This window comes from Bradyrhizobium sp. 155 (genome assembly GCF_023101105.1).
GTDB lineage: Bacteria > Pseudomonadota > Alphaproteobacteria > Rhizobiales > Xanthobacteraceae > Bradyrhizobium > Bradyrhizobium canariense_D.
On sequence record NZ_CP064704.1, the window covers coordinates 5,272,967 to 5,387,451 of the forward strand.

Consider the following 114,485-nt stretch of genomic DNA (forward strand, 5'->3'; position numbering starts at 1 on the left):
CAGCGATGGCGCGTTCCGTTTTGCACGATGCAATCACCCTGACGCAAATGGACCTTCTGGCCGTCGTCCAATTCCAGCGTCATCTCGCCGCGAACCACGACTCCGTAGTCTATTGTATCCGATGTGTGCATCCCTGGAGCGCCGCGCTCAAAATGATCTCCCATGCCGGGGATCTTGTCCGACATTTCTCTAAGCCCACTCTCGAACGTGACGCCAGGCGGCGGCTTCCAACCTTCAGGACGCTTCGGCGGATACGAGATCAATCGAAAGATGGTCCCCGCAGGCCCCGGAAACGCCTTCGTTCCTGCCGACATCGGATCCGGCTCCAGGCCAGTCAGTCCTGGCACTCCCTCAGTCATATACAGTTCATAGAAAGTCAGTCCTGGATTGGCATCGATTTCCACCAGCTTTGGAGTCACCTCAAAAGACTTCAACACCGACTTGCCGGCTTCATCGCGGCCGGTCAGTGCACGTCTTGGAGGTGGCAAATCACTGGAGTCTTTTGCTTCGGCGGGGTTTGACATCTCCCCCAACGCGCTGCCGGCGGCGAAGACGGACAGCGCCTGCAGCAGGTGTCGCCGACCCCCGCCTTCGAACTGTTCGGACGAAGGCTCCACCTTGTCCGAAGGAGGCTCCGCACGATCCAGCGATTTGTTCTTGTGCTTTTGCCACAAGGGCCAAGGGAAGCTGCTCATCTGCGTTCTCCGCGGTTGCGTGCAATCGCACACCGCTCCAGTGGCACTGCCTCGCAATGACATCGATACTGGCGAACATGCGTGGGCGTAGAACGCTGATAAAAACCGTCGGAAAAAAGCAAGTTGATGAGACCGCCGGAGCAACGGCTGCCCGCCCCACTTGCCTTTCCATTCTTTCAATCTAGACGCGCAGATTTCACTCCGCTATTCGGCTTTGGTCGAGCATGGAGATATGTCGGTTTTCCCAAACATCCGACCACCGTCGCGCCGGTGGGCAACGCCTCGCCGACCGCATGGAGAGCCATCGAAGCGTTTCGCCTATTGTGGAAGGGCCGTGCTGCGCGACCTCCTGGTGCGACGGTTCAGCCAACTGGTCCGGGGGTCCAATCGCCACCAGCAAGCGGCCGAACTTTGACATCGGGAATGACCCCGCGCTCCAGGCTCGGATCGAAATGGCGCATCGTCCGCTCATTGAAGTCGATGATGCGGCCGGGCCGTAGCGGTCCCACGTCATTTATCCTGACGATGACCTTCTTGCCGACGGCCTCGACGAGGGCGTATTTCGGCTTCGCGCCAAATTGGACCCCACCGAATTTCTTGCGCAAGCTCGTCTTGATGGCGGCCGACCAGACCGAGGGGTCATAGCGCTCGCCGGAAGCCGTCTTCGGGCCGCCCTCCTCTTTGCCTGGCTTGAACGGATTGTACATGGATGCCGCGCCAACGATCGTTTCCCCGGAAGCGGCGTTGTCGACAGCGCTTGAGTGAACCCCACCAGCTTCACATCGCGCAATAGAAACGGAAACGGCAAGTGCAATCACGGCGCCGCAGATTGCGGCGCTCGATCGGAACCCCATTATATCTCCTGTGATTTTCGATTGTTCGGTTCCGATGCCGCAAATCGTTTTGCGGATCGAGCCAACCCCTGGCTCCGGAACCGTTTGTAGGAACCTCAACAGTTCCAGCACGTGTTTTACTTGTCGCCGTCTAAGACAGACATTGCGTCAACAGCATGACGACGAGGGCGACAGTGAAATCGCGCGACGGCATGACTCTACGGCGCCACCAATCAGGCCAATCGATGCGCTCGCCTGCCTGACCGTGCTTTCATCCTTATCGGCGTTGGTTTTGGCAGAAGCGATCATTGCTGCGGCGGAGGCAGCCACCTAGCGTGAGAAGGCTTGCTTGCGCGATGTCGCAGAGAGAGAGTTTGCGATGTCCTTGCGCAGCGAGGCCCGCTGCTGAACGCGTTCCCGGACAACGAGCCGGCGCACAGAGTCCCGTCAGCTTGTTCACTCCGTCCGTGTCAGCGGACATGGGACAGAAATGCTGAGCTTGTCTTCCTTCACCCTGCCCGGCATCACGCAACTGCTCACAGCATCTAACAAGCCTTAACGAGCTATTGACCAGCTTCCGAGCCATGTTGCAGAGCCAGACGAAGGACTGCCCTGCTCCGCAGGCTCCGATCGCCTGAAGCCAGGAAGGTGTCCTATGCCGATGCCATACAATTCCGAGAACACCATCGACAGAAGCCGGCGCGCGCTTTTGAGCACGGCAGCGGTTGGAATTGCAGCGGTGATTTCCACGAGCGTGTTTCCGCTGCGTGGAGCGGCGGCCGCGGGCGAAAGCACAATTCGCCCCTTCCACATTGCCGTGCCGGAGGAGGACTTGGTGGAGCTTCGGCGGCGCGTGTTGGCGACGCGATGGCCCGATCGCGAGACTGTTTCCGATCACTCCCAAGGTATCCCGCTGGCGAAGCTCCAGTCCCTCCTCAACTATTGGGGGACGGCCTACGACTGGCGAAAGATCGAAGCGAAGATGAATCGACTTCCGCAGTTCATGACCAACATCGACGGCATCGACATCCACTTCATTCATGTCCGCTCCAAACATCCCAATGCCCTGCCTGTCGTCATAACCCATGGCTGGCCGGGATCGGTATTCGAGCAGCTCAAGCTGATCGATCCACTCACCGATCCAACGGCCCATGCGGGCCGGCCCGAGGACGCGTTCGACGTCGTGATCCCCTCGATGCCCGGCTATGGCTTCTCCGGCAAGCCGGTCGATACCGGTTGGGGTCCCGACCACACAGCGCGCATCTGGGCGGAACTGATGAAGCGCCTGGGCTACACCCACTATGTCGCGCAGGGCGGCGACTGGGGCTCGCCGGTCTCGAGTGCGATGGCACGGCTGGCGCCGGCAGGCTTGCTCGGCATCCATATCAACTTGCCGGCGATCGTCCCGCCCGATATCGCCGCGATCCTCGCGGCCGGCGGGCCTGCTCCGGCAGACCTCTCCGCCAAGGAACGCGCGGCGTTCGATGCATTCAGTGCGGCCGGCAAGATGGGCAACCGGTCCTACGCGCTGATGATGGGAACGAGGCCGCAAACGATCGGCTACGGCTTGACGGATTCTCCCGCGGGCCTGGCAGCCTGGATGCTCGGACATCCCGGCTTCTCGCATTGGAAGTTCGACGACACCGACTCCGAAAAATCCCGCGACGAGGTGCTGGACGACATCACGCTGTACTGGTTGACGAACAGCGCCACCTCCTCGGCGCGACTTTACTGGGAATATAGCGGGCGCAGTCCCGCCCTTGCAGGTCCGGAGAAGACTGCGGAGATCTCACTGCCGGTGGCCATCACGGTCTTCCCGGGCGAGAGCTATCAAGCCCCGGAGACGTGGGCCCGGCGCGCCTATCGCAACCTGACCTACTTCCACGAGGTCGACAAAGGCGGTCATTTTGCTGCCTGGGAGCAGCCGGCGCTTTTCTCCGCCGAGCTGCGCGCCGCATTCAGGCCCCTTCGGCCCGCACATCTGGTCCAGTGACGGTGGTCAAGGCGCCGCCGGCAAGGTGTTCATGCCGCCTCGCTTTGCGCGGGAAAGAAGAAATGGGGCCGTCAGTGATGGCGTTTGCTAGCCCATCACCCCGCCACGCTTGATCAGCTCCTTCCCCATCGCGGCCAGATGCACCTGATCCGGTCCGTCGCCGATGCGGATGAAGCGGGCGTAGACGTAAGCACGCGCCAGGAACGTGTCCTGCGAGACGCCGGCAGCGCCGTGGATCTGGATGGCGCGGTCGATAACGCGGGCGGCCATGCTGGGCACCACGATCTTGGCGGCCGCAATCAGGTCGCGCGCGATCTTGTTGCCCTCGCGGTCCATCCTGTCGGCGGCTTGCAGCGTCAAGAGCCGCGCCTGCGCGATCTCGCAGAATGAGTGCGCGATGTCCTCACGCACCGAGCCCTGTTCTGCGAGCGGCTTGCCGAAGGCCGTGCGGGAGACCGCGCGCTGACACATCAATTCGAGCGCGCGCTGGGCGCAGCCGATCAGCCGCATACAATGGTGGATACGGCCGGGGCCGAGCCTGCCTTGCGCGATCTCGAAGCCGCGGCCCTCGCCGAGCAGGATGTTCTCCGCGGGCACGCGAACGTTCTCGTAGACGATCTCGGGATGGCCGACCGGCGCGTCGTCATAGCCGTAGGTCAGCATGTCGCGGACGATGCGCACGCCAGGCGTCGCTCTCGGCACCAGGATCATGGATTGCTGGCGGTGGCGATCGGGATCGTCGGGCGCGGTCTTGCCCATCACGATCAGGATCTCGCAATCCTCGTTCATCGCGCCCGAGGTGAACCATTTGCGGCCGTTGATGACGTAGTCGCCGCCGTCGCGCCTGATCTCGCACTGGATGTTGGTGGCATCGCTGGAGGCAACCTGCGGCTCCGTCATCGAGAAGCCGGAGCGGATGCGCCCTTCCAGCAGTGGCTTCAGCCAGCGCTCCTGCTGCGCCGGCGTACCGTAATTGGCCAGCACCTCCATGTTGCCGACGTCGGGCGCCGAGCAATTGAACACCTCCGGCGCCCAGAGGATGCGGCCCATGATCTCCTTCACCGGCGCGTATTCGAGATTGGTCAAGCCAGTGTTGTTGGGATCCTGGCCGTGCTCGCCGGAGAGGAACAGGTTCCAAAGCCCCTGCTCGCGCGCCAGCCGCTTCAGGTCCTGAAGGATCTGCGGCGTCCTGTAGCGTGTCGCTTCCGGCTTCACCTGCTCGTAGTAGAGCTCCTCGACCGGCTCGACATGCGTCCGCATGAACCGGCGGACCCGCTCCTGCAGCTCCAGCGAACGTTCGGAGTGTTGAAAATCCATGGGGTCCTCCTGTTCCCTTCTCCCCTTGTGGCAGAAGGTGGCGCGAAGCGCCGGATGAGGGGTTGTATCCGCGAGTTCAAATGTAGAGACGACTCGCGGAGAGATACCCCTCACCCGGCTCGCCGCTTCGCGGCGATCCACCCTCTCCCGCAAGGGGAGAGGGTGCACTGTCTATGCTGCCGCTCGCGTGCCCCTCACGTGCCGCGCAGCAGCTCGCTGGCGACGATCCAGTCGTTGCCATTGAACTGGAGCATATAGCCGTCCTTGATCGGGCGGAAATCCTGCGGCGTGGTGTTGAGGGTGATGCCGGGCATCAGTAGCGATAGCGGCACGTTCTTCAAATTGGCCGCCTGCGCCATGATGTTCTCGCGCGTCAGATTGTCCTTGCACTGCTTCAGCAAGACCACCAATGCCTCGGCGACGGTGTAGCCGTAGAGACCCGCGACGTTGTTGACGTCGGCATTGGGCAGGCGCTTCTTCATGAAATCGATATAGGCCGTCATCGCCGGATCGTCCTTCGGCGCCTCGACGAACGGCTTGAGCGAGCCGAGCGAGAGCACGCCCTTGCCGGCATCGAGGCCGGCCGGGACCATCACGGTCGCCTTGTTGGCACAGCCCGAGGCGAGGAAGCGCGTCGCCTGCCAGCCGACCTCATGCGCTTTCCGAATCGCCTGGGCGCAGGCGCGCGGCGTCACCGAATAGATCATGAACACGTCGGCCTTGGTGTTGGCGAGCGTCAGCACCTGGGAATCGACGGTGGGGTCGGCGACCTCGAAGCTCGACGCCATCGCGATCGCCTTGTCGGCGTCGGCACCAAGCGCTTCCTTGACGCCGCGCAGATATTCCTTGCCGGCGTCGTCGTTCTGATAGAGCACCGCGAAGCGCGCATTCGGGTTCTTGGCGCGGGCATAGGCGACGTCGATCGCGGCCTCGCTGGTGTAGTTCGGTGCCCATGGCAGCGCCATCGACCAGGGCATGTTGGCGGGATCGTTCCACTTCGAGGCCGAGCTGATCAGAAACAGCTGCGGCACCTTGTTGCTGTTGAGATATTTCGCGATCGCCGAGCTTGGCGCCGTGCCCATGGTCGCGAAGATGAAGGCGACGCCGTCACCCTCGACCAGCCGCCGCGCCGCTTCCATGGTCTTCGGCGGCGAGAAGGCGTCGTCGAGCGACAGGAGATTGAGCTTGCGGCCGTTGATCCCGCCCTTCTCATTGACCTCGTCGAAATAGGCCGAGATCACCCTGCCGGTGATACCGAGGGGCGAAGCGGGGCCGCTATAGGGCATGGTGTTGCCGATCTTGATCTCGGTGTCGCTGATGCCGGGACCGTAGGATTTCTGCGCGGAGACAGGCGCGGACAGGCAGGCAGCCAAGGCTGCAGCCAGGACCAAAGCGGCTTTCATGGTTTCTCCCCGGTGATGATCGCCGCGCGACTCGGAAGGCGCGCGGCGTGCTGCTTCTTGCCAGCACGTCAGATCAGCGGAGTTCCGCAAGGCGGTCTTGCGTCGAGTTGCTGATCAGCCGGTGCACAGCCGCCCTCGCGGGCAGCACCATTGACGCAAATCGAGACCGGATGCGCGCCTCAGCCGCGTGTCCGCTCCATCTCCAGCTCGGCCTTGAGATTGTCGAGATCCCTATAAATTGAAGCAACCGCAAGAACGCGGTCGCCCTTGCTATACTTCAGCAGGCAGTCCTTGCCGGAAATGCTACCGTCGATCGCGATGTCGTCGAAGCTCTCGGCGTGGCCGACATAGTTGATCGGCACGTCATAGTGCTGCGACCAGAAGAACGGCACGGCCTCGAAGCGCTCGCGCTTGCCGAGCATGTTGCGCGCCGCGGTCTGGCCCTGCCGCTCCGCCACCACCCAATGCTCGACGCGGATGGTTTGCCGCGAATGCGGATCGGGCCAGCGCGCGATGTCGCCGGCCGCGAAAATGCCGGATACGCTGGTCTCCAGATATTCGCTCACGCTGACGCCCCGATCGGCCGCAAGCCCCGCCTGCTCGGCAAGCGCAAGGCGCGGCTTGACGCCGATGCCGACCACGACCAGGTCGGCCTCGATCACGCCGCCGCTCTTCAACGTGGCGCGCGTGCCGTCCAGCTTTTCCACGGTGTCCTCGAGATGGAAGTTGACGCCGTTCTCCTCATGCAGCGCGCGCACGAAGTCGCCCATCTCGGGACCGAGCACCTTCTGCATCGGCCGTTCGTCCGGCGCGACCACGTGCACCTCGATCTTGCGTGCCCGCAAGGAGGCCGCGACTTCGAGGCCGATGAAGCTGGCGCCAATCACCAGCGCCCGCTTGGCGCTGCCCGCCGCCTTGATGATGGCGCGGCTGTCGGCGACCGAGCGCAGGGTGTAGACATGGGGCTGGTCGGCACCCGGAATCTGCAATCGGACCGGCTCGGCGCCGGTCGCGAGTAGCAGCCGGTCGAACGGCAGCCTGTCGCCGTTGCCCAGCGTCACGCTGCGCGTCTTCGCCTCGATCGCGGCAACATTCGTGTTGAGCCTGAGATCGATGCCGGCGTCCTGATAATAGTCCTCGCCTCGCAGCGGCAGCCAATCCTCCGGCGCGTTGCCCGCGAGGTAATCCTTGGAAAGATTGGGCCGGTCGACCGGCATCGCGCTGTCATTGCTGAGCATGGTGATGGCGCCGGCAAAGCCCTCGCGACGGAGCGTCTCCGCCGCCGCGAAACCCGCCGCGCCGCCACCGATGATGACGAATTTTTCCGGCGTTGGCGCCGTCCGGTGACACGCCGGAGGCTTCGGCATCTCGCGCTTGCGCTGGACGACGATCTTGTCCTGATCGCGCGAGACCTCCCACAACGCCAGCGCATTCAGCGCCGGCGGACGGGTCGCCTCGCCTGACCGCAAGGAGAAGCAGGCATGATGCCAGGGGCAGCGGATGGTGTCGCCCACTACCAGTCCTTCCGCGAGCGGACCGTGATAGTGGCTGCAGGTCGGCTCGATCGCGAAGATCTCGCTGCCGGCCTGCACCAGCAGGACGTCTTCCTCGCCGACATGGCCGAGCAATTTGCCGTCCTTGAACGCGGCGAGCGTCACGCCTCGGCTCAGGTCGGGCCCGCTTGGCTTCTTGTCTTCGGTCATGGCGTTGCCTCCTTGAGCCGTCGCGGATCAATCGTCCGAATTGGCCAGCCCCAGCAGTTCCTGGCGTGTCAACGCATTGTCGCGGAACACGCCGAGCATGCGGCTGGTGACGAGATCTGTCCCGGGCTTATGTGCGCCACGCGTGGTCATGCAGTGATGCGTCGCCTTGATGATGACCCCGACGCCTTCGGGCCTCAGCACGTCGTTGATCGTGTTGGCGATCTGCGCGGTCATCTTCTCCTGGATCTGAAGCCGCTTGGCGTAGATGTCGACGAGACGCGCGAGCTTGGAGATGCCGACGACGCGCCCTTGCGGGATATAAGCGACCCAGGCGCGGCCGACGATCGGTGCCATGTGGTGCTCGCAATGGCTTTCGAAGCGAACGCCGCGCAGGACGATCATCTCGTCATAGCCTTCGATCTCCTCAAAGGTCTTTTGCAGGATTTCGGTCGGATCCTGCGCATAGCCGGAGAAATACTCCTCGAAGGCGCGCGCGACCCGGTCCGGCGTATCGCGCAGACCGTCGCGCGCGGGATCGTCGCCGGCCCAGCGGATCATGGTCCGGATCGCCTGCTCGACCTCCGCCCTTTCAGGCCGCTCGCTCGGCGCCTGCGCGACCGCGACACGTTCCAGCCTGCGCGTTTGCGTCTTCATCGAAAACTCCCCTGCAACGAACCGCATACAGAAGGCGGCCCACAGCTTGGACGGCTGCGATCGGAAAAGGTTCCCGGAATCAGGAAAAATTGGAAGCTGTGAGAGCGGCAAGACAGCGGGACGAGAAATCCGGCGCTATGAGGCCGCTTTCCGCACGTCGAGCACGGCCTGGGCCCATTCGGCCGGCCGCTCCTGCGGCAAATTGTGGCCGGCCCCTGCAAAGACGCGCCGCTCGAAAAAGCCCTCGAATTTGCGTGCATGGTGCGCGGTGCCGGAATTGACGCCGTCGCTGTCGCCGTCGATCGCGATGGTCGACACCTGAACCGGCGGCTGGGCGGCGAGCTTCGCCTCGATCGCCGCATAGGCGGGGTCGCCCGCGACCAGCGCGTAACGATGACGGTAGGAGTGGATCACGACATCGACGAAATCAGGATTGTCGAACGAGATGGCGCTGGTCTCGAACGTCGCGTCGTCGAAGGCCCATCTCGGCGACCACATCAACCAGAGCTGGCGCGCAAAACCGCGCCGGTTGCGCTCCAGCGCACGGCGGCCGCGTTCGTTGTGGAAGAGATATTGATACCAGAGCGCCGCCTCCTCCGGTGGCGAAGCCGGCTCCATCGAGCGCGCGATGTTCTGGATGTTGTAGGAATTGCCCGAGACGAGCGCGATCACGCGCTCCGGATGCAGCACCGAGACCACGCAGGCTGCGCGCCCGCCCCAGTCGTAACCGCCGACGACCGCGCGCGCAATTCCAAGCGCATCCATGAAGGCCAGCAGATCGGCGCCCAGCGCCGCCTGCTCGCCGGAGCGCAACGTCGCAGCGGAGCGGAATCGCGTCGGCCCGTAGCCGCGCAGCCAGGGCACCAGCACCCGGGCGCCCGCTTGCGCCATGATCGGCGCGGTCTCGGCATAGGCGTTCACGTCGTAGGGAAAGCCGTGACCCATGATGCAGGGCCAGCCGTCCGGCGCGCCGTATTCGCGATAGGCGATGTCGAGGATCGGTGGTGACCGTTTTTTGTTGCATTAGAAAGCGGAGCTATTTTTGCGGCCCGGATAACGTGATGTCACGCTCGGCGCGGAACACGTTGCTGTAGAGGTTGGCGATCCACTGCCGACCGATCTCGGTCTTGTTGAGGTAACCGATCTCGGTCTGGATGTGCGGCGCGACGCTATTCCAATAGAACTGCGGATAGCGGTTCACGATGTCGGCCGGCGAATCGTAGCCGAGCTGGCGGTTGATGCCGACTTCCTCGAACTCGTAGTAGAGCGCATTGGCCTTGCGCAGATAATTGGGGTCGCCGAGCTGGCCGATGAAGTCGGCCGCGCGCAGGATCGAGGCCTCGTCGTCATAGTCCTGGCCTTCCCGGGCCGGAAACCGGGTGCCCTCGATGGCGCGGGCGATGCGCTCCGGATCGAGCCCCGGAATGTGTCGCAGCCGCCGCGAGACATAAAGCTTGGAACGGTCGACATGATACATCATCAGGCTTGCATCCGAGGCGCCGCGCGGCAGTGACACCTTGGTGCCGGCTGCATCGATGACGAAGCCATCGGTGTCATCCTCCTCGAACAGGCCGCGCACATAGCCGATGTCATGGGCCAGGCAGGCGATCAGGACATGGACATAGTCTTCCGCCGACAGATGGGCGTGAAGATATCGGCCGCTGAGGATGGAGTGACCCGCCAGCGTCACCAGCATCGTATGCTCGATATTGTGATAGAGCGCGTCGCTATTGCCGATGCATTCCATCGCCGTGCGGGTTGCGCTCTCGACGATGCGCGCAGAGGGCTCGTCGAACCGGCGACGCATGAACGAGCCCAGCAATTTTTCAAGGGAGTCCGCCGCCAGTTTCGGTAACGTCATCATGGATGCAGCCCCGTCTGTCGGTGGTTTTCCACGCCAATTCCCGACGTCTCATTCTCGTCCTCGAGCAGGCGCCAGCATAGCCCATCTTGGCCGACTGGCCAAACCCGGGGGCGCAAACTCGGAAATATGTTGCGGTTTGTGCCCCGCGATATCGCGGTTGCGGTGCAGACCCGCCACACCCGGGATGGGTGTCGCGGGCAGGACCCGCAATCATTCCACCAACAGCACGTCGACGGCGACGTCGAGCTTCTGCTTCGGCGAGCCGACGATGATGCCGTCGACCGGCGAAACGTCGGAGAAGTCGCGGCCGACTGCGAGCACGATATGGTCGCCAGCAACCATAAGATCGTTGGTCGGGTCGAAATCGACCCAGCCAAGCTCGTCCCCGCACCACAGCGACACCCAGGCATGGGTGGCGTCGGCGCCCTGCAGGGGCGGCTGGCCCGCCGGCGGAATGGTGCGCAAATATCCGCTGACATAGGCCGCGGGCAGGCCCAGCCCGCGCAAGCCCGCAATCATGACATGGGCAAAATCCTGACAGACGCCATGGCGCTTGACGAAGACCTCGTTGAGCGGCGTCGAGATCACCGTCGCCTTGGGGTCGTAGCGAAATTCGGTGCGGATGCGATGCATCAGATCGACCGCCCCGGCAAGGATGCCCGCGCCGGGCGCAAAGCTTTCCGCCGCATAGGCGCTGACCGGTCCCAGCACCGGCACTAGCGGGCTCGCAAAGACATAGCCGACCGGCGAGGACGGCCCGAGGCTCGTCGCCTCGAAGGCGATGTCGCGAATGTTCTCCCAGGCCGGGCTGACAGCGGCGCGCGCCGGCGGCTGGCGCGACACCTTCACGCGAGAGCGGGAATCGATGCGCAGGGTGCGATGCGCGGCGTCGATCACGACACTCTCGGTCAACGTGCCGAAGAAATCGCGCCGGACGCTACGCTCCGCAGGGCGCGGACGGATCTCGACCTTATGCGAAATCAGCTCCTGGCCATTGCCGCTCCTCGGCTCCAGCCGCAGCGTGCAGCGCGCGAAGCTAACCGGGCTCTCGTATTCGTAGGTGGTGACGTGACGGATATCGTAGATCACGCCAGCCCCGTCAGCTTTTCCGGCCGGCTCGCATTGGGACCGTGCGGGAAGTAGTGCTGCCCGACCGCCTCGGCGAGGCTGAGCAGATCCTGCTCCAGGGCGAACAGCGTCTTGACCTCGAGCTTTTCGGCCTGCGCGGTCGCGAGCATCGCCTGCAGCGCGACCGCAAGCCGCTGCGGCTTCTCGATCAGGCCGTGCTCCTTCAGGCTCGGCAGTGCGGCGATGTGTTCGTTCAGCGTCGTCACCTGGAACGCCACGGAACGCGGATTGTAATTGTCGAGCACGGCGAGGTCTCGCACCGGCGCCAGGATCGGCGCCAGCAGATAGCGCGAGCGGTAGGTGATTTGGCAATCCACCAGCGTCAGCAGGATATCGAGATCCTCGTCGCCGGCCTCGTCATAGGCAAACTGCCGGGCAAAGCGCGTGGTGTTGATGGCCCGCTCGGTGCGCCGACCGATATCGAGGAAGCGCCAGCCGGCGGCGCGGTTCATGTTCTCATGCGCAAGGCCGGCAAAGCTCGCGAGCTCCTGCAAGGTCAACTCGGCCGCGCTCAGCACGCTGTCGTCGTCCTCGACCTCGACGGCCAGCCGCTCGACCATCTCCGTGATGACTTGCCAGGCATCGGGCGACAGCCGCTCGCGCAAGGAGGTCGCCGTGCGCTGGGCCGCGCGGACCAGCGACAGTGCCGAGCCGAAACGCTCCGGGCTCTGCAGCGCTTCGGCAACGATGCGGCCGGGCGCCGCGCGCGAGGTCTGCGAGATCGCGCCCCAAGTCACCAGCAGGCGCTGGATACGTTCCGCCGATTGCAGCGAGGCCGCGGTGCCCTTGTTGGGCCCGCTCGGCGAGCCCAGCGCCCGCACCAGCCGCAGCGTCGCCTCGGCGCGTTCGAGATAGCGGCCGAGCCAGAACAGATTGTCGGCGGCGCGGCTCGGCAGCACGCCGGCGATACGGCGGATGCGCACCTTGTCGATCGCAGGCAGCAGCGTCGCGGTCGAGACCTGCTTGTCCGAGACCACCCAGACGTCGGCGGAGCGCGCGCCGTCGCCCATCGACACCGCGCGCGCATCCGGCTGCTCGGCGATCCGGCAGAAGCCGCCGGGCATGATGGCCCAGCCGTCCGGCGTCGCGGCTGCGAACACGCGCAGCACGAAGGGACGCGGCGTGATTTGCCCCTGTTCCCACACCGGCATGGTCGAGAGCCGCACCACCTCCTGGCCGACATAGTCCATGCCGCGCGCAGCGATGGCGTCGCTCAGGCGCCGGCGCCCGGCGGCGTCGAGTTCGCTCGCGAGCACCGGACCGTTGCTGTCGAAACCGGGAACGCCGCGCCGATACGCGCCTTCGATCGCGACCTCGTCGAGCCGCGACAACACTTCGTCGCGCGCCGAGCGCTGGCCGCACCACCAGGTCGCGATGTGCGGCATCTTCAGCTCTTCGCCGAGCAGCCGGCGGCTGAGCGCCGGCAGGAAGCCGAGCATCGCGCGCGCCTCGAGGACACCCGAGCCCGGCATGTTGGCGACGACGACGCCGTCCTTGCGCAGCACGTCGATCAGGCCGGGGACCCCCAGCCGTGACGAGGCATCGAGCTCGAGCGGATCGAGCGAATTGGAATCGACACGGCGCAGCAGCACGTCGAGGCGCTTGAGGCCTGCAACCGTGCGGATGTGGATATGATTGTCGCTGACGGCGAGATCGTCGCCCTCGACCAGCAGGAAGCCGAGATAGCGCGCCAACGTCGCGTGCTCGAAATAGGTCTCGCTGAAGCTGCCCGGCGTGAGCACGCCAATCCGCGGCTCGTCGCGGTCGGCGCGCGCCCGAAGACTGTCGCGAAACGCCTCGAAGAATGGTGCGACGCGCGGGACGTTCATCGACTTGTAGAGATCCGAGAAGGCGCGCGAAAGCACCAGGCGGTTCTCCAGCGCATAGCCCGCACCCGACGGCGCCTGCGTGCGATCGCCGAGCACCCACCAGCGTCCGTCGGGCCCGCGGCCGACATCGGCGGCATAGAGCGAGAGATAGCGCCCGCCCGGCGGCGGCACGCCGCAGGCGGGACGGAGATATTCGGGGCTCCCCGCGATCGCGGCCGCCGGCAGCGCGCCTTCGGCGACGAGGCGGCCCTCGCCATAGATGTCACGCAGCACGAGCTCGAGCAACTCGGCGCGCTGGGTGATGCCGTCGGACAGCTGCTTCCAGTCGGCCTCGTCAATCAGCAGCGGCAGATGGCTGATCGACCAGGGCCGGTCGGCGCTCTCGCCGGGCGCGCGATAGGTGACGCCGGCCTCGCGGAGATGACGGTCGGCCATGCCAAACCGCCGCTCAACCTCATCGGGCGCGAGCGCACCGAAGGCATCGAAGAAGCGGCTCCAGACCGCGCGGGGCTTGCCGTCCGGGCCGAGAAACTCGTCGGGGATGTCGGGCAGGCGCCTGTAGTCGCGGACCCATTGCGCGAAGCGGCGCTGGCCTTCGCGCTGGCCATCACGTTGACCTTGCGCCTGACCCGCCTTGTCGTCCTCTTCGGCTGCGCCCTCGGCCATGCGCCACTCCCTGCCCCGGCATCATACTCATTGCAGGAGCGGGGTCCGCAAGTCGAGGGTCAGCGGAAACTCATTTGTGCGTTCCTCGGGCGGCGGCTGCATCGGACCCGGCGTATGGCCATGGTCCTGGAAGCGCGCCAGCCGCCGCGCCTCGGCCTCGTAGGTGTTGACCGGCTTGGTGTCGTAGCTGCGGCCGCCGGGATGGGCGACATGATAGACGCAGCCACCGAGCGAGCGGCCGTTCCAGGTGTCGATGAGGTCGAAGGTCAGGGGCGCATGAACGGGAATGGTCGGGTGCAGGCCTGAGGCCGGCTGCCAGGCCTTGAAGCGGACGCCGGCCACGGCTTCACCAGAGCGGCCGGTGGCGGTCATCGGCAGGCGGCGGCCGTTGCAGGCGACGATATGGCGGCCCGCGACGAAGCCTTCCGCCTTGACCTGAAGCCGCTCGACCGACGAGTCGACATAGCGCACGGTGCCGCCGGCCGAGCCCTCCTCGCCGAGGACGTGCCAAGGCTCCAGCGCCTGCCGCAGCTCCAGCGTCACGCCGCCATGATGGATGCGGCCGAACGCGGGGAAGCGGAATTCGAGCTGGGCCAGATACCATTCAGGCTCGAACGGATAGCCGGACTGCTTCAACTCGGTGAGCACTTCGAGGAAATCCTCCCAGATGAAGTGCGGCAGCATGAAGCGGTCGTGCAGCGCGGTGCCCCATCGCACGAACTTGCCTTGTTGCGGCTCGCGCCAGAATTTTGCGATCAGCGCGCGGATCAGCAGCTGCTGCGCCAGCGACATGCGTGGATCCGGCGGCATTTCGAGCGCGCGGAATTCAACGAGACCGAGGCGGCCGGTCGTGCCGTCCGGTGAATAGAGCTTGTCGATGCAGATCTCGGCGCGATGGGTGTTGCCGGTGATGTCGACGAGGAGATGCCGGAACAAGCGATCTACCAGCCACAGCGGCGCCTGAGTGCCCGGCGGCGGCACGTGCGTGAGCGCGACCTCGAGCTCGTAAATGCTGTCGTGGCGGGCTTCGTCGATGCGCGGCGCCTGGCTGGTCGGGCCGATGAACAGGCCGGAGAAGAAATAGGACAGCGACGGATGCCGCTGCCAGTGCAGCACCAGGCTCTTCAACAGATCAGGCCGGCGCAGGAACGGCGAGTCCTGCGGGCTCGAGCCGCCGACCACGACGTGATTGCCGCCGCCGGTGCCGGTGTGGCGACCATCGACCAGGAAGCGATTGGCACCGAGGCGTGTCTTGCCGGCATCCTCATAGAGCCCGACGGTGATGTCGACCGCCTCGCGCCAGTTCTTTGCCGGCTGGACGTTGATCTCGATCACGCCGGGATCGGGCGTCACCTTGATCACGTCGACACGCGGATCGAATGGCGGCGGATAACCCTCGACATGGACCTGGAGCTGCATCTCCTCGGCAGTCGCTTCGAGCGCCGCGATCATCTCGAGATAATCCTCGATCTGCTCGACCGGCGGCATGAAGGCGCAGAGCACGCCGTCGCGGACCTCGACCGACATCGCGGTGCGGACGGGGACCGAGGTGTTGAGCTGTTCGGGCTCGAGCCGCTCCGGCGCGTCCGGACGCGCCGGAAGGCTGAACACCGGCAGCTTGCCGCGGGCCTCCATCGGATCCCGCTCGACGATGTAGGGATATTGATCGGGCGGGACATAGCCGAGCGAGTCCAGCGGCAAGCGCAGGCCGAGCGGCGAATCGCCCGGCATCAGGAACAGATGACTGCGCCGGAGCTGCCAGCGCTCGCTGCGCCAGCGTGGCGCCGCATTCCAGCGCTGCACCGGCAGCACGAAGCCGCGAGGGTTGTTGAGCCCCTGCTCGAACACCCGCGCCATCCGCGCGCGGGCCTCCGGATCGGATAATTTGGAATCGGAGGGATCGACGTTGACGGGAAGCTCAGATTCCTTCTGCAGCCAGTACGCGGTGTCCTCATAGGCTGGCATGATGTAGCCGGGATCGAGCCCGAGCCGCAGCGCCGTGCCCTCCACGAACGCCTGGACGTCCTTGGCCTGCGCCGACCGCGGATTTTCGATGCTGGCGATGAGGTCGGCATTCTTCCAGATCGGCACGCCGTCCTTGCGCCAGTACAGGCCAAACGCCCAACGCGGCAGGCTTTCGCCGGGATACCATTTGCCTTGCCCGAAGTGCAGCAGGCCGCCGGGTCCGAAACGCGCGCGCAGGCGGCGGATCAGATCGTCGGCGAGCCCGCGCTTGGTCGGGCCGACGGCGTCCGTGTTCCACTCGGCGCCTTCGAGATCATCGACGGAGACGAAGGTCGGCTCGCCGCCCATGGTCAGACGCACGTCCTGGGCCGCAAGATCGCCGTCGACCTGCTCGCCGAGATCGTTCAGCCGTATCCAGGATTCGTCGGAGAACGGCTTTGTGATGCGCGGCGCCTCGCGAATGCGCTTGACGCTCATGTCGAAGGCGAATTCGACCTCGGCGAAGCCTGCGCCGCCGGAGATCGGCGCCGCCGAGCGGTAGTGCGGCGTCGCGGCGACCGGGATGTGGCCCTCGCCCGCAAGCATGCCCGAGGTCGCGTCGAAGCCGATCCAGCCCGCGCCCGGCAGGTAGACCTCGGCCCAGGCGTGCAGATCGGTGAAATCGTTCTCGACCTCCGGCGGCCCCTCGATCGGATCGATGTCGGGACGGACCTGGATCAAATAGCCGGAGACGAAACGGGCGGCGAGACCGAGGCGACGGAAGGTCTGGATCAGAAGCCAGGCGGAGTCACGGCATGAGCCGGCCGCGGAGGAGAGCGTCTCCTCCGGCGTCTGCACGCCCGCCTCCATGCGGATGACGTAGCCGATCCTTTTCTGCAACTCCCTGTTGAGATCGACCAGGAAGTTGACGGTGTTCGGGGCTTCGTGCGGGATCGTATCGAGATATTTCGCGAACAGCCGATCGGGCTTGACGGTCTCGAGATAAGGCGCGAGTTCCGTCTTGAGATCTTGCGTATATTCGAACGGAAAGCTGTCGGCATAGGGCTCGACGAAGAAGTCGAACGGATTGACCGTGGTCATCTGCGCCGTGAAATCGACCTCGATCTTGAGCTCGGTCGTCTTCTCCGGAAAGACGTAACGGGCGATCCAATTGCCCAGCGGATCCTGCTGCCAGTTCACGAAATGATTGGCCGGAGTGACCTTGAGCGAATAACTCAGGATCGGCGTGCGGGTATGCGGCGCCGGCCGCAGACGGATGGTCTGCGGGCCGAGATCGATCGGACGGTCGTATTTGTAGTGCGTGACGTGGTGTAGTGCGACATAGATCGACACGGGGTGCGGTACTCCAGCAGCTTTTTTGAGCAGAACACCGCTGGTGACCTCGATCAAGCACTAACAACGGGCAGACCGTGCCTACGGCACGGGCTGCGCCTTTGCTACATCGTCGCGCCCAGTACCCAGGGCGCGAACTCGGCGCCGCCGAAATCAAAACTCTCGCTTTTGGTGGGCTGGCCCGACGCGGTCTTGAGGATGAGATCGAAAATGCGCTGGCCGCATTGCTGGACGCTCTCCTCGCCTTCGAGGATGGTGCCGCAATTGACGTCCATGTCCTCTTCCATGCGCTTGTACATGGGCGTGTTGGTGGCGAGCTTGATCGAGGGCGCCGGCTTGCAGCCGAACACGCTGCCACGGCCCGTGGTGAAGCAGACCAGATTGGCGCCGCCGGCGACCTGCCCGGTCGCGGCGACCGGATCGTAGCCGGGGGTGTCCATGAACACGAAACCCTTCTTGGTGATGGGTTCGGCGTAGCGCAGCACCTCGACGAGGTTGGTTGTGCCGGCCTTCGCCATCGCGCCGAGCGACTTCTCCAGAATGGTGGTGAGGCCGCCGGCCTTGTTGCCCGGGCTGGGATTGGCGTTCATCTCGGCGCCTTCGCGCGTCGTGTATTCGTCCCACCAGCGCATGAGATCGACCAGCTTCTCGCCGACCTCGCGGCTGACGGCGCGGCGCGTGAGCAAATGTTCGGCGCCATAGGTCTCCGGCGTCTCCGACAGGATCACGGTGCCGCCGTGACGTACGATGAGATCGCTGGCCGCACCCAGCGCCGGATTGGCGGAAACACCGGAATAGCCGTCCGAACCGCCGCATTGCAGCGCCACGGTCAATTCGCTCACCGGAACGGACTCGCGCTTGACCTTGTTGGACTCCGCGAGTGCCTCGCGTACGAAGGCAATTCCGGCTTCCACCGTCTTGCGGGTGCCGCCGACCTCCTGGATGTCCATCGCACGCAGACGTCCCGCGAGCTTCTGCTCCTCCATCAGGCCGCCGATCTGGTTCACCTCGCAGCCGAGGCCGAGCACGATCACATGAGAGAAGTTCACGTGCCGTGCATAACCGCCGAGCGTGCGGCGGAGCAGCGCTAAGGGCTCGTTCTGCGTCATGCCGCAGCCGGTCTTGTGGGTCAGCGCGACCACGCCGTCGACATTGGGGAAGTCGGCCAGCGGATTGTCGCCGGTGAACGGATTCTTCTTGAAGACGTCGGCGACGAGGCTTGCGACATGCGCGCTGCAATTCACCGAGGTGAGGATGCCGATGTAGTTGCGCGTGGCGACGCGGCCGTCCGGACGGCGGATGCCTTCGAAACTCGCCGGCAGATCGAAATTCGGCGTCGGCTTGACGTCGACGCAATAGGCATAGTCCTTGGCGAAATCGCCCATGCCGCAGTTCTGCACGTGCACGTGCTGGCCCGGCGCGATCGGCACCGTCGCAAAGCCGATGATCTGGCCGTAGCGTATCACCGGCTCGCCCAATGCGATCGGCTTGATCGCGACCTTGTGGCCGGAAGGAATGCGCTCGACCGTCGTCACGCCGTCGGCCACCAATGTTCCCGGCGGCAAGCTCGCGCGCGCGATCAGCACGCCATCATCGGGATGCAGGCGAATGACGGGGCTGATGGTCATGGGAGGTCTCCTTCAGACGAATAGTGAGTAGCGAGTGGCGAATGGAAAAGGGGAGCAGCTCATTCGCTACTCCCCATCGCCATTCGCGAGTTCTCAGGCCTTGCCGCCGGAATCCTTCCGGGTGGCGTTGACCTGCATCTTGGCGTAGGTCGTCATCAGGCCGACCTCGTTCGAGAGCGTCACCAGCTTGAAGCCCATGTTGATGGCGCGCGCGGCACCTTCGGCGCCGCTGCAATGGATGCCCGGATTGAGGCCGCGCTTGCCGCACTCCTTGATGATCTTCTCGTAGATCGCAAGGATCTCGGGCTCGGTGCGATCGAGCTTCGGTTCGAGGCCGTAGGAGAAGCCGAGGTCGGACGGGCCGATATAGACGCCGTCGATGCCTTCGACGTCGAAGATCGCTTCCATGTTCTCGACGGCGGTTTTGGTCTCCATCATCGGCAGCAGCACGATGTCGTCGTTGGCCGTCTTCTGGTAGGAGCCGGCGGTGCCGTACATGCCGGCGCGGATCGGGCCGTTGGAGCGGACGCCCTTCGGCGGGTACTTGGCATAGGAGACGAGGTTCCTGGCTTCCTGCGGCGTGTTGACCATCGGGCAGATCACGCCATAGGCGCCGCCATCGAGCACCTTGCCGATGATGCCGGGTTCGTTCCAGGGCACGCGGACCATCGGCGTGATCGGGTGCTTGTCCATCGCCTGGAAGCACTGCACCATCGACAGATAATCCTGCACGCCGTGCTGCATGTCGACGGTGACGCTGTCGAAGCCGCATTGCGCGATCATCTCGGCCGAGAAGCCGGAGGGAATCGCGAGCCACGCGTTGACCACGGCCTTGCCCGACTTCCAGATTTCCTTGACCTTGTTCGCCACGTTGCCTTCCTTCTTTGTTTTGGACCTTCGTCACCATGACGAGCGCCGCGACAGCACGATGCCGTTACTAGCGCGAACCCGACCGCCGCGCTACGCTCGCGATGACGCAAGGTTTCACTTGGCAAAGGCGGCGCAATCCGTCCCGGCGCGCCGATTTTTGCGCATCGGCTGCGGGGCACTTTGAGCGAAAAAATGCGGCGATGTCCATGATTGTTGCCGCGCGCTCGCGCATATCTGCTTTCACTCCTCGGCACTTGCCTCCTCGCCCGCGCCGAGCCCTGCGAGACTTTGTTCGAGCTCGCTGAGCATCTCCTGCAATTCGACGAGCTTGCGCGCGCCAAAGCGTCGCGTGATCTCGGCATAAATCGCTTCGGAGGACGGCGCGACGGAAGCCATCAGCTTCACGCCCTTTTCCGAGATCGAGACCATGCTGCGGCGCTGGTCCGCCTTGGCGGTCTTGCGCTCGATCAGATTGCGCGCCTCGAGATCACGCAGGATGCGCGACAGGCTCGGGCCGAGCAGGAACGCGGTGCGCGCGAGTTCCGTGACCTCGACCGTGTCGATCGCCGCGAGCGCGCGCAGGATGCGCCATTGCTGCTCGGTCAGGCCATGCGTGCGCAGCGAGGGACGGAATTGCCGCATCACCGCCTCGCGTGCCCGCAGCAACGACATCGGCAGCGAACGCGAGAAGTCGCGCATCGGCACCTGCCGCACGGCGGGCTCACTTCCGTTCGCAGGATCAGCCGGTCTCTTCGTCATGACGCCCTTTCAAGCCGCGAAACGTTTGCAGTGCAGCAAGCCAATTTGCGATTGACGCATTCACTTAACATGTTAAGTATCTTCCGGCACGACGATTTGTAAGATTACACATGGCGCTTTCAAACGACGATATCCGAGCTTGTGCGAACCGTCTGCACCACGCGGAAAAGACCCGTACGCAGATCCGGCAGCTCTCGCAGGACTTTCCCGACATCAGCATCGCTGACGCCTACGCGATTCAGAAGGCCTGGGTCGACGTCAAGGTCGCCGAGGGGCGCATCGTCCGGGGACACAAGATCGGCCTGACCTCGAAGGCGATGCAGAGCGCGCTTGGCATCAACGAGCCGGATTCCGGCGTATTGCTCGACGACATGTTCTTCGCCGATGGTGGCCTCGTCCCGACGGAGCGCTTCATCGCGACGCGCGTGGAAGCCGAGCTCGCCTTCGTCATGAGCAAGCGCCTCGCGGGCCCCGACTGCACGCTGTTCGACGTGCTCAACGCCACCGACTTCGTCGTGCCGGCGCTGGAGATTCTGGACACGCGGATCGAGCGCGTCGATCCCCAGACCAAGGCGACCCGAAAGATCTTCGACACCATTGCCGACAACGCTGCCAATGCCGGCATCGTGCTCGGCGGACGGCCGATCCGCCCGCTGGACGCGGACCTGCGCTGGATCGGCGCGCTCTGTTTCAAGAACGGCCAGCTGGAAGAGACCGGCCTTGCCGCCGGCGTGCTCAATCATCCCGCGACTGCAGTCGCCTGGCTCGCCAACAAGATCGCACCGCTCGGCCTTGCGCTTGAGCCCGGGCAAATCGTGCTCGCCGGCTCCTTCATCCGTCCGATCGAGACCCGCAAGGGCGACACAATTCAAGCCGATTATGGCGCCTACGGCTCGGTGAGCTGCTACTTCGCTTAGACGACCAAAAAGACAGGGAGTGAAACCGCGATGCCGCATTTCACGATCGAATATTCGGCCAATCTCGACGACCGCCTCGACATCGGCGCGGCGTGCGAGGTGGTGCGCAAGGCCGCGGTCGAGACCGGCATCTTCCCGCTCGGCGGCATCCGCGTCCGCGCCGTCAGATGCGAGCATTATGCGATTGCGGACGCGCGGCAGGATTACGGCTTTCTCGACATGGTGCTGCGCATCGGCGAAGGCCGCGATCTGCCAACCCGCAAGAAAGCCGGCGAACAAATCTTCCAGGCGCTCTCCCGCCATCTTGATCCCGTCTTCGCAAGCTCGAAATTCGCGCTCTCGTTCGACATGCAGATCAACGACAAGGATACGAGCTGGAAGCGCAACAACATCCACGACGCCCTGAAAGCGGAGGCCGCCTATGGATAAGCCCACGCCGAAAACCGACGTATTCCAGGCCAATCGCGACCGCATCGCACCGCTGCTGAAGACGCTGCGTGCCGACGGTATCGGCCACATGATCGACGGCAAGATCGTGCCGTCGATCTCCGGCGAGACGTTCGAGACGAAATCGCCGGTCGACGGCGCGACGCTGGCGAGCGTCGCCCGCGGCAATGCCGAGGATGTCGATCGCGCCGCCACCGCTGCCGCACTCGCCTTCAAATCCTGGCGCGACATGGGGCCGGCGATGCGGAAGAAGCTGCTGCATCGCGTGGCCGACGCCATCGAGGACAATGCCGAGGACATCGCGGTGCTCGAATGCATCGACACCGGCCAGGCCTATCGCTTCATGGCCAAGGCCGCGATCCGCGCCGCCGAGAATTTCCGCTTCTTCGCCGACAGATGCGGCGAGGCGCGCGACGGCCAGAACACACCGAGCGACGAGCATTGGAACGTCTCGACGCGCGTGCCGATCGGCCCGGTCGGCGTGATCACGCCGTGGAATACGCCGTTCATGCTCTCGACCTGGAAGATCGCCCCTGCCCTCGCGGCCGGCTGCACCGTCGTGCACAAGCCGGCGGAGTGGTCGCCGGTCACGGCGGCCATTCTTGCGAAGCTCGTCAAGGAAGCCGGCGTGCCCGACGGCGTGCTCAATACCGTACATGGCTTTGGCGAAGAGGCCGGCAAGGCATTGACCGAGCATCCCGCCATCAAGGCGATCGGCTTCGTCGGCGAAAGTTCGACGGGCTCGGCGATCATGGTTCAGGGCGCGCCGACCTTGAAGCGCGTGCATTTCGAACTCGGCGGCAAGAACCCGGTGATCGTGTTCGACGACGCCGATCTCGACCGCGCGCTCGATGCGGTCGTGTTCATGATCTACTCGCTCAACGGCGAGCGCTGCACGTCGTCGAGCCGCTTGCTGATCCAGGCCGGCATCGCCGAAAAATTCGTCGAAAAGCTGACCGCACGGGTGAAAGCGCTGAAGGTCGGCCATCCCCTCGATCCCGCCACCGAGATCGGGCCGCTGATCCACGAACGTCATCTCGCGAAGGTCTGCTCCTATTTCGACGTCGCACGCCAGGACGGCGCGACGATTGCCGTCGGCGGCAAGGCCTATGATGGCCCGGGCGGCGGATATTATGTCGAGCCGACCCTGGTGACCGGCGCACACGGCAAGATGCGCGTGGCGCAGGAAGAGGTGTTCGGCCCCTTCCTCACCGTGCTGCCCTTCAAGAACGAAGCAGACGCGATCGAGATCGCCAACGACATCCGCTACGGCCTGACCGGCTATGTCTGGACCAACGATGTCGGCCGCGCGTTGCGTGTCGCGGATGCGCTGGAAGCCGGCATGATCTGGCTGAACTCGGAAAACGTCCGCCATCTGCCGACGCCGTTCGGCGGCATGAAGGCCTCCGGCATCGGCCGCGACGGCGGCGATTACTCGTTCGATTTCTACATGGAAACCAAGCACGTCTCGCTGGCGCGGGGCACGCATAAGATTCAGAAGCTGGGAATCTAACGCCCGCGGTTCCTCGGCGCGCGGAGCGCCAACGAGGAATGGCTGGGTCTAGAGAGGGGAAACGCAATGCCCGTACCGCAACATATCTTCGAGCCGCCGTTCAACATCATCCGCTCCAGCCACGCCGTGCTGGACGTCACCGACCTGAAGCTCAGCCGCGAGTTCTATGAAAGCGTTGTCGGCCTGCATGTCGAGGACGCCGACGACAAGGTCGTCTACTTGCGCGCCGCCGAGGAGCATCAGCATCACTCGCTGGTGTTGCGCAAGGCGGCCGCGCCTGCCTGCAACCGCCTCGGCTTCAAGGTCGGCAACGACGGGGATCTCGACAAGGCTGCGAAGTTCCTGTCCGAGAACGGCCTTGGCTACGCCTTCGTCGATCAGCCGTTCCAGGGCCGCACGCTGCAGTTCACCGATCCGTTCGGCTTCCAGATCGAGCTATATGCGTCGATGGACCGGCGGCCGCATCTGCTGCGCCGCTACGACCTCTACAGGGGTTGCCATCCGCAGCGGCTCGACCATTTCAACGTGTTCGCCGCCGAGGTGCAGGACACCGTCGAATTCTATGCCCGGCTCGGCTTTCGCCTCACCGAATACGCCGAGGAGGACGGGCCGAACGGGCGCATAGCCGCGGCCTGGATGCATCGCAAGGGCAATGTCCACGATTTCGCCATCACCAACGGCAAGGGCCCGCGGCTGCACCACTTCGCCTACTGGACGCCGACGGCGATGAACATCATCCACCTCTGCGACGTCATGGCCTCGCAGGGCTTCGTGAAGAACATCGAGCGTGGCCCCGGGCGCCACGGCATCTCGAACGCATTCTTTCTCTACGTCCGCGACCCCGATGGACACCGTCTCGAGCTCTACACCAGCGACTATTTCACCGGCGATCACGACCACGAGCCGCTGCGCTGGTCGCTGCGCGATCCGCGCCGCCAGACATTGTGGGGCGCGCCGGCCCCGCGCTCGTGGTTCGAGCAGGGTTCGCCGTTCGCCGGGCAAGCCGTGCGCGAGCCGAAGTTCGTGGCCGACGTGCTGGTGGCGGATTAAGCAATGACACTCCCTCGCCTCGCCACCTATTCCGTCAAGGGTGCCGTCAGCTACGGCGCCGTCGTTGACGGCGGCATTGTCGATCTCTCCGCGCGCCACGCCAAGGACTATCCGACGCTGCGCGAGGTGATCGCGGCGGGAAAGCTCGCGAGCCTCGCCGAAGAGGCTGCCGGCCGCACGCCCGATCACACACTCGGCGACATCATCTGGCTGCCGCCGGTGCCCGCGCCGGAAAAGATCATCTGCATCGGCGTCAACTATCCCGACCGCAATGCCGAGTACAAGGACGGCCAGGACGCGCCGAAATATCCGAGCATGTTCATGCGCTCGCCGCGCTCCTTCGTCGGCCACGACACGCCGCTGGTGCGCCCGCGCGCCTCCGCGCAGCTCGACTATGAAGGCGAGATCGTGCTGGTGATCGGCAAGCAAGGCCGACACATTCCGGAAAGTTCGGCGCTCGATCACGTCGCCGCGCTGACGCTCTGCAATGAAGGCTCGGTGCGCGACTGGCTGCGCCATGCCAAGTTCAACGTCACGCAGGGCAAGAACTTCGATTCCAGCGGCAGCCTCGGCCCGTGGCTGGTGCCCTACACGCAGGAATCGCAGGTCGCCGACATCCGCCTCACCACGCACGTCAATGGCGAGCTGCGGCAGGACGACCGCACCAGCCGATTGATGTTTCCGTTCCGCTATCTCATCAGCTATATCTCGACCTTCGCGACGCTCGTTCCCGGCGATATCATCGTCACGGGCACGCCGACCGGCGCCGGGGCACGGTTCGATCCGCCGCGCTATTTGAAGCCTGGCGATGTCGTCGAGGTCGAAGCCGAGGGCATCGGAACCTTACGCAACGGCGTCGTCGACGAAGCCTGAACACCGATTGAAATGGAATAGTGCCATGACCACCCTCACCGGCGGCGAAGCAATCGTAAGCGGCCTCGTCGCCCACGGCGTCGACACCGTGTTCGGCCTGCCTGGCGCGCAGGTCTACGGCCTGTTCGACGCCTTCCACCAGGCGCAGCTCAAGGTGATCGGCGCGCGGCACGAGCAGGCCTGCGGCTACATGGCGTTCGGCTATGCGCGCTCCAGCGGCAGGCCCGGCGTGTTCAGCGTGGTGCCCGGCCCCGGCGTGCTCAACGCTAGCGCCGCGCTGCTCACCGCGTTCGGCTGCAACGAGCCGGTGCTATGCGTCACCGGCCAGGTGCCGATGCAGTTTCTGGGCAAGGGCCGCGGCCATCTGCATGAGATGCCGGACCAGCTCGCGACCTTGCGCACCTATGTGAAATGGGCGGATCGGATCGAATATCCCGGCAACGCGCCGACCACCGTCGCGCGCGCCTTCCAGGAGATGACGTCCGGACGGCGTGGCCCCGCTTCGGTCGAGATGCCCTGGGACGTCTTCACCCAGCGCGCCGACACCGCGGCTGCGCAAGTGCTGGAGCCGCTGCCCGCGCCGCAGCCCGACCCTGACATGATCAAGCAAGCGGCCGCGCTGATCAGGAACAGCAAGGCGCCGATGATCTTCGTCGGCAGCGGCGCGATCGAGGCGCGCGAGGAGATTCTCGAACTCGCCGAGATGATCGACGCCCCTGTCGTCGCCTTCCGCAGCGGCCGCGGCATCGTCTCCAACGCGCATGAGCTCGGCCTGACCATGGCGGCAGCTTACAAGCTGTGGCCGACAACCGATTTGATGATCGCAATCGGCACTCGCGCCGAGCTGCCGGCATCGGGTTTCCGCTGGCCGTATCAGCCGAAGGGGCTGAAATCCATTCGTGTCGACATCGATCCAGCCGAGATGCGCCGGCTTGCCTCCGATGTCGCTATCGTCGCCGACGCCAAAGCCGGCACGGCCGATCTCGTCACAGCCGTGACGAAGGCCGGCTATGCCAGGACCAGCGGCCGGCGGGGAGAGATCCGCGAGGCGACTGCGACGGCACAAGCCGAGATCCAGCGCATCCAGCCGCAGATGGCGTATCTCAACATCCTGCGCGAGGTGCTGCCGGCGAACGCGATCGTGACCGATGAATTGTCCCAGTTCGGCTTCGCCTCCTGGTACGGCTTCCCGATCTACGAGCCGCGCACTTTCATCACATCCGGCTATCAGGGCACGCTCGGCTCGGGCTTCCCGACCGCGCTCGGCGCCAAGGTCGCCAATCCCGAAAAGCCGGTGGTGGCGATCACCGGCGACGGCGGCTTCATGTTCGGCGTGCAGGAGCTCGCCACCGCCGTGCAGTTCAACATCGGCGTGGTGACGCTGGTGTTCAACAACAACGCCTATGGCAATGTCCGCCGCGACCAGCGCGAGCGCTTCGACGGCCGCGTGGTGGCCTCGGATCTGGTCAATCCGGATTTCGTCAAGCTTGCAGAGTCCTTTGGCGTCGCATCCGCGCGCGTCACCGCGCCTGACCAGTTCAAGGCGGCGATGGAGAAGGCGCTGGCCCATGGCGGGCCTTATCTGATCTCGGTGGAAGTGACGCGGGATTCGGAAGGCAGCCCGTGGGCGTTCATTCACCCGCCGAAGCCGTAAACGAAGCATCGTCGTTCCGGAACTCTTTCCTTCTCCCCTTGCGGAAGAAGGTGGATCGCTGACGCGCAGCGGCGGCGAGACGGATGAGGGGCTGTCTCCGCGGATGGAGACCCCTCATCCGCCTTCCCTTTCGGGAAGGCACCTTCTCCCACAAGGGGAGAAGGAAGATCAGCGCGTCCTGCGGAACGTCAGATTGACCCGCTTGCGGCCGAGCAACGCATGCTCGCCGTCGGCGAGCGGCGCGACGCCGTGATAGGCCAGCCTGCTAGGGCCGCCCCAGGCCACGACGTCGCCATGCACCAAGCGGAAGCGGCGCGGCTTGTCGCTGCGTGCCAGGCCGCCGAACAGGAAGGTCGCAGGTAGCCCAAGTGAGACCGAGACGATCGGCGCCGAATAATCCAGCTCGTCCTTGTCCTGATGCAGCGACAGCCGCGTGCCAGGCTCATAGCGGTTGACGAGGCAGGCATCGGGCGCAAAGCCATTAAAGCCGCCCTGCTCCGCCGCGCGGCGGGCGAGATCGCGGAGCACGGGTGGCATCGCCGGCCACGGCGCCCCGGTCCGCGGGTCGATGGGATCATAGCGATAGCCGGTATGATCGGTGATCCAGCCGCGCTCGCCGCAATTGGTCATGGCGACCGACATCAGATGCCCGCCGGGCGTGGTCATGCGCCGGAACGGCGACTGCGCCACGATGGCGCGCACCGCATCGATCAACTCGCTTTCGATCGGCTTGACGAAGCCGCGCAGCAGCACGGCGCCGTCGGCGATCTTCTCGCGCGACGGCTGAGCTTCGGCGACATTATCGAACAAATCCCCCATCAGCGGCAGCGTTTATTTCGCATCGTGAAAGATCACACCCAGCGTGTAGCGCTGGCCAGAGCGAATCCGGCTGACGCCATGGCGGAGATTAACGCGGTAGGTGCCGCGTGTCCCCTGCACTGGACGATGATGCACAGCGAAGGCAACGGCGTCGCCCTGCGCGAGCGGAACCACTTCGGCGCGGGACTGCATGCGCGGGCGTTGCTCGGTCAGCACGAACTCGCCGGCGGTGAAATCGCGTCCCGGCTCGGACAAGAGGATCGCGACCTGGAGCGGGAACACGTGCTCGCCATAGAGATCCTGATGCAGGCAGTTGAAATCGCCGGCCTCATATTGCAACAGCAGCGGCGTCGGCCGCGTTTGGCCTGCCTCGTGGCATCGTTTCAGGAACGCGGCGTGAGTGGCGGGTAGCGAATGTCGATCCCCATCGCCTCGTTCCAGCGATTGGCGACGCCCTGGAGATGCGCGTAGAGCGCCGGGCGCAACTGCGCGATCAGATCGGGCAGCGGATAGGAGAAATATTTGTATTCGCCGCGGCCAAAGCCGTGGCGGCCCATGACGATACGGCTGCGGAAGTTGGTGTCGTCGGGATAGAGCGCGGCGACGGCGCGGCACTGCTCCGGCGTGAGCAGGCCCTTCAGGACGGCGGAGCCGTGGGTGTCGAGCTCGCCGGTGATTTGCGGCCAGTCGAGGGCATCGACATGGGCGGCAGTATCCGCTGACGGGGATTGAGGCGATTTGCGTGCTGTTGCTGTCATGGCTCTCTGACCTTCGCAGGACCGCCCCGTCCTCTACCACCCGATTTCCGTCTCTCTCCCCGTCATTGCGAGCGGAGCAAAGCAATCCAGAATTCCTCCGCGGAACCAGTCTGGATTGCTTTGTCGCAAGAGCTCCTCGCAATGACGAAGGAGAGACTTTAGCCCCGCACCGGCAGCGTCACCACGTCATAGCCGTGCTTGATCGTGCGCTTCAGCACGGGGTCCTCCAGCTCGAAATCGAAGCGATCGGCGGGACGGATGCCGCCCTTCGCCGCAAACGTACCGCCGAACATAGCGCAGCCGTCGGGGAATTTCCCACCGTCGAAGCCACGCGCGATGAGGTCGACGACCGGCAGCATCGCGTCGAGCGTGCCCTCCTGGTAGAGCACGCGCTCGCCCTTGATCGTGGCCCAGGAGCGCAGGATCATCCTGTCCCAATGGCCGATGACGTCCTCGAGCTCCCACACGGTGGATGCGATCGGCTTGTCGCACATCTGCTTGGACACCGTGACGTTGTAGGCTTCGACCTTGCGGTCGGTGTGGTCGGAACCGCAGCCGACGAAAATGCGACCCTGCCAGCCGATCAGCACGAACTCGACCTCGCCGGAGGAATCGCCGCCGGTGCATTCGATGCTGTCCTCCTGCGTCAGCCGCCGCGCCGAGGCACGGTAGTAGATCGGCGTCGAGGCCGGCGGCGCGATACCCATCTCCTGCAGCTCGGCAATGTGCTTGTCGCGCGCGACCGGATCGCGGCCGGTCCAGCCGGCGATGACCATCTGGTCGATCGCCAGCGTCAGCGGCGTGGTGGTGTCCTGGGCGTCAACGGTGAAGGTCAGGTCAAACACGAATTACGGCCTCCATGCCGGCAGCAAGCTCGAAGATACGGCGGTCCGATCCGCCCGCGCCCGCCAGCATCAGGCCGACGGGAATTTCGCCCTCGCGATGCGCCGGCAGCGAGATGGCGCAACCGTCGATCATGTTGATCAGGGTGCAATTGCGGAGCGCCCGCAGGTTTTCCCTGGTGAACTCCTTGTCGTCGGCGAGATCGGCGATTTTCGGCGGCGTGTTGGCGGTGGTCGGCAGCACCAGCGCGTCATAGGGCGCGATCCGCGCATTGACGCGGGCGATCAGCGAGCGGCGCTCGTGGAGAAGATCGATGTAGTCCGCCGCGCTCTGCGCCTCGCCGCGCATGATGCGCACGGAGACTCGGGGATCGTAGACGTCACCCTTGGATGTGAGGAGGTAGCGGTGCCAGGCGTAGCTTTCGGAAGCCGCAAAGCCGCCCTTGGCGTTCATCGGTCCGATGTCGTGGAATTCGGCCATCTCCATGCGCTCGATGATCGCGCCGTGATCGGCAAGGCTCTTGAGCGCACGCTCGAATGTCCCGGCCACAGCCGCGTCGAGGTCATCGAGCGCGATCGTGGTCGGCACCGCCAGCCGCATGCCCTTGACAGGTCGCGGCTTCAGCGGGCCGATCAGCTCGTTGGCGAGCACGGCATCGAGAATGGCACAGCAACTGACCGATCGTGCCAGCGGCCCGATGCTGTCGAGCGAGAACGACAGCGGCACAGCCCCGTCGAGCGGCACGCGCCGCTGCGTCGGCTTGTAGCCGACGATGCCGTTATAGGCCGCCGGAATCCGGCAGGAGCCGCCGGTGTCGGTGCCGAGCGCGCCATGCGCCATGCCGTCGAGCACGGAGACCGCGGCACCCGAGGACGAACCGCCGGGCACGTGGCCCTCGGCCCGGTTCCAGGCGCCCTTTGGCGTGCCGTAATGCGGATTGATGCCGATGCCGGAATAGGCGAACTCGGTCATGTTGGTGCGCCCGATCACGACGAAGCCGGCCTTGCGCAGCCGCGCTACCGTGGGGGCATCCTGCTCGGCCGGCGAGGAATCATCAAGCGCGCGGGAGCCGGCGCGCGTCACCTGGCCCTTGATGTCGAAGAGATCCTTGATCGAGACCGGGATACCGGCGTAGCGCGACGGCGCCGCCTTCACCTTGCGCAAACCGTCCATCGCATCCGCCGCCACAAGCGCGGCGTCCCTGTCCACATGGATGAAGGTACGCTGCCCCTCGCCGGCCGGATCGGCGATTTTGGCGATGCAAGCCTCGACCAGCTTGCGGGAGCTGGTGCGGCCGCTTTCGAGGTCTTCGGCGAGCTTCTTCAGTGTCGAAAAATCGGGCATGTCTGTCTCACGGAATATTTGCGCGCAATGTATAGCGCTGCCTCACTTCGACACAAGCATTGTGCGCATGATGGCATGCATGCGCATTGCTGGACCGTTGACGCGCCATGGTCGATTGTCGCATCAAGATCGCAACAGCCGGGCTTCGCTTGGCCTTGGGAGGACCTGCCGAGATGGCCGAACCGCATCGCGCGCGACCGAAACCGACGCCGGAGACCCAGCATTTCTGGGACGGCACCAAGGCGAGCGAGTTGCGCCTGCAGCGCTGCGACGCCTGTGCGCATGTCTATTTCCCGCCGCGCCCGTTCTGCCCGTCCTGCGCCTCGCGCAAGGTCAGCATCTTCAAGGCGAGCGGCAAGGGCTTTCTCTACAGCTACGTGATCAACCACCGTCCCGCCGCGCCCGGCTTCACGCCGCCTTACGCGATTGCGGTAGTCGAGCTCGAAGAGGGACCGCGGATGATGAGCAACATCATCGACTGCCCGCAGACGCCGGAGGCGCTCGAACTCGACATGAAGCTCGAGGTGGCCTTCGAGGCGCTCGACGACAAGATCACCCTTCCCGTATTCCGTCCGGCGAAGGGGTAAGCCCATGCGCAGCAATCAGGTTGCCGTCGTCGGCGCGGCCGAGACCACCGAGCTCGGTGTCATCCCCAACGCCTCGCAGCTCCAGCTTCACGCGGATGCGGCGCTCAATGCAATTGCCGATGCCGGGCTGAAGCTGTCCGACATCGATGGTTTCGCCACCGCCGTCGAAACGCCGCAGCAGGTCTGCCACTATCTCGGCATCAAGCCGACCTGGGTGGACGGCACCTCGGTCGGCGGCTGCTCCTTCATGCTGCACGTCCGCCATGCCGCCGCAGCGATCGAGGCCGGCCTGTGCAAGACGGTGCTGATCACCCATGCCGAGAGCGGCAAGTCGATGATCGGCAAGGCACCGCGCTCGATTCCTGCCGACAGCCTGCAAGGCCAGTTCGAGGCGCCGTTCGGTGTCTACGGCCCGCCCAGCATGTTCCCGATCCCCGTGCTTCGCTTCATGAAGACCTATGGCATCACGCACGAGCAGCTCGCCTCGGTCGCAGTGGTGCAGCGGGAGTGGGCGGCGAAGAATCCGCGCGCGATGATGAAGGATCCCATCACGGTCGCGGACGTCCTCAACTCGCGCATGATCGCCTATCCGTTCCGCCTGCTGCAATGCTGCCTCGTCACCGACGGCGGCGGCGCGCTGATCCTGACCTCGGCGGACCGTGCCAGGGATTTTCCGCGCAAGCCCGTCTACATCATGGGCACCGGCGAGAGCGTGGAGACGCCGATGGTCAGCCAGATGGAGACGTTCAACTCCTCGCGCGCGTTCAAGACCGCGGGGCCCCTCGCCTTCAAGGAGGCCGGCATCGCGCATAAGGACGTCGACCATCTCATGATCTACGACGCCTTTGCGCATCTGCCGCTGTTCGGCCTCGGCGACCTCGGCTTCATGCCGCACGAGGACACCGGAAAGTTCATCGCCGACGGCAACACGCGGCCCGGCGGCAAGCTGCCGCTCAACACCAATGGCGGCGGCCTGAGCTACATGCATTCGGGCATGTACGGCATGTACGCGCTCCAGGAGAGCGTGCGGCAGATGCGCGGTATCGCGCCGGCGCAGGTCGCCAACGCGAAGATTTCGGTGTGTCACGGCGTCGGCGGCATGTTCGCCGCGTCGGGCACGATCGTGTTTACGAACGAGAGGTAATCCACATGACGAAATCACTGCAAGACAAGGTCATCATCGTCACCGGCGCAGGCCGCGGCATCGGGCGCGAAATCGCGCTGCTCTGCGCCGGCGAGGGCGCCAAGGTCGTCGTCAACGATCCCGGCGTCGCCGCGGACGGCGCTGGCACCAGCGCCGCGCCCGCCGAGGAAGTGGTCGAGGAGATCAAGAAGCGCGGCGGCACCGCCGTCGCCAATTTCGAGTCGGTGGCCGAAGCCATCCCCGCCAGCAGGATCGTGAAGACCGCGACCGATCATTTCGGCCGGCTCGACGGCGTGGTCAACAATGCCGGCATCCTGCGCGACATGATCTTCCACAAGATGAGCGTGGAAGCGTTCGAGGCCGTCATCAAGGTGCATTTGATGGGCTCGTTCTACGTCAGCCACGCCGCGGCACGGATTTTCCGCGAGCAGGAGTCCGGCTCGTTCGTGCACTTCACCTCGACCTCCGGCCTGATCGGCAACTTTGGACAAGCCAATTACGCCGCCGCCAAGCTCGGCATCGTCGGCCTGTCGAAGTCTATTGCGCTCGACATGGGCCGCTTCAACGTTCGCTCCAACTGCGTCTCGCCGTTCGCCTGGACCCGCATGATCGGGACCATCCCGACCGAGACCGAAGCCGAGAAGGCGCGCGTCGAGAAGATCAAGCAGATGGGCCCGGAGAAGATCGCGCCGGTCTGCGCCTATCTGCTCTCCGATGCCGCCAAGGACGTGTCCGGGCAGATCTTCGGCGCGCGCATGAACGAGCTGTTCCTGTTCAGCCAGAACCGTCCGCTGCGCTCGGTGCACCGGAGCGAGGGCTGGACGCCGCAATCGATCGCGGAACACGGCATGCCGGCGCTGAAGGGATCATTCTACAAGCTCGACCGCTCCGCCGACATCTTCCCGTGGGATCCCGTGTAAGGATCCCGTCGAGCCGCACTTCCGGCATTCCTGCTCTGCGATCTCCGGCTGCCTTGTCCGGAGATCGCTCCGCTTTACGCCCGATTGCTGGCGGATCATTTCCTCCCAACTTTGGGAGGAAACCATGACAAGAATGCTGACCGACTCCGACGACACGACTGCAGGCAGCGGCCTCGCCCGCCGCACGGTCCTCAAGGGCGCCGCGACCGTTGCCGCATCCGCCCTGCTCGCCTCACGCGCGGACGCCCGCGACTTCGGCGCCAATGCCGAGCCGCAGCGCTATCCGATCCTGACATCATTGCCATCGATCCCAAGCGCTTCAAGGCGAAGGTCGGCAACACCGCAATCAAGCGGCTCTATACCGGCTGCCTGTGGGCGGAAGGGCCAGCGTGGAATGCGCAAGGGCAATATCTGGTCTGGAGTGACATCCCCGCCAACCGGCAGCTGCGCTACCTCGATGACGACGGCCACATCTCCGAGCAGTTCCACAAGCCGTCGAACGAGGCCAACGGCAACTCGTTCGACACCGAGGGGCGCCAGCTCAGTGCCGAGCGCACCCGGCTCGTCCGCTACGAGCACGACGGTTCGGTGACGACCCTGGCCGAGCAGGCCGGCGGCAAGCCGCTCAACGGCCCCAACGACATGGTGGTGCATCCCAACGACAAGGCGATCTGGTTCACCGATCCCGGCTACGGCGCGATCAGTATCTACGAGGGCAAGCTTGCCAATACCGGCTCGCTGCAGCCCCATCAGAAGGAAGCGGTTTATCGCATTGATCCGCAGAGCGGCCAGGTCGCGAAGGTGGCCGACGAGCCGTTCAAGCCGAACGGCATCGCTTTTAGTCAGGACTACAAGAAGCTCTATGTCTGCGACACCGGCATCACGCATTATCCTGAAGCCAAGAACGTGGTGTGGTCGTACGACATCGATGGGGCGAAGCTTTCGAACCCGAAGAAGCTGATCGACATGACGCTCGACGGCAAATCAGGCTTCCCCGACGGCCTGCGCGTCGACACCGAAGGCAACATCTGGGTCGGCGCCGGCTGGGTCGGCCCCGGCTATGACGGCGTGCAGGTGTTCGCGCCAAACGACGGCGCGCGCATCGGGCAGATCCTGTTGCCCGAGACCTGCGCCAACGTCTGCTTCGGCGGCAAGAAGCGCAACCGCCTGTTCATGACCGCGAGCCAGTCGCTCTATGCGGTGTATGTGGAGACGCAGGGCGCGCATTTCTGTTGAGTGCAGCGAATGGTGAGTGGCGAATGGATTCCACTCGCCACTCACCATGTCTCTACCCCGTATTCCTCAATCCCGCCGAAATCCCGTTGATCGTCAGCTGAATCCCGCGCAGGACCTGCTCGTCCGGGTTCTGCGCGCGGTGCTCCTTCAGCAGCTCGACCTGCACGTGGTTCAGCGGGTCGAGATAGGGGAAGCGGTGGCGCACCGAGCGCTCCAGCAGCGGGTTGCCTTGCAGCAGGCGGTCCTGGCCCATGATGTCCAAGAGCGTCTCGATGCAGGAATGCCATTCGCGGCGGATGCGGCCGAATATCTTTTCCCGGAGCGCCTCGTCGGGCACGAGCTCGGCATAGCGCGACGCGATCGCGATCGAGCTTTTCGCCAGCACCATGTCCATGTTCGACAGCAGCATGCGGAAGAACGGCCATTCCTTGTAGAGCTCCTTGAGGAACGGCATGCCCTTGTCGGGATGCTCCGCGATCCATTGCTCGACGGCGCTGCCAAAGCCGTACCAACCGGGCAGCATCAGGCGGCATTGCGCCCAGGAGAACACCCAGGGGATCGCCCGCAAATCCTCGATCGCGCGGGTCTTCTTGCGCGAGGCCGGGCGGCTGCCGATGTTGAGCGTCGCGATCTCGTTGATGACGGTGGACGCCCAGAAATAATCGACGAAGCCGTCGGTCTCGTAGACGAGGCCGCGATAGGCCTTGAAGGCCAGGCTTGAAAGCTCGTCCATCGCGGTCAGATATTCGCGGCGCGGCGCGCTCTGGCGCGGATGCAACAGGCTCGCTTCCAGCGTCGCGGCTGCCAGGATCTCCAGATTGCTGCGGCCGACTTCGGCGTTGGAATATTTCGACGAGATGATCTCGCCCTGCTCGGTGATGCGGATCTGGCCGTTCACCGCGCCGCCGGGCTGGGCGATGATGGCATCGTAGCTCGGGCCGCCGCCGCGGCCGACCGAACCGCCGCGGCCATGGAACAGACGCAGGCGCACGCCGTGGCGCTCGAACACGTCGACGAGGCCGATCTCGGCCTTGTAGAGCTCCCAGCCCGAGGTGACGAAGCCGCCATCCTTGTTCGAGTCGGAATAGCCCAGCATGACCTCCTGCACGCTGCCGCGGCTGTCGACCAGCCGGCGGTAATCATGCAGCGAGAGCATGCGGTCCATGATGCTGGAAGACGCCTGCAGATCCTCGATGGTTTCGAACAGCGGCACGATGTTGATCGCGCTGCGCCCGGAGGGATGGACGAGACCGACCTCCTTCAGGAGCACCGCGACCTCGAGCATGTCGGACATGCCCTTGCACATCGAGATGATGCATTGGGGAATGGCGTCCGAGCCGAACTTCGCATGCGCTTCTGCTGCGGCATGGAAGACGTTGAGCTCGCCCATGGTCTCGTCGCTGTATTTGACGAATGGCGACACCAGCGAGCGCGTCGAGCGCAGCTCGTTGGTGAGCAGGGAGATGCGCGCGTCCTCGCCGAGCGCGAGATAGGACATGCCGGGGTTGGCGGCGTCCATCAGCTCGGCGATGGTGCGCTCGTGCACGGCCGAGTTCTGGCGGATGTCGAGCCGGGCCAGATGGAAGCCGAAGCAGTCCACCGCACGGCGCAGCAGCCGCAGCCGGCCGCGGGCGATGACGCCGGCGTTGTTGGAGATCAGAGAGCGGTGCAGCACGTCGAGATCGGCCTTGAGCTCCCCGACGCTGTCATACGGCGCGCCCTTGCCGACCGGCCGGCGCGTGATCTCGACCTGAAGCATTTCGGCCGTTGCAGTCAGGCGCGCATAGATGCCAGAGACCGCAAGACGATACGGCTCGCCGCTCCGGTGCGGCGAGGTATCGGGCGAGCGCTCCGCCAGCGTGCGCAGCTCCTCGGAGACGTCGGCGAGATGGGCCGCGATCGACAATTCCGAGCCGAGCACGTGCAGCTCATTCAGATAGAACTGCATCACCCGGCTCGACTGCAGCCGCAGCGTGCCGCGCATCACGTCGGCGGTGACGAAGGGATTGCCGTCGCGGTCGCCGCCGATCCAGCTGCCCATGCGCAGGAACGAGGCGAGCTCGCCGGCCGCCTGCTCGCCGCCCTCCTCCAGCCGGTCCTCCAGCGCGTTGACCAGCCGCGGCACCTCGCGGAGAAACGTGTAATCATAGAACGACAGGCCGTTGGCGACCTCGTCGAGCACGGTGAGCTTGGTCCGGCGCAGCAGATTGGTCTGCCACAGCGTCAGCACCTCGCGGCGGAGCTGCTCGTCGCTGGCGGCGGCCTCCTCCGCCGTCAGCGCGACGCGCTCGCGACGATCGAGCAGGCTAGCTACCTCCATCTCGCGGTCCATCGTGCTCTTGCGGCGGACCTCGGTCGGATGCGCCGTCAAAACCGGGCTGACCAGCGCGCTCTTGAAGAAGTTGCGCAGGGCATCGGCACCGATGCCCGCAGCCCTCGCATGGGCGAGCGTCTCGGCCAGCACGCCGGAGCCGCCGCCCTTGTTGGCGCGCATCTGGCGGATGTTGTTCTGGTCCTCGGCGATGTTGGCGAGGTGAGAGAAATAGCTGAAGGCGCGGACGATCCGCACCGTCTCGGAGGTCGACATGCTGTCGAGGATCTGCTCGAGCTCGTGGCGGGCGAGCCGGTCCTCGTCGCGGTGGAATCGGATCGAGGTCTGGCGGATGCGCTCGACCAGATCGAACAATTCCGGCCCCTCCTGGTCGCGCACCGTGTCGCCGAGAATGCGCCCGAGCAGGCGGATGTCGTCCCGCAGCCGCGCGTCCGCCTCCATCGCCTGGACGTCCTCGGGGCGGTTGGGGCGCTGATCGGCGGTGTCGGATGATATGGTCTGGAGGGACATTGGCTCGCTCCGCTGTTCGAGCTCGCTTGGCTGCCCGGCTCAGCCGAGTGTGCAAGTTTTTTGCCGCAGCGCAAGATGAAGTTGGGGGCGGCGCGGCAACATCACCGATCATGGGAGAAATGCGCCTTGCTGAACGGCGCGCGCACACGTCCGCGGTCTCGCGGCGCAGGGGCCCGAGTTTTGCTGTCCGTTTCGCCCTCATCGATAAGAAAGGGCGCAGGGAAGGCCGGGCGCCGGCTGGCACCCAGGGTCCGCACGCGAAAGACGCACGCGGGGGTGACCACAGGTGATGCCGGAACATCCCGGCCTTCCCTGCGCAATGGTTTACGGCTTATGGCGCGCTCTCCCCGGGGAGCGACGCACTATTGCCCCCGTCGCCTTGCAGATGATCGATGCGCGCACCCGGTCGGGCCGCACATCACCGCAAGCCTTGACGCACAGACCCCGGGCGTCAGGACCACACGCTTTTGCCGTCCGCGGACGTCCCTCCCCGGACATCCGGAAGCTCGCGCGTGCTCGCCCCCGAAGTCGAATAGAAACGCTGTGACCGCGCCGGGTCGTTCGCGCGGATCGCGATGGCTCACAGGCGTAGCCCGCCCTGCCACCTCGTCACGCGCCGGCGCTGCCGCGTCCATCGCATTCCGGCTCACGTATCGTGACGATCGCGAAACGCCCTTTTTAGCGGGCCGGAATATCTTGCGGTTTACCCGAAGACGCAAATTCGGTCAATCAGAATATTGGAGAACCGATCGATTGACCTGCATGTGGCGGGTTTTGCCCGTCGGGCAACGCGAGGGATTGTGGGTCGGAAGCATTGAGCGGCCACCCGACTCCAATCTCGGGACAATAGTGACGCTTACCAGTGGTGATGGTGCCGCCAGCCATAGTGATGGCCTCGGCCTCTGCCCCAGCCGTAATGATGACCACGGCCGCCGCGATGACCCCACCCGTGGCCACCGCCATGTCCGTGGCCGCCCTTGACCTCGATGGTGTCAGTCTGAGACGCGCCCAGTGTGTCCGGCTTGGCAACGGGCATCGCCGAAGCAGAAGGTGTGGGTGTCAAAGCAACGGCCCCCGCCACAAAGCCCACCAAGCAAAGCCACTTCATGCAATCGCCTCCCGATAAGAATGAACCAAGGGCCAGCCGCGGCACATTGCGGCCGCGTTCGCTCCCGCTAGTCAACAATGAAGCCGGGAAAAAGTTGCAATGAAATGTGACGCATTGCGGAGGCGTAGGATATCCTACGAGTTTGCCTTAAGCCGGCACGATCACCTTGCCGATCGGCCAGAGCGCGATGCCGGCGAGCTTGAGGTGGGCCCAGGCGAAGGGAATGCCGATGATGGTGATCGCGAGGGCCACGGCGGTGAAGAGGTGGCCGAGCGCCAACCACCAGCCGGCGAGCACGAACCAGATGATGTTGCCGATCACCCCGAGCGGGCCGGTGCCGACATCCTCGACACCGGTGACCTCATAGCGGCTGACCGCCCGCGAGCCGAACGGCATCAGCGTGTAGACGGCGATATTGAACGCCGCCCGCGCCCAGGGCAGGCCGATGATGGTGACCGCCATGATGACCGCGGCGACCAGCCAGCCGAGCGCCATCCAGGCGCCGCCAATGAGAATCCAGAGCAGGTTGAGCAGGATGGAAACGGGAGCCATGGGATGATCCGAAGGTCGATGATCCCGTGAGTATAGCACGATGCGCGAGGTTGCGATCGATAAAGCCGCTCACGTATTCGCGTGCTCGTGTAGCCCGGATGAGCGAAGCGACATCCGTTTCTTACTGGTTGTTATCCCGGGTATCGCTTCGCTCACCCGGGCTACGCACCGCTAGATCTTCCGCCCCGCCTGCTCCCAATAGGGATCGCGCAGGCGCCGCTTGAAGATCTTGCCGGAGTCTTCGCGCGGCAGCCCGGTGCGGATCTCGATGTGCTTTGGGACCTTGTAGTCGGCAAGCGAGGCCTTCAGGCGGGTGCGGATTTCGGCGGCATCCAGCGTAACGCCGGCTTGCGGCTCGACCACCGCCATCAGCGCTTCGCCGAACTCGGCATCGGGGATGCCGAACACCGCGCAATCATGCACGCCGGGCACCGCGTGCAGCACGGACTCGATCTCGGCCGGATAGATGTTGACGCCGCCCGAGATCACCATGTCGCGCTTGCGGTCGCAGATGAAGACGTAGCCCTCTTCGTCGATATAGCCGACGTCGCCGGAGGTGATGAAGCCGGCGCGATCGATTTCGGCGCGCTTCTCCGGCTTGTTGTGGTAGGTGAAATCGGCCATCCCGGCCATGCGCGAGTAGAGCTCGCCGATCTCGCCTACACCCAGCACGCGTCCGTCCTCACCGATGAAGCGCAGCTCGGCGCCGGGCGAAATCCTGCCGACGGTGCCGGGCTTCCTCAGCGCGTCCTCGGAGGTCGCGAAGGTGACGGCGCTGGATTCGGTCGAGCCGTAGAATTCATAGATCACCGGCCCCCACCATTCGATCATGGCGCGCTTGACGTCCGCCGGACAGGGTGCTGCGGCGTGAATGATGTGGCGGAGCGAGGAGACGTCGTATTGCTTGCGCACCTCCTCCGGCAGCTTCATCAGGCGGATGAACATGGTCGGCACCATGAAGATGGTGTCGATCTTGTAGCGCTCGATCAGCTCGAGAAATTCCTCGGGCTCGAAGCGGGGCATCAGCACCAGTGCGCCGCCGAGTTTTCCCGCGCGAATGCCGAACGAGTTCGGCGCGGAGTGATAGAGCGGGCCCGGCAGGATCGTGCGGGCGCCGGGCTTGAGCCCGTAGATCATCGCGCGCATGCGCTCGCCGGCAGCCGCCTGCTCCGGCGTCGGCGCGTTGCGCCGTACGCCCTTGGGGTGGCCTGTCGTGCCCGAGGTGTAGATCATGTTCATGGGCTGCGGCACGACCGGGCCGTCATAGGGCTGGTGCTCTGCGAGCCAGGATTCGAAATCGATCGCGAAGGCCGGCGTCTTCAGATGATCGGGATCGATCTTGTAGCTGGACAGGATCTCCGGCGGCGGCGGAACGCTGAGCACGGTGACGCCTTGGGGTATCGCATCGCGCAAGGCATGCAGCATGTCGGCATGGCCGATCAGCACGGAGGTGCCGGTGTCGTTCAGGATGTAGTTGATCTCTTCGGGCTTGAAGTGCCAGTTGATCGGCACGCCGTAGGCGCCCAGCCGCATGGCGGCATAGGCGGCTTCGATGAAGGCGATGTCGTTGCGCATCAGCATGCAGACGCAATCGCCCTGCCTGACGCCGATCTGGCTGAGACCGCTCGCGATGCGGTCGGCACGATCAGCGACCTCGGCATGGGAGCGGCTGCGCCCGCCGGAGACGATGCCGAGGAAATTTGAGGTTTCGCTCATTGTTGTTTTTCTTTGTTGTTGAAGTTGCCCCTCATGGTGAGGAGGCGCAAGGCGCCGTCTCGAACCATGAGAGCCCGTGGCCCATCCCTCGAGACGCCGCTTCGCGGCTCCTCGGGATGAGGTCTGCGCTAATCCGCAAACTTCGGGGCGCGCTTCTCGAGATTGGCACGCACCGCCTCGGTCTGGTTCGCGCTGCCGATCAACTTCTGCTGCTCGACGGACTCGGCGAGTAGCGCGGGGCCCGGATCGACCGAGAGATTGTTGAGCATGCGTTTCGCGGCGCGGATCGCATCGGGGCTTTTTCCCGCGATCTCGCGCGCGACGTCGAGCGCGGCAGCGCGCGGGTCGTCGCAGATGCGCGTGGCGAGACCGTAAGCCATCGCCTCCTGCGCGGAGAAGATGCGGCCGGTGTAGGTGAGATCGCGCAAGATGTCGTCGCGCACGAGCGAAGCCAGGATCGGCGTGCCCGCCATGTCGGGCACCAGGCCCCATTTGATTTCCATCACCGACATTCGCGCATCGGGCGTGAGGAAGCGCATGTCGGCGCCGAGTGCGAGCTGGAAGCCGCCGCCGAAGGCGACGCCCTGGATCGCCGCGATCACGGGGACCGGAAGCTGGCGCCAGCCCCACACGGCCTGTTGCGCAAAATTCGCCTGGCCGTGCGTGCGTTTGGTGAGGTCGCGATTTTCGCCACCCGGAATTCCATTACCCCCCTTTTCCTTCATGGCGGCAAAACGCCCCATGTCGAGACCGGCACAGAAGGCGCGGCCCTCGCCGGACAGCACCACGACGCGCACGCCTTTTTCCTTCGAAAGCCGATCCGTTGCGGCCACAAGGGCCTCGAACATGGCCTGATCCAGCGCATTCATCTTGTCCGCGCGCACCAGCCGCACGTCGGCGACGCCTTCCGAGATCGAGATCGAGACGCGCTCTTCCATGGATGAATTCTCCCCTGGTTCCCGGCTGTTCTTGTTCGGTGCCGCTTTACAGGAAGCCGGCGGCCGGATTTAGTCAATCGATCAATTAACCGACAATCGCGACGGGGGAAACAGCCATGTTCAAGGAAAATCTTCTGGCGGGGCGGCGCATCCTCGTGACCGGCGGCGGCACCGGGCTCGGCAAGTCGATGGCGGCGTGCTTTCTCCAGCTCGGCGCGGAAGTGCACATCTGCGGCCGGCGCAAGATCGTCTGCGACGAGACCGCGACCGAGCTGATGGCCGAGCATGGCGGCCGCGTCACCAGCCACGGCGTCGACATCCGCAACGCGCTCGCGGTCGAGGAGATGATCGAGACCATCTTTCGCGACGGCCCCCTCACCGACCTCATCAACAACGCCGCCGGCAATTTCATCTCGCGCAGCGAGGAGCTGTCGCCGCGCGGCTTTGACGCCGTCGCCAACATCGTCATGCACGGCACGTTTTACGTGACGCAGGCGGTCGGCAAGCGCTGGATCGCGTTGAAGCAGCCCGGCAACGTCGTCTCGATCACCACGACCTGGGTGCGCAACGGATCGCCTTACGTGGTGCCGTCGGCGATGAGCAAGTCGGCGATCCATGCCATGACGATGTCGCTCGCGACCGAATGGGGCCGCTACGGCATCCGGCTGAACACCATCGCGCCGGGCGAGATCCCGACCGAGGGCATGAGCAAGCGCATCAAGCCCGGCGACGAAGCCGGCGCGCGCACCAAGGCGATGAACCCGATGGGCCGCGTCGGCACCATGGAGGAATTGCAGAACGTCGCCGTGTTCCTGATCTCCGGCGGCTGCGACTGGATCAGCGGCGAGACCATCGCCATGGACGGCGCCCAGGCGCTCGCGATGGGCGGCAATTTCTACCAGCTCCGCGACTGGAGCGACGACGACTGGAAAACCGCGCGCGAGAGCATCATGGCGCAGAATGAAAAGGACCGTGCGAAGCGGGGCTGAGGCTCTCTCCGTAGTCGTCCTGGCGAAAGCCAGGACCCATTATCACCGAATGTTCTTTGGCGAAGATTGGCCATGGCCAGTCTTCGCCAAATTGCGTCTTGTGGCTATGGGTCCTGGCTTTCGCCAAGACGACGACGCTGAAGCCATGGCGTACCCTCTCCCATCTTGTCTTCGCCCGCGGATGACGCCACACTCCGCGGCATAAGAACAAGACGTCACGGGAGAGACATGTCCACCACACAGCCATTGGCTGACCTCGCCGACATGGTGCGCGAGCGCGCCAAGAGCCGCGGCAATGCCATCGCCTTCGAGTTCGAAGGTCGTGTCACCAGCTTCGCCGAGTTCGACATCAAGACGAATCGCGTCGCCAATGCGCTGATCGCGATGGGTGTGAACAAGGGCGAGCGCATCGCCTATCTCGGCAAGAACAGTGACATCTATTTCGAGCTGCTGATGGGTGCCATGAAGGCCGGCGTGGTGATGGCGCCCGTGAACTGGCGGCTCGCGGGCCCCGAGGTCGCCTTCATCGTGAGCGACTGCAAAGCGCCGGTGTTGTTCGTGGGACCCGAGTTCATCACCCAGGTCCGCCAGATCAAGGACCAGTTGCCGGGCGTGCGCAGCGTCATCACCACCGAAGGCGGCGCGCCGGAATGGCAGGATTTTACAGCCTGGCGCGATGCACAGAGTGGCGACGATCCCAAGGTGCCGATCGACACTAAGGACATCGCGATCCAGCTCTATACCTCGGGTACGACAGGCAAGCCGAAGGGCGCGATGCTGTCGCATGCGAACTTCCTCAACCTGGTGCAAACAGGCAATGCCGAGGACAAGCCGGAGTGGAACCGATGGTCGACCGACGACGTGTCGCTGGTCGCGATGCCGATCTTCCATATCGGCGGCTCCGGCTGGGGCGTGATGGGGCTCTACCACGGCGCCCGCGGCGTGATCGCGCGCGAGTTCGATCCGACCAAGGTGCTGGATTTCTTCGAGCAGTCCGGCATCACAAAGCTGTTCATGGTGCCGGCGGCGATGCAGTTCGTGGTGCGGCAGCCGCGCGCGAGGACTGTCGATTTCTCCCGGTTGAAATACATGCTGTACGGCGCCTCGCCGATACCGGCGGCGCTGCTGAAGGAATGCATCGAGATCTTCAAATGCGGGTTCGTGCAAATGTACGGCATGACCGAGACCACCGGCACCATCGTCGCGCTGCCGCCGGAGGATCATATCGAGGGCTTGGAGCGGATGCGCTCGGCCGGCAAGGCGCTGCCGGGCGTCGAGATCGCGATCCTAGACGTTGACGGCAAGCCGCTGCCGCCGCGCGAGGTCGGCGAGATCGCGACGCGCTCGGGCTCCAACATGGCCGGCTACTGGAACCTGCCGGAAGCGACCGCCGCGACGCTGCGCGGCGACGGCTGGCTGCGCACGGGTGATGCCGGCTACATGGACGAAGACGGTTATCTCTACATCCACGACCGCATCAAGGACATGATCATCTCCGGGGGCGAAAACATCTACCCGGCCGAGGTCGAGAGCGCGCTGTGCGATCATCCCGACGTCGCGGAAGCTGCCGTGATCGGCATACCCGACGACAAATGGGGCGAGGCGGTGAAGGCCGTTGTGGTGATGAAGCCCGGGAAGCAGGCGACCGCCACCGACATCATCAACTTCACGCGCGAGCGCATCGCCGGCTTCAAGACGCCGAAGAGCGTGGAGTTTTTGCCGGCGCTGCCGCGCAATTCCTCAGGCAAGATTTTGCGACGGCAGTTGCGGGAGCCGTATTGGGCGGGGAAGGATAGAAGGGTGAATTAGCACCACTCCAGCCACATCGTCGTCCCGGCGAAGGCCGGGAGGTGGATTCACACTCGAAGTGCAACAGTTGAGAGGAGAAGGCCTCTGCCGGGGTTCTGAAGTCAAGGCATTTGCGCGGGGTGTTGTTGTAGGCGGCAATGGACTGACGGAAGCGCCTGGTTGGGAGCTTTTCGAGGTCGGTCTTTCGGGGGATGAAGCGGCGCAAGCGGCCGATGGCGTTCTCGATGCCGCCCTTTTGCCACGGCGCGTGCGGGTCGCAGAAGAAGGTCTTCATCAAGAGGCTCTGCAAGGAAAGGTGGGCGGCGAACTCGGTGCCGTTGTCGAAGGTGACGGTACGGCGCAGTGCCTCCGGTACGGCTTTGAACAGGCGTACGAGATGGCTAGCGATACCGGCGGCGAACTTGCGTTCGATGGGAACGGCGAGCAGCAGGCGCGAGGTTCGCTCGTGGACGGCCAGGATGGCCTGCCGGTATTTGGAGAACATCATCAGATCGGCTTCCCAGTGGCCCGGGACTTTGCGATCGGCGACCTCGGCAGGCCGTTCTGCCAGCGAAACACGGCCTTCGATGAAGCTTGCGGGGCTCCCGCCTCGTTTGCCGCGGTGGCCTCGCTTGCTCTTGCCTCGAGGCAGATAGCGCCGCCAGGTGAAGTCCGTCGTGCGTGTGATCTGGGCGTAGATGAAGCGGTAGATGCTCTCGCAGGAGATCACCCTACGGCCACGTTCCCGGGCCAGCCTGCCTGCGACCTGTTCGGGTGACCAACCGCGGCTCAAGCCTGCCAAGACCTCGCGGCGCAAGCTGGCGTCCCGCTCGAGGCGAGAGCCCTTCCAGCGCCGCGCCCGGGTCTGCTGCTGAGCATAGCTTGGCTTGTAGCCGACTTGCCTGCCACGGTTCCGCCTCAGCTCCCGAGAGATCGTTGATGGCGGCCGATCCAAAGCTGCCGCGATTTGCCCGACCGAGCCGCCATTGGCCGAAAGGCGGGCAATCTCGCATCGATCGTCAAGGGAGAGCTGTTTGTAAGTCCGCCCCATGGCAACACCTCCAGATGGAAGTGTTGCACTTCGTTTGTGAACTCAGGGGACCCATAGCCACAGGATTGGGTTTTGCGAAAACTCGGAGTTGCCGTCTCGCGCAACGACTTCTCCGTGGGGTAATGGGTCCCGGCCTTCGCCGGGACGACTCCGGGGAGAGACTGCGCGCAACAATCCCTCAATGCTTCCCCGGCCCCATATAGCCGAACAAAAATCCCGCTACCTTGCGGATCTGGATCTCCTCGCTGCCCTCGGTGATGCGATAGCGGCGGTGATGGCGGTAAATGTGCTCGAACGGCTTGTGGCGTGAATAGCCCATGCCGCCGTGAACCTGCATGGCGCGGTCGGCAGACTCGCAACACAGGCGGTTTGCCCAGTAGTTGCACATCGAGACGCGGTCGGAGAGCGTGCGCTCGATCTGCTCCTCGGTGAGCTTGTCCATTTCCCAGGCGGTCTTGCGGATCAACAGGCGCAGCATCTCGGCCTGCGTCGCAAGCTCGACCAGCGGGAATTGGATCGCCTGGTTCTCGGCCAGCGCCTTGCCGAACGGTTTTCGCTCGCGCGCATACTTCACGCTCTCGTTGATGCAGTAGACCGCTGCCCCCAACGAACTCGCTGCCTGCCGGATGCGGTTTTGATGGACAAAACATTGCGCCAGCGACAGGCCGCGACCGTCCTCGCCGAACAGCGCATCCTCCGGCACGAACACGTCCGTAAAGCTGACGCGGGGATGATCGGTCGGCATGTTGAAGGTCCACATATACTCTTCGATCTTCACGCCATGGCTCGTGGCCGGCACCAGGAAGCAGGTGATGCCGCGGGCATCGCCGTCATTGCCTGACGTGCGCGCGAACAGCGCGCAATGCGTGGCGACGTGCATGCCGGTCGTCCACATCTTCTCGCCGTTGATGATCCAGCCCTTGACGTTGTCACGGGTCGCGGGCACCGCGCGCGCTTCCATATGGGTGGCGTCGGAGCCGTGATTTGGCTCGGTCAGGCCGAAGGTGATGCGGTACTTGCCCTTGATCGAGCCGTCGATCATCGCCTTCTGGTCGTCGCGTCCGTAGCGATCGAGCATGGTGGCGACGGGGAAGTTGCCGACGATGGAATGCTCGTTCTGGAGGTCGTTGTGCAGGCCGAGCCCCTTGGCGGCAAAGTGCTCGCGGATGACCGCCATCCAGAGGTTGGAGCCATTCTTGCCGCCATATTGCTTCGGCACCGCAAAACGCAAATGACCGGCGGCGTCTGCGAGATCCTTGGCCTTGCGCAGCAGCGCCTCCCATTCGTGGCGCGGCAGGCCGCCATTCTCGAAATCGGTGCGCGCCCATTCGCGGCGGTGATCGAAGAAGCGGATGTTATCGTCGACCGCCTCCAGCGGCTTGATCTCGCGTTCGATGAAAAGGTCGAGCTCTGCGAGATAGGCGACGAGATCGGCAGGCAGCGAGAAATCCACGGCTCTCTCCCGGATGATTTTTTCGTTTGCGTTAAGGCGCTGGGCGCAGCTTTGCTTCGCACGATTAAGGTGAGAAGAGCGCCGCCAAGTCAAGCAATGGGAGGCGTGCCGGATGCGCAAGGCGCATTGCGCAATTCGATGGTGCTCCAGCGCGGAGGCGCGGTAGTATTCCGGCAATATTCCTTCACGAGAAACTGCGGGAGCGCGCGATGGAGCTGAAATTTTCCAAGGTGGAACGCAAGGGGCCGATCACGATCGTGACGCTGTCGCGGCCCGAGGTCTACAACGCGCTGCACACCGACGCGCATTTCGAGCTGCAAAAGGTATTTGACGATTTCTCCGCCGACCCCGAGCAATGGATCGCGGTCGTCACCGGTAGCGGCGATAAGGCGTTCTGCGCCGGCAACGATCTGAAGTGGCAGGCGGCCGGCGGCAAGCGCGGCTGGGACAAGGGCGGCTTTGCCGGCCTCACTGCGCGCTTCGACTGCGACAAGCCGATCATCGCCGCGGTCAACGGCGTCGCCATGGGCGGCGGTTTCGAGATCGCGCTCGCCTGCGACCTCATCATCGCCTCGGAGAACGCGACCTTCGCCCTGCCCGAGCCCCGCGTGGGGCTGGCCGCACTCGCCGGAGGGCTGCATCGGCTGCCGCGGCAGATCGGACTCAAGCGCGCCATGGGCATGATCCTCACCGCGCGCCATGTCAGCGCCAAGGAGGGTCTCGAACTCGGCTTCGTCAACGAGGTGGTGCCGCAGGGCGAGGCGCTCACGGCCGCGCTGCGCTGGGCCGAGATGATCACCAAGAATTCGCCGATGTCGATCCGCGCCTCGAAGCAGGCGATCCAGAAGGGCCTCGGCGTGTCGCTGGAGCAGGCGATCGAGGAGCAGCGGGACTATCCGGCGGTGAAGGCGATGGTGGCCTCGCAGGATTACATCGAGGGACCGAAGGCGTTTGCGGAGAAGCGGCCGCCGAAATGGGTGGGGAAGTAGGGCGGTCTCTCTCCGCCAGTCACGACTCCCAACACCACCGGTGTCATGCCCCGGCTTGACCGGGGCATCCAGTACGCCGCGGCTTCTCGGCTCAATCAATGCCGTCTCTGGAATACTGGATCGCCCGCCTTCGCGGGCGATGACAGCAGAGAGTGTAGTACCGCCTACCCGCCACGCGAGAGTTCGCGTTTGTACGACGCGTAATTCGGCTGATCCACCGCAAGCTTGTCCATGGTCGTCGCCCACAGATGCTCGGCAAGGCCCGGCGTTGCCAGATCGACCTCGCCCTTGGCGATGCGCTCGGCGAGTGCGCGGTTGAGATCGGTCACCGAGCCGTCGGTGCCGAGCAGAGCACGCAGCCGCTCCACCTCCGCGGCGTCGCTCCCCTCCTCCCGCGTCAACTGCCTTGTCACGAGATCGAGGATGTTGATGGCCACGCGCAGCTTGAAGGCCTGGTGGCCGGAGATCAGCGGCGCGATGTCGTTGCGGAGGAAATCGGCGACCGACTTCGTCAGCTCGATCGGGGTCGGCTCGTCCTGCATGGTCAACTCCCCCGCGGCGCCAGCAGCCGCAACAGATCGATCTCGGTCTCGGAAGCGCGACGGCCGATCATGGCGCGTTCCATCGAATGGTCCGGACTTTCGCGAAAGCGCTGCATCATGCCGCCGCACATGATGCCCCAGCGCAGCGTGCCCATCACTTCCCAGAATTTGACACGCGATGGATCGACCTTGCGCCCAGCCGCCTCATAGCCGGTAAACAGCTCCTGACGCGAGCCAAAGCCGCCGACCGGCTTGTCGATCTCGCCAAAGCGCCAGGAGTTGACGCAGACCCAGCCGAGATCCTCCATGGGATCGCCGAGATGGGCGAGCTCCCAGTCCAGCACCGCGCGCACGCCGTCGGCGCCAATGATGAGATTGCCGTTGCGGAAATCGCCATGCACCAGCGTCGTCTCGGCCGAAGGGCCCGGATCGTGGTCGCGGAGCCAGCGCAGCGCCAGCTCGAAGACGGGTTTGGGCCAGTCCAGGCTGCGATAATCGCGTTCGAACTCAGAGATCTCCTCCGTCGCGGACCGGCTGCGCAGCTCGGGCAATTTGTCCCGCGGCAGCCCGTGCAGCTTCGCGAGCACGCCGCCGATCTGCCGTGCGAGACGCGGCCGCGCCGCCGCAAACTCGTCGTCGCGCAGAATCTTGCGCGCGATGGTTTCGCCCTCGACCCGCTGCATGATGAAGCCGGTGCCGAGATCGTCGTCCGGCGTGAGCACATGCATCACGCGCGGCGACGGCACGCCGGCCTCATAGGCAAGCTGCATCAGCTGCGCTTCCGCGTCGAGACCTGCCGCGCGCGTCGGCGCCGCGCCATACCCCTTCGGCGAGCGGCGCAGGATCGCACCGATCGGCCCGTCGGGATGCACGATGTCGAAGCGCCAGGTCTCCTGGCTGGCGCCGCCGGACAGCTTGGCCGCGCCGGTCACGCCGGTCGCCCCCTCGCACCAGCGCGCAACGCTGCGGGAAAGCTCAGCCTCGATCATTTGCCCTTGAACTGCGCCGGACGCTTCTCCAGGAAGGCGCCAACACCTTCGCGGAAATCATCCGTGTCGCCGGCACGGAGCTGGCACTGAAATTCGAGATTGAGCTGATCCTCGAAGGAATTCTCCGGGCTGTCCCAGTACAGCTTGCGGATCAGCGACAGCGCGACCGTCGGGCCGCTGGCGAGGTCGCGCGCAAGCTTCATCGCCTCCTCCATCAGCACGCCGTCATCATAGACGCGATTCACAAGGCCCCATTCCAGCGCCTTATCGGGCGGGAGCCGCTCGCCCATCAACGACAATTCGATCGAGCGTGCCTTGCCGATCAGCCGCGGCAAGAGCCAGGTCGAGCCGCAATCCGGCACCAGACCGATGCGGCGGAACGCTTGCAGGAAATAGGACGAGCGCGCGCACAGGATCATGTCGCCGAGCAGCGCGAAGCTCATGCCGGCGCCGGCCGCCGGGCCGTTGACCGCGGTCACGATCGGGCAATGCAGATTGCGGATGCGGCGCAGGAAGGGATGGAAGCCGGTCTCGAGCGTCAGGCCGGCCTTGGTCTTCTTCGACTGGTTGTTGCGGCCCTGGAGATTCGCCCCGGTGCAGAACGCCCGCCCTGCGCCCGTCAGCACCACGCAGCGCACCTCGTCCTTCTTCTCCTCGATCGTGTCGAGCGCTTCTGAGAGACCGCCCAGCATGTCCACGGAGACCGCGTTCATCACCTCCTGATGGTCGAGCTTGAGGATCGCGACCGAACCATCGAGATCGAGCGTGACGTGTTTGAACTGCATGGTTTCCTCGTGAGTTGCGGCCTGCACCAGTTTCGCAGACCGGAATTGCTTTTGCCGGGGCGCATATTTGATTTTTGGCGCGGTCTTGTCCATGGTGATCGGAGCATAGCAAGCAATCTTGCGCGCAGCGGCTGATGCGCACGAAGCAAAAAACAGGAAACGCGCCATGAACCTTTTCGACCTTTCGGGACGCGTCGCCGTGATCACCGGCGGCAATGGCGGCATCGGGCTGGGCATCGCGCAGGCGCTCGCCGGCCAGGGCTGCAACGTCTCGATCTGGGGCCGGAATGCTGACAAGAACAAGGCCGCTGCCGCGAGCCTGGCCGGGCTATCAGGCAAGGTCGACACGCGGGTCTGCGACGTCACCGACCCGACCTCGGTCAACGCCGCGATGAAGGCCACGCTCGACACATTCGGCCGGGTCGACGGCTGCTTCGCCAATGCCGGCATCGGCGGCGGCGGCCGGCGCTCCTTTATCGAACGCACCGAGGAAGAATGGCGCACGATGTTTGCGACCAATCTCGACGGCGTGTTCCACGCGTTCCAGGCTGCCGCAAAACACATGACCGCGCGCGCCGAGGCCGGCGATCGCTTCGGCCGGCTGGTGGCGACTTCGAGCCTCGCCTCGATCTTCGGCACCGCGCGCAACGAGCACTATGCCGCGACCAAGGCCGCGATCAACGCGCTGGTGCGTGCGCTCGGCGTCGAGCTGGCGCGTCACGGCGTCACCGCGAACGCGATCCTGCCGGGCTGGATCAAGAGCGACATGACCTCGGGCCTGATGGCCAACGAGAAATTCGTCGCCAACGTGATGCCGCGAATTCCGGTGCGGCGCTTCGGCGAGGCCAGCGACTTCGGCGGCATCGCGGTGTATCTGATGAGCAAGGCCTCGTCGTACCACACGGCGGATACGTTCGTGATCGACGGCGGTTATACGGCGTTCTGATTCTCGTAGCCCGGATGGAGCGCAGCGCAATCCGGGACCGCCAAAAGCAAACAAGACCCGGATTACGCTTCGCTCCATCCGGGCTACAAATCATAATGAGGGGAACGGCAAATGTTTTCACACGTGATGATCGGCACCAACGACCTCGACAAGGCCAAGACGTTCTACGACAATTTGCTGTCCACGCTCGAGGTGCGGCCGGCGCGGGTCGACGGCCATCGCATCTTCTACATTACCAAGACCGGCGTGTTCTCGGTCACAAAGCCGATCAACGGCGAAGCGGCGACGCCTGCGAATGGCGGCACCATCGGCTTTGCCGCCAACTCGCCGGAACAGGTCAATGCATGGCATACGGCCGGCATCGCCGCCGGCGGCGTTCCTTGCGAAGATCCTCCTGGTATCCGTCAAGGCCCGGGCGTCAACCTCTATATTGCCTATTTGCGTGACCTCGACGGCAACAAGATCTGCGCGATGCACCGGATGGCAAGCTAGGCCGGCCGCAACCACCGCTGTCATGCCCCGGCTTGACCGGGGCATCCAGTACGCCGCAGCTTCTCGATAGATCACATACGCCTCGGAGTACTGGATCGCCCGATCAAGTCGGGCGATGACAGCGAGAATGCCGCCCATTCAAACAACATTTCAAACGTCCGCGATATTCCATCGCATGGCATGGCTCGCGTTGGAAAAAATGCGCGCTCGCACTTTGGCGACGCTGCGACTATTCTCCGGCGCAACGCGATCTCAGCGACCCCGGGAGGAACAATGACAAAACACACCTATATTCCCCGCACCACCAACTACACCCTCAATCCCGGCGACGAGCTCAACGACCTCAGGATGTCGGACCAGATCCGGCCGCTCTACGATCACGTCAGGAAGTTCATCCGCGACACCGTCGAGCCGATGTCGACCGAATTCGCCAAGGCCGGCGAAGGCAAAGAGGATCGCTGGAGCTTCACGCCGAAGCAGCTCGAGGTGCTGGAGAAGGCCAAGAACAAGGCCAAGCAGGAAGGCCTCTGGAACTTCTTCCTGCCCGACGACGAGACCGGCCAGGGCCTGAAGAATCTCGACTACGCCTATATCGCATCCGAGCTCGGCAAGAGCCCACTGGCATCGGAGAGCATGAACTGTTCGGCGCCTGATACCGGCAACATGGAGGTGCTGGAGCGCGTCGGCACCAAGGAGCAGAAGGAGAAGTGGCTGAAGCCGCTGATGAACGGCGAGATCCGCTCCGCCTATGTCATGACCGAGCCGAACGTCGCCTCCTCCGATGCCAAGAACATCTCGACCAGCGCCAAGCTCGTCGGCGACGAATGGGTCATCAACGGCGAGAAATATTACATCTCCGGCGTCGGCGATCCCCGCTGCAAGATCCTCATCGTAATGGTGAAGACCAATCCGGACGCGGCGCCGAGCAAGCAGCAGTCGCAGATTCTGGTGCCGCGCGACACGCCCGGCGTCGAGGTGCTCGGTCCCATGTACGTGTTCGGCCAGGACCACGCGCCGCGCGGCCACATGCACATGCGCTTCAACAACGTGCGCGTGCCCAAGGAGAACATTCTGCTCGGCGAAGGCCGCGGCTTCGAGATCTCGCAGCTTCGGCTAGGCCCGGGCCGCATCCATCACTGCATGCGCACTATCGGCAAGGCCGAGAAGGCGCTCGATTTGATGGTGCAGCGTGGCCTCACCCGCGAAGCCTTCGGCAAGAAGATCGCCCATCTCGGCGGCAATATGCAGATCATCGCGCAGGCGCGCTGCGAGATCGAGGCGATGCGGCTGATGGTGCTGAAGGCCGCCAAGGCCATGGACGTGCTCGGCAACAAGGAGGCCCGCGTCTGGGTCTCCATGGTTAAGGCCATGGTGCCAGAGCGCGCCTGCAAGATCATCGACCAGTCGATCCAGATGCACGGCGCCACCGGTATCTCGCACTGGACCCCGCTCGCCGAAATGTACCAGGACGTCCGCCATCTCCGTTTCGCGGACGGCCCGGACGAGGTGCATTGGATGGTGGTGGGACGCCACGAGCTGAGCATGGCGTGAGGTCCTTCTTCCCCCTCTCCCCACTTGCGGGGAGAAGGTTGGGATGAAGGACTACGACGCGGCCACCTCGCCGATCTTGTCCTGCGTCTTGGTCTCGAAATCGCTGGCGTCATGCCGCTCGTGAAGCTGGCTGGCGGGATCTCCGGAGACACGGTTGACCATGCGGCCGCGCTTGACGGCCGGGCGCTTGGCGATCTGGTCGGTCCAGCGCTGCACGTGCTTGTAGTCCTGCACGGACAGGAATTCGCCGGCGCCGTAGACCAGCCCCTTGGCGAGCGCGCCGTACCAGGGCCACACCGCCATGTCGGCGATGGTGTATTCGCTGCCGGCGAGATATTCGTTGTCGGCGAGCCGGCGGTCGAGCACGTCGAGCTGGCGCTTGGTTTCCATCGCGAAACGGTCGATGGCATATTCGATCTTGGTCGGCGCGTAAGCGTAGAAATGGCCGAAGCCGCCGCCGAGATAGGGCGCGCTGCCCATCTGCCAGAACAGCCACGACATCGCTTCAGTGCGGCTCTTGATGTCCTTCGGCAGGAAGGCGCCGAACTTTTCGGCGAGGTAGAACAGGATAGAGCCGGACTCGAACACCCGGATCGGCTCCGGGCCGGAGCGGTCCATCAGCGCCGGGATCTTGGAATTCGGATTGATGTCGACAAAGCCGCTGCCGAACTGGTCGCCGTTACCGATTCTGATCAGCCAAGCGTCGTATTCCGCGCCCTTGTGGCCGAGCGCCAGAAGCTCCTCCAGCATCACGGTGACCTTGACGCCGTTCGGCGTCGCCAGCGAATAGAGCTGGAAGGGATGCTTGCCGACCGGCAGCTCCTTGTCATGGGTGGGACCGGCGATCGGGCGGTTGATGCTGGCGAACTGTCCGCCGTTCTCCTTGTTCCAGGTCCAGACCTTGGGCGGCACGTAGGCGGGGGTGTCGGTCATGCGAGGGCTCCGGCAAAAAGATGCGTCTGCATTAATTAGCCCGCGGACGGCGGATGGCAAGCCCTGCCGGCCCTGCGTCCGGCGCGGGCCTCGCGACCGCGTCATGCGTCCGACGTTGCCGAGGACGGCCATCACGAGAAGCCGCATCTGTCGAGCCGGGCGTACGGCTTCGCGCAACACGGCGTGTGCACGCAAGATGCGCCGCCAAATCCGGATTGGCATAGCGCAAGACGATGGTCTAGCGTCGATGAGCCTTCGCTCAAGATTGCGACAACAGCAACGCGAGGCCGCCGGGAGAGAACGATGAAATCGCCGATCTGCGACATGCTGGGCATCGATTTCCCGCTGCTCGCCTTCAGCCATTGCCGCGATGTCGTCGCGGCTGTCAGCCGCGCCGGTGGGTTTGGCGTGTTAGGTGCGACCGTGCACACGCCGGATACGCTCGAACGCGAGCTGAGATGGATCGACAAGCACGTTGACGGCAAGCCTTACGGCGTCGACGTGCTGATCCCCGAAAACATCTCGACTGCGGGCGAGAAGGACGTCACCTGGAAGAGCCTTGAGGCGCGCGTGCCACAGGAGCACCGCAACTACACGCGCAATCTCCTGAAGAAATACGACATCGAACTCACGACCACCGAGGTCGCCGACAACCAGCCGCAGCCGTTCGATGGCAGGACCGCGCTGGAGCTGCTGGAGGTCTCGTTCAACCACCCGATCCGCCTGATCGCCAATGCGCTCGGCGTGCCGCCGAAGGCCATGATCGAGATGGGCAGGAAGCACGGCGTGCCGGTCGCGGCCCTGGTCGGCGCCAAGGAGCACGCGCTGCGCCAGGTCGCGGCCGGCGTCGATATCCTCGTGGTCCAGGGCACCGAAGCTGGCGGCCATTGCGGCGAGGTCTCGACCATGGTGCTGGTGCCCGAGGTGATCAAGGCGATCAAGAATATCCGCGACGTGCCGGTGCTGGCGGCCGGCGGCATCATGACGGGACGACAGATGGCGGCCTGCATGGCGATGGGTGCCGCGGGCGCCTGGACCGGCTCGGTGTGGCTTGCGACCGTCGAGTCCGAGACCACGGAGATCTTTCGCGAGAAGATGATCGCGGCATCGTCGCGCGATGCGGTGCGCTCTAAGGGCCGCACTGGAAAGCCGGCACGGCAACTTCGTTCGGTCTGGACCGACGCCTGGGACCGCGCAGCCGAGAGCCCCGGCGCATTGCCGATGCCGCTGCAAAGTATCGTCAGCCGCGACGCCTTCAACTCGATCGACCGCGCCGCGGCGGGCGGCAACGCCAAGGCGCGCGATCTCGTGAGTTACTTCGTCGGCCAGGGCGTCGGGCTGATCGACAGCGTGAAGTCGGCCGGTGCGGTGGTGCAGGAGTTCAAGGAAGAGTTTGCCGAAGCCGTCGAGCACATGAATGCGCTGGTGGCGGAGTGATTGCCACACACCGTCATTGCGAGCGCAGCGAAGCAATCCAGACTACCATCGCGGAAAGACCCTGATTGCTTCGCTACGCGCGCAATGACAAAAAACTGACATCGTGAATTGAAGCATGACAGATAAGAAGCATACCCCCGAAGACCGCATCCCCGTCATCGTCGGCGTCGGCGAGATCGTCGACCGTCCCAAGGAGGTCACCGATGGCCTCGAGCCGCTCGACCTGCTCGAACAGGCGCTGCGGCGCGCGGAAGCAGATGCCGGCGCAAAGCTGCTCGACGAGGTGCAATCGCTCGATATCGTCAACTTCCTGAGCTGGCGCTATCGCGATCCGGAGCAGCTGCTGGCGCAACGGCTCGGCATCACGCCTTCGCATTGCTATTACGGCCCGGTCGGCGGCGAGAGCCCGATCCGCTACATCCACGAGGCAGCAAAGCGCATTGCGCGCGGCGAATGCAGCGTCGCCGCGGTTTGCGGCGCGGAGGCACAGTCGACGGCGACCAAGGCGGAGCGCGCCGGGGCAAAGCTGCCATGGACCCCGTTCGCCCATGACGTCGAGGAGCCGAAGCGCGGCGCGGCGTTCCAGAAGCCGCTGGCCGTGAAGCTCGGCGTGTTCCGCCCCGTCACCGTCTATCCGTTCTACGAAGCGGCATCGTCCGCCCATTGGGGACAGACGCCGCGCGAGGCGATGGCAGAGTCGGGTACACTATGGTCACGCTATTCCGAGGCCGCCGCGCAGAATCCCAACGCCTGGCTGAAGCGGCGCTATACGCCTGACGAAATCACGACGCCCACCGCGGACAACCGTCTCATCGCGTGGCCTTACAACAAGCTCATGGTTGCCAACCCGAGCGTCAACATGGGCGGCGCGCTGCTGCTGACCAGCCTCGCCAAAGCGCGTGCGGCCGGCATCGCCGATGACAGACTGGTCTATCCGCTCGGCGGCGCCTCGGCCGAGGAGCCGCGCGACTATCTCTTGCGCGACCACTTTTACGAGAGCCATCCGCAGAACGCCGTTTTGAAGGCCGTGATGGATCTCGCCGGCGGTGACAGCAAGACGTTCGACGCGCTCGAGCTCTATAGCTGCTTTCCGTGCGTGCCCAAGATGGCGCGGCGGACGCTGGGTCTAGGTGCGGACGTGCAGCCGACCGTAACAGGCGGCCTCACCTTCTTCGGCGCGCCGCTCAACACTTACATGACCCATGCGGCCTGCGCGATGGTGCGGCGTGTGCGGGACGGCGCAAAGCTCGGCCTGCTCTACGGCCAGGGCGGCTTCGTCACCAAGCATCATGCGCTGGTGGTGTCGAAGGCGCCGCCGCGTGAAGCATTGGCACAGGAGACGAGCGTGCAGGCGGCGGCGGACAGCAACAAGCGCGCGGTGCCGGAGTTCGTCACGGATGTCTCAGGCAAGGGCAAGGTGGAGAGCTTTACGGTGCTCTACGGCCGCGGCGGCGAGGTCGAACATGGCGTGGTGATGCTGCGGACGGAAAACGATAGGCGCACGCTGGCGCGAATTCCCGCGAGCGATGCGGCAACGCTGGCGCATCTGCTCGACATGGATCGCACGCCGGTGGGTTCGCTCGGCGAGATCACGATGACGGTAGATGGCGTGCCGGAATGGAGGGTGGCGTAGCTCTCGTAGGGTGGGCAAAGGCGCTCTTGCGCCGTGCCCACCAATCTTTTTTAGGATCGCAGAGAGATGGTGGGCACGCTTCGCTTTGCCCACCCTACGAAACCGAGGCTACCCCTTCGGCGCCTGCTTCTCCGACGCCGTCGCGGGCTTGCCCTTGGCGCCGGCGCCGGTCACGCGGACCTGGTCGCCGTCGGAGAGGCCGTCCGGTGGTGCCGTGATGACGCGGTCATCCGCTGCAATTCCCGAGGCGAGCTCGATCTCCTTGCCAAGATCGCGGGCGATGGTCACGGGCTTGAACAGGACCTTGTCGTCCGGACCGACGGTTGCGACGCGCAGGCCGCTGCCGTTGAAGATCAGCGCACTGGCGGGAATGCTGAGCGGCGCGGCGTCGCGCTGCAGGCTGAGCTTCACGCTAGCATAGCCGCCGGGCATCAGCTCGCCTGAGGAATTGTCGAGACCGAGCTGCATGCGCGTCGTGCCGGAGGCGACGTCAACCGCCTGCGAGGAGGCCTCCACCGTCGCCTGGAAGGTCCGGTTCGGATACTCCGGCAGCACGATGGCGGCCTTGGCGCCGATCTTGATCGCGGGCACGTAGTTCTGGGGCACGTTGATGTAGACGCGCAGCTTGGTGATGTCGGAGACCACGAACATTGCCGGGCCCGAGCCGCCGCCTGAATTGATCAGCGCACCGACGTCGGTGTCGCGCGCCGTGACCACACCGTCAAACGGAGCGGTGATCTTCTTGTAACCGGCCAGCGCTTCGAGGCGCTCGACGTTGGCCTGGCCCGAGCGAACCGCCGCGTTCTTGTTGGAGAGATCGGCGGTACGCTCGTCGATCTCCTGCGCGGAGACGAAGTTGGAGGCGACCAGCGTCTTGCGGCGGTTGAGGGTGGCTTCCGACAGCCTGGCGCTGGACTGCTGGCTGGCGAGGTCGGCGCGGGCCTGAAGCAGTTGCTGGTCGAGGTCGGGCGCCTCGATCTCGGCGATCACCTGACCGGCCTTCACCCGCGCACCGATGTCAGCGCTCCAGCTTTTGAGATAGCCGGGAACACGGGCAAAGATCGGCGCGCGATAATAGGCTTCGAGACGGCCCGGCAAGTCGATGGTCGCATTGAGAGCCTTGGCATTAGGCAGCGTCACCGCGACGCTGGGAACAGCCTGATCATCGGTCCATGCCTTCAATTTGGAGCCCTGCTCCTCGCGGGCGCGGATGCCGGTGCCCACGACCAAGCCGGCCGCGATTAGCGCCACCACGCCGAAAATGCCCAGTTTCCGGTGCGACACCGGGGAGCGGGGTTCAGTGGGCGACATGCGGGGGCTCCAGGGAGGCGGCGCCTTTGGCGCCTTGCTTCTTGTGTACCATACTGAACACCACGGGAACGAACATCAGCGTGGCGAAGGTTGCAAAGATCAGGCCGCCGATCACGGCACGGCCGAGCGGCGCATTCTGCTCGCCGCCCTCGCCGAGCCCCAGCGCCATGGGCGCCATGCCGATGATCATGGCGAGCGCGGTCATCAGCACCGGGCGGAACCGGACGAAGCCGGCTTCGAGCGCCGCGGCGATGGGATCGCCGAGCTCTTCGTAGCGCTCGCGGGCGAACGAGATCACGAGCACGCTGTTGGCGGTGGCAACGCCCATGCACATGATCGCGCCGGTCAGCGCCGGCACCGACAGCGTCGTCTCGGTGGCGAACAGCATCCAGACGATGCCGGCGAGTGCTGCGGGCAACGCCGTGATGATCACGAAGGGATCGGACCAGGACTGGAAGTTCACGACGATCAGGAAATAGATCAGGACGACCGCGCCAAGCAGGCCGAACAACAAGCCGGTGAAGGCGCTGTTCATGGTCTGCACCTGGCCGAGCAGCACCACGGAAGAGCCTTTCGGCACCTCCTTGGCGGTGTCGGCGATCACCTGGCGGATGTCGGTCGCGACCGCACCGAGATCGCGGCCCGAGGTCGTGGCGAAGATCTGCACCATCGACTGGATGTCGTATTGCGAGACCACCGCGCTCGAAGTCGATCGCTTGATATCGGCGATGCCGCCGAGGATCGGCGACTGCGAATTGCCGGCCGCCGTGATCGGCAACGTCTGAAGCGCGCTGAGCGAATCCATCTGGTATTGCGGCGTCTGCATCACGATCGAATAGGATACGCCGTTGTCCGGATTGAGGTAGTAGGTCGGCGCCACCTGCGAGGAGCCGGCAAGGTTGACCACGAGACTGTTGGTGACGTCACGCTCGGTCAGCCCGACATACTGCGCGCGGGTGCGGTCGACATCGATATTGAAGGTCGGATTGTTCGGTGACTGCTGGATGCGCGCATCGGCGACGCCGGGAATCCTGCGAACCTTGGCCAGCAGATTGTTGGCATAAACGAAGTTGGCGCTGATATTGGCGCCGCGGATCTGCAGGTCGATCGGCGCCGGCGCGCCGAAGTTCAGGATCTGGCTGACGATGTCGGCCGGCAGGAAGGCAAAGCTGACGCCGGGGAACAGCCGCGGCAATTGCTCACGCAGCACGCGCACATGCTCTTCGGTCGGCTTGTGGCCTTCCTTCAGCTTGATCTGGATGTCGCCATCCTGCGGGCCGATCACGCCGGTGTTGTTGTAGGTCATGTTGATGCCGGAGATCGGCATGCCGATGTTGTCGGTCAGCGTTTCGATCTCACCCGGGATCAGCTTGCGGATCGCCTTCTGCACGTCGGCGAGCTGGTTCGCTGTCTCCTCGACGCGGGTGCCGACCTGGGTGCGGACGTGCATCAGGATGTTGCCGGCATCGACCGCGGGGAAGAAGTTGCGTCCGAGGAACGGGACCAGCGCGAAGGACGCGCTGACCACGCAGAGGAAGCCGATCACGAACACCGGACGGTGCGCGAGCGCGAGCCCGAGGAAATTGTGGTAGCCGCCGCGAATGCGCTCGAAGCGAGCCTCGAAACCGCGCTGGAACCAGACCAGTGGATTGCGCGACTTCGGCGGACCGTTCTCGTGATGGACATGCGCCTGCAATAAATAGTTCGCCATGGTCGGCACCAGCGTGCGCGACAGCAGGAACGACCAGATCATCGCGAACATCACCGCTTCCGCCATCGGCACGAACAGGAAGCGCGCCACGCCGGTGAGGAAGAACATCGGCACGAACACGATGCAGATGCAGAGCAGCGAGACGAAGGCCGGCGTCACGATCTGGTTGGCGCCGTCGAGGATCGACTGCTCGACCGGCTTGCCCTGCTCCAGATGGTAGTTGATGTTCTCGATCGTGACCGTGGCATCGTCGACGAGGATGCCGACCGCGAGCGCCAGGCCGCCGAGCGTCATGATGTTCAGCGTCTCCCCGATCGCCGACAGCATGATGATGGCGCCGAGCACCGAGAGCGGGATCGAGACCGCAATGATCACAGTCGAGCGCCAGCTGCCGAGGAACAGCAGGATCATGACGCTGGTGAGCAGCGCCGCGATCACGCCCTCGAACGCGACGCCTTCGATGGCGCCGCGGACGAACACCGACTGATCGCCGATGAAGCCGATCTTGAGCGCGTCCGGCAGCTGGTCCTTGACGTCGATCACCTTCTGCTTGATGCCCGCGATGATGTCGAGCGTCGAGGTCGCGCCCGCCTTCAGCACCATCATCAGCACCGAGCGGTTGCCGTCGACATGGACGATGTTGGTCTGCGGCGGGTTGCCGTCCCTGACGGTCGCGACGTCGCGCACATAGACCATCGCGCCGTTGACGGTCTTGATCGGCAGATTGCCGAGCTCCTCGATCTTCAGCGGCGAGTTGTTGAGCTGGATGATATATTCGAACTGCCCGATCTTCTGGGTGCCGACCGGCGTGATCAGGTTCTGGGCCGCGAGCGCGTTGGCGACGTCCTGGCCGGACAGGCCGCGGGCCTGGAGCGCGGTCGGGTCGAGGTCGATCTGGACCTGGCGCTGCTTGCCGCCGAACGGGTACGGGATCGCGGCGCCGGGCACGGTGACCAACGGCGTACGGAGCTGGTTGATGCCGATATCGGCGAGGTTCTGCTCGGTGAGGCCATCGCCCGAGAGCGCCACCTGGACGATCGGCACGGTGGAGGCGGAGTAGTTCAGGATCAGAGGGGGCGTCGCGCCCGGCGGCATCTGCTTGATCAGCGTCTGCGAGATCGCGGTGACCTGCGCGTTGGCGGTGCGGATGTCGACGTTCGGCTGGAAGAAGATCTTGATGATGCCAAAGCCGTTATAGGAATTGGCGGTGATGTGCTCGATGTCGTTGACCGTTGTCGTCAGCGCGCGCTGGAACGGCGTGGTGATGCGGCCCGACATCTGATCGGGCGGCAGGCCGGTGTATTGCCAGACCACGCCGATCACAGGGATGCGGATGTCCGGGAAGATGTCGGTCGGCGTCCGCAGCGCCGCCAGCGGTCCGATGATCAGGAGCAGGAGCGCGAGCACGACAAACGTGTAGGGCCGGCTCAGGGCAATACGGACCAGAGCAATCATTCGTTGGGCAATTCCAGATCAGGGACAGGAAACACCGCCCCCGCGGGTTCCTCGGCTGATTTACCTGAAGACCGCCCGAATGGCCAACGGCACTGCGTCACGAGCGGTCAATTCCCTGCTATCGCACTGCGAAATAGCATTCCAGATATGCACCTCGCGCCGAAAGATGACGGGAGACAGCTTTCATGTGCGCAAAAAAAGCGGCGCCCAAAGGCGCCGCTTTCGAACAATGCCGTGATTTTCAGCTTACGCCGTGCGGACGCAGTTACGCCGCGCGAACGTTGGTCAGGAACTTGCTGACCTCGGTCTTGAGCCGGCCGGAGTCGTTGGAGAGTATCTGTGCCGCCGACAGCACCTGCGAGGAGGCCGTGCCGGTCTCGGTTGCGCCGCGCTGCACGTCGGTGATGTTGGAGGAGACCTGCTGGGTGCCCTGCGCCGCCTGCTGGACATTGCGGGCAATCTCCTGGGTTGCCGCGCCCTGCTCTTCCACGGCCGCGGCGATCGCCGACGAGATCTCCGACAGACGCTCGATGGTCGAGGAGATCTCCTTGATGGCGCCGACCGAGTCGTTGGTCGCCGCCTGGATGCCGGAGATCTGCTGGCCGATCTCACCGGTCGCCTTCGCGGTCTGCTCGGCGAGCGCCTTCACCTCGGAGGCGACGACCGCAAAGCCGCGGCCGGCTTCGCCGGCACGTGCGGCTTCGATGGTCGCGTTCAGCGCCAGAAGGTTGGTCTGGCCGGCGATGGTGTTGATGAGCTCGACGACGTCGCCGATGCGCGAGGCCGCCTTCGAGAGCTCGCTGACGCGTTCGGTGGTGGCGCGGGCCTGGCCGACGGCATCGCCCGCCATGCGCGCCGATTCCTGGACCTGGCGGCTGATCTCGCCGACGGACGAGGCCATCTCCTCGGTCGCCGAGGCCACCGACTGCACGTTGGTCGAGGCTTCCTCCGACGCTCCGGCAACGGTGGTCGCCAGCCGCTGGGAGCGGTCGGCGGTCGAGGTCAGCGTCGAGGCCGAGGCTTCCAGCTGGGTCGAGGCCGACGACACGGTCTGGACGATCTCGCCGATCATCGTTTCGAATTCGCGGGTAATGTTGTCGACGCGGCGGCCGCGCTCGATCTTGGCTTCGGCATCGGCGGCGGCAGCCTCGTCGGCGGCCTTTTTGGCGATCAGCGCTTCCTTGAAGATCTGGAGCACGTCGGCCATGGCGCCGATCTCCGTCTTCTCACCGCGATGAGGGACTTCGGCGGAAAGGTCGCCCTTGCCCAGCGCCTGCATCGGCTCGGTAATCGAGTTGATGCCGTTCGAGACGTCCTGGACCAGGTAGAAGCCAACGCCGGAGCCGACAAGGACGGCGGCGCCGAGAATGATCGCGACCAGCATGAAGGCATAATAGTAGCTGTTGGCGGCATCCTGCGCGGCCTGGTCGCCACCTTTGGTGTTGAGCTCGATGTCCTTGCGCAGGACCTCGTCGGCCTGAAGCCCGATCTTGTTGACCGTCTTGGTGTTCAGATCATGCGCCTCGTGCGGGACCTTGCCGGCCTCCTTGCGCGACAGCGCCATGACCTCCTGGGTCCCCTTCTTGTACTCCTCCCAGAGCTTCGACCATTCACGGTAGAGTGCCCGTTCTTCAGGCGAGGTGATCATGTCCTCGTAAGTTTTGCGGAATTTGGCATTGGCCTCGATCACGGTCGCGAGCGTCTTTTCCATCGCGAGCTTCTCGTCCAGCGTTCCCGGAAGCATGTGCTCTCGAATGACGTTGCGGTAAGTGATCACGCCGGCACGCAGGTCGCCGAGCACGCGCACGCTGGGCATCCAGCTCGTGGTGATGTCGACGGTGTTGGCATTCATCGACCGCATCTTCATGACGGCGAGCAGGCCCATGCCGGCCATCGCGACCAGCAGGAACGCCACGACACTGATGATCTTGGCACGAATGGAAATGGTGGCGAGCATAGACGAGTCTCTTTGTGCTGGAGCGGTGGCGCGCCCGGAGTTTTACGAATCAACCAAAGGGAGCAGCACCGACATCCAACACCTAGAGCACTTGAGCAGATGTAAACACGACTCCGTACAACTACGAAAGCCCGAAACAAATGAACATGGCGCTAAAAATGCCCTGCGTTCAGCGCATGAGCCTAAGCGCGTCGGAGAAAAACTCCGCGCCGCCGAAATTTCCGGACTTCAAGGCGAGCAGCATGTCGCTTTTTTCAGCACCGACCGCGCGCAGCACCGGGACGCCCGCCGCAATCTCTACTCCGACGAGAAATCCCGGAATCTTCAATCGGTCGACCACGGCGCCGGATGTCTCCCCGCCGGCAACGACCAGTCGCTTGACGCCGGCCCGCACCAGACCTTCGGCAATGTCGGCCATCGCCTGCTCGATGGCGTGACCGGCCGCGTCGCGACCACGGCGCGCCTGGAGCGCGGCGACCTGATCCGGCGTCGAGCTCGATGCGATCAGGACCGGACCCTCCGCCAGTCGGGGCTTCGCCCAGGCCAGAGCGCGCTGGGCCTCGTCCTCGCCCGTAGTAATACGGTCCGGATCGAGATGCAGCACCGGCATGACGCGCTCGGCATTGGCGATCTGCTGGAGCGTCGCCTGCGAGCAGCTTCCGGCAAGGCACGCCGCCGGTCCTCCGACCGCTGCCCCCGCCTCGCTGGTCGCCGCGGTCGATGTGACCTTGCCTGTCGACACCAGCGCCCGCGCCAGCCCAAGACCCATGCCGGAAGCGCCGACCGACAGCCGATGCTGGGCAGCGACGAGGCCGATGGTTTCGAGGTCGCGATCGAAGACGGCATCGATGATCGCCGCGCCAATGCCTTTGCCGGCGAGTTCGGCCAGCCGCGTCCGCACGGCATCCGCGCCGCGCGTGACGGTGGCGAGATCGACCAGGCCGATTTGCGTCTTGCTCTGGCGCGTCAGCACACGCACCAGGTTGGAATCGTGCATCGGGTTGAGCGGATGGTCCTTCAGCGGGCTCTCGTTCAGCGGCACGGCGCCCACGAACAGATTGCCCTGGTAGACGGTGCGGCCGGTCTCCGGGAAAGCCGGCGTCACCAGCACGGCCGTCTCGCCGCAATCGGCGCGCAGCGCGTCCATCACCGGGCCGATATTGCCCGCATCGGTGGAATCGAAGGTCGAGCAGATCTTGAACAGCACGTGGCTTGCGCCGCGGCCGCGCAGCCATGTCTCGGCCGCGCGCGAGCGCGACACGGCAAGGTTGGCCTCGATCGAACGGCTCTTCAAGGACACCACGACGGCGTCGACCTCGGGCAGCGCGAGATCGTCCGCGGGCACGCCGATGGTCTGCACCGTGCGCAGGCCGGCGCGCGTCAGCGTGTTGGCGAGGTCGGAGGCGCCGGTGTAGTCGTCGGCAATGCAGCCAAGAGATATTTTCGCTGCAAATGTCACGGCTTCACTCCCGCATAAGGCCTGAACCAGGCGAGGCCGTCGGTGGTCTTGCCTCGCGGATTATATTCGCAGCCGACGAAGCCGGCATAACCGAGCCGGTCGAGTTCGTCGAACAGGAACGGATAGTTCAGCTCCTCGCCGTCAGGCTCGTTGCGCGAGGGAATGCTGGCGATCTGGATGTGACCGATCACCGGCATCATCTCGCGCAGCCGCATCGTAACGTCGCCATGGATGATCTGGCAGTGATAAATGTCGAACTGGAGTTTCAGGTTCGGAAGCCGCAGCTCCTGGATCAGGTCGCGCGCGAAGCCGAAATCATTGAGGAAATAGCCGGGCACGTTGCGCGCATTGATCGGCTCGAGCACGATGTCGATGCCGTGCGGCGCAAAGAACTCGGCGGCCCACGCCACTGATTTGTAGAACGCCTCGATCGCGACGCGCTCGCCACGGTTGGCGATGCCCGCCATCAAATGCAGCCGCTTGACGCCGGTCGCCTTGGCGTAGGGCAGCGCAGTTTCCAGGCTCGCCTTCAGCTCGGGGAATCGCGACGGGAGCGCCGCAAAGCCCTTCTCGCCGGCATTCCAGTCGCCCGGTGGCAGGTTGAACAGCGCCTGAGTCAAGCCGTTGCGCTTGAGCCGCTCGCCGACCGCCTCGGCCGAATGCTCATAGGGAAAGAGAAACTCGACTGCGGTGAAGCCGGCTGCGGCAGCGGCGTCGAAGCGGTCGAGGAACGGCACCTCGGTGAACATCATCGAGAGATTGGCGGCAAAACGGGGCATCGGAATCCTCTTATCCTTTACTTGTCGCCGGGCAGTTTCACGCCGGTGACCCGCGCATACATCCGCGCCACCGACGCATCATCGTCGCGGCCCATGCCGGAGGCTGCCGTCATCAAGAACATCTGAAGTGCTGCGGCGGAGACCGGAACCGGGAATCTGGCACTGCGCGCCATATCCTGGATGATGCCGAGATCCTTGACGAAGATCTCGACCGCACTGCGCGGCGTGTAATCGCCGTCGAGCACGTGCGGCATGCGGTTCTCGAACATCCAGGAGTTTCCGGCGGACGCCGTGATCACCTCATAGACCTTGCGGATGTCGAGACCCTGCTTGGCCGCGAACGCGATCGCCTCGCTGGCAGCGGCGATATGCACGCCGGCGAGCAGCTGGTTGATCATCTTGAAGGCGGCGCCCTGGCCTGCGGCATCGCCAAGCTCGTAGAGCTTCGCGGCCATGGCATCGAGCGCGGGCCGCGCTTTCTCAAACGCAGCCGGACTGCCGGAGGCAAGGATCGTCAGCTCGCCCTGCGCTGCGCGCTGCGCCCCGCCGGAGATCGGTGCATCCAGATAGTGCTGGCCGGTCGCCTCCAGCTGCTTGGCGAGACGCCGAGCCACGTCGGGATCCATAGTCGCCGACGACAGGAAGACGCTGTCCTTCGCCATGGTTTCGGCGACGCCATCCTTGCCGAACAGGATCGTCTCGGTCTGCGCGGCATTGACGACGACGCTGACGACGATGTCGGCGCCCTTGGCAGCTTCGGCCGGCGTCTTGGCGCCGGCGCCGCCCTCCGTCACGAAGCGCGCGACCGCATCAGCCGAGACGTCGCAGCCGGTGACGACATGACCGGCGCGCTTCAGCGAGCTCGCCATGCCGAACCCCATCGAGCCGAGCCCGATGACGGCGATGCGCTGATTCTGTGACGTGGAGGCGGACATACAACTGATCCTTGCAACGTTTCCCGGACGGCCGCCTTTTGCGGCAGCTTGGCAACCGAATAACACGGCTTGGCCGCGCTGCCAAAGCGTGAGACAAACGGACATGACGGCCATGAGCAACGAGACATTGCTGCGCGAAGACATTTGCCGCTTCGGACGGTCCCTGTTCGAGCGTGGGCTGACGCCCGGCTCCTCCGGCAATATCAGCGCCAGGCTGGACGGCGGCGGCTGGCTGGTGACGCCGACCAATGCCTCGTTCGGCTTCCTCGATCCCGCAAAACTGTCGCGGCTGGACGATCAGGGCCGACTGGTTTCGGGCGATGCGCCGACCAAGGAAGTTCCGCTGCACAATGCACTCTACGCCACGCGCGGGAGCGCAAGGGCGATCGTGCATCTGCATTCCACCCATTCGGTCGCGCTGTCGATGCTGCCGGAGATTGACCCGCGCGCCGCGCTGCCGCCGATGACCGCTTATTATCTGATGAAATGCGGCGCCACCGCGCTCGTGCCTTATTACCGCCCTGGCGATCCCGCGGTCGCCGATGCGATCAGGGGTCTGGCGGGGGAATATTCGTCCGTGCTGCTCGCCAATCACGGTCCGGTCGTCGCGGGCGACACGCTGGAAGCAGCCGTGTTCGCAACCGAGGAGCTGGAAGAGACGGCGAAGCTGTACCTGCTGTTACGCGGGCTGAACCCACGGTATTTGTCGCCGGAGCAGGTGGCGGATCTGGTGAAGGTGTTCGGGGTGACACTTCCGGCGCACCGGCACGAGGAATGAGCCTCGTGCAGCCGCGGGCGAACTAACCCCCCCTACTCCGCTGTCATTCCCCGCGAAGGCGGGGAATCCAGTACGCCGCGGCTTCTCGGCTCAATCACAACGGCCTCTGGAATACTGGATCGCCCGCCTTTGCGGGCGATGACGCCGAGTGTGTTGCGCGAGTCGTGCCCAACGCTTCGCAACTACAGCCCCAAATACGCCTTGCGCACGTCCGGATTGCCCTTGATCTCGCTTGCGGCGCCCTGCATCAGCACGCGGCCGGTTTGCAGGATGTAGGCGCGGTCGGCGATCTCCAGGCACTCCGCCATGCGTTGCTCCACGATCAGCACGGTCATGCCGGCGTCGCGGATGCGCTTGACGGCCTGGAAGATCTCGTCGACCAGCTTCGGCATGATGCCCTGCGAGGGCTCGTCCAGCATCAACAGCCGCGGGCGCGTCATCAGCGCACGGCCGATCGCGAGCATCTGCTGCTCGCCGCCGCTTAGCGTCTCGGCGCGCTGCTCGAGGCGTTCGGAGAGGCGCGGAAATAGCTGGAACACGAGATCGAGCGGGCTCTCGCGGTCGGCCTCGCCGCGGTAGAGATAGCTGCCGAGGCGCAGATTGTCGCGCACGGAGAGGCGCGGAAACAAGCGGCGGTTCTCCGGCACATAGGCGATGCCGGTCGCCGTGATGTGGTGCTGCGCCATGCCGTCGAGGCGCTTGCCGTCGAACGTCACCGTGCCCGAGCGCGGGCGCTCGGCGCCGGCGATGGATTTCAGCAGCGTCGACTTGCCCGCGCCGTTGGCGCCGGCGACGCAGACGATCTCGCCCTTGGCGACTTCGATGCTGACCGCGAAGATCGCGACCAGGCCCTGATAGGCGGTCGTGACTTCACGCACCGACAGCATGACGATCTCCCAGATATGCGCTGATCACCTTGGGATCGCGGACGATTTCAGTGGGCTTGCCCTCGACCAGCACCTTGCCGAGGTCGAGCACGATGGCACGATCGACCAGCGGCATCACGATCTCCATGACGTGCTCGACCATCAGCACGGTGATGCCGGCGTCACGCACCTTGCGCACCAGCGCGACACCGGTCTGCGCCTCGGTCGGCGTAAGACCAGTGAGGACTTCGTCGAGCAGCAGCAGCTTTGGTTCAGTCGCAAGCGCGCGCGCGACTTCGAGGCGGCGCTTTTCGGCCGGCACGAGGTCGCTCGCGAGCACGTTGGCGCGCGCAGCAAGGCCGGTGAATTCGAGCACCTCATGCGCCTTGCGGCGTGCCTCGCGCATCACGGTGTTGCGCACCAGCGCACCGACGATGACGTTGTCGATCACCGTCATGGTCTCGAAGCTCTTGACGACCTGGAAGGTGCGCCCGATGCCGCGCTGGCAGCGCTCGGCGGCCGGCATGCTGGTGACATCCTCGCCGTCGAACCAGATCGAGCCTTGCGTCGGCGGCAGCACGCCGGCGATGAGATTGAACAGCGTCGACTTGCCGGCACCATTCGGGCCGATCAGGCCGACGATCTCGCCGCGACCCACAGAGATCGAGACGTCGCTGTTGGCGACGAGGCCGCCGAAACGCTGCCAGACGCCGCGGGTTTCAAGCAGCGGGGTCATCGCGTGGCTCCCTTCCGCTTCGCACGAGAGAACAGGCTCACCAGACCCTGCGGCAGGGCGAGCGAAATCAGCACGATCAGCGTGCCGTAGACAATGAGGTCGACGCCGCGGCCGGAGCCGCCGATATAGGAGCGCGTCAGCTCCGTCATCGGGATCAGGATGGCCGCCCCTAACACGGGTCCCCAGAGGGTGCCGATGCCGCCAAGCACGGCGGGCAACGCCATCAGCAGCGAGAACTGGAAGCCCATCACGCTTTCAGGATCGATATAGGCGAGAAACTGGGCATAGAAGGCGCCGCCGATGGCGACGAGGAAAGCGGAGACGGCGGCCGCGCCCATTTTGGAGTTGAACACGACGACACCGAGGCTCTCGGCCGCTTCCGCATTGTCCTTTACCGCGCGCCACCAGAAGCCCCATTTGGAGTCCTCCAGCCACCAGGTGACGAACCAGGCGAGGCTGCACAGCACCAGCGCGAAATAAAAGTAAGGCAGCTTGCTGCGCATGAACTGGAACTTCAGCCAGCTGTCGCCGCGCACCGGAATGGTGATTCCCATCGCAGCCCCCGCCCATTCCCAATTCTGGAACAACAGCAGCCCGATCTCGGCGATAACGATGGTCGCGATCACGAAGTAATGGCCGCGCAACCGAAAGAAGGGATAGCCGAGCCCCATCGCAATCGCGGCCGCGACCGCGCCGCCGGCGAGCATGCCGAACCATGGCAGCACGCCGAACTTGGTGAACAGGAGTTCGGTGGTGTAGGCGCCGATGCCGAAATAGAGCGCATGTCCCAGCGAGATCTGCCCGCAATAGCCAGAGAGAATGTTCCAGCTCTGCGACAGCGCCGCATACATCAAGGTCAGGATCAGGATGTTCTGGACGTAGACGTCCTTGATGAACAGCGGAGCGAGCGCCGCCAGGGCGGTCAGCACCGCGGCGATGATGAGGTCGCGGCGGCGCCGCGCGGCAAAATCCTTGTCCATCACATCGATCCGAACAGGCCACGCGGCCGGATGAAGACGACCAGCAGGTAGACGGCGTAGATGCCGACCGATTTCAGCGACGGCGGCAGCACCAGCGCGGTGGTGGCCTCGACGAGGCCCACGATGATCCCGCCGGCGAACGCGCCGAACACGCTGCCGAAGCCGCCGAGCGCGACCGTGACGTAGGCGATCAGCGCAAAGGACGCGCCGACGTCGGGATAGATATAGAAGAAGCTTGCCATGATCGCTCCGGCGAGGCCGACCAGCGCGGCACCAAGCCCCCAGCCGAGCGCGAACACGCGGTTCTTGTCGATGCCGACGAGGGCCACCGCGCCGGGATCTTCACGGGTGGCCTCCAGCGCGCGACCGAAATCGGTGCGATGGATGAAGAAGTAGAGGCCAGCAAAGGCCAGGATCGAAACCAGCGCACCCATGAGCTGCGGCTCCGGCAGGAAGACGCCGGCGATCGAGATCGTCTTGCCGCCGAGCCAGGACTGCGGAACGCTGCGATAGTCAGGCGTGAAGAAGAACTGCGCGAGGCCGCGCATCACGATGGCGAGGCCAAAGGTGGAGAAGATCTGCACCATGCCCGCGTTGGCCTTGGCCCGCATGGCGAAGCGCACGATCAACAGATAGACGACCGCTCCGAATACGAACAGCGCGGCGGCCACGAGCGGCGCCGACAGCAAGGGGTCGATGGCGAAGAACGTGAACAGGAAGAAGCTCACATACATCGCGATCATCAGGAACTCCCCGTGAGCGAAGTTCACGACGTCCATCAGGCCGAAGATCAGCGCGAGGCCGACGGCGATCAGTCCGTAGAGCAGGCCCATGAGGAGGCCGCTCGCGAGACTTTGGATAATGGTTTGGGCTGTCAAAAGTCTGTCCCCCGAACTACGTCCTCATCCTGAGGAGCGCGCACCGCGCGTCTCGAAGGATGGCCCAGCCCTCGTCCTTCGAGACGCGGGCTGCGCCCGCTCCTCAGGATGAGGGCGGGAGCTACGATCTGTGCTCCCGCTCGCCGTGTCTTACTTCATCGGCCAGATCGCCTCGGCGATCGCGGCCTGCGGCGGGAAGATGGTGACGAACTTGCCGGCGACATATTGCAGCAGCACCGGGTCGGCGTCGTTGTTCTGGCCCATCTCGTCGAACTTGACACGCTTCCAGGGCATGATGGTCTGCTCGCCCGGGATGTCGGTGGCGGCCAGCGCGTCGCGGATCTTCTCGCCGTCAGTCGACTTGGCGCGGCTGATGGCGTCGGCGAGGATGATCAGGCCCATGAACTGACGCGAGGTGAGGTCGTTGAAATCCTTGCCCGACCGCGTCTTGAACATCTCGTTGATCTTGCCAACCATCGGACGCTTCTGCGCGAGGTCGAGCGAGAAGGTGCCGCGCGAGATCACGCCTTCCAGCTTGTCGCCGACAGCGTCGTAGAGCGCCTTCTCGGAGAAACCGGCGTCCTGCGCCACGATCGCGTTCGGCTTGTAACCAAGCTCGCCCATGGTCTTCACCAGCAAGATGCCATCAGTGGTGTAGCTCGAGGGCATCAGCACGTCGGCGTTGGCGCTCTTGAGCTGCTGCACCTCGGCCGAGAGCGAGGGCGAGTTGGCGCGATACTTGATGTCGGAGACGATCTTGTAGCCGCGCTCGCCGGCGATCTTGGCCTGGGCGTTGCCGGAATCGGTGCCGAAGATGGTGTCCTCGTGGAACAGCGATAGCGTCTCGATCTTGGTGCCCTTCTTCTTCAAGGCATCGAAGAAGTCGAACATGGCGGCCGAGTACATCTCGTCATGCGGCGCGGCGCGGAAGTAATATTTCAGGCCACGGCGATGCAGGCTGGGCGAGGAGTTGTCGGCCGAGACGAACGGGATCTGGTAGCGCTCGCAGATCTGGCTGACGGTGACGGCGACCGCGCTCTGATAGGTGCCGATGATGGCGGAGACCTTCTCCTGCGTGATCAGGCGCTCGGCCTCGGCGCGGCCCTTCTGCGGATCGGCCTGGTGGTCGGCGAAAACGAGGCGGACCTTTGCGCCGCCGAGACCCGGCAGGCCCTCGCCCTTCGCCAGTGGCAGGTCGAAATCGGTGTCCTTGTTGATGACCTCGAGCGCGGTTTCATAGGCCTTCTGCGCGTCGACGCCCTGCTGTGCGCTGCCGCCGGAGAACGGATAGATCACGCCGATCACGACTTCCGAAGTCTGTGCGCGCGCTGCCAGCGGCACTAGCGCGGCCGTAGCGGTGGCTCCCAACAATACGTCGCGGCGAGTGATCGTCATGGCAAAGTCCCCTGTTACTGAATTTCAGCCGATCGAATGAAGCGATTGATGGATGCGGTAAAGCTCGAAGAAGCAGCAAACGCTGCCCACTAAATCACGGCCATGGTCCTGTTCTTGAGATCCGTCACCAGCATCAGGCCGGGCGAATGCGTGATCGCAAACGGCAGCTTGGCAGCGTTGATGACCGATTGCGGTGTCACGCCGCAGGCCCAGAACACCGGGATCTCGTCGTCGGCGACCGGCACCGGATCGCCGTAATCGGGCTTGGCGATGTCCTTGATGCCGATCAGGTGCGGATGGCCGAGATGCACGGGCGCGCCGTGCACGGCCGGATAGCGCGAGGTGATCTGCACCGCACGGATCGCATCCGCCGGCTTGAACGGACGCATCGACACCACCATGGGACCGGCAAAGGGACCGGACTCGCCGCAAGCGATGTTGGTGCGATACATCGGCACGCGCACATTGTGCTCGATGTGGCGGATCGGCATGCCCTCGTCGAGCAGCGCCTCTTCGAACGAGAACGAGCAGCCGAGCACGAAGGTCACGAGATCGTCGGGCCAGTATTTGGTGACATCGGTCGGCTCGTCCACGACTTCGCCGTCGCGCCAGACGCGATAGCGCGGCACGTCGGTGCGAATGTCGAGATCGGCGCCCAGCGCCGGGATGTGCGGACTGCCCACATCGGACATGCCGATGATCGGGCACGGCTTGGGATTGAGCTGGCAGAAGCGATGGAACGCCCCGGCATATTCCGCCGGCAAGATTGCCAGATTGCCCTGGACGAAGCCGGGGGCAACGCCGGCGGTGGAGGCGACCAGCCCCTCGCGGTAGGCAAGCCGCGCCTTGCGGCTCGGGAGCGTGTCGGGCGTTTCAGTTTGCTGCACTGCCACCAAAACAGTCATGGGATCGACCTGCCTATAAACTCGACAAAGACAAGCCAACACCACGCGTGCTATAAAGTCTAATCTTCCTTTCTAATCAATATCGATAAATTTCATTTATCGGACGGGAAAATCCTTCCAATGCTGGACTTCAGATCGATCGAGACGTTCCTTTGGGTTGTGAAGCTCGGCAGCTTTCGCGGCGCCGCAGCACGCCTCAACACGACTCAGCCGGCGATCTCCCAGCGCATCGCCCAGCTCGAGCGCGAGATGGGGGTGAAGCTCCTAAATCGCGACCACCGCGTGGCCTCGCCGACACCGAGCGGCCGACAGATGATGGTCTATGCGGAGAAGCTGATCGGCCTGCGCGCCGCGATGATCGCCGAGATCGGCGACCGCTCGGCGATGCGCGGCGTGATGCGACTCGGCGTCGCCGAAACCATCGTGCACACTTGGCTGCCGCGGCTGGTGAAGAGCATGAACGAGGTCTACCCAAACCTGTCGCTGGAGATCGAGGTCGACATCACGCCGAACCTGACCGCGCGCCTGCTTGCGCAGGAGATCGAGCTTGCCTTCGTCGTCGGTCCGCTCTCGGCCTCCGGGGTGCACAATCGCGTCCTCGCCGACTATCCGATCGGTTTTCTCGCCAGCCCCTCGCTCGGCCTCGGCGATGGACCGGTGACGCGGGCTGAGCTCGCGCGGTTTCCGATCATTACCTTCCCGCGGAAGACGCGTCCCTACGAGGTCGTGCGCGAAGTGTTCGACCGGCCGGAGCTGCCTCCGATCCGGCTGCACGCCTCCGCCTCGCTTGCGACCGTCATCCACATGGCGGTCGAGGGCCTCGGCATCGCCGTGATCCCCGACGCCATCGTCGAGAACGAGCTCGCAGACGGGCGGTTGCAACTGCTCGACACCGATCTCAAAATCGCGCCGCTGACATTCACCGCGAGCTGGCTCGCCTCGCCCGATGTCGTGGCGGTGGAGCGGGTCGCAGAGCTTGCATGTCAGATTGCGCAGAGCAGCCTCGCAGTTGACGCGCCCGCGCCGGCGCGTCATTGAAACAGGCGCCGGACAATTGAGAGACTGACCGCATGAGCCGAGCCGCCACCAATTTGCAAATCGATTCCGCCCGCCTCTGGGGCTCCATCCACGAGACCGCGCAGTTCGGCGCGACGGCCAAGGGCGGCGTGCGGCGGCTGACGCTGAGCGCGGAGGACAAGCTGGTACGCGACTGGTTCCGCAAGGCCTGCGAGGACGCCGGCTTGGAGGTGCACACCGATGCGCTCGGCTCGCAGTTCGGGCTGCGCAAGGGACGCGACATGTCGAAGCCGCCCGTCGGCATCGGCTCGCATCTCGACACGCAACCGACCGGCGGCAAGTATGACGGCATTCTGGGAACGCTCGGTGCGCTCGAAGTGATCCGCACGCTGAACGACGCCGGGATCGAAACCGAGGCGCCGATCTGCGTCGTCAACTGGACCAACGAAGAGGGTTCGCGCTTCGCTCCCGCGATGATGGCCTCCGCTGCCTATGTCGGCGACTTCACCACCGATGACATCTTGTCGCGCAAGGACGCTGATGGCACCACCGTCGGCCAGGCGCTCGATGGCATCGGTTATCGCGGCGACAAGCCGGTCGGGTTCCAGAAGCTCGGTTCCTTCGTCGAATTGCACATCGAGCAGGGCCCGATCCTGGAGGCCGAAGGCAAGACCATCGGCGTGGTCGATTCCGGCCAGGGCGTGCTTTGGTACGACGGCAAGATTTCCGGCTTCGAGAGCCATGCCGGATCGACGCCGATGCCGCTGCGGCGCGACGCGTTGGCGACGCTGTCCGAGATCGTGCTGGCGATGGAGGCCATTGCGAGGAAGTACGGGCCGAAGGCCGTCGGTACCATCGGCGAGGCCGTGATCGCAAACCCCTCGCGCAACGTCATTCCCGGCGAGATCGCCTTCACGATGGATTGCCGCAGTGCGGATGGCGCGATCATGGATGCGCTCGATCGCGATCTGCGCAGCGCGATTGCCGAGATCGCCGCACGCCGCAAGGTCGAGGTGAAGATCGACCTGGTCTGGCGCAAGCCGCCGACGCATTTCGATCCCAAATTGATTGCCGCAGTCGAGAACGCGGCGAAGACGCTCGGCTACTCCTCTCGCCGCATCACCTCCGGCGCCGGCCACGACGCCTGCAATCTCAACACAATCATGCCGGCCGCAATGGTGTTCGTGCCCTGCAAGGACGGCATCAGCCACAATGAGCTGGAAGACGCCACGCAGCCCGATTGCGCCGCGGGCACCAACGTCCTCATGCACACGGTGCTGGCGATCGCCGGCGTCGCATCCTGACCGGAGAGAACCATGCGCGGAGTTTTCGTCGACGCCAATGAAACTCTCGCCGTGATCATGGAGCGGCTGGAGCAGCCCGGCGATCCCAAGGTGCGGATCCACAGGGATCCCGACATCAAACCCGAACAATATCCTGAAATCCTCGACGGCGCCGAGATCGCGATCGTCGACCACACCGCGCTGCCTACCGACGTCGCAAAGAAGTGCACAGGGTTGAAGCATGTCGTGTTCCTCGGCACCGGCGCGCGCAGCTACATGAACCCGGAGGAGCTCGCTGAGCTCGGCATCTCCGTGCACCTGATCAAGGGCTATGGCGACACGGCGGTCGCGGAATGCGCGATCACGCTGATGTGGGCTTCGGCCCGCGTCATCGCGATGATGGACCGCGAGATGCGCGGCGGAAACTGGCTCCGCGAAGACGGCATGCAACTCACTGGCAAGACGCTCGGCCTGATCGGCTTCGGCGGTATTGCCGCGGAGGTCGCGCGCATTGCCTTGGGCAGCGGCATGAAGGTGATCGCCTGGAACCGCTCGCCGAAGAGCTATCCGGGCGTGGAATTCGCCGATCTCGACACGGTGTTGGCGAGAGCAGACGTCGTATCGCTGCATCTGCTGCTCAACGACGAGACGCGCGGCATGATCACCCGCGAGATGATCGCGAAGATGAAGCCGGGCGTCATCCTCATCAACACCGCCCGCGCCGCCGTCGTCGACGAGGCCGCCATGATCGATGCCCTGAAGTCGGGCCACATCCGCCATGCCGGCCTCGACGTGTTCAATATCGAGCCATTGCCCGGCGATCATCCGCTGACAAAACTGCCGAACGTGACGTTGTCGGCGCATTCGGCGTTCCGGACCCCGGAGGCGAGCGAGAACCTGATTGGCGCGGCATGGGAGCACTGCCGCCGGATCGTGAAGGAATAAGAGCAACAACAATGGCCGATTACCGCACCATCAAGGCACAGCCGCTCATCGAAGCTATCAGCGCCATCGTCAAGGCCGGCGGGTCTACGGACCGCGAGGCCGAGCTCGTGTCCACCAATCTGGTCGAGGCCAACCTCAAGGGACACGATTCGCACGGCGTCGGCATGATCCCGCGCTATGTCCAGAGCGTCACCACGGGCGGCCTCGCCGTGAACCAGCACGTCAAGGTCGTGCTCGACACCGGTCCGCTTCTCACCCTCGACGGGCTCACCGGCTACGGCCAAGTGATCGGCCATGAAGCGATGGAGCTGGCAGCCGAGCGCGCCAAGCGCAACGGCGTGTGTCTCGTCGGCCTCTCAAACTCGCACCATATCGGCCGCATCGGCCACTGGGCCGAGCAGTGCATCGACCATGGGCTGGTCTCGATCCACTTCGTCAACGTGATCTCGCGTCCCATCGTGGCGCCCTGGGGCGGCAGCGATGCGCGCCACGGCACCAACCCGTTCTGCGTCGGCATCCCGCGCGCGGGCAAGGACCCCATCGTGCTCGACTTCGCCACCAGCAGGATCGCGCAGGGCAAGACCCGCGTCGCCCACAACAAGGGCGTCGAGCTGGAGCCCGGCACGATCATCGACAATGAGGGCAAGCCGACCACCAACCCGCGCTACACCGTGATCCCGCCATACGGCGCCATCCTGCCGTTCGGCGAGCACAAGGGTTCAGGGCTCGCGCTGGTTTGCGAAATCCTCGGCGGCGCGCTCTCCGGCGGGCAGGTGGTCAAGGGTCCGTCCGATGGCAAGCACAACGTCCTCAACGGCATGCTCTCGATCATCATCGACCCCGGCAAGCTCGGCACCGCGGAGAATCTCGCGCGCGAAGTCGAGAGCTTCGTCGCCTGGCACACCGGCTCACCTCCGGCCCCAGGCGTCGACAAGGTGAAGATCGCGGGTGAGCCCGAGCGCGCGACGAAGAAGAAGCGGCTCGCGGAAGGCATCCCTGTCGATCCGACCACCTGGCAGGAGATTCTGGAGGCCGGAAAGAAGTTCGGGCTGGATCAGGCGGCGATCGAGAAGATCGCGGGGTAGTGAGGCGGAGCACGGTGCTCTTCCCTTCTCCCCTTGTGGGAGAAGGTGGCGCGAAGCGCCGGATGAGGGGTTCTGTCCGCGAAGGGAAATGCACAATTGAGAGGTCTGTCTCCGCGGAGACAACCCCTCACCCGTCTTCGATGCTTCGCATCGAAGCCACCCTCCCCCACAAGGGGGGAGGGAAAGCAGCGCTCTAATCCACCATATCCGCGACCGCCTTGCCGCAAGCCGTAGTGTCGGCATTGCCGCCGAGATCCTTGGTGCGGAGCGTGCGCTCTGCCAGCGTGCGCTCGATCGCATCGACGATCGACTTGCCGGCTTTCTTCTCGCCGAGATGCTCGAGCATCATCGCGCCGGACCAGATTGCGCCGATCGGATTGGCGATGCCCTGCCCCGCGATGTCGGGCGCCGAGCCGTGCACCGGCTCGAACACCGACGGGAAATTGCCGTCGGGGTTGATGTTGCCGGACGGCGCGATGCCGATGGTGCCGGTGCAGGCCGGGCCGAGATCCGACAGGATGTCACCGAACAAATTGGAGCCGACCACGACGTCGAACCAATCCGGATGCAGCACGAAGTTCGCGGTCAGGATGTCGATGTGATACTTGTCCCACTTCACGCTTGGATACTTCTTCGCCATCGCCTCCACGCGCTCGTCCCAATAGGGCATGGTGATGGAGATGCCGTTCGACTTGGTCGCCGAGGTCAGGTGCTTCTTCGGCCGCGACTGCGCGAGCTCGAATGCGAACTTCAGGATGCGATCGACGCCGATGCGGGTCATCACCGTCTGCTGCGTCACGAATTCACGGTCGGTGTCCGGGAACATGCGGCCGCCGACGGAGGAATATTCGCCTTCGGTGTTCTCGCGCACGACCCAGAAATCAATGTCGCCGGGCTTGCGGTTGGCCAGCGGCGACGGCACGCCCGGCATCAGCCGCACCGGGCGCAAATTCACATATTGGTCGAACTCGCGGCGGAATTTGATCAGTGAACCCCAGAGCGAGACGTGATCCGGAATCTTGGCCGGCCAGCCGACCGCGCCGAAATAGATCGCATCGTGCTTGCCGATCTGATCCTTCCAATCGTCCGGCATCATCTGGCCGTGCTTCTCGTAATAGTCCCACGACGAGAAGTCGAAATGATCGAAATGAAGGGACACGCCGTGCTTCTTCGCCGCGGTCTCCAGAACGCGCAGGCCCTCGGGCATCACTTCCTTGCCGATGCCGTCGCCGGGAATGACCGCGATCCGGTATTGTTTCTTGCTCATCGAGAACGTCCTTGATTGGTCCGGCAGCCGCCGTCTTTTTGACCGCACTGCAATGGACCAAACGCGACGGCAGTGCAACGCTGCACTGCAATGTTGACCATGGCGCGGCCGACCGCCTACTGATTTTATTCCCGTTCCTCTCCTGCGAGTAACTCCCATGGATCTGCACCTGCGTGGCAAGCGCGTCCTGATCACGGGCGCGTCCAAGGGTATCGGCGCAGCCGCCGCCGAGGCCTTTGCCGAGGAAGGCTGTCATCTCCTCCTCGCCGCCCGCAATGGCGATCAGCTCAAGGCTTTGGCCGAGCGCTTGCGCTCGGCGCACCAGATCGATGCCGCCACGAGCATTGTGGATTTGCGCAGGAGCGAGGATTTGACGCGGCTCGCCAAGGAAGCCGCCGACATCGACGTGCTCGTCAACAATGCCGGCGACATTCCCGCCGGCTCCATTGACAAGATCGACGAGGCCACCTGGCGGCACGCCTGGGAATTGAAAGTGTTCGGCTACATCAACCTCACGCGTATGATCTATGCGCAGATGAAGGCGAAGGGCGGCGGCGTGATCGTCAACGACATCGGCGCCGCCGGCGAGAAATTCGACGCCAACTACATCTGCGGCAGCGCCGGCAATGCCGCGCTGATGGCCTTCACCCGCGCGCTCGGGGGCAAGAGCCTCGCCGACAACATCCGTGTGGTCGGCATCAATCCCGGCCCGGTTGGCACTGACCGTCACGTCACCCTGCTGAAGATGCGGGCAAACCACCAGTTCGGCGACGAGAGCCGCTACAAGGAATTCCAGAAGAGCCTGCCGCTCGGCAGGCCTGCGCATGCGCGCGAGATCGGCGATCTCATGGCGTTCCTGGCGTCGGATCGCGCGGGCTATACGTCGGGGGTCATCTATACGGTGGATGGCGGAATCAGCGCAGGATGGGGTTAACTTTATCCTCGTCATTGCGAGCGCAGCGACTTGTCCGCCGAAGCTTTAGCGAAGGCGGAAGCGATCCAGGAATTATCTGCGGCAAAAGTCTGGATTGTTTCGTCGCTTCGCTCCTCGGCAATGACGGAGCCTAAAACAAGCACAGGAGTAGAATAGTTGTCTCAGGACCTGATCCGCGAATCCGCTTGCGCCGTCGTCGACAAGCTGCGCTCCGGCGACGTCTCGCCGCTGGAGCTCTTGGATGTGCTGCAGAAGCGCATCACCGAAGTCGATGGCAAGGTCAACGCGCTGCCGACGCTGTGCTTCGATCGCGCGCGGGATAGCGCAAAGGCGCTGATGCGGAAGCCGGCCGGTGCGCGCGGATTGCTCGCAGGCCTGCCGGTGCCGATCAAGGATCTGACCGATGTTGCAGGTGTGCTGAACACTCAGGGCTCGCCGATCTTCAAGGACAACATCCCTGCGACGTCCGACATCCTGGTCGAAAATCTCGAGGCCAACGGCGCGGTCGTCTATGCCAAGTCGAACACGCCGGAATTCGGTGCGGGCGCCAACACCTTCAACGAGGTCTTCGGCGCAACCCTCAATCCCTGGGATACATCCAAATCGGCAGCCGGCTCGTCAGGCGGAGCGGCGGTGGCGCTCGCGACCGGCATGGCCTGGCTCGCGCAAGGCTCCGACATGGGCGGCAGTCTGCGCAGTCCGGCAGCTTTCTGCGGCGTCGTGGGCATGCGGCCGAGCATCGGCCGCGTCGCGCACACGCCGAAAGCGGCCATCGATCGCAACCTCGGCGTCGTCGGTCCGATGGCACGCAACGTCGAGGATCTCGCGCTGCTGCTCGACGCCATGAGCGGCGACTATGCCGCCGACCCGCTGTCGCTGCCGACGCCCTTGACGTCGTTTCTCTCGGCGGCGCAGTCAGGCAGCAAACCGAAGCGCATCGCCTATTCGGCGGATCTCGGCATCACACCGGTCGATCCCGAAGTCAAAGCGCTCACGCGGAAAGCGGCGGAACGCTTTGCCGAAGCCGGCGCCATCGTCGAGGAGGCGCATCCGGATTGGCGCGATGCGCATGAGTGCTTCCACGTGCTGCGCGCGTTCGACTTCGCGATCAGCAAGGCGCAGCTGCTGCGCACCAAGCGCGACCTGCTCAAGCCCGAGGTGATCTGGAACATCGAGGAAGGCCTCAAGCTCACGATCGAGCAGCTCGAACGCGCCGAGGCGCAGCGCGTCGGCATGACCGCGCGTGCGATCGAGTTCTTCAAGAGCTACGATCTGCTGCTGGTACCGACCACGATCGTGCCGCCCTTCCCGATCGAGCACCGTTATGTCGCCGAATGCGCCGGCAAGAAGTTCGACAATTACGTCGAGTGGCTCGGCATCGTCTATGCCATCACGCTCGCCTGCTGTCCCGCGCTGTCGTTGCCGTGCGGCTTCACCGCATCGGGACTTCCGGTCGGCCTGCAGGTCGTCGGGGCTCCGCGCGCGGATGCGCAGGTGATCGCCGGCGCGAAGACGCTGGAGGATATTTTGGGCGTGCGTGGCACGACGCCGATTGATCCGCGGGTGAAGAACTAGGTTCCCGCTCTCGTGCCCCGCACGCGGCGCAGCGCCTCTTCGGCGGTGCGCTGCAGAGCCGGGGCCCAAGTCTCCAGGACTTCCCGTGTATCCCTGGGTCCCGGCTCTGCGGTGCAGCGCTTTGCGCCGCACCTTGTCCGGAACACGCGCGGCCTTCACCTTCCGCTCGTCGCCTCCAGGCTCCGGCTATACCGCGACATCGCGAAGCAGAAGACAAAATAGATCACGGCGACGAAGATGTAGACTTCGACGGAGAATTGCTGCCACGCCGGATCGATGATCGCGGTCTTGGCCGTGGTGAGCAGGTCGAAGATACCGATGATCAGAACGAGGCTGGTGTCCTTGAAGAAGGCGATGAAGGTGTTGACCAGCGGCGGGATGACGTGACGGATCGCCTGCGGCAGGACGATCAGCCGGTTCTTGCGCCAGTAGGACAGGCCGAGCGCCTCGGCGGCCTCGTATTGCCCGCGGGGCACGGCCTGGAGGCCGCCGCGGATGACTTCGGCAAGATAGGCACCCGCGAACAGGATGATCGCGACCTGCGCGCGCAAGAGCTTGTCGATGTTGAATCCGTTCGGCATGAACAGCGGAAACATCACGCTCGCCATGAACAGCAGACTGACCAGCGGCACGCCGCGGATCAGCTCGACATAGAGCACGCTGAGCGAGCGGATCGCCGGCAGTTTTGAGCGCCGGCCTAGTGCGACGAGGATGCCGAGCGGGAAGCCGAAGGCCAGACCAAAGGTCGCCAGGATCAGCGTCACCGGCAAACCACCCCAACGGTCCTGCGAGACGAACGACAGACCGAGTATGCCACCCCACATCAGCATACTGATCAGCGCGAGCGCTCCGATCCAGAGATAGGCCAGTTCGCGCCGCCATAAGGCGCGGCGGCTGGAGAGATAGAACAGGGCGATGAACAGCAGCACCGCCAGTGCCGGCCGCCACTGCTCGTCGAACGGATAGGTGCCAAACAGGATGAAGCGGTATTTTTCGGGGATGATTGCCCAGCATGCACCGAGGCCGCGTACCGCGCGGCAGGCGCTGGAATCGTTCGCCGGGGTGACCCAGACCGCATTGGCGATACCCCATTGCACGAAGCTGAAGAGGCCCTTTGCAAGCACCGCCAGCAACACGACCGAGAGGATGCCGTTCGGGATCGACGAGAACAGATTGGTGCGCAGCCAGCGCAGCACCGGGTTACCAATCTGCGGGCGGCGGGCGGCGCGCGATGCTTCCGGAATGTCGGCGATCGCCGTCATGGTCAGCGCTCCACCAGCGCGATGCGCGAATTGTACCAGTTCATGAAAAAGCTGATGCCGAGGCTGATGGTGAGAAACACCGCCATGATCAAGGCAATGGCCTCGATCGCCTGCCCGGTCTGGTTCAATGTCGTGTTGGCGATCGAGACCACGTCCTGATAGCCGATCGCCACCGCGAGCGAAGAGTTCTTGGTCAGGTTGAGGTACTGGCTCGTCATTGGCGGCACGATGACGCGTAGCGCCTGTGGCAGGATGATCTGCCGCAGCATGAAGCTGCGGCGCAGTCCCAGCGCGTTGGCGGCATCCCACTGGCCGCGCGGCACCGACTGGATGCCGCTGCGCACAATCTCGGCGATGAAGGCCGAGGTGTAGGTGACGAGCGCGATCAGCAGCGCGAAATATTCCGGCGCGAGCGTCAGTCCGCCGACGAAGTTGAAGCCGCGCAACTCAGGCCATTCGATCGTCCAGGCCACGCCCAGCAGCACGGACACCGCCGCAGGCAGCACAACGAGCAAGCCGAGTGCAAAAGGCCAGGCCGGCCGCGGCTTGCCGTCGCGCATTTGCTGCGCGATGAGCCGCCGCCGGATCACATAGAACACGACAAGTCCGAGCACTGCCGTGCCGAGCACCCAAAGCTGCGGCGTCCCGATGGGAATCGCCGGCAGGATCAACCCGCGATTGGACAGGAACACGCCCTCAATCGGCCGCCATGCCGCGCGCGCGGCCGGGAGCGCCTGCATCAGCACGTACCAGAACAGGAGCTGGAGCAGCAGCGGGATGTCGCGGAGCGTCTCGACATACACCGCGGCGAGCCGCGACAGCAGCCAATTGGCCGACAGCCGCGAGATGCCGATCACCGTGCCCAGGATCGTTGCAAGCACGATTCCGATCACGGCGACGCGCAGGGTATTGGCGATGCCGACGACAAAGGCCCAGAGATATGAGTCCCTCGGATTGTAGGCGAGCAGGCTGTCGGCGATGGGCATCCCGGCCTCACGGCCGAGGAAGGCAAAACCGGTCGTGATGCGGCGCACGGAGAGATTGGTGACCGTGTTGGACCAGAGGAACACGATGACCGCGACTACGATCCCCACCACCAGAACCTGCCAGAACAGGCCTTTCAGCTCGCGCTGCCCGAAGGCGCCGAAGAAGCGACGGCGCGGCGGCGGTCTCGGACCGTCTGACGTCACAGCACAAAAATCCTTCTCAAGACGGCGATTTCCGGCAGCGCACGTCAACTGTTGCACCAAACTCAGCTTCGTGCAACAAATGTTTCATGGCCGAGCCTGCGAAATCCTCGCCACTGAGCGAACTGCGCATTGCATTGCCATCGCTTCCGATGCGGTTGCAGGAGGTCGGGCGTTTCGTTGCAGCCAACGATTACGACGCCACCACGCGTTCGATGCGCGATCTCGCAGCGGTTGCCGGCGCCGATCCCGCCGCGTTCACGCGGCTTGCCAAGGCGATCGGCTATTCGGGTTGGGATGAATTGCGCGCGGCGTTGACGGAGGCGCGGCGGCCCTCGCAGCTAGCGCCTTTCTCCGGCCGCGCCAAGGGCCGCCGCCACGGCCCGAACGCCGATGTCGCGCTCATCACCGACAAGCTGGAGGCCGAGGCCGCCGGCCTTCCGCGCATCCCGGCCCGGCCGATCGCGGAGGCGGCGCGCGCACTCCACCACGCCAAGCGGATCTGGATCACCGGCTACCGAAGCTGCCGCAGCGTCGCGGAATTGCTGAACTACGAGCTCCGGCTGTTTCGTCCCGAACAGGTGCAGCTCGTCGGCGCGTCCGGCCCCGACGATCTCGATATGGGCGCGTTCCGGCCCGGCGAGGCCGTCATCGTCATCGGCTTCATGCCCTACACCCACGCGAGCGTCCGGGTCGCGCAGGCCGCCTATCGCGCCGGCGCGGCCCTGATCGCGATCGCCGATAGCCCATCGGCGCCGATGGCTGAAGGTGCCGACCACGTGCTGCTGTTCGAGGCGGCCTCCTCTCCCGGCTTTTTCCCGAGCCTCACCGGCGCCATCGCGATCGCGCAATCGCTCGCCGCCGTGACGTTTTCGCTCGGCGGCACGGCCGCGAAAAAGCGCCTGGAGAATACCGAGGCCCGGCTGGCCGCGGCTTCAACTTACGTATCAGAGAAAGGTTGACCCATGGCCGCCCGCACCAGCCGCGTGCTGCATCGCTCGCTGCGCGAAACGCCGCCCAAGGCAATCGGCGGCGAAGGCGTCTATCTCTTTGCCGAGGACGGACGCCGCGTGATCGACGCCTCCGGCGGCGCGGCGGTCTCTTGCCTCGGCCACCAGCATCCACGCGTGATCGCAGCGATCACGAAGCAGGCTTCGACCCTCGCTTATGCCCACACAGCCTTCTTCTCGTCGGAGCCGGCGGAGGCGCTTGCCGAGACGCTGGTCGGCCACGAGCCCGGTGGCCTCGCCTACGCCTATTTCGTCAGCGGCGGATCGGAAGCGATCGAGGCCAGCATCAAGCTCGCGCGGCAATTTTTCATCGAACGCGGCGAGCCGCAGCGGCAGCATTTCATCGCTCGGCGCCAGAGCTATCACGGCAACACGCTTGGCGCACTGGCCGCCGGCGGCAATGCCTGGCGGCGTGCGCCCTATGCGCCGCTGCTCTCCGACGCCTTCAGCCATGTGACCCCGGCCTTCGCCTATCACGAGAAGCACGATGGTGAATCGGACGCGCAGTTCGTGGCGCGGCTCGCCGCCGAACTCGAAGCCGAGTTTCAGCGGCTTGGCCCCGACACCGTCGCCGCGTTCCTCGCAGAGCCCGTCGTCGGCGCCACCGCAGGTGCCGTCACGGCGCCGGACGGCTACTTCAGGGCGGTGCGCGAGATCTGCGACCGACACGGCGCGCTGCTCATTCTCGACGAGGTCATGAGCGGCATGGGCCGCACCGGCACCACGCACGCCTGGGAGCAGGAAGGCGTGGCACCCGACATCCAGGCGATCGCCAAGGGTCTCGGCGGCGGCTACCAGCCGATCGGTGCAATGCTCGCGAGCGGCAGGATCATCGACACAATCCGCTCAGGTTCGGGCGCCTTCCTGCACGGCCACACGTATCTGGCGCACCCTCTCGCTTGCGCCGCCGCGCTCGCGGTGCAGGACGTGATCCGCGAGGACGGCCTGCTCTACCGGGTCAAGCAGCGCGGCAAGCAGCTCGAGCAGCGGCTCACCGAGCGCTTCGGCAATCACCGCCATATCGGCGACATCAGGGGCCGCGGCCTGTTCTGGGCGATCGAGCTCGTCGCCGATCGCGCCAGCCGAACCTCGTTTGATCCCGCGCTGAAGCTGAATCAGAAGATCAAGGCGGAGGCCTTCGCCAACGGCCTCGGCTGCTATCCCGGCGGCGGCACCGCAGACGGCATCCGTGGCGACCACGTGCTGCTGGCGCCGCCCTATATCACCTCCGCGGAGGAGATCGATCTGATCGTCGACAAGCTCGGCACGGCCGTCGACAGCGTATTGCGTCGTGTCAATCACTGAGGGGAGAAAAGCATGATGAGGAAAGTGGTTATCATAGCCGGCGTGCTCGCGGCGTCGACGGTGGTGGCGTCGGCGGCAACGCTCGACACGGTGAAGAGCCGCGGCACGCTGATATGCGGCGTCAGCGCCGGTTTCGCCGGCTTCTCCGCACCGGATTCGCAAGGCAACTACAAGGGTCTCGACGTCGATTATTGCCGCGCGCTCGCCGCCGGCGTGCTCGGCGATGCCATCAAGGTGCGTTACGTCTCGCTGACCGCGCAGAACCGCTTCACCGCGCTCCAGTCCGGCGAGATCGACGTGCTCTACCGCAACTCGACGCAGACCTATCTGCGCGGTGTCACGCTGGGCCTGCGGCAAGGTCCAATCAACTTCTACGACGGTCAGGGCTTTGTCGTGAAGAAAGACCTCGGCGTGAAGGAGATCAAGGACCTCAAGGGCGCCACCGTCTGCGTCGCGCAGGGTACCACGCATGAGGTCACGCTCGGCGATTACGGCCGCGCCAACGGCATCGATTGGAAGCCGTTGGTGTTCGACCGCGTCGACACCATGTACCAGACCTTCTTCGGCGGCCGCTGCGATGCCATGACCCAGGACGCTTCCGCGCTTGCTGGCGCCGTGACGACCGCGGCGCCGAACGCGGCCGACTACGTCGTGCTGCCGCAGACCATCAGCAAGGAGCCGCTCGGCCCCTTCACCCGCAATGGCGACGAGGTCTGGAGCGACATCATCACCTGGCTGCACTACGGCTTGATCGAGGCCGAAGAGCTCGGCGTCACACAGGGCAATGTCGATGAGATGGCGAAGTCGCAGACGCCCGCGATCCAACGCCTGCTCGGTGCCTCCGGCGATCTCGGCTCGCGGCTCGGGCTCGACAACAAATGGCTGGTCACGGCCATCAAGGCCACCGGCAATTACGGCGAGATCTACGAGCGCAATGTCGGCAAGGCGAGCCCGCTCAAGCTCGAGCGCGGCCTCAACGGTCTCTGGAGCAAAGGCGGCTTGATGTACGCGGTGCCGTTTAAGTAAACGTTTTGCGTGTCCCGGACGCGTTGCGTCCGGGGCTCGCGACCTTCCATCAGGTAACGTTCAATGACGAAGTCTCCTCGCATCGCGCTGATCCACGCCCTCAAGCATTCCATCGCCCCGATCGAAGCTGCGTTCGCGAAGGTGTGGCCGGAAGCGCGGCTGATGAACCTGCTCGACGACAGCCTGTCGTCGGATCTGGCGCGTGACGGCAAGCTCAACGATGCCATGACCGAACGCTTTCTTGCGCTCGGCCACTACGCCGCGGCGACAGGCGCGGACGCGATCCTGTTCACCTGCTCGGCCTTCGGTTCCTGCATCGAGGCGGTTGCGCGCGCACATGCGCCGATGCCGGTGCTCAAGCCGAACGAAGCCATGATCGAGCGCGCGATGACGATGGGCCGGCGGATCGGCCTGCTCTCGACCTTCCCGCCGACGCTGGCTTCGATGCCGCCGGAATTTCCGGCCTCCGTCCAGATCGTGCCGAAACTCGCCGAAGGCGCGCTGGCCGCGCTCGACCGTGGCGACCGCGCTACGCATGACCGGCTGATCGTGGAAGCCGCACGCGATTTGCGCGATTGCGACGTCGTCGCGCTCGCGCAGTTCAGCATCGCGGCAACCGCGCCTCTCGTGGCAGAAGCCACCGGCCGCCCTGTCGTGACCACGCCCGACAGCGCCGTCGAGAAGCTGATGAAGCTGTTGGCGGCGAGGGCTTAAGCGCCAGCCTGTTTCCGGCGCCGCGCGCCTTTGATCGCCGCCGCAAGCGCGGCCTTGGTTTCACTGACAAAATCCTCGACCAGGTCTTCGCGCGTGGCATGGGCCGCCTCGCCGGTGAACAGTCCCTGCTCAGCCAGCATCACCACGCCGTGCACCGCCGCCCAGATCTTGAGCGCCTGCCGCTCGCGCAGATAATCAACGGCCGGGGCTTCCAATGCGTCGACCACGAGCGCAAAGGTTTCGCGGGTCGCTTCGTGCAGCTCGCTGCCTTTCGCCGCACACGACACCGTGCGCGAGGCGAACATCAAGCGGTAGATGCCATTGCGGCGTAAGCCGAAATCCAGCGTCGCCTGCGCCAGCAGCGACAGCTTCGACCGCTTCGACGGCTTTGCCATCGCCGCCCGCAATATCCCGTTGAGCTGCCGGAACGCCTCCGCCGTCACCGCCGCAAGCAGCGCCTCGCGATCGGCGAAATGCCGGTAGGGCGCCGGCTGCGAAACACCCAGCTGCTTTGCCAGCGCCTTGATGCTGATCGCCTCCGTCCCGCCCTGCTCGGCTTCGCGCAGCGCGGCCTTGATCAAGGCGTCGCGGAGATCGCCGTGGTGGTAGGTATTCTCGGGCTTGCGGGCAAGTTGTGAACGCATGTTGCGCAGAGCCTATAAGTTTGCGCTTGACAGGGGAAGCCTGCCGCGAATGTAATAGCCTATAACTTGAACAAAAACTCAAATGGGAGCGCGCGCCGCCTTCGGGCCGGAGTGCACACCATCGAGGAAGCCGCCATGACAGAGCGACTGAGGGTTCACGTTGATCCCGACAAATGCCAGGGGCACGCGCGCTGCAAGGCGCTGGCGCCGGAGCTGTTCGAGCTGGACGAATACGGCAACGCCCACGAAGCCGGCGACGGCACGGTCCCGCCCGGCCTCGAAGACAAGGCCTGGCTCGCCAAGTCCAATTGCCCGGAAATCGCGATCGACGTGATCGAGGAGTAGCGCGCCCGCTTCTGCCCGCGTGCCTTCCGCGACCACGAGCCCCCAAGGGATTTCGAGGGATTTCGAGATGTCCGACATCAGCCAGCCCACCGCCCATCCGCCCGTGACCGACTGGGTCCATGATTTCGACCACACCGATCCGCAATGGACGGAAGATCCCTTCCCGATTTGGGACGAGCTGCGCGCCGCAAGCCCGGTCGTGCATACCGAACGCTTCCTCGGCTGCTACATGCCGACGACCTATGAGGCAGTGCGCGAGATCGCCAACGACAGCGAGCATTTCTCCTCACGTCGCATCATCGTCCGCGACGTTCGCCCGGAGATCACCAGCAGAAACTCCGCCCCGCCGATCACGTCCGATCCGCCGGTGCACAAGCCAGCCAAGCAATTGCTGCTGCCGCCGTTCACGCCGGACGCGATGAAGAAGCTGGAGCCGCGGGTGCGCGCGATCTGCAACGAGTTGATCGACGGTTTCATCACCGAAGGCCGACTGGACGCGGCAGAGCGCTACACCAAGCACATTCCGGTTCGCGCGATCGCACACATGCTCGGCATCCCCGAGACGGACAGCGATCTCTTCATCCGATGGATCCACATGATCCTGGAACTTGGCATCAAGGACGAAAACACGTTGCTCCAGGCGGTGCACGAGATGAGCGCCTATTTCAGCGCCCATATCGAAGCGCGCAAGAACAAGCCAACCGACGACCTCATCTCCTACCTGATGAATGCCAGGGACAAGGACGGCAATCCGCTCGAGGATTCGCATGTGCTGGGCTCGCTGCGCCTGCTCCTGATCGCCGGCATCGACACTACCTGGAGCGCGATCGGCTCCTCGCTCTGGCACCTTGCCCGGACGCCCGCCGACCGCGAGCGCCTGGTTGCCGAGCCCGAGCTGATCCCGACCGCGGTGGAGGAGCTGCTGCGCGCCTATTCGCCGGTGACGATGGCGCGCGAAGTGGTCAAGGAGACCACGATTTCGGGCTGCCCGGTTAAGGCAGGCAACATGGTGCTGCTGTCCTTCCCGGCCGCCAACCGGGATCCGAAAATGTTTCCGGATGCTGACAAGGTCGTAATTGACCGCCGCGAGAACCGCCACGCCGCCTTCGGCCTCGGCATCCACCGCTGCGTCGGCTCGAACCTTGCGCGCATGGAGATGCAGGTTGCGCTGGAGGAATGGCTGAAGCGCATTCCGGACTTCGCCCTCGATCCGGCAGGCACGGTGACCTGGTCCCAAGGAACCGTCAGAGGCCCCCGCCAGTTGCCATTTTTGCTTGGAAAGGCAATGTAGACCTCTCCAAACAGTGATACGGAGAGGCCGGACTTGCACCGCCACGAGTAGCCGATGGCCGAAGACAACGAGCCGCCCGACAGCAAGCTGACGCGCACCAAGGAAAAATGGGCGCGCGAGGGCCGCTTTTTGACAGGCAAGATCACGCGCCCGGAAGATCAGCGCCTGCCGCCCGGTCAGCATCTGACAAAGGACTGGCCGGTGCTCGATCTCGGAGTCGTACCGCCGATTTCGCGCGAGCACTGGCGGCTCGACGTCTACGGCGCGATCGAGAACCCCGTGTTCTGGACCTTTGCCGAGTTCGCCGCCCAGAAGCAGGCGCAGTTCATCTCCGACATCCACTGCGTCACCACCTGGTCGCGCTACGACAATGAGTGGGAGGGGCTCGCCACGCGCGAGCTGCTCGCGGCCTGCCAGCCGCACCCGGACGCGCGCTTCGTCGTGTTGCATTCCCATGATGGCTACACCACCAACCTCGCGCTGGACGACTTTGCCGCCGAGGACGCATTGCTCGCCCATAGCTGGTCCGGTGAGCCATTGTCGGCCGAACATGGCGGCCCGGTACGGCTGGTCGTGCCGCATCTGTATTTCTGGAAGAGCGCCAAATGGGTTCAGTCGATCGAATTCCTGACCGAGGACGCGCCGGGCTTCTGGGAAGTCCGTGGCTACCATAACCGCGGCGATCCCTGGGCAGAGCAACGCTATTCGGGCGACTAGGTTCAGCAAGGAACGGGGGAAACCCATGCCGACAGAGCGCTTTCAATTCACCGGCGAAGGCGGCCATCAGCTTTCGGCCGCGCTGGAGCTACCCGACGGCGAGCCCGGGGCCTTCGCGCTGTTCGCGCATTGCTTCACCTGCGGCAAGGACACGCTGGCCGCCAAACGCATCTCGGTCGCGCTGGCCGCCAAGGGCATCGCGGTGCTGCGCTTCGACTTCACCGGGCTCGGCTCCAGCGAGGGGGATTTTGCCAATTCGACGTTTTCCTCCAACGTTGCCGATCTCGTGCGCGCCGCCGATCATCTGCGTAGCGTCCGCAAGGCGCCGTCGATTCTGATCGGTCACAGCCTCGGCGGCGCCGCGATCCTTGCGGCAGCAGGACGAATCCCGGAAGCCAAGGCGGTTGTGACCATTGCGGCACCATCCGATCCCGCCCACGTCACCGGCCTTTTCAAAGAGCATCTCGGCGACATTCGCACGCAAGGTGAGGTCGAAGTCTCGCTTGCGGGACGCCCGTTCCGGATCAAGCGCGAATTCCTCGACGACGTCGCCGAGCACGAGCTGATGAAAGACGTCGCCGGCCTGCACAAGGCGCTGTTGGTGATGCATTCTCCGGTCGACGATACCGTCGGTATCGACAATGCGACGAAGCTCTTCGTCTCCGCCAGGCATCCCAAGAGCTTCGTCTCGCTCGACCATGCCGATCATCTCCTGACCAAGCCGGCCGACGCGCTCTATGCAGCCGACGTGATCGCGGCCTGGGCGAGCCGGTACATCGACGCGGCCAAACCTGCGAAGGCGATGGATCTCCCCGAGGCGCCGCGCCGGGTCGTGGTGCAGGAGACCCGCAAGAGCAAGTTCAACCAGACCATCTCCGTCGGTCCGCATCAGCTCGTCGCGGACGAGCCGGTCGCCGCCGGCGGCGAGGATGCCGGCCCTGGTCCTTACGATCTCCTGCTCGCTGGCCTCGGGGCCTGTACCTCGATGACCATGCGCCTCTATGCCAACCGCAAGTCGTTGCCGCTCGATCGTGTCACCGTCTCACTGAAGCATTCCAAGATCTATGCAAAAGACTGCGCGGAATGCGAGACGCGCGATGGCATGCTCGACCAGATCGAGCGCGACATCGCGATGGACGGCGCGCTCGATTCCGAGCAGCGCAAGAAATTGATGGAGATCGCCGACAAGTGCCCGGTGCACCGGACGCTGACGTCGGAAATCCGCATCGTGACCAAGGCCGAGGATTAGCGCGACTGCGCTAGAAGCACGACGCCATTGTTCGCACCGCCGCGGTGATCTCGCTCTCGCGCCAGGCCGCGAAGCCGAGCAGCAGGCCGTGGTCGCGCGGCCTGCCCAGTGCCAAGCCGGACAGGGCACGCGTTTCAACGCCCGCTTCGACCAGCCGCTTGACCGCCACCTGATCAGCGCGACCGCGCTTGAGACGCGCGACGAGCTGAATGCCACCGGGGGGCACTTCGGCAGAGAGCACATCGCCCAAATGGCGCTCCAATCCCTCCACGAGGTGATCGCGGCGGGCGTGATAGATCCGGCGCACCCGGCGCAGATGCGCCAGGAAATGCCCGTCGGCAATGAACTCGGCCAGCGCCTCCTGGATGTGGCTCGCGGCGATCAGTCCGATGTGCCGCTGTACGATCTCGAGAGTACCGACCATGGCCGGCGGTACGACGAGGTAGCCAAGCCGGATATCCGAGGTCATGACCTTGGAGAACGTGCCGACATAGAACACGCGGCCGTGGGCATCGAGTCCCTGCAAGGCCGGCACCGGCCGGCTATCATAGTGGAATTCGCCGTCGTAATCGTCCTCCACGATCCAGGTCTTGCCGGGCCTGCTCAGGCCAAGAAACTCCCTGCGGCGCGAGAGCGACATCAGGCGGCCGGTCGGGTGCTGATGCGACGGCGTCATGAAGATCAAGGTCGGGGCCGCCAAGCCACGAATCCGCTGCATGCCCTGCTCGTCCAAACTCATCCCGATCACGCGCGCACCGGATGCGCGGAAGGCGGCCGCGGCGCCGGGATAGCCGGGATCCTCGACCCAGACATCGTCGCCGGGGGTGATGACGGCGGCCGCGATCAAAGTCAGCGCAGCCTGCGCGCTCGGCAGAATCAGGATCTGATCCGCCGTCGCGCGCACGCCCCTGCTGGTCGCAAGATAATGCGCCAGTGCCTCGCGCAGGCGCGGCCGATTGACCGGTCCGAGCTCGCGCCTCGCCGCGCGCACAGCGCTGCGGCGCAGGCAGCGCGCCCAGACCTCGTTGGGAAACTCCCTGAAATCGCCATGTCCGGGACGCAAGGGTCTCAGTCGCGCCTGATAAGACATCGGCCAGTCGGTCTGCGTGAGGCTCGACGCCCAGGGCGAAAGCCGCGGCTTGCCAGGGCGTATGCGAGATGCGACGGCGCCAGCCTCTGTGACGCGCTCGCCGCCGTCGACCGCAACCATCGGACGGCGGCCGTGCGAGGCTTCGAGATATCCCTCGGCGGCGAGTTGCTCGAACGCATAGCTGACGGTGTTGCGCGAGACGCCGAGATCGCTCGCAAGCCCACGGCTCGACGGCAGCGTGCGGCCTTTGACGAGACGCCCGGTCGCGATCAAGCTTCGGAGCTGGCTCGTCAGTTGAGCCACCAGCCCCTCGTCGTCGGCCCGGTTCAGGTCGATCAGGGCGGAGATCATGCTGTCCGGAACTGGCACCCTATTCCTTTCCGATCTGGCACTGTTTCAGGTGCCAGACGAGATGCTATCCGCTGGACTGGACTGCTTCAAGGACCTCCGAAATGAACTCCCTATCCCCCCGCGCAGCCGTTGGCCTGTTTCTCATCGTCGTGCTGGCTTGGGGCATAAACTGGTCGGTGACGAAGCAACTCGTCCAATTCCTTCCACCACTGTGGGCTTCAGCGATCCGGAGTTGGATCGCGCTGGCTGGATTGTTCGTGATTCTCGGGCTCAGCAACAATCTGATGATTCCGGAGCGTCGCGACATCCCGGTGGTCCTGAGCGTTGCACTGCTGCACATGACCGTGTTCTCGGTCCTGGTTGCGGCCGGTGTGCGCTTCCTACCCGCGAGCAAGGCCGTTGTGCTCGGCTACACCACGCCACTCTGGGTCGCGATCGCCGCGCCGCTGCTCGGGAAGGACACTTTGACGGCGCCGAAGCTCGCCGGCGCGCTGCTGGGCCTGATCGGCCTGATCGTCATCCTGAACCCGGCCTCGATCGACTGGACCAACACCAATGTCGTGCTCGGCGCCGGCATGGTGATCCTGGCCGCGATCTCATGGGCCGCGAACATTATCTATATCCGCGCCCATCGCTGGATTGCCTCGCCGCTCCAGCTTCTGATCTGGCAAGTGCTCGTGGCAACCATCGTGCTATCGGTGAGCGCGACCATCGCGGATGGCCTGCCGCATGTGGAGTGGTCGTGGAGACTCGTTTTGCTGTTCCTGTATTCCGGGCTGATCGGGACGGTGCTCGCCTATTGGGCGATGTCGATGGTGAATAAGAGCATCTCGGCCCTGACGACCTCGCTCGGCACCACCGCAACGCCGCTCGTCGGCATCGCCAGCGCCGCGATCCTGCTGGGCGAGCCGATCGACATGAGTCTGGTGATAGCGGCCGCGCTGATCATCACCGGCATCGGGCTCGCAACGCTCGGCGATCGCCTGCTGCGTGGTCAGGCTACCGCGAAGGGCTGAACGCGCAGCATCCCGCGCAATCCCGCCGTCGTGCCGAGCAGGATGCCGGCGACGGCGACGAATGAGCCGAGCGCGAGCGTCGACACGCCGGTGAGCCCTTGGCCGATCGAACAGCCGAACGCCATCACGCCGCCGATGCCCATCAGTGCGGCGCCAGCCGCCGATCGCAGCATATGGCGTGGCGAGGAATAGCCTTCGAGATGGAAACGGCCCGTCGCAAGCGCGGTGACCAGACTGCCGGCGAAGACACCTGCAACCGTCGCGATGCCGAAATTCAGCGTCAGGCCCGTCGAGAGCATGGCATATTGCAGGCTGTCCGCGATCGGCGCGACGAAGGTAAGCGAGGTCACGGGGACGGGGTTGAAATCATCCGCGCCGAGATAGCCGGTGACGAACCAGCCGCCGGCGACGAGGAGACCGACGACGACACCGGCTGCAATCTGGCCGGGCGAACGTCGGAACGCTGGGTGCGCGAAAGCAAACAGGATCAGCGTGACGACAACGACAGCAGCAGCCATTGCGCGCGAAAGCGCTTCAGCCGGACCGAACATGGCGAACAATGACGGCAGCGAATTCACGTTGACCGTGGTTTGCGAGGCCTGGACCACGGCGATGCGCGCCGGCGCGATCAGGCCCTTGAGCGTCATCTGCGCGGCGATGGCGAGCACGACCACCACGACGAAGGAGCGGAGATTGCCACGACCGAGCAGCACCAGCGCGCGCGAACCGCAGCCGTTGGACAGTACCATGCCGTATCCGAACAGAAGTCCGCCGAGAAACAGCACCGGCGTCGAGAAGGACTGTTGCAGGTAAATCGACTTGCCGAGATTGACCATGCCGGTGCCGGCGAGGAACTGGCTCGCTGTGGTCGCAACCGCGATCGCCAGCGCATAGGTTCGGACCAACCGCCCATCCCCCTCCGACAACCAGCCGCGCATGCTGCTCATCAGGCAGAAGCCGCTGAGCAGGCCGACAGCGCCGTAGACCAGGCCGACGACGAGGCCGGCGAGGATGATGAGTTGGGGAGACGAATCCATGATCAAGGTTTCAGGATCACGCGATCCCGCGAGGAGCCTGCAACGGCGACATAGGCCTCCTTCGCGCGTTCGAGCGGATAGACGGCGTTCGCCTTGATCGGAAACGGTTTCAGGTGCCCGCTCGCGAAGCCCGGGCCGAGGTCACGCAGCACAGCGCCTGTCGCGATCGACGACAGGCCGAGCGTGTCGATGCCGACATAGGTGTGTTGCCCGCGGTAGAATTCGAGAATGTTGAACTGCACGATGCGGTCGATGGCGGCGATCAGGATCTGGCGGCCGCGAAGCGCGAGCGACTTGTGCGCCGCCTGGAAATAGGGATCGCCGACCGTGTTGAAGACGATGTCGGCGCCTTTGCCATCGGTCAACTCGCGCACGCGTGTGGCGACGTCGGTCGCGGAAGCGTCGATCACCTCGATGGATGCATTGGTGTGGCCCTCATAAGGTTCCGCCTTGCGCACCACGCCGATGATACGCGCGCCCTGCCAGGTCGCGATCTGCACCGCCGCCTGACCGACCTTGCCGTTGACGCCGAACACCAGCACCGTTTCCCCGGGCTTTGGAATACCGGCGCGGCGAAAACCCTCCATGGCGGTGACAAAGGGCACGCCGATGCCGGCGGCCTCCTCCCAGGACACGGTCTTCGGCTTCTCCACCACCGCGTCGGATTCAACGACGAGATGGCTGGCGTGAGTGCCGTCGCGGCGGATGCCGAGATCGCCGGAGGAGCCGAACACCTCGCGGCCCATCGTACCGGCCGGCCCGTCGATCACCACTCCGGCGTAATCGCGCCCCGGCGTGCGCGGGAAGATGGCATAGGCCATTAGCCCAGTCGCGGCCTTGACGTCGGACGGATTGACGGCGGCGGCCTTGACCTCGATCAGGAGATCGTTCGGACCGCGCGCGAGCGTATGAGGCTCGACGCGAGGTGCAATCCCAGCGGCGTTCTCGGCCTTGGCATTGAGGCGGACGCAGCGCGCCTCGACGGCTTTGGGATCGGCTGACGACATGGAAAAGATCCGCGATTTCTCGCGGGCCTTGTCGCCTTTGGGGGCGGTCAAGTCAATCCGTCAAGTCAATCCCGTCAACTCAATCCTTCGGCCGCTTGTCGTAGAGCCGCTTCGCCTTGCCGAGCGAGCGTTCCAGCGTCGCAGGCGCAACCACCCGCACGTTGGAACTGATCCCGATCGTGTTCTTGATATGGGTTGAGATCCGATCGGCATGGTCGAGGAGACCCCGGCCATCCCAACTCTCCGGCCGCGCCTCGGCAATGATGGTCAACTCGTCCATGCGTCCTTCCCGAGTCAATTCCAGAATGAAATGCCCGCCGCACCAGTCGGTGGCGAGCAGAACCTCCTCGATCTGGGTCGGGAACAGGTTGACGCCGCGCAGGATGATCATGTCGTCCGAGCGCCCCGTGACCTTCTCCATCCGCCGCATGCCCGGCCGCGCCGTGCCCGGCAGAAGCCGCGTCAGGTCGCGGGTGCGATAGCGGATCACCGGAAAGGCTTCCTTGGTGAGCGATGTAAACACCAGTTCGCCCTTCTCCCCGTCGGGCAGCACCGCACCGGTGTCGGGATCGATCACTTCGGGATAGAAATGATCCTCCCAGATATGCAGGCCGTCCTTGGTCTCGATGCATTCCTGCGCGACGCCGGGGCCGATCACCTCGGAGAGACCGTAGATGTCGGTCGCATCCATGTCGAAGGCATCTTCGATCTCGCCGCGCATCGCATTGGTCCACGGCTCCGCGCCGAAGATGCCGACCTTGAGCGAGCATTGGCGCGGATCGAGCTTCTGACGCTTGAACTCGTCGAGGATCGCCAGCATATAGCTCGGCGTCACCGTAATGATGTCGGGCCGAAAATCGTTGATGAGCTGCACCTGCCGCTCGGTCATGCCCCCGGAGATCGGCACCACAGTGCAGCCGAGTTTTTCGGCGCCGTAGTGCACGCCAAGCCCGCCTGTGAAAAGACCGTAGCCATAAGCATTGTGGATGATCATGCCGGTGCGGCCGCCCGCGGCGCGGATCGAGCGTGCCATCACGTCCGACCAGGTGTCGATGTCGCGTTGCGTATAGCCCACCACGATCGGCTTGCCCGTCGTGCCGGAGGACGCATGCACGCGCACCAGTTTCTCACGGGGCACGGCAAACATGTTGAAGGGATAATTGTCGCGCAGGTCCGTTTTTACGGTGAACGGAAATTTCGCAAGCTCCGAGAGCTCGCGAAAGTCGGACGGGTGCACGCCGGCCGCGTCGAAGGCCTTGCGATAGTGCGCGACGTTGTCGTAAGCGTGCTTCAGCGACCAGGCCAGCCGCTGCACCTGGAGTGCCATGATCTCGTCGCGCGATGCACGCTCGTGCGCATCCAGCTCGGCCTTATAGGTGTTGCCACCTTCCTTGAGCCTCGTCAGAGCCATCCTCGTTTCCCCGTATCATTGCTTTTCTTTATTGATCCTGCGCCGGCAGCCAGTTTCCGGGCATGACCCGCGAATGCCCGCGGAATTCGGCGATGACTGTATCGCCGGCGGTGACGCGCACGTCATAGATGCCGGAGCGGCCGCCACGCGTGACCTCGCGGGCCTTTGCGACGAGGCGATCGCCGAGCTTGCCTGGCTTGATGAAGGTGATCTGGCCCTGCGCCGCCACGACGCGGTCGTTGTGCGAGTTGCACGCGAAAGCGAAGGCGGAATCGGCCAGCGTGAAGATGAAGCCGCCATGGACGATGCGCTGACCGTTGACCATATCCGGCCGCACATTCATCGCCAGCGTCGCGAACCCCGGGCCGATCTCGACGATCTCCATGCCGAGTCCTTTGGAGGCATCGTCCTCCGCCCACATCGCATCGGCGCAGGCGCGGGCAATATCCTCGGGCGACAAGGCGGCTTTGACGTTCACGCGCTTCTCCCGTCCGATTGTTTGGACACGATGTTCTGCTGCCTGGCTAAAACTGTCAAACGTGGTCGTAGTCGACCACGACCCGCTCCGACGATGGCTTGGCCTGACAGGTCAGGACAAAGCCGGCCTTCAGCTCCCAGGGTTCCAGCGAGTAGTTGATGTCCATCGGCGCCTCGCCCTCCACCAGTTTGGCACGGCAGGTCGAGCACATGCCGCCCTTACAGGCGAAGGGCAGATCGACACCGGCGCGTAGCGCGGCATCGAGGATCGCCTCGTCCTCTGCCACCGGCACGTCGCGGCGCTTGCCGTCGATGATCAGCGACGCGATCGCTTTCGGCGGCGCGTCCGGCGCAACGATCTTCTTCGGCCGCGGCTTGCCACCGAACTCCGAGACAAACCGCTCGACATGGATACGCTCCTCCGCGATGCCGAGATCGCGACAGGTCGCCTCGATGTCCTCGCTCATGCCGGACGGACCGCAGATGAAGACGTGATCGACGCTTTCCGCCGGTACCAGCGAGCGCAGCAGCACCCTCACCTTGTCGCCGTCGAGCCGGCCGTGCAGGATCGGAATGTCCTGTTCCTCGCCCGAGATGACGTGGAAGATCGAGAGGCGGTCGATGAAGCGATCCTTGAGCTCTTCGAGCGCCTCGAGGAACATGATGTTGTCGGTCGTGCGATTGCCGTAGAACAGGAAGAAGCGGCTGTCGGCTTCGCGCGCGAGGACGCCCTTGACGATCGACAGGATCGGCGTGATGCCGGACCCAGCGGCAAAGCCGACATGGATGCGGCCGCCGCCGGCCGGCGGGATCACGCCGAAGCGTCCCGTGGGCGTCATCACGTCCAGCGCGTCGCCACACTTCAAATCGTCCGCTGCCCAGCTCGAAAACGCGCCTCCATCAACCTTCTTGACGGCGATCCGTATCTCGCCGTCGTCGGGGCCGGAGCAGATCGAATAGGAGCGGCGCACTTCCTCGCCATCCAGCATGGTGCGGAGTGTGAGGTATTGACCGGGCGTGAAAGCGTAGTCGGTCGCAAGCTCCGTCGGGATGGCGAATGTCAGCGATATGGCGTCCGACGCCTCGCGGCGGAGGTCGTTGACGGCCAGGCGATGAAAGCGTGGTGCGACTGCTGACATGGTCAATGACACTTGAAATAATCGAAGGGTTCGCGGCACGCCCTGCAGCGCCAGAGTGCCTTGCAGGAGGTGGAGCCGAATTCGGACAGCAGCTCGGTATTCGCCGAGCCGCATTGCGGGCACACAACGGCTTGCTCGCCGAACAGCGCGCGGCGTGAATTCGAGGCCTGCGGCGGTGCGATGCCGTAGGCATGAAGCTTCCGGCGGCCCTCTTCGCTCATCCAGTCGGTGGTCCAGGCCGGCGACAGCACGGTGCGGACCTTTGGACTGCGGAAACCGGCGCGCTCCAGCGCGACCTCGATTTCCAGCGCGATCATGTTCATGGCCGGACAGCCCGAATAGGTCGGGGTGATCGCGACCTCGACCTGATCGCCGTCGAGGACGACATCACGAAGCACGCCGAGATCGGCGATGGTCAAAACCGGGATTTCGGGATCGACCACGCTCGCCGCGGCATCCCAGGCCCGTCGGCGCAGGTCGCTATGGGGCTCCAGCACCGTCACCATGTCTGCCCCGGGAAGGTACGCTGTATCGATTGCAGCTCTGAGAGGAGATGGCCGAGATGCTCGCTGTGCCGGCCCACCCGGCCGCCCTGCTGCATCCAGTCGTTCTGCGGCAGCTTGAGCGTTGCTTCGCCGATCACATCCGAAAGTGTCGTCAGCCAACGACCCCGCAAGGTGCCTGGGTCTACGGCGATACCGGCATGGATCAAGGCGTGCTCGCCGTCGTCGACGGCAAACATCTCGCCGGTGAAAGCCCAGAGATGATCGATCGCAGCCTGCGCGCGGGCATGGCTCTCGTCGGTGCCGTCGCCGAGCCGGATCATCCACTCCGAGGAATGCCGCAAATGATAGGCACTCTCCTTCTCCGACTTCGCGGCAATCGCAGCGAGCGTCGTATCGCGCGAGGTCATCATGGCGCGCCAGTAGAGATCGGCGAAGGCGGAATAGAAGAACTGCCGCACCAGCGTCTGGGCAAAGTCGCCGTTCGGCTGCTCGAGGAGCAGCAGATTGCGATACTGCCTGACATCGCGAAGGTAGGCGAGCTTGTCTTCGTCGTTGTCCTTGCCTTCGGCTTTGGCTGCGTAGGTGTAGAGCTCGCGGGCCTGGCCGATGAGGTCGAGCGCGATGTTGGAGAGCGCCATGTCCTCTTCCATCATCGGCGCATGCCCGCACCATTCCGACAGGCGGTGGCCGAGGATCAGCGCGTCGTCGGCGCGGCGTAATGCGTAGAGCACCAGCGGTGTTTCGGAGACCTCGATGTTCGCCATCACATGTGTCCTACTTCCTCAGGCACCTCGTAAAACGTCGGGTGGCGGTAGATCTTTGATTCCGCCGGCTCGAACATCATGCCCTTCTCGGCGGGATCGCTTGCGGTGATCGCCGTCGACGGCACCACCCAGATCGAAAGGCCCTCACCGCGACGCGTGTAGATATCGCGGGCGGCTTGCAAGGCCATCGTGGCGTCGCTCGCATGCAGCGAGCCGACATGCTTGTGCGCGAGCCCGTTGCGGCTGCGAATGAAGACTTCCCACAGCGGCGTGTTCGGCGTGGCCATCGCGATCTCCCTACTCTGCCGCTTGTGCAGTTCGACGCTGCGCGCGCTTTGCGGCATTGCTAGCTGCCGCCTCGCGCACCCAGGCGCCCTCATCGTGCGCCTTGCGGCGTGCCGCGATGCGATCCCGGTTGCATGGGCCGTTGCCGGCGAGCACCTGCTTGAACTCGGTCCAGTCGATCTCGCTGTAGCGCCAGTGCCCGTCGGCGTCCTGAATCATGCCGGGATCGGGAATGGTCAGGCCGAGATATTGCGCCTGCGGCACGGTGGCGTCGACGAACTTCTGCCGCAGCTCGTCATTGGAGAAGCGCTTGATCTTCCACTTCGTCGAGGTGTCGCTGTGCTGGCTGGTGGCATCGGGCGGGCCGAACATCATCAGCACCGGCCACCACCACCTATTCAAGGCATCCTGCGCCATCGCCTTCTGCTCGTCCGAGCCACGGCACAGCGTCAGCATGATCTCGTAGCCCTGGCGCTGGTGGAACGACTCCTCCTTGCAGACGCGGATCATCGCGCGGGCATAGGGACCGTAGGAGCAGCGGCACAGCGGTATCTGGTTCATGATCGCGGCGCCGTCGACCAGCCAGCCGATGGTGCCGATGTCGGCCCAGGTCAGCGTCGGATAATTGAAGATCGAGGAATATTTTGCCTTGCCCGCGAGCATGGCGTCGACCAGCTCTTCGCGCGAAGTGCCGAGCGTCTCGGCCGCGGCATAGAGGTAAAGCCCGTGGCCGCACTCGTCCTGCACCTTGGCGAGCAGCGCGGCCTTGCGGCGCAAGGACGGCGCGCGCGTGATCCAGTTGCCTTCGGGCAGCATGCCGACGATTTCGGAATGAGCGTGCTGGGAGATCTGGCGGGTCAGCGTCTTGCGATAAGCCGCAGGCATCCAGTCGTTCGGCTCGATGCGCTCCTCGGCATCGATGCGCGTCTGGAACTGCGCAGCCTTGGCCGCATCCTCGAGGCCGCGATCATCGGTCTCGGCCGTGTTCAGCGCCTGGGTATACATGCGCATCCTCCCATTTTATTGAGAGGCAATATATAACAAGAATAAGATCACGCAAGATATTTCTGTAACATAACAATCAAGTCTCGAATCTCCTCTCCAGGAGTTTCCGCGCCAGCGGCAATGGCCCCTTTTCATTGGTCCCATGACCATCAAGCCATTGTTCCGATGGGACAAGCAGCGCGCGATAGATGTCGCCGCACAACGCACGGGCGGCCTTGCCTGGCCAGTTCGCCGGAAGCAGGCTTTCGGGCAGCAGCGGATCGCGCAGCACGACTCGGCGATAATGGTGGATCAGGAGGATGCGCGCCGTGAAGGCGTCGGCCTCGGACAAGTCGCTGCCGCGCGCGATCGCGGCGCGCAGCGGCTCGAACGTCTTCATGAACTTGAGATAGGCGTCCGCGGTGCGATCCAGCGGCCAGCTCGCACTGAGCAGCCGGCGACCACTGTCATCCTCGGCCGAGACCTCCAGACGGATGGCGCCCGCGGCCTCGCCGGGCACTGGCACGCCTGACGGGGCGACCCACACGCCCGGCAGCGGGCTGCCGAAGCCGGCATTGCGGAGCGCCTCGCGCGAGGCATCGCGATCCTCGCCATTGCCGATCAGAAGCAGCTCGAAGCGCCCGGTCCAGTCGGATGGCGGCGGATCGTAGATATGCCGCGTCGCGGCCTCGAATATCTGGCGGCCCTTGTCGGCCAAGCGGTAAAAACTATTGCGGCCGACCTTTTCGCGCGTCAGCCAGCCATCGGCAGCAAGCCGCGACATCGCGGTACGCACCACGCCGCTGTCGATGTCCAGGGTCTCGAAGAATTCCAGCAGCGTGCCGAGCCATACCGAACCGCCACGCGGCACGATGGCATCACCGAATACCGTGATGACGATAGAGCCGGTGCGCGACGGCTCGCGCTTGAGCTGATCGATGATGCGGGACAACGGATGCGCCATGCGCGAGGCATAGCGCGTTTGGTGCGGGCACGACAATGGACGGGTGCGACGCTCTTCTCCCTTGCCCCGTTCTTACGGAGAGAGGCAAAGAATTACCGATGCGGATCGGGATAGACCACGCTGCGCCAGCCGCTGCGGTCGAAGGGCCGCCAGCTGCCTTCCTTCTGCGCAAGGCGATCAGCCACCGCGAAGACGGCGGCGGGATGATGGCCCATGCCGCAATGGCTGCTCTCGATCTCGATGCTCTCGGTCTGCGCGCCCGTCTTCTCCATGCAGCCCTGCCAGGCGCAGACGCCGTCGGTGCGGCTGAAGATCGCCGTGGTCGGCACCGGCGGCGGAACGGCGAGATCGCCGCCGAACTGCGGGTCGACCTCGTTGGACTTCCGGCCGCTCGCCCATTCATAGACTCGCCAGGCATTGGTCGAATGCGGATCGCCGGCAAAGGGGCTGCCGAGCGTGATCACCTGGCGTACGCGGTCGGGCATCATCTTGGCGAGTTGGCGCGCATAGAGACCGCCGAGGCTCCAGCCGACCAGGCTGATCTTGCGGCCGTGCCTGTCGCTGAGCTCCTGAACCAGATCCACCATCGCGTGCTGCACGCCCTCGCGCAGGCCATAGTTGCGGCCCTGGCGCCAGCCGCTCACCGCATAGCCCTTGCCGGACACAAAGGTGCGCAGTGCACGCGTGGACCCGTCGGAGGCCACGAGGCCCGGCAGAACCAGCACCGGATGCCCATCGCCGCGCGGCGCGAGGCTGAGCAGCGGCAGCGCGCCGAGGAAGGCGCCGAACTCGTGGATCGCTCGCCCTTCCAGGAACATCAGGGTGCGAGACGGCGGGCTCAGCGTCTGGGCAGTAGCGGTCATCCATGGTCCCCTTGGGAAAATTGCTGAAAAGGCCACCGGTTGTTTGCCGGCAAATGGGTATGGGATTCCAACACGCCGGCTTCTTGATCGTTCCGCAACGCAACATGAATCAGCTAGGCAGCGGGTTCCCGACATTCAAGCGGGAGACACCCCGGGCCACAATAGGCCCGCGCGTTAATGCTGACGTCCGTGACGCAAAAGTCACAACAATCGAAGCAGGAATTCTACGGAGTAAAGCGCAAGACCCGCCAGCCCGCCGATCAGCGAGCCGTTGAAGCGGATGTATTGCAGGTCGCGGCCAATGTTGATTTCGATCAGCGAAATCAGCTGCGCCATATCCCACGATTTGACCTGGTCGGAGATGAAGGTCGAGACGCCGCTCTTCTGGTCCGCGACGAAACTGCGCAGCACCGCGACCAGCCCCTTGTTGATCTCGCCGCGCAGCTCGGCATCGCCCGCAAGCGCTTCGCCCGCCGCGACACACATGCCCGCGAGATGATGCTGCAGCACCTGCGTCTCGCCGCTTGCACTACGTTCGATGAAGGACCGCGTATTGGCCCAGACGGTGCGGGCGAGATCGGCAAGCTCGGGACGCGCGAGCAGATCGCGCTTCAAGCCGTCGATGCGGTCGATATAGGCCTGGTCGGTGCCGAGCCGGTCGACGAAGCTCAGCACCATGCGATCGAACTCGCCGCGAAAAGGATGTTTGGGATCGCTGCGCACTTCATTGAAGAACGCGGTGGCGGAGGCCACGATCTTGTTCACCAGAAACTTGTCGGCGCGATAGAGCCTGAGCAAGGTTGGCAATTCCGCGCGCACCTTCTCGCGGATGATCGCCATCGTCTCGGTCTGGTTCAGCGTCTCGTGCATCACGCGCAGAAGATCGTCGAACAGGATCTGGTGCCGCCCTTCCGCGACGAAGCCGCGCAACGTGCCGGCCGCGAGCGGCGCCAGATCGACGGCCTGGAGCTGCGAGGACATGCGGCGGATGATGAAGGTCATCAGACCGGAGCTCTCGGTCGCGGAGACAGCCTCCGGCAGCAGGCGCAGCGCAAAGCGCGCGAGGTCATCGCTGCGCTTGCGATCGCGCAGCCAGTCGGCGACGAAGGAGCCGAAATCGATCTCCTTCAGCTTGGCCTCGACGGGAGCGGCCTCGAGGAAATGCACCTGGATGAACTCGCCGAGCTTGTCGGCGATACGGGCCTGGTTGCTCTGGATGATCGCGGTGTGTGGGATCGGCAGGCCGAGTGGACGCTTGAACAGCGCGACCACCGCATACCAGTCGGCGAGCCCGCCGATGGTCGCGGCTTCGGCGAAGGCCGCGATGAATCCGAACACGGGATGTACGGGCAGCAGCCATTTCGCAACGACGAACAGGACAAGCGTCGAGCCCAGCACCAGCGTCGCCAGCGCTTTCACGCGGCGCAATTCGGCTGCGCGTTCGGCGTCGCCGGGAGTGTCGAAAGAGAAGGCGCCTGATGGAGTCATCACAGCATCACCCTATCCGTCATTGCGAACGAAGCGAAGCAATCCAGAGTCTTTCCAAGGAGGCAGACTGGATTGCTTCGCTTCGCTCGCAATGACGGCTACGGCGGAATAACAAAAGGCCCGCCGAAGCGGGCCTCAAATTCAGTTTTTACTCAGGGGGCCGTATCAGGCGGTCTTGTTGTAGACCTTGGCAAAATTGTCCTGAGCGGACTTCGCACCGTTAGCGGCGAGCTTGCCGAAATAGTCGGTGGTCGCCTTGGCGCGCGAGACGAACGCTTCGCCGCGGGCGCGGAGCAGGCCGGACTGGATCTCGACAGCTTCGCTGAACGACTTGGCGGACGCGAGCTTGTCGATGCCCGCGAAGAATGCCTCGGCGTCCTCGTAGATCGCCTGCTGGATGTTGCGGCTGATCTTGCCGGCTTCGGTGACGGTCTCGGTCACCGCGTTTTCGACGGCGGCGGTCACGCGCTCAGAGCCAGCGAACACCTCGGCAGCACGGTCCTTGGCAGTGTTGGCGGACTTCTTGACGAACTCGCGGGCGGCCTCGGGAACTTCCAGGTTCTGGATGTTCTTGAACGCGTCCTTGAAGCCTTCGAAAGCGGTGTTGGTTTCGGTGGTCATTGGGGGTCTCTCCATCCTCATTGGTTGAGCTATGGGCTCACCCCGTCCGGTTTTGGCCCGGGGCACGGCTTATATGCCATAGTTAATTGTGCGATGCAATATCCATATTGCAATGCGATATCACGAAACCGTGAATAGCCATGTTGAGAGGCATCTGGCGCCTCCCTGACCATCCGGGTTCCCGAACACCGTCCAGCGGTTCTCAATGCTGGACGGCGCCAAGCAGCCCATAGGCCTCCATCTGGGCCTGGACCTGCGCGATGTTGTGCCCGAGCACCACGATATCGTGGGTCTTGCCGTCGACGTCGCGAACATGGTCGCGCAGCAGTGCCTCGGCCTTGAAGCCAAGGCTCTCGAACAGCGTGATCGCCGCCTGCTGATCGACCGTCATTTGGACCGAGAGCTTCTCGAGGCCGGCCCCGAGCGCGAGGGCGAAGGTCTCCTGCGACAGCGTCCTTCCCACCCCCTTCCCGCGCACGTCGAGCGAAACCACCATTCGGATCTCGCCGACATGAGGCGACCAGGAGTGCGGATCGCGCACCAGCGTGCCGCAGCCGACGACCGTGCCGTCCCTGACCGCGAGCAGGCTCGTGATCGCGCCGCGCGCGATCTCCTTGACCCAGGCGGAGAGCACCTTCGGCTCACTGATGTTGCGCGGCAGGAACAACAGGTCGTGGGTCGGCAGGCCCTTGCCGAAGGCGAGCACCGCGGCTTCGTCCGCCGGGGACATCAGGCGGATCTCGATATCGCCCGCGTCCGTCTTCACATGGCGCGGATAGGAACGCTGCTCACTCATGTCGATCTCTTCCCCAGCCAGGAATCCAGTTTCGGCCACAGCCGCTTCACCGCATTGGCGCCGGCGACCAGCGAGACGTGACCGCCCTTCAGCATCACCTCCTCCTTGTCCTCCGATCCGATCTTGGCGATCAGGTGCTTTGCCGCCTCATACGGCACGATGTGGTCATGCTCGGCGACCGCATGCAGGAACGGCACCTTGATGTCCTCGAGCTTCGCCGCACGGCCGCCGACCGACATGGTGTCGTTGAACAGCTTGTTGTCCCACATCAGGTCCTTGGTGATGGTGCGGAAATATTCGCCGGCCAGCGGCAGCGTGTCGGTCGCCCAGCGGTCGAACATCCGGTAGGATTTGACGAACTCGTCGTTCCAGATGTTTTCCCAGAGCTGGATCTGGCTGACGGTGCGGGAGGCCGGGCGCAGCATCTCGAACGACGACAGGATCATCTCGGGCGGCACGTTGCCGACGCTGTCGACGAGGCGATCGACGTCGAAATAGCGACGGTCGGAGAAGTTCGAGAACAGCTTCATCTCGCGAAAGTCGATCGGCGTGGTGAAGCAGATCAAATTCTTCATCGGCCCATCCTTGTGGATCGAGCCGTAGAGCAGCGACAGCACGCCGCCGAAGCAATAGCCGATGACGGAGACGTCCTGTTCGCCGGAATCCTGCTGCACGCGGCGGATGCAGTCCGGGATGAAGTCGAGGACATAATCCTCCATGCGGAGGCTCTTCTCCTCCGGCCGTGGCGCGCTCCAGTCGAGCATGTAGACGTCGTAGCCGCGCTTCAACAGGAACTCGATGAAACTCTGGCCGGGCACGAGGTCGAGAATGTAACCGCGATTGGTGGTCGCCATCACGATCAAAATCGGAATTCGATAGATCTCGTCGGACATCGGTCGATAGTGGTAGAGGCTCATCGTGCCGCGTGAATGCAGCACGTCCTTCGGCGTCGACCCGAGCGTGGGGCCGGACGTCGAGAAATATTCGACGCCCTTGATGCTTCTCTGGATGGCGCGTTGCACCTCGGACTGGATGCGCTCCGGGATCCCTGCGAAGTCTAATCCGGCGGGTGCATTCATGTCTTCTCTCCGCCTTCAGACGGCGGGCGCTTGGTGCGCGGCGGGCGCAATGCAGTATCGGAGCCCTGAGAAATTCCGGAACTTGCCGCCATCTGGCTCAGCATCGACTTGATCTCACCGATCTGTCCTTCGATGGACTGTAGCCGTTCCGCAAGGCCGGTGACCTGGTCCCGGCTCGGCAGATTCATGGAGACCAGATATTTCTCCATGAGGTCGCCGAGCTGCTTCTGAGCACCTGCAGCAACGCCGCCGGCCCGGTTCACGGCTTGCGAAAACTCGGGCGACGACATGGCCTGATTGGCGAAGGAGTTGAACCCCTTCTCCATCTCGCCAACCATCTTCTGCCACATGGCAATGGGGTCGTTGCTTTTGTCGGTCATCGGCGTCCTCCTGAAAGCGAGAGCTTCGATGCCCTTCCTTTTTCGCCATACCACACCGTTGCGCGGTGCCGGTCAACCGGCAAGCAGCGGGTCCGGTGTCGCGGACGCGGCTTCATTGCGAGGGGAAACCGTGCGATACAGCATTAATCAAAAGCCGAGGGAACGCACCCGTGAACGCCTATCATCCGCCGCAAACCGTCCACGCCAACGGCATCGACATCTGTTACGAGACTTTCGGCAACGACAGTGCCGAGCCGCTGCTTCTGATCATGGGGTTAGGCGCCCAGATGATCCACTGGGACGATGCGTTCTGTGAGCAGCTCGCCGCGCACGGCTTTCGCGTCATCCGGTTCGACAATCGGGACATCGGCAAGTCGAGCCATCTCACAGGCGGCAAGCGTCTGACGCCGCTCGAGCTGTTGAAGCTCCGGTTTCTCAGGATTCCTGTGGCCGCAACCTACAAGCTGATCGACATGGCAAAAGACACTGTCGGGCTGATGGATGCGCTCGGCGTCAAGTCGGCGCACCTGGTCGGGGCGTCCATGGGCGGCATGATTGCGCAGGAAGTGACGTTGTCGTTTCCCGAGCGGGTGGCGCTCGCTCACCTCGATCATGTCGACGACCGGCAATCCGCGCCTGCCGCCCCCGACACGCGAGGCCGCCGCGATGCTGATGGCGCCGCCGCCGCGCAGCAAGGAGGAGTTCATCGTCCGCTACGGCCAGACCTGGAACGTGTTGCGGGCCGGGTCCTTCCCGGAGGAAGAGGCGCTCGATCCCGGTCGTGCCGAGCGCGTGTTCGCGCGCGGGCTCAATCCGGCCGGTGTCGGCCGGCAGCTCCGCGCGGTGCTCGCCTCGGGTAGCCGCAAGGAGCGGCTGCATGGCGTCAAGACGCCGACACTCGTCATCCACGGCACCGTCGATCCGCTGGTCCGCCCCGAGGGCGGCAGGGACACGGCAGAGTCAATTCCGGGGGCCAAGCTGCTGATGATCGACGGCATGGGCCACGCGCTGCCGATGCGGTTCTGGCCGGACATCATCGACGCCATCGCCAAGCACGCCCATGGCGCGGAGGTGCAGGCGGCGTAGATTGACCGACGCAGACAGTCTCCTCACGGTGACCATGTGAGCTGCCGGTTACTCTCTTAACGCGTGCCGGTGCGAAAGCTATACAGGCCTCCTTCAATCGCTGAGAACCTCAATCGCCAACAAAGAGGCCGCGGCCTCTCGGAGTTCACATGCATCTCATCGTCCGGTCGGCCGCAATCGTCGCTGCTTCAGTCCTCACGCTGTCCCTCGCCAGCGGCGCCGCGATGGCGGGTGGCGCGCAAGAAGAAGCCAATCGCAAAACTGTCCTTGCGTTCTACGAGAAGGGGCTCAACCAAAAGGACGCCGATGCAGCCCTCGCCTATGTCGGCGACCGCTACGTCCAGCACAATCCAAACGCGGCCGATGGTCCGGACGGATTCCGAAAGTTCATTGGCTTCCTGCGCGAGAAATTCCCGAACTCGCACAGCGAGATCAAGCGCAGCTTCGTGGATGGCGACTACGTCATCCTGCACGTTCACGCGGTTCGCGAGCCCGGCAGCAGGGGCAATGCGATCGTCGACATCTTCAAGCTGGAGAACGGCAAGGTTGTCGAACACTGGGACGTCGTGCAACCGATCCCGGAAAATCCGGCGAACAACAACACGATGTTCTGACGGATCGAACCGGTTGCTGGGCAGGCGGCCTAGCTCTTCCTCGCCAGCCAGATCACGTGACGTGCGCCACCGCCTCTTCCGGTGGCGCGGATATTGACTTCGTTGACTTCGAATCCGGCGCTCCCGAGCCGCTTTGTGAAGGCCGGGTTGGGCCCCGAGGACCAGACCGCGAGCACGCCGCCCGTCCGCAGCGCCGTCTTCGCCGCCTTCAACCCACTCGCATTGTAGAGCGCATCATTGCCCTTCCGGGTCAGCCCTTCCGGCCCGTTATCGACGTCGAGGAGGATGGCATCGAATGCCGACCGCTGCGCCCGGATGATTTCGCCAACGTCGGTTTCCCGGATGCTCACCCTGACGTCATCGAGACTGTCACCGAACACCTGCGCCATCGGACCCCGCGCCCAGGCGACCACCGCCGGCACGAGCTCGGAGACAACGATCTTCGCCTTGCTTCCGAGCACGGTCAGCGCCGCACGCAGCGTAAAACCCATGCCCAGGCCCCCGATGAGGACGACAGGTTTTGCGACCGTCTCGATCTGCTTCGCCGCGAGCGTGGCGAGCGCGGCCTCCGAGCCCGACAGGCGGTTGTTCATCAGCTCGTTGGTGCCGAGCTTGATTGAGAACTCCTTGCCTCGCCGCATCAGGCGAAGCTCTTCATCGGAGCCGGGGATTTTGGCGGTATCGATCTTTTCCCAGGGAATCATGCGAGAGCTTTAGCACGTCCGGCTGCCGGGTTATCCACCCGCCCATACGTCCAGAACATACCGGTTCTTTGCACCCATCTCCTCGATCCAGCGGGCAGCCGTGGCGGCATCGCTGCCGCTCTTCTCGCGATGGATCGCGACCAGCGCCGCCTTCACGTCGGGCTCCATCTTGCTGCCGTCGCCACAGACATAGACGATCGCGCCCTGCTCGATCAGCGGCCAGATCTTGTCCTTCTGCGCAGCGAGGACGTGCTGCACATAGGTCTTTGGCCCCTCCGCGCGCGAGAACGCCGTGAACAGCTCGGTGATGCCGCTCGCCGCCAGCGCCTTCAGCTCGTCCGCGTAGAGAAAATCCTGATCGGGATGACGGCAGCCGAAAAACAGCATGGCCGGACCGAGCGCGGCGCCCTTGACCTTGCGCGCGGCGCGCTCCTGGAGGAAGCCGCGGAACGGCGCCAGTCCCGTGCCCGGGCCGATCATGACGATCGGCACGGATGGATCGTCCGGGAGCCGGAAGCCGGCCTTGGTCTCACGCACGGTTGCATGGATCACGTCGCCCGCGCGTCGATTGGCGAGATAGTTCGAGCAGATACCCTTGTAGGTGCCGCGGCCGGAGGCGGCCGGTCCTTCAACCACGCCGACCGTGACGCTGCAACGAACCGGGTCGACCGACGGCGAAGACGAGATCGAGTAATAGCGCGGCGCCAGCAGCGAGAGCATTTCCAGATAGACGTGGAACGGCAATTCGCAGGCCGGATATTCGAGCAGCAGATCGAACACCGATTTTCGCCTGGCCAGAATCTCGCTGCGATAGCGCTCGAGTGTTTCGGCCTCCTCGCCAACGAAGGCCAGCAGTTTTGGTTTCGTGACCGGACAACGCGTATGCTCGGCCATGATCTGAATCTGCTTCCGTGTCGCCACTTGCTGGAGCTCGACGAACTCGCTGAGCAGGCGGCCCACTGACACGGCATCGCCGACCGGCAATTGCGCGCGGCGGCCTTCGGCGACCTGAAGCCTGATTTGGTCGGCCGGCAGGAAGCCGAAGCGACGGGCAACCGAATCCACCAGCGTCGGATCGTTGCGCGGGACCACACTCAGATGATCGCCGACGCGGTACGTGATGTTGGACGGCAGCTGCACCTCGATGTGGCGCGTCGAGCGCTCCGACGGATTGGAACCGGCCTTGTTCTGAAGCTCGTCATTGACCACCACCTTCATGGCCACCGCGCCGCCCTGGGCGACGATGGTGTTGACGGCGGTCACCGCGACCGGCTCGATCGCGTAGAGCGGATCATCCTCCGCGGTACGGGTGAAATTCCAGTCGATGCCGAATTCCTTGGTCGCGACCTGGGCGGCCGCCGGGAACCATTTCTGAAACTGGCCGTCGAGATCGCTGCGCGCATCGCCTTCGCCACGCGGATAGACCGCGCGCGCACCATGCGCCGATAATTGTTCATCGATGAAGCGCGGTACCGATTGATAGGTCGCGGCCCAGTCGCTGTTGCCGCAGCCGAACACGGCGTAGCGCACATCGGCAAACGCATCCTTCGGCAGCTCGTCGCCGAGCCATTTGACAAATTGTGTCGCATTGTCCGGCGGCGCGCCGTTATAGGAGGCGCAGATGATCAGGACGCCGCCCTCCCGCGGCAGCTTGCCGACGTAATCGTCGAGCGGCCCCAAATGCACGGCAAAGCCGTTGATCTCGGCAAGGTCGGCCATCCGCGTCGCCAGCTCTTCGGCGGTGCCGAGATTGGAGCCGTAAAGTACGAGCATCGGCGTGTTGTGGCCGGGACGCGCGGTGGGCTGGCGCGGTGCCTTCGGCGCCGACGACACCGCTACAGGTCCACCATAAGCGCCGCGCTCGCGATCGGCGCGCGGACGGACCTTGATCTTGAAGCCTTCCGGCTTCATCGTGAGCGTTTCCTTCAGATGCATCTGGTAGCGCTGGTGGTCGACGAGCTTGAAGCGCTGGAGGATCATGCCGAGCGCGAGCGCGGCCTCGTGCATGGCGAAGCCGCGGCCGATGCAGGCGCGCTGGCCGTTGCCGAACGGCTTCCAGGCATTGATCGGCCGTTTGGCTTCCGCCTCCCGGCTGAAATTCTCCGGATCGAACGCATCCGGGTTGGGACCCCAGACAGAGGGATCGCGATGCAGCGCGGTCACCAGGATGGTGGTGAACGTGCCCTTCCTGAGCTTGTACTTGCCGCCGCCGATAGCCTCGTCGTTCAGTGGGGAGATGCCATAGGCCGGCGCCGGCGGCCATAGCCGCAGCGCCTCCTTGAGGATCTGCGTGATGTAAGTGAGCTGCGTGACCTGTTGATAGGTCGGACGCACGTCGACATTGGGACCGAGGACGCGGTCGACCTCGTCATAGGCTTTTTTGAGAATGTCGGGGTGCTTGAGCAACGCATAGAGCGCGCAGGACAACAGGCCGCTGGTGGTCTCGTGGCCTGCGATCAGGAACGTGTTGATCTGGTAGCGGATGTTGACGTCGTCGAGCTGCTCGCCGGTCGAGCGATCGACGCCCGTCATCATCGCCGCAAGCATATCCTTCTTGTCGTCGGTCGCCTCGCCTCCCTTGCGGCGCTCCGCAATGATCTCGTCGACCATCCTGTTCATGAAGTCGACATCTTCAGCCATGGTCTTGCGCCGCTTCTGCATCCAGAGCTGCTCGAACGGCAGGCCGCGCGTCATCATGATGGTTTCGAGCGAGCGCACCAGCGACTCGACGAAGGGGTGGTAATCGCGCCGGTAGAACGAATTGAAGCGGTAGTCGAAGCCGCACAGGCCGATCGTATCCAGCGTCAGCGCCGTCATGTCGTGGACGACGTCGATCTCGTCGTCGGCGTTGAGCCGTTCCCATTTGCCCACGAGCTGCTCCGCGATGTCGACCATGCTCGGGTGATAGGACTGCATGGCGCGGTTGCCGAAAGGCTGGAGCAGGATGTTGTGCGCCTTGCTCCAGTTCGGCTCCCTGGTGTCGGCCGTGAACAAGCCGTCGCCGCCGACCGCGCGCACCCGCCGCAGGGCACCGCGCACCGTCTTGTCGAAACGCTTCTCGTCGGAGAGCTCGTCGACGAGATCGTGGCCGGAGACGACCACGATCGGCGAGCCCATCATGTCGAGCCAGAAGATCGGCCCCAGCTCCTTGGCAAGCCGGGTCAGATGCTGCACCGGTGCGGCCGAATCCAGCGACAGCATGTTGCCGACCACCGGCTTGGTCGGCGGCTGCGGGATCGGGTCCAGACGGTTCTTCGATGACATTAAAAGTGCTTCCCCTGCCTCGGTATTCAACGCCCTCGTTGCGAGCTAGCCAAACCGCCTTCTACGCCATTCGATCAGCT

Annotated in this window: 98 protein-coding genes and 4 pseudogenes (2 of these 102 running past the window's edge); 38 read left to right on the top strand and 64 right to left on the bottom strand. The window is 64.5% G+C overall.

What is annotated here, in order from left to right:
- Together IVA93_RS25660 and IVA93_RS25665 are read right to left on the bottom strand one after the other, a co-directional pair.
- Positions 1-695, bottom strand: partial view of a cupin domain-containing protein gene (locus IVA93_RS25660; RefSeq protein WP_018456933.1) — the 5' portion only. 64 nt of this gene lie to the left of the window's left edge; the window shows 695 of its 759 coding nt (coding positions 1-695); its start codon is at positions 693-695; its stop codon lies off the left edge, out of view.
- Between the two features lie 362 nt (positions 696-1,057).
- Positions 1,058-1,549 (bottom strand): septal ring lytic transglycosylase RlpA family protein, encoded by a 492-nt coding sequence (locus tag IVA93_RS25665; RefSeq protein WP_085352210.1) that lies wholly within the window; start codon positions 1,547-1,549, stop codon positions 1,058-1,060.
- Between the two features lie 634 nt (positions 1,550-2,183).
- Here IVA93_RS25665 and IVA93_RS25670 point away from each other — a divergent pair.
- Complete coding sequence (locus IVA93_RS25670) at positions 2,184-3,521, top strand: epoxide hydrolase family protein (RefSeq protein ID WP_247363440.1); 1,338 nt, start codon at positions 2,184-2,186, stop codon at positions 3,519-3,521.
- A gap of 87 nt (positions 3,522-3,608) precedes the next feature.
- On the opposite strand, the gene IVA93_RS25675 is transcribed toward IVA93_RS25670, so the two are convergent.
- The 12 genes and pseudogenes from IVA93_RS25675 to hpaR all read right to left on the bottom strand — a co-directional run bounded on the left by IVA93_RS25675 (position 3,609) and on the right by hpaR (position 20,639).
- A complete protein-coding gene (locus IVA93_RS25675) occupies positions 3,609-4,838 on the bottom strand; it encodes an acyl-CoA dehydrogenase family protein (protein WP_247371075.1) in 1,230 nt (409 codons plus the stop codon).
- A gap of 194 nt (positions 4,839-5,032) precedes the next feature.
- Entirely contained in the window at positions 5,033-6,241 is a 1,209-nt protein-coding gene (locus IVA93_RS25680; RefSeq protein ID WP_247541284.1) for an ABC transporter substrate-binding protein, read from the bottom strand.
- 179 nt (positions 6,242-6,420) lie between these two features.
- Positions 6,421-7,944 carry an FAD-dependent oxidoreductase gene (locus tag IVA93_RS25685; RefSeq protein WP_204510659.1) on the bottom strand — a complete coding sequence of 508 codons (1,524 nt, stop codon included), beginning with the start codon at positions 7,942-7,944 and terminating at the stop codon, positions 6,421-6,423.
- A 27-nt stretch (positions 7,945-7,971) separates the two neighbouring features.
- Positions 7,972-8,598, bottom strand: coding sequence for a GTP cyclohydrolase I FolE (folE, locus tag IVA93_RS25690; protein ID WP_018456940.1), 627 nt, complete (start codon positions 8,596-8,598; stop codon positions 7,972-7,974).
- Positions 8,599-8,733: 135 nt separating this feature from the next.
- Positions 8,734-9,622 (bottom strand): annotated as a pseudogene (locus IVA93_RS25695) (alpha/beta fold hydrolase).
- A gap of 12 nt (positions 9,623-9,634) precedes the next feature.
- On the bottom strand, positions 9,635-10,462 hold the full coding sequence (locus IVA93_RS25700; RefSeq protein WP_026233269.1) for a metal-dependent phosphohydrolase: 828 nt from the start codon (positions 10,460-10,462) through the stop codon (positions 9,635-9,637).
- 210 nt (positions 10,463-10,672) lie between these two features.
- A complete protein-coding gene (locus IVA93_RS25705) occupies positions 10,673-11,551 on the bottom strand; it encodes a transglutaminase family protein (protein ID WP_247363444.1) in 879 nt (292 codons plus the stop codon).
- Positions 11,548-14,085: a circularly permuted type 2 ATP-grasp protein gene (locus tag IVA93_RS25710; RefSeq protein ID WP_085352205.1), complete on the bottom strand. Its 2,538-nt coding sequence runs from the start codon at positions 14,083-14,085 to the stop codon at positions 11,548-11,550. Before IVA93_RS25710 ends, IVA93_RS25705 begins: the two co-directional genes overlap by 4 nt.
- A 27-nt stretch (positions 14,086-14,112) precedes the next feature.
- Positions 14,113-17,382 (bottom strand): transglutaminase family protein, encoded by a 3,270-nt coding sequence (locus tag IVA93_RS25715; RefSeq protein WP_247363445.1) that lies wholly within the window; start codon positions 17,380-17,382, stop codon positions 14,113-14,115.
- 104 nt (positions 17,383-17,486) lie between these two features.
- On the bottom strand, positions 17,487-19,010 hold the full coding sequence (locus IVA93_RS25720; protein ID WP_018456946.1) for a D-arabinonate dehydratase: 1,524 nt from the start codon (positions 19,008-19,010) through the stop codon (positions 17,487-17,489).
- A 93-nt stretch (positions 19,011-19,103) separates the two neighbouring features.
- A complete protein-coding gene (locus IVA93_RS25725; protein ID WP_018456947.1) occupies positions 19,104-19,880 on the bottom strand; it encodes an HpcH/HpaI aldolase family protein in 777 nt (258 codons plus the stop codon).
- A 240-nt stretch (positions 19,881-20,120) separates the two neighbouring features.
- Complete coding sequence (gene hpaR / locus IVA93_RS25730) at positions 20,121-20,639, bottom strand: homoprotocatechuate degradation operon regulator HpaR (RefSeq protein WP_018456948.1); 519 nt, start codon at positions 20,637-20,639, stop codon at positions 20,121-20,123.
- Positions 20,640-20,749: 110 nt separating this feature from the next.
- On the opposite strand from hpaR, the gene hpaH reads away from it, so the two are divergent.
- The 6 genes from hpaH (at position 20,750) to IVA93_RS25760 (ending at position 27,093) form a co-directional block, all read left to right on the top strand.
- Positions 20,750-21,556: a 2-oxo-hept-4-ene-1,7-dioate hydratase gene (gene hpaH / locus IVA93_RS25735; RefSeq protein ID WP_018456949.1), complete on the top strand. Its 807-nt coding sequence runs from the start codon at positions 20,750-20,752 to the stop codon at positions 21,554-21,556.
- A gap of 30 nt (positions 21,557-21,586) precedes the next feature.
- Entirely contained in the window at positions 21,587-21,985 is a 399-nt protein-coding gene (locus IVA93_RS25740) for a 5-carboxymethyl-2-hydroxymuconate Delta-isomerase (protein ID WP_247363446.1), read from the top strand.
- Positions 21,978-23,516, top strand: coding sequence for a 5-carboxymethyl-2-hydroxymuconate semialdehyde dehydrogenase (gene hpaE, locus IVA93_RS25745; protein ID WP_247363447.1), 1,539 nt, complete (start codon positions 21,978-21,980; stop codon positions 23,514-23,516). Before IVA93_RS25740 ends, hpaE begins: the two co-directional genes overlap by 8 nt.
- 66 nt (positions 23,517-23,582) lie before the next feature.
- Positions 23,583-24,566, top strand: a complete 984-nt coding sequence (hpaD, locus tag IVA93_RS25750; protein ID WP_018456952.1) for a 3,4-dihydroxyphenylacetate 2,3-dioxygenase — start codon at positions 23,583-23,585, stop codon at positions 24,564-24,566.
- Between the two features lie 3 nt (positions 24,567-24,569).
- The gene (locus IVA93_RS25755; protein WP_247363448.1) at positions 24,570-25,439 is read left to right on the top strand and encodes a fumarylacetoacetate hydrolase family protein; all 870 of its coding nucleotides are present in this window, start codon (positions 24,570-24,572) and stop codon (positions 25,437-25,439) included.
- 25 nt (positions 25,440-25,464) lie between these two features.
- Entirely contained in the window at positions 25,465-27,093 is a 1,629-nt protein-coding gene (locus tag IVA93_RS25760; RefSeq protein WP_247363449.1) for a thiamine pyrophosphate-dependent enzyme, read from the top strand.
- Between the two features lie 168 nt (positions 27,094-27,261).
- Here the strand turns inward: IVA93_RS25760 and alkB are convergent, their stop codons facing one another.
- From alkB to IVA93_RS25780, 4 genes and pseudogenes are all read right to left on the bottom strand, one after another.
- Positions 27,262-27,915, bottom strand: a complete 654-nt coding sequence (gene alkB, locus IVA93_RS25765; RefSeq protein ID WP_198959272.1) for a DNA oxidative demethylase AlkB — start codon at positions 27,913-27,915, stop codon at positions 27,262-27,264.
- A 9-nt stretch (positions 27,916-27,924) separates the two neighbouring features.
- A pseudogene (locus IVA93_RS25770) lies at positions 27,925-28,670 on the bottom strand (2OG-Fe(II) oxygenase).
- A gap of 158 nt (positions 28,671-28,828) precedes the next feature.
- On the bottom strand, positions 28,829-29,515 hold the full coding sequence (locus IVA93_RS25775; protein ID WP_085352194.1) for a DUF2848 domain-containing protein: 687 nt from the start codon (positions 29,513-29,515) through the stop codon (positions 28,829-28,831).
- The gene (locus IVA93_RS25780; RefSeq protein WP_085352193.1) at positions 29,508-30,857 is read right to left on the bottom strand and encodes an amidase; all 1,350 of its coding nucleotides are present in this window, start codon (positions 30,855-30,857) and stop codon (positions 29,508-29,510) included. Before IVA93_RS25780 ends, IVA93_RS25775 begins: the two co-directional genes overlap by 8 nt.
- A 173-nt stretch (positions 30,858-31,030) precedes the next feature.
- Here IVA93_RS25780 and IVA93_RS25785 point away from each other — a divergent pair, with 173 nt between their 5' ends.
- The 4 genes and pseudogenes from IVA93_RS25785 (at position 31,031) to IVA93_RS25800 (ending at position 34,744) form a co-directional block, all read left to right on the top strand.
- Positions 31,031-31,444, top strand: coding sequence for a Zn-ribbon domain-containing OB-fold protein (locus IVA93_RS25785; RefSeq protein ID WP_085352230.1), 414 nt, complete (start codon positions 31,031-31,033; stop codon positions 31,442-31,444).
- A 4-nt stretch (positions 31,445-31,448) separates the two neighbouring features.
- Positions 31,449-32,588 (top strand): thiolase C-terminal domain-containing protein, encoded by a 1,140-nt coding sequence (locus IVA93_RS25790; RefSeq protein ID WP_085352192.1) that lies wholly within the window; start codon positions 31,449-31,451, stop codon positions 32,586-32,588.
- A gap of 5 nt (positions 32,589-32,593) precedes the next feature.
- Entirely contained in the window at positions 32,594-33,508 is a 915-nt protein-coding gene (locus IVA93_RS25795) for an SDR family oxidoreductase (RefSeq protein ID WP_085352191.1), read from the top strand.
- Between the two features lie 124 nt (positions 33,509-33,632).
- Positions 33,633-34,744 (top strand): annotated as a pseudogene (locus IVA93_RS25800) (SMP-30/gluconolactonase/LRE family protein).
- 52 nt (positions 34,745-34,796) lie between these two features.
- On the opposite strand, the gene ppc reads toward IVA93_RS25800, so the two are convergent.
- The 4 genes from ppc to IVA93_RS25820 form a co-directional block, all read right to left on the bottom strand.
- Complete coding sequence (gene ppc / locus IVA93_RS25805; RefSeq protein ID WP_247789265.1) at positions 34,797-37,586, bottom strand: phosphoenolpyruvate carboxylase; 2,790 nt, start codon at positions 37,584-37,586, stop codon at positions 34,797-34,799.
- Between the two features lie 1,255 nt (positions 37,587-38,841).
- The gene (locus IVA93_RS25810; protein ID WP_018456965.1) at positions 38,842-39,246 is read right to left on the bottom strand and encodes a YccF domain-containing protein; all 405 of its coding nucleotides are present in this window, start codon (positions 39,244-39,246) and stop codon (positions 38,842-38,844) included.
- A 171-nt stretch (positions 39,247-39,417) separates the two neighbouring features.
- Positions 39,418-40,962 (bottom strand): acyl-CoA synthetase, encoded by a 1,545-nt coding sequence (locus tag IVA93_RS25815; protein WP_247363451.1) that lies wholly within the window; start codon positions 40,960-40,962, stop codon positions 39,418-39,420.
- A 128-nt stretch (positions 40,963-41,090) separates the two neighbouring features.
- The gene (locus IVA93_RS25820) at positions 41,091-41,900 is read right to left on the bottom strand and encodes a crotonase/enoyl-CoA hydratase family protein (RefSeq protein ID WP_018456967.1); all 810 of its coding nucleotides are present in this window, start codon (positions 41,898-41,900) and stop codon (positions 41,091-41,093) included.
- Between the two features lie 116 nt (positions 41,901-42,016).
- Between IVA93_RS25820 and IVA93_RS25825 the strand changes: the two genes are divergently transcribed.
- Both IVA93_RS25825 and IVA93_RS25830 read left to right on the top strand, forming a co-directional pair.
- Entirely contained in the window at positions 42,017-42,889 is an 873-nt protein-coding gene (locus IVA93_RS25825; protein ID WP_247363452.1) for an SDR family oxidoreductase, read from the top strand.
- A 228-nt stretch (positions 42,890-43,117) separates the two neighbouring features.
- Positions 43,118-44,698, top strand: a complete 1,581-nt coding sequence (locus IVA93_RS25830) for a fatty acid--CoA ligase (protein WP_247371169.1) — start codon at positions 43,118-43,120, stop codon at positions 44,696-44,698.
- Between the two features lie 40 nt (positions 44,699-44,738).
- Here IVA93_RS25830 and IVA93_RS25835 read toward each other — a convergent pair.
- Both IVA93_RS25835 and IVA93_RS25840 read right to left on the bottom strand, forming a co-directional pair.
- A pseudogene (locus tag IVA93_RS25835) lies at positions 44,739-45,728 on the bottom strand (IS30 family transposase); the annotation flags it as partial.
- Between the two features lie 178 nt (positions 45,729-45,906).
- Positions 45,907-47,181, bottom strand: a complete 1,275-nt coding sequence (locus IVA93_RS25840; protein WP_247368180.1) for an acyl-CoA dehydrogenase family protein — start codon at positions 47,179-47,181, stop codon at positions 45,907-45,909.
- A gap of 209 nt (positions 47,182-47,390) precedes the next feature.
- Between IVA93_RS25840 and IVA93_RS25845 the strand changes: the two genes are divergently transcribed.
- The gene (locus IVA93_RS25845; RefSeq protein ID WP_247363456.1) at positions 47,391-48,170 is read left to right on the top strand and encodes an enoyl-CoA hydratase-related protein; all 780 of its coding nucleotides are present in this window, start codon (positions 47,391-47,393) and stop codon (positions 48,168-48,170) included.
- Positions 48,171-48,334: 164 nt separating this feature from the next.
- On the opposite strand, the gene IVA93_RS25850 is transcribed toward IVA93_RS25845, so the two are convergent.
- From IVA93_RS25850 to IVA93_RS25860, 3 genes are read right to left on the bottom strand one after another with little or no spacing between them, the layout of a single operon-like run.
- On the bottom strand, positions 48,335-48,712 hold the full coding sequence (locus IVA93_RS25850; protein ID WP_247363457.1) for a DUF6285 domain-containing protein: 378 nt from the start codon (positions 48,710-48,712) through the stop codon (positions 48,335-48,337).
- 2 nt (positions 48,713-48,714) lie between these two features.
- Positions 48,715-49,701, bottom strand: a complete 987-nt coding sequence (locus tag IVA93_RS25855; RefSeq protein WP_247363458.1) for a phosphotransferase family protein — start codon at positions 49,699-49,701, stop codon at positions 48,715-48,717.
- On the bottom strand, positions 49,698-50,486 hold the full coding sequence (locus tag IVA93_RS25860) for an enoyl-CoA hydratase/isomerase (RefSeq protein WP_247363459.1): 789 nt from the start codon (positions 50,484-50,486) through the stop codon (positions 49,698-49,700). Before IVA93_RS25860 ends, IVA93_RS25855 begins: the two co-directional genes overlap by 4 nt.
- A 166-nt stretch (positions 50,487-50,652) precedes the next feature.
- On the opposite strand from IVA93_RS25860, the gene IVA93_RS25865 reads away from it, so the two are divergent.
- The 3 genes from IVA93_RS25865 (at position 50,653) to IVA93_RS25875 (ending at position 53,475) form a co-directional block, all read left to right on the top strand.
- Positions 50,653-51,432 (top strand): SDR family NAD(P)-dependent oxidoreductase, encoded by a 780-nt coding sequence (locus tag IVA93_RS25865; protein WP_204510639.1) that lies wholly within the window; start codon positions 50,653-50,655, stop codon positions 51,430-51,432.
- Between the two features lie 111 nt (positions 51,433-51,543).
- The gene (locus IVA93_RS25870; RefSeq protein WP_247363460.1) at positions 51,544-51,924 is read left to right on the top strand and encodes a VOC family protein; all 381 of its coding nucleotides are present in this window, start codon (positions 51,544-51,546) and stop codon (positions 51,922-51,924) included.
- Between the two features lie 273 nt (positions 51,925-52,197).
- The gene (locus IVA93_RS25875; RefSeq protein ID WP_247363461.1) at positions 52,198-53,475 is read left to right on the top strand and encodes an acyl-CoA dehydrogenase family protein; all 1,278 of its coding nucleotides are present in this window, start codon (positions 52,198-52,200) and stop codon (positions 53,473-53,475) included.
- Positions 53,476-53,526: 51 nt separating this feature from the next.
- On the opposite strand, the gene yghU is transcribed toward IVA93_RS25875, so the two are convergent.
- On the bottom strand, positions 53,527-54,408 hold the full coding sequence (gene yghU, locus IVA93_RS25880; protein ID WP_085362319.1) for a glutathione-dependent disulfide-bond oxidoreductase: 882 nt from the start codon (positions 54,406-54,408) through the stop codon (positions 53,527-53,529).
- Between the two features lie 303 nt (positions 54,409-54,711).
- On the opposite strand from yghU, the gene IVA93_RS25885 reads away from it, so the two are divergent.
- Together IVA93_RS25885 and IVA93_RS25890 are read left to right on the top strand one after the other, a co-directional pair.
- The gene (locus tag IVA93_RS25885; protein ID WP_018456978.1) at positions 54,712-55,845 is read left to right on the top strand and encodes a nitronate monooxygenase; all 1,134 of its coding nucleotides are present in this window, start codon (positions 54,712-54,714) and stop codon (positions 55,843-55,845) included.
- 115 nt (positions 55,846-55,960) lie between these two features.
- The gene (locus IVA93_RS25890; protein ID WP_247363462.1) at positions 55,961-57,478 is read left to right on the top strand and encodes an acetyl-CoA acetyltransferase; all 1,518 of its coding nucleotides are present in this window, start codon (positions 55,961-55,963) and stop codon (positions 57,476-57,478) included.
- A 108-nt stretch (positions 57,479-57,586) separates the two neighbouring features.
- Here IVA93_RS25890 and IVA93_RS25895 read toward each other — a convergent pair whose 3' ends face one another.
- The 6 genes from IVA93_RS25895 to ltnD all read right to left on the bottom strand — a co-directional run bounded on the left by IVA93_RS25895 (position 57,587) and on the right by ltnD (position 67,085).
- Complete coding sequence (locus tag IVA93_RS25895) at positions 57,587-58,789, bottom strand: efflux RND transporter periplasmic adaptor subunit (RefSeq protein WP_247363463.1); 1,203 nt, start codon at positions 58,787-58,789, stop codon at positions 57,587-57,589.
- Positions 58,776-61,955, bottom strand: a complete 3,180-nt coding sequence (locus IVA93_RS25900; protein ID WP_247368185.1) for an efflux RND transporter permease subunit — start codon at positions 61,953-61,955, stop codon at positions 58,776-58,778. Before IVA93_RS25900 ends, IVA93_RS25895 begins: the two co-directional genes overlap by 14 nt.
- Positions 61,956-62,220: 265 nt before the next feature.
- A complete protein-coding gene (locus IVA93_RS25905; RefSeq protein ID WP_247539568.1) occupies positions 62,221-63,912 on the bottom strand; it encodes a methyl-accepting chemotaxis protein in 1,692 nt (563 codons plus the stop codon).
- Positions 63,913-64,081: 169 nt separating this feature from the next.
- Entirely contained in the window at positions 64,082-65,371 is a 1,290-nt protein-coding gene (gene otnK / locus IVA93_RS25910; RefSeq protein WP_247363466.1) for a 3-oxo-tetronate kinase, read from the bottom strand.
- Positions 65,368-66,150: a 2-oxo-tetronate isomerase gene (gene otnI / locus IVA93_RS25915; RefSeq protein ID WP_085352176.1), complete on the bottom strand. Its 783-nt coding sequence runs from the start codon at positions 66,148-66,150 to the stop codon at positions 65,368-65,370. The genes otnK and otnI overlap by 4 nt, the downstream gene beginning before the upstream one ends.
- A 17-nt stretch (positions 66,151-66,167) precedes the next feature.
- Positions 66,168-67,085, bottom strand: coding sequence for an L-threonate dehydrogenase (ltnD, locus tag IVA93_RS25920; protein ID WP_247363467.1), 918 nt, complete (start codon positions 67,083-67,085; stop codon positions 66,168-66,170).
- Between the two features lie 103 nt (positions 67,086-67,188).
- Here ltnD and otnC point away from each other — a divergent pair, with 103 nt between their 5' ends.
- Complete coding sequence (gene otnC, locus IVA93_RS25925; protein WP_247363468.1) at positions 67,189-67,863, top strand: 3-oxo-tetronate 4-phosphate decarboxylase; 675 nt, start codon at positions 67,189-67,191, stop codon at positions 67,861-67,863.
- Positions 67,864-68,045: 182 nt separating this feature from the next.
- Here the strand turns inward: otnC and IVA93_RS25930 are convergent, their stop codons facing one another.
- The 6 genes from IVA93_RS25930 to IVA93_RS25955 all read right to left on the bottom strand — a co-directional run bounded on the left by IVA93_RS25930 (position 68,046) and on the right by IVA93_RS25955 (position 73,623).
- Positions 68,046-68,750 carry an ABC transporter ATP-binding protein gene (locus IVA93_RS25930; protein WP_018456987.1) on the bottom strand — a complete coding sequence of 235 codons (705 nt, stop codon included), beginning with the start codon at positions 68,748-68,750 and terminating at the stop codon, positions 68,046-68,048.
- On the bottom strand, positions 68,734-69,465 hold the full coding sequence (locus IVA93_RS25935) for an ABC transporter ATP-binding protein (protein ID WP_018456988.1): 732 nt from the start codon (positions 69,463-69,465) through the stop codon (positions 68,734-68,736). Before IVA93_RS25935 ends, IVA93_RS25930 begins: the two co-directional genes overlap by 17 nt.
- Positions 69,462-70,445, bottom strand: coding sequence for a branched-chain amino acid ABC transporter permease (locus IVA93_RS25940; protein WP_018456989.1), 984 nt, complete (start codon positions 70,443-70,445; stop codon positions 69,462-69,464). The genes IVA93_RS25935 and IVA93_RS25940 overlap by 4 nt, the downstream gene beginning before the upstream one ends.
- Positions 70,445-71,323: a branched-chain amino acid ABC transporter permease gene (locus tag IVA93_RS25945; protein WP_026233279.1), complete on the bottom strand. Its 879-nt coding sequence runs from the start codon at positions 71,321-71,323 to the stop codon at positions 70,445-70,447. Before IVA93_RS25945 ends, IVA93_RS25940 begins: the two co-directional genes overlap by 1 nt.
- A gap of 150 nt (positions 71,324-71,473) precedes the next feature.
- Complete coding sequence (locus IVA93_RS25950) at positions 71,474-72,718, bottom strand: ABC transporter substrate-binding protein (protein WP_247368190.1); 1,245 nt, start codon at positions 72,716-72,718, stop codon at positions 71,474-71,476.
- 89 nt (positions 72,719-72,807) lie between these two features.
- Positions 72,808-73,623 carry a putative hydro-lyase gene (locus IVA93_RS25955; RefSeq protein ID WP_247363469.1) on the bottom strand — a complete coding sequence of 272 codons (816 nt, stop codon included), beginning with the start codon at positions 73,621-73,623 and terminating at the stop codon, positions 72,808-72,810.
- A gap of 120 nt (positions 73,624-73,743) precedes the next feature.
- Between IVA93_RS25955 and IVA93_RS25960 the strand changes: the two genes are divergently transcribed.
- Genes IVA93_RS25960 through IVA93_RS25975 form a run of 4 tightly spaced genes read left to right on the top strand, consistent with a single transcriptional unit; the run spans position 73,744 to position 77,953 of the window.
- Positions 73,744-74,661, top strand: coding sequence for a LysR family transcriptional regulator (locus tag IVA93_RS25960; RefSeq protein ID WP_018456993.1), 918 nt, complete (start codon positions 73,744-73,746; stop codon positions 74,659-74,661).
- A 32-nt stretch (positions 74,662-74,693) separates the two neighbouring features.
- On the top strand, positions 74,694-75,944 hold the full coding sequence (locus IVA93_RS25965; protein WP_018456994.1) for a Zn-dependent hydrolase: 1,251 nt from the start codon (positions 74,694-74,696) through the stop codon (positions 75,942-75,944).
- Positions 75,945-75,956: 12 nt separating this feature from the next.
- A complete protein-coding gene (locus IVA93_RS25970) occupies positions 75,957-76,868 on the top strand; it encodes an NAD(P)-dependent oxidoreductase (RefSeq protein ID WP_018456995.1) in 912 nt (303 codons plus the stop codon).
- 11 nt (positions 76,869-76,879) lie between these two features.
- Positions 76,880-77,953, top strand: coding sequence for a malate/lactate/ureidoglycolate dehydrogenase (locus IVA93_RS25975; protein ID WP_018456996.1), 1,074 nt, complete (start codon positions 76,880-76,882; stop codon positions 77,951-77,953).
- Between the two features lie 193 nt (positions 77,954-78,146).
- Here IVA93_RS25975 and IVA93_RS25980 read toward each other — a convergent pair whose 3' ends face one another.
- Positions 78,147-79,220 (bottom strand): tartrate dehydrogenase, encoded by a 1,074-nt coding sequence (locus tag IVA93_RS25980; RefSeq protein ID WP_085362309.1) that lies wholly within the window; start codon positions 79,218-79,220, stop codon positions 78,147-78,149.
- A 157-nt stretch (positions 79,221-79,377) separates the two neighbouring features.
- Between IVA93_RS25980 and IVA93_RS25985 the strand changes: the two genes are divergently transcribed.
- Positions 79,378-80,154, top strand: coding sequence for an SDR family oxidoreductase (locus tag IVA93_RS25985; protein ID WP_018456998.1), 777 nt, complete (start codon positions 79,378-79,380; stop codon positions 80,152-80,154).
- 156 nt (positions 80,155-80,310) lie between these two features.
- Positions 80,311-81,729, top strand: coding sequence for an amidase (locus IVA93_RS25990; protein WP_085385873.1), 1,419 nt, complete (start codon positions 80,311-80,313; stop codon positions 81,727-81,729).
- Positions 81,730-81,884: 155 nt separating this feature from the next.
- On the opposite strand, the gene IVA93_RS25995 is transcribed toward IVA93_RS25990, so the two are convergent.
- A complete protein-coding gene (locus IVA93_RS25995; RefSeq protein WP_247363470.1) occupies positions 81,885-82,991 on the bottom strand; it encodes an amino acid ABC transporter permease in 1,107 nt (368 codons plus the stop codon).
- Between the two features lie 2 nt (positions 82,992-82,993).
- Positions 82,994-84,181, bottom strand: a complete 1,188-nt coding sequence (locus IVA93_RS26000) for an amino acid ABC transporter permease (RefSeq protein WP_018457001.1) — start codon at positions 84,179-84,181, stop codon at positions 82,994-82,996.
- Positions 84,182-84,267: 86 nt separating this feature from the next.
- On the opposite strand from IVA93_RS26000, the gene IVA93_RS26005 reads away from it, so the two are divergent.
- From IVA93_RS26005 to IVA93_RS26020, 4 genes are all read left to right on the top strand, one after another.
- Positions 84,268-85,140: a MurR/RpiR family transcriptional regulator gene (locus IVA93_RS26005; protein ID WP_204510624.1), complete on the top strand. Its 873-nt coding sequence runs from the start codon at positions 84,268-84,270 to the stop codon at positions 85,138-85,140.
- Positions 85,141-85,143: 3 nt separating this feature from the next.
- Positions 85,144-86,493, top strand: a complete 1,350-nt coding sequence (locus IVA93_RS26010) for an aspartate aminotransferase family protein (RefSeq protein ID WP_247368201.1) — start codon at positions 85,144-85,146, stop codon at positions 86,491-86,493.
- Between the two features lie 12 nt (positions 86,494-86,505).
- Positions 86,506-87,519, top strand: coding sequence for an amino acid ABC transporter substrate-binding protein (locus tag IVA93_RS26015; RefSeq protein WP_247368203.1), 1,014 nt, complete (start codon positions 86,506-86,508; stop codon positions 87,517-87,519).
- Between the two features lie 63 nt (positions 87,520-87,582).
- Positions 87,583-88,233 (top strand): aspartate/glutamate racemase family protein, encoded by a 651-nt coding sequence (locus IVA93_RS26020; protein WP_018457005.1) that lies wholly within the window; start codon positions 87,583-87,585, stop codon positions 88,231-88,233.
- Here the strand turns inward: IVA93_RS26020 and IVA93_RS26025 are convergent.
- Complete coding sequence (locus tag IVA93_RS26025; protein ID WP_018457006.1) at positions 88,230-88,877, bottom strand: TetR/AcrR family transcriptional regulator; 648 nt, start codon at positions 88,875-88,877, stop codon at positions 88,230-88,232. The genes IVA93_RS26020 and IVA93_RS26025 overlap by 4 nt on opposite strands.
- A 135-nt stretch (positions 88,878-89,012) precedes the next feature.
- Here IVA93_RS26025 and IVA93_RS26030 point away from each other — a divergent pair, with 135 nt between their 5' ends.
- The 4 genes from IVA93_RS26030 (at position 89,013) to IVA93_RS26045 (ending at position 92,479) form a co-directional block, all read left to right on the top strand.
- Positions 89,013-89,222: a ferredoxin gene (locus IVA93_RS26030; protein ID WP_007607931.1), complete on the top strand. Its 210-nt coding sequence runs from the start codon at positions 89,013-89,015 to the stop codon at positions 89,220-89,222.
- 67 nt (positions 89,223-89,289) lie between these two features.
- Positions 89,290-90,513 (top strand): cytochrome P450, encoded by a 1,224-nt coding sequence (locus tag IVA93_RS26035; protein WP_018457008.1) that lies wholly within the window; start codon positions 89,290-89,292, stop codon positions 90,511-90,513.
- Between the two features lie 54 nt (positions 90,514-90,567).
- Positions 90,568-91,230, top strand: a complete 663-nt coding sequence (locus IVA93_RS26040) for a sulfite oxidase-like oxidoreductase (RefSeq protein WP_247363474.1) — start codon at positions 90,568-90,570, stop codon at positions 91,228-91,230.
- Positions 91,231-91,255: 25 nt separating this feature from the next.
- Positions 91,256-92,479 carry a bifunctional alpha/beta hydrolase/OsmC family protein gene (locus IVA93_RS26045; RefSeq protein ID WP_247368208.1) on the top strand — a complete coding sequence of 408 codons (1,224 nt, stop codon included), beginning with the start codon at positions 91,256-91,258 and terminating at the stop codon, positions 92,477-92,479.
- A 10-nt stretch (positions 92,480-92,489) separates the two neighbouring features.
- On the opposite strand, the gene pdxR is transcribed toward IVA93_RS26045, so the two are convergent.
- Positions 92,490-93,920 (bottom strand): MocR-like pyridoxine biosynthesis transcription factor PdxR, encoded by a 1,431-nt coding sequence (gene pdxR / locus IVA93_RS26050; RefSeq protein WP_247368271.1) that lies wholly within the window; start codon positions 93,918-93,920, stop codon positions 92,490-92,492.
- 101 nt (positions 93,921-94,021) lie between these two features.
- On the opposite strand from pdxR, the gene IVA93_RS26055 reads away from it, so the two are divergent.
- Positions 94,022-94,936 (top strand): DMT family transporter, encoded by a 915-nt coding sequence (locus IVA93_RS26055; RefSeq protein ID WP_247363476.1) that lies wholly within the window; start codon positions 94,022-94,024, stop codon positions 94,934-94,936.
- Here IVA93_RS26055 and IVA93_RS26060 read toward each other — a convergent pair.
- From IVA93_RS26060 to IVA93_RS26135, 16 genes are all read right to left on the bottom strand, one after another.
- Positions 94,915-95,973, bottom strand: a complete 1,059-nt coding sequence (locus IVA93_RS26060; RefSeq protein WP_247363477.1) for a YeeE/YedE family protein — start codon at positions 95,971-95,973, stop codon at positions 94,915-94,917. The genes IVA93_RS26055 and IVA93_RS26060 overlap by 22 nt on opposite strands.
- Before the next feature lie 2 nt (positions 95,974-95,975).
- On the bottom strand, positions 95,976-96,980 hold the full coding sequence (locus IVA93_RS26065) for a quinone oxidoreductase family protein (RefSeq protein WP_247363478.1): 1,005 nt from the start codon (positions 96,978-96,980) through the stop codon (positions 95,976-95,978).
- A gap of 79 nt (positions 96,981-97,059) precedes the next feature.
- Positions 97,060-98,391, bottom strand: a complete 1,332-nt coding sequence (gene paaK / locus IVA93_RS26070; RefSeq protein ID WP_247363479.1) for a phenylacetate--CoA ligase PaaK — start codon at positions 98,389-98,391, stop codon at positions 97,060-97,062.
- A 28-nt stretch (positions 98,392-98,419) separates the two neighbouring features.
- Positions 98,420-98,869, bottom strand: a complete 450-nt coding sequence (gene paaI, locus IVA93_RS26075) for a hydroxyphenylacetyl-CoA thioesterase PaaI (RefSeq protein ID WP_247363480.1) — start codon at positions 98,867-98,869, stop codon at positions 98,420-98,422.
- A gap of 55 nt (positions 98,870-98,924) precedes the next feature.
- Positions 98,925-100,007, bottom strand: a complete 1,083-nt coding sequence (gene paaE, locus IVA93_RS26080) for a 1,2-phenylacetyl-CoA epoxidase subunit PaaE (RefSeq protein WP_085352162.1) — start codon at positions 100,005-100,007, stop codon at positions 98,925-98,927.
- A 2-nt stretch (positions 100,008-100,009) separates the two neighbouring features.
- Positions 100,010-100,513, bottom strand: a complete 504-nt coding sequence (gene paaD / locus IVA93_RS26085) for a 1,2-phenylacetyl-CoA epoxidase subunit PaaD (protein WP_018457018.1) — start codon at positions 100,511-100,513, stop codon at positions 100,010-100,012.
- Entirely contained in the window at positions 100,507-101,277 is a 771-nt protein-coding gene (gene paaC, locus IVA93_RS26090; protein WP_085352161.1) for a 1,2-phenylacetyl-CoA epoxidase subunit PaaC, read from the bottom strand. The genes paaD and paaC overlap by 7 nt, the downstream gene beginning before the upstream one ends.
- The gene (gene paaB, locus IVA93_RS26095) at positions 101,277-101,564 is read right to left on the bottom strand and encodes a 1,2-phenylacetyl-CoA epoxidase subunit PaaB (RefSeq protein WP_008136594.1); all 288 of its coding nucleotides are present in this window, start codon (positions 101,562-101,564) and stop codon (positions 101,277-101,279) included. The genes paaC and paaB overlap by 1 nt, the downstream gene beginning before the upstream one ends.
- A 10-nt stretch (positions 101,565-101,574) precedes the next feature.
- On the bottom strand, positions 101,575-102,567 hold the full coding sequence (gene paaA, locus IVA93_RS26100) for a 1,2-phenylacetyl-CoA epoxidase subunit PaaA (RefSeq protein WP_166520826.1): 993 nt from the start codon (positions 102,565-102,567) through the stop codon (positions 101,575-101,577).
- Positions 102,568-102,643: 76 nt separating this feature from the next.
- A complete protein-coding gene (gene paaX / locus IVA93_RS26105) occupies positions 102,644-103,510 on the bottom strand; it encodes a phenylacetic acid degradation operon negative regulatory protein PaaX (RefSeq protein ID WP_247363481.1) in 867 nt (288 codons plus the stop codon).
- Between the two features lie 92 nt (positions 103,511-103,602).
- A complete protein-coding gene (locus IVA93_RS26110; RefSeq protein ID WP_247539565.1) occupies positions 103,603-104,373 on the bottom strand; it encodes an esterase/lipase family protein in 771 nt (256 codons plus the stop codon).
- A 201-nt stretch (positions 104,374-104,574) separates the two neighbouring features.
- Positions 104,575-105,861, bottom strand: a complete 1,287-nt coding sequence (locus IVA93_RS26115; protein ID WP_018457023.1) for a DUF445 domain-containing protein — start codon at positions 105,859-105,861, stop codon at positions 104,575-104,577.
- 165 nt (positions 105,862-106,026) lie between these two features.
- On the bottom strand, positions 106,027-106,482 hold the full coding sequence (locus IVA93_RS26120) for a phasin (RefSeq protein ID WP_204510614.1): 456 nt from the start codon (positions 106,480-106,482) through the stop codon (positions 106,027-106,029).
- A 202-nt stretch (positions 106,483-106,684) separates the two neighbouring features.
- The gene (locus IVA93_RS26125) at positions 106,685-107,278 is read right to left on the bottom strand and encodes a GNAT family N-acetyltransferase (protein WP_166517674.1); all 594 of its coding nucleotides are present in this window, start codon (positions 107,276-107,278) and stop codon (positions 106,685-106,687) included.
- Positions 107,275-108,357 carry a PHA/PHB synthase family protein gene (locus tag IVA93_RS26130; protein WP_026233284.1) on the bottom strand — a complete coding sequence of 361 codons (1,083 nt, stop codon included), beginning with the start codon at positions 108,355-108,357 and terminating at the stop codon, positions 107,275-107,277. Before IVA93_RS26130 ends, IVA93_RS26125 begins: the two co-directional genes overlap by 4 nt.
- On the bottom strand, positions 108,354-108,737 hold the full coding sequence (locus IVA93_RS26135) for a hypothetical protein (RefSeq protein WP_018457027.1): 384 nt from the start codon (positions 108,735-108,737) through the stop codon (positions 108,354-108,356). Before IVA93_RS26135 ends, IVA93_RS26130 begins: the two co-directional genes overlap by 4 nt.
- Before the next feature lie 287 nt (positions 108,738-109,024).
- On the opposite strand from IVA93_RS26135, the gene IVA93_RS41235 reads away from it, so the two are divergent.
- The 3 genes from IVA93_RS41235 to IVA93_RS26145 all read left to right on the top strand — a co-directional run bounded on the left by IVA93_RS41235 (position 109,025) and on the right by IVA93_RS26145 (position 110,437).
- Positions 109,025-109,597 carry an alpha/beta fold hydrolase gene (locus tag IVA93_RS41235; protein WP_371827217.1) on the top strand — a complete coding sequence of 191 codons (573 nt, stop codon included), beginning with the start codon at positions 109,025-109,027 and terminating at the stop codon, positions 109,595-109,597.
- On the top strand, positions 109,581-109,823 hold the full coding sequence (locus tag IVA93_RS41240) for an alpha/beta fold hydrolase (protein WP_371826784.1): 243 nt from the start codon (positions 109,581-109,583) through the stop codon (positions 109,821-109,823). The genes IVA93_RS41235 and IVA93_RS41240 overlap by 17 nt, the downstream gene beginning before the upstream one ends.
- 149 nt (positions 109,824-109,972) lie before the next feature.
- Entirely contained in the window at positions 109,973-110,437 is a 465-nt protein-coding gene (locus tag IVA93_RS26145; RefSeq protein ID WP_204510611.1) for a nuclear transport factor 2 family protein, read from the top strand.
- Positions 110,438-110,466: 29 nt separating this feature from the next.
- Here IVA93_RS26145 and IVA93_RS26150 read toward each other — a convergent pair whose 3' ends face one another.
- The 3 genes in view from IVA93_RS26150 to IVA93_RS26160 are tightly spaced (at most 45 nt apart) and all read right to left on the bottom strand, a layout consistent with a single transcriptional unit that may run on beyond the window.
- Entirely contained in the window at positions 110,467-111,141 is a 675-nt protein-coding gene (locus IVA93_RS26150) for a polyamine aminopropyltransferase (RefSeq protein WP_204510610.1), read from the bottom strand.
- 30 nt (positions 111,142-111,171) lie between these two features.
- Positions 111,172-114,405: a bifunctional cytochrome P450/NADPH--P450 reductase gene (locus tag IVA93_RS26155; RefSeq protein ID WP_247363482.1), complete on the bottom strand. Its 3,234-nt coding sequence runs from the start codon at positions 114,403-114,405 to the stop codon at positions 111,172-111,174.
- A 45-nt stretch (positions 114,406-114,450) separates the two neighbouring features.
- Positions 114,451-114,485 carry the 3' end of an alpha/beta fold hydrolase gene (locus IVA93_RS26160; RefSeq protein ID WP_085385882.1) on the bottom strand. It continues 961 nt past the right edge of the window, so 35 of the gene's 996 nt are visible here — the last part of the coding sequence; the start codon falls outside the window, past its right edge — the gene reads right to left on this strand; its stop codon occupies positions 114,451-114,453.

What these genes read in the sequence shown, in the direction of transcription:
- IVA93_RS25970 (WP_018456995.1), top strand. Translation starts at nt 75,957, where the DNA reads ATGCGCGGAGTTTTCGTCGACGCCAATGAAACTCTCGCCGTGATCATG.
- IVA93_RS25780 (WP_085352193.1), bottom strand. Translation starts at nt 30,857, where the DNA reads ATGCCCGATTTTTCGACACTGAAGAAGCTCGCCGAAGACCTCGAAAGC.
- paaD (WP_018457018.1), bottom strand. Translation starts at nt 100,513, where the DNA reads ATGGTGACGGTGCTGGAGCCCCATAGCGACCTGCGCCGACGGGCCTGG.
- IVA93_RS25965 (WP_018456994.1), top strand. Translation starts at nt 74,694, where the DNA reads ATGAGCCGAGCCGCCACCAATTTGCAAATCGATTCCGCCCGCCTCTGG.
- IVA93_RS25665 (WP_085352210.1), bottom strand. Translation starts at nt 1,549, where the DNA reads ATGGGGTTCCGATCGAGCGCCGCAATCTGCGGCGCCGTGATTGCACTT.
- IVA93_RS25825 (WP_247363452.1), top strand. Translation starts at nt 42,017, where the DNA reads ATGTTCAAGGAAAATCTTCTGGCGGGGCGGCGCATCCTCGTGACCGGC.
- IVA93_RS25755 (WP_247363448.1), top strand. Translation starts at nt 24,570, where the DNA reads ATGACACTCCCTCGCCTCGCCACCTATTCCGTCAAGGGTGCCGTCAGC.
- IVA93_RS25855 (WP_247363458.1), bottom strand. Translation starts at nt 49,701, where the DNA reads ATGATCGAGGCTGAGCTTTCCCGCAGCGTTGCGCGCTGGTGCGAGGGG.
- IVA93_RS25865 (WP_204510639.1), top strand. Translation starts at nt 50,653, where the DNA reads ATGAACCTTTTCGACCTTTCGGGACGCGTCGCCGTGATCACCGGCGGC.
- IVA93_RS25875 (WP_247363461.1), top strand. Translation starts at nt 52,198, where the DNA reads ATGACAAAACACACCTATATTCCCCGCACCACCAACTACACCCTCAAT.
- IVA93_RS26055 (WP_247363476.1), top strand. Translation starts at nt 94,022, where the DNA reads ATGAACTCCCTATCCCCCCGCGCAGCCGTTGGCCTGTTTCTCATCGTC.
- IVA93_RS26110 (WP_247539565.1), bottom strand. Translation starts at nt 104,373, where the DNA reads ATGACCGCTACTGCCCAGACGCTGAGCCCGCCGTCTCGCACCCTGATG.
- pdxR (WP_247368271.1), bottom strand. Translation starts at nt 93,920, where the DNA reads ATGATCTCCGCCCTGATCGACCTGAACCGGGCCGACGACGAGGGGCTG.
- otnC (WP_247363468.1), top strand. Translation starts at nt 67,189, where the DNA reads ATGACGGCCATGAGCAACGAGACATTGCTGCGCGAAGACATTTGCCGC.
- paaK (WP_247363479.1), bottom strand. Translation starts at nt 98,391, where the DNA reads ATGGCTCTGACGAGGCTCAAGGAAGGTGGCAACACCTATAAGGCCGAG.
- IVA93_RS25710 (WP_085352205.1), bottom strand. Translation starts at nt 14,085, where the DNA reads ATGGCCGAGGGCGCAGCCGAAGAGGACGACAAGGCGGGTCAGGCGCAA.
- IVA93_RS25685 (WP_204510659.1), bottom strand. Translation starts at nt 7,944, where the DNA reads ATGACCGAAGACAAGAAGCCAAGCGGGCCCGACCTGAGCCGAGGCGTG.
- IVA93_RS25995 (WP_247363470.1), bottom strand. Translation starts at nt 82,991, where the DNA reads ATGACGGCGATCGCCGACATTCCGGAAGCATCGCGCGCCGCCCGCCGC.
- IVA93_RS26065 (WP_247363478.1), bottom strand. Translation starts at nt 96,980, where the DNA reads ATGTCGTCAGCCGATCCCAAAGCCGTCGAGGCGCGCTGCGTCCGCCTC.
- IVA93_RS25935 (WP_018456988.1), bottom strand. Translation starts at nt 69,465, where the DNA reads ATGACCCCGCTGCTTGAAACCCGCGGCGTCTGGCAGCGTTTCGGCGGC.
- IVA93_RS25820 (WP_018456967.1), bottom strand. Translation starts at nt 41,900, where the DNA reads ATGGAAGAGCGCGTCTCGATCTCGATCTCGGAAGGCGTCGCCGACGTG.
- ltnD (WP_247363467.1), bottom strand. Translation starts at nt 67,085, where the DNA reads ATGTCCGCCTCCACGTCACAGAATCAGCGCATCGCCGTCATCGGGCTC.
- IVA93_RS26155 (WP_247363482.1), bottom strand. Translation starts at nt 114,405, where the DNA reads ATGTCATCGAAGAACCGTCTGGACCCGATCCCGCAGCCGCCGACCAAG.
- IVA93_RS26125 (WP_166517674.1), bottom strand. Translation starts at nt 107,278, where the DNA reads ATGAGTGAGCAGCGTTCCTATCCGCGCCATGTGAAGACGGACGCGGGC.
- yghU (WP_085362319.1), bottom strand. Translation starts at nt 54,408, where the DNA reads ATGACCGACACCCCCGCCTACGTGCCGCCCAAGGTCTGGACCTGGAAC.
- IVA93_RS25675 (WP_247371075.1), bottom strand. Translation starts at nt 4,838, where the DNA reads ATGGATTTTCAACACTCCGAACGTTCGCTGGAGCTGCAGGAGCGGGTC.
- paaA (WP_166520826.1), bottom strand. Translation starts at nt 102,567, where the DNA reads ATGTATACCCAGGCGCTGAACACGGCCGAGACCGATGATCGCGGCCTC.
- IVA93_RS26010 (WP_247368201.1), top strand. Translation starts at nt 85,144, where the DNA reads ATGGCCGCCCGCACCAGCCGCGTGCTGCATCGCTCGCTGCGCGAAACG.
- IVA93_RS25785 (WP_085352230.1), top strand. Translation starts at nt 31,031, where the DNA reads ATGGCCGAACCGCATCGCGCGCGACCGAAACCGACGCCGGAGACCCAG.
- IVA93_RS25960 (WP_018456993.1), top strand. Translation starts at nt 73,744, where the DNA reads ATGCTGGACTTCAGATCGATCGAGACGTTCCTTTGGGTTGTGAAGCTC.
- IVA93_RS25670 (WP_247363440.1), top strand. Translation starts at nt 2,184, where the DNA reads ATGCCGATGCCATACAATTCCGAGAACACCATCGACAGAAGCCGGCGC.
- paaC (WP_085352161.1), bottom strand. Translation starts at nt 101,277, where the DNA reads ATGGCGAACATCGAGGTCTCCGAAACACCGCTGGTGCTCTACGCATTA.
- IVA93_RS25790 (WP_085352192.1), top strand. Translation starts at nt 31,449, where the DNA reads ATGCGCAGCAATCAGGTTGCCGTCGTCGGCGCGGCCGAGACCACCGAG.
- IVA93_RS25860 (WP_247363459.1), bottom strand. Translation starts at nt 50,486, where the DNA reads ATGCAGTTCAAACACGTCACGCTCGATCTCGATGGTTCGGTCGCGATC.
- IVA93_RS25740 (WP_247363446.1), top strand. Translation starts at nt 21,587, where the DNA reads ATGCCGCATTTCACGATCGAATATTCGGCCAATCTCGACGACCGCCTC.
- IVA93_RS25680 (WP_247541284.1), bottom strand. Translation starts at nt 6,241, where the DNA reads ATGAAAGCCGCTTTGGTCCTGGCTGCAGCCTTGGCTGCCTGCCTGTCC.
- IVA93_RS25845 (WP_247363456.1), top strand. Translation starts at nt 47,391, where the DNA reads ATGGAGCTGAAATTTTCCAAGGTGGAACGCAAGGGGCCGATCACGATC.
- IVA93_RS25940 (WP_018456989.1), bottom strand. Translation starts at nt 70,445, where the DNA reads ATGGACAAGGATTTTGCCGCGCGGCGCCGCCGCGACCTCATCATCGCC.
- IVA93_RS25905 (WP_247539568.1), bottom strand. Translation starts at nt 63,912, where the DNA reads ATGCTCGCCACCATTTCCATTCGTGCCAAGATCATCAGTGTCGTGGCG.
- IVA93_RS41235 (WP_371827217.1), top strand. Translation starts at nt 109,025, where the DNA reads ATGATCCACTGGGACGATGCGTTCTGTGAGCAGCTCGCCGCGCACGGC.
- IVA93_RS25795 (WP_085352191.1), top strand. Translation starts at nt 32,594, where the DNA reads ATGACGAAATCACTGCAAGACAAGGTCATCATCGTCACCGGCGCAGGC.
- IVA93_RS25720 (WP_018456946.1), bottom strand. Translation starts at nt 19,010, where the DNA reads ATGACCATCAGCCCCGTCATTCGCCTGCATCCCGATGATGGCGTGCTG.
- IVA93_RS26020 (WP_018457005.1), top strand. Translation starts at nt 87,583, where the DNA reads ATGACGAAGTCTCCTCGCATCGCGCTGATCCACGCCCTCAAGCATTCC.
- IVA93_RS26115 (WP_018457023.1), bottom strand. Translation starts at nt 105,861, where the DNA reads ATGACTCCATCAGGCGCCTTCTCTTTCGACACTCCCGGCGACGCCGAA.
- IVA93_RS26135 (WP_018457027.1), bottom strand. Translation starts at nt 108,737, where the DNA reads ATGACCGACAAAAGCAACGACCCCATTGCCATGTGGCAGAAGATGGTT.
- paaE (WP_085352162.1), bottom strand. Translation starts at nt 100,007, where the DNA reads ATGTCAGCAGTCGCACCACGCTTTCATCGCCTGGCCGTCAACGACCTC.
- IVA93_RS25890 (WP_247363462.1), top strand. Translation starts at nt 55,961, where the DNA reads ATGACAGATAAGAAGCATACCCCCGAAGACCGCATCCCCGTCATCGTC.
- hpaR (WP_018456948.1), bottom strand. Translation starts at nt 20,639, where the DNA reads ATGACGAAGAGACCGGCTGATCCTGCGAACGGAAGTGAGCCCGCCGTG.
- IVA93_RS25895 (WP_247363463.1), bottom strand. Translation starts at nt 58,789, where the DNA reads ATGTCGCCCACTGAACCCCGCTCCCCGGTGTCGCACCGGAAACTGGGC.
- IVA93_RS25985 (WP_018456998.1), top strand. Translation starts at nt 79,378, where the DNA reads ATGGATCTGCACCTGCGTGGCAAGCGCGTCCTGATCACGGGCGCGTCC.
- ppc (WP_247789265.1), bottom strand. Translation starts at nt 37,586, where the DNA reads ATGTCCCTCCAGACCATATCATCCGACACCGCCGATCAGCGCCCCAAC.
- IVA93_RS25975 (WP_018456996.1), top strand. Translation starts at nt 76,880, where the DNA reads ATGGCCGATTACCGCACCATCAAGGCACAGCCGCTCATCGAAGCTATC.
- IVA93_RS25830 (WP_247371169.1), top strand. Translation starts at nt 43,118, where the DNA reads ATGTCCACCACACAGCCATTGGCTGACCTCGCCGACATGGTGCGCGAG.
- IVA93_RS26015 (WP_247368203.1), top strand. Translation starts at nt 86,506, where the DNA reads ATGATGAGGAAAGTGGTTATCATAGCCGGCGTGCTCGCGGCGTCGACG.
- IVA93_RS25930 (WP_018456987.1), bottom strand. Translation starts at nt 68,750, where the DNA reads ATGCTGTCGGTGCGTGAAGTCACGACCGCCTATCAGGGCCTGGTCGCG.
- IVA93_RS26130 (WP_026233284.1), bottom strand. Translation starts at nt 108,357, where the DNA reads ATGAATGCACCCGCCGGATTAGACTTCGCAGGGATCCCGGAGCGCATC.
- IVA93_RS25760 (WP_247363449.1), top strand. Translation starts at nt 25,465, where the DNA reads ATGACCACCCTCACCGGCGGCGAAGCAATCGTAAGCGGCCTCGTCGCC.
- IVA93_RS26145 (WP_204510611.1), top strand. Translation starts at nt 109,973, where the DNA reads ATGCATCTCATCGTCCGGTCGGCCGCAATCGTCGCTGCTTCAGTCCTC.
- IVA93_RS25700 (WP_026233269.1), bottom strand. Translation starts at nt 10,462, where the DNA reads ATGATGACGTTACCGAAACTGGCGGCGGACTCCCTTGAAAAATTGCTG.
- IVA93_RS26025 (WP_018457006.1), bottom strand. Translation starts at nt 88,877, where the DNA reads ATGCGTTCACAACTTGCCCGCAAGCCCGAGAATACCTACCACCACGGC.
- IVA93_RS26045 (WP_247368208.1), top strand. Translation starts at nt 91,256, where the DNA reads ATGCCGACAGAGCGCTTTCAATTCACCGGCGAAGGCGGCCATCAGCTT.
- paaB (WP_008136594.1), bottom strand. Translation starts at nt 101,564, where the DNA reads ATGGCCACGCCGAACACGCCGCTGTGGGAAGTCTTCATTCGCAGCCGC.
- hpaE (WP_247363447.1), top strand. Translation starts at nt 21,978, where the DNA reads ATGGATAAGCCCACGCCGAAAACCGACGTATTCCAGGCCAATCGCGAC.
- IVA93_RS25955 (WP_247363469.1), bottom strand. Translation starts at nt 73,623, where the DNA reads ATGACTGTTTTGGTGGCAGTGCAGCAAACTGAAACGCCCGACACGCTC.
- IVA93_RS25850 (WP_247363457.1), bottom strand. Translation starts at nt 48,712, where the DNA reads ATGCAGGACGAGCCGACCCCGATCGAGCTGACGAAGTCGGTCGCCGAT.
- IVA93_RS25810 (WP_018456965.1), bottom strand. Translation starts at nt 39,246, where the DNA reads ATGGCTCCCGTTTCCATCCTGCTCAACCTGCTCTGGATTCTCATTGGC.
- IVA93_RS26035 (WP_018457008.1), top strand. Translation starts at nt 89,290, where the DNA reads ATGTCCGACATCAGCCAGCCCACCGCCCATCCGCCCGTGACCGACTGG.
- IVA93_RS25885 (WP_018456978.1), top strand. Translation starts at nt 54,712, where the DNA reads ATGAAATCGCCGATCTGCGACATGCTGGGCATCGATTTCCCGCTGCTC.
- IVA93_RS25870 (WP_247363460.1), top strand. Translation starts at nt 51,544, where the DNA reads ATGTTTTCACACGTGATGATCGGCACCAACGACCTCGACAAGGCCAAG.
- otnI (WP_085352176.1), bottom strand. Translation starts at nt 66,150, where the DNA reads ATGCCCCGTTTTGCCGCCAATCTCTCGATGATGTTCACCGAGGTGCCG.
- IVA93_RS26150 (WP_204510610.1), bottom strand. Translation starts at nt 111,141, where the DNA reads ATGATTCCCTGGGAAAAGATCGATACCGCCAAAATCCCCGGCTCCGAT.
- hpaD (WP_018456952.1), top strand. Translation starts at nt 23,583, where the DNA reads ATGCCCGTACCGCAACATATCTTCGAGCCGCCGTTCAACATCATCCGC.
- IVA93_RS26040 (WP_247363474.1), top strand. Translation starts at nt 90,568, where the DNA reads ATGGCCGAAGACAACGAGCCGCCCGACAGCAAGCTGACGCGCACCAAG.
- IVA93_RS25980 (WP_085362309.1), bottom strand. Translation starts at nt 79,220, where the DNA reads ATGAGCAAGAAACAATACCGGATCGCGGTCATTCCCGGCGACGGCATC.
- IVA93_RS26120 (WP_204510614.1), bottom strand. Translation starts at nt 106,482, where the DNA reads ATGACCACCGAAACCAACACCGCTTTCGAAGGCTTCAAGGACGCGTTC.
- hpaH (WP_018456949.1), top strand. Translation starts at nt 20,750, where the DNA reads ATGGCGCTTTCAAACGACGATATCCGAGCTTGTGCGAACCGTCTGCAC.
- IVA93_RS26030 (WP_007607931.1), top strand. Translation starts at nt 89,013, where the DNA reads ATGACAGAGCGACTGAGGGTTCACGTTGATCCCGACAAATGCCAGGGG.
- IVA93_RS25950 (WP_247368190.1), bottom strand. Translation starts at nt 72,718, where the DNA reads ATGACGATCACTCGCCGCGACGTATTGTTGGGAGCCACCGCTACGGCC.
- folE (WP_018456940.1), bottom strand. Translation starts at nt 8,598, where the DNA reads ATGAAGACGCAAACGCGCAGGCTGGAACGTGTCGCGGTCGCGCAGGCG.
- IVA93_RS26005 (WP_204510624.1), top strand. Translation starts at nt 84,268, where the DNA reads ATGGCCGAGCCTGCGAAATCCTCGCCACTGAGCGAACTGCGCATTGCA.
- paaX (WP_247363481.1), bottom strand. Translation starts at nt 103,510, where the DNA reads ATGGCGCATCCGTTGTCCCGCATCATCGATCAGCTCAAGCGCGAGCCG.
- IVA93_RS26060 (WP_247363477.1), bottom strand. Translation starts at nt 95,973, where the DNA reads ATGGATTCGTCTCCCCAACTCATCATCCTCGCCGGCCTCGTCGTCGGC.
- IVA93_RS25815 (WP_247363451.1), bottom strand. Translation starts at nt 40,962, where the DNA reads ATGAGCGAAACCTCAAATTTCCTCGGCATCGTCTCCGGCGGGCGCAGC.
- IVA93_RS25900 (WP_247368185.1), bottom strand. Translation starts at nt 61,955, where the DNA reads ATGATTGCTCTGGTCCGTATTGCCCTGAGCCGGCCCTACACGTTTGTC.